This window comes from Prevotellamassilia timonensis (assembly GCF_900106785.1).
GTDB lineage: Bacteria > Bacteroidota > Bacteroidia > Bacteroidales > Bacteroidaceae > Alloprevotella > Alloprevotella timonensis.
In genome coordinates this window covers 840,894-956,236 of record NZ_LT629845.1, presented here as the reverse complement: position 1 = coordinate 956,236, position 115,343 = coordinate 840,894, and the positions used below count along the sequence as shown (strand labels likewise).

107 protein-coding genes, 3 tRNA genes and 1 pseudogene (1 of these 111 only partly in view) are annotated in these 115,343 nt (G+C 43.2%); 52 read left to right on the top strand and 59 right to left on the bottom strand.

Annotation, left to right across the window (positions count from 1 at the left end; genetic code table 11):
• The 14 genes from BQ5453_RS12465 to BQ5453_RS12395 all read right to left on the bottom strand — a co-directional run.
• Nucleotides 1–283 carry the 5' end (the start) of a hypothetical protein gene (locus tag BQ5453_RS12465; protein WP_235860097.1) on the bottom strand. The gene continues 371 nt to the left of window position 1, outside the view, so the window shows 283 of its 654 coding nt (coding positions 1–283); the start codon lies at nucleotides 281–283; its stop codon lies beyond the left edge, outside the window.
• Between the two features lie 7 nt (nucleotides 284–290).
• Nucleotides 291–1,103, bottom strand: a complete 813-nt coding sequence (locus BQ5453_RS12460; RefSeq protein ID WP_071123437.1) for a metallophosphoesterase family protein — start codon at nucleotides 1,101–1,103, stop codon at nucleotides 291–293.
• Nucleotides 1,104–2,319: 1,216 nt separating this feature from the next.
• On the bottom strand, nucleotides 2,320–3,687 hold the full coding sequence (gene rseP / locus BQ5453_RS12455; RefSeq protein WP_071123436.1) for an RIP metalloprotease RseP: 1,368 nt from the start codon (nucleotides 3,685–3,687) through the stop codon (nucleotides 2,320–2,322).
• A gap of 121 nt (nucleotides 3,688–3,808) precedes the next feature.
• Nucleotides 3,809–4,963 (bottom strand): 1-deoxy-D-xylulose-5-phosphate reductoisomerase, encoded by a 1,155-nt coding sequence (locus tag BQ5453_RS12450; RefSeq protein WP_071123435.1) that lies wholly within the window; start codon nucleotides 4,961–4,963, stop codon nucleotides 3,809–3,811.
• Between the two features lie 221 nt (nucleotides 4,964–5,184).
• Nucleotides 5,185–5,748 carry a ribosome maturation factor RimM gene (rimM, locus tag BQ5453_RS12445; protein ID WP_235860096.1) on the bottom strand — a complete coding sequence of 188 codons (564 nt, stop codon included), beginning with the start codon at nucleotides 5,746–5,748 and terminating at the stop codon, nucleotides 5,185–5,187.
• A 30-nt stretch (nucleotides 5,749–5,778) separates the two neighbouring features.
• Nucleotides 5,779–7,083 carry a UDP-N-acetylglucosamine 1-carboxyvinyltransferase gene (gene murA, locus BQ5453_RS12440; protein WP_071123433.1) on the bottom strand — a complete coding sequence of 435 codons (1,305 nt, stop codon included), beginning with the start codon at nucleotides 7,081–7,083 and terminating at the stop codon, nucleotides 5,779–5,781.
• A 108-nt stretch (nucleotides 7,084–7,191) separates the two neighbouring features.
• Nucleotides 7,192–7,839: a DUF4290 domain-containing protein gene (locus BQ5453_RS12435; RefSeq protein WP_022101704.1), complete on the bottom strand. Its 648-nt coding sequence runs from the start codon at nucleotides 7,837–7,839 to the stop codon at nucleotides 7,192–7,194.
• A gap of 42 nt (nucleotides 7,840–7,881) precedes the next feature.
• Entirely contained in the window at nucleotides 7,882–8,574 is a 693-nt protein-coding gene (tsaB, locus tag BQ5453_RS12430; RefSeq protein ID WP_022101703.1) for a tRNA (adenosine(37)-N6)-threonylcarbamoyltransferase complex dimerization subunit type 1 TsaB, read from the bottom strand.
• A gap of 482 nt (nucleotides 8,575–9,056) precedes the next feature.
• Nucleotides 9,057–9,275 carry a hypothetical protein gene (locus BQ5453_RS12425; protein ID WP_022101701.1) on the bottom strand — a complete coding sequence of 73 codons (219 nt, stop codon included), beginning with the start codon at nucleotides 9,273–9,275 and terminating at the stop codon, nucleotides 9,057–9,059.
• A 14-nt stretch (nucleotides 9,276–9,289) separates the two neighbouring features.
• The gene (locus BQ5453_RS12420; protein WP_262503147.1) at nucleotides 9,290–10,480 is read right to left on the bottom strand and encodes a phosphoribosylaminoimidazolecarboxamide formyltransferase; all 1,191 of its coding nucleotides are present in this window, start codon (nucleotides 10,478–10,480) and stop codon (nucleotides 9,290–9,292) included.
• A gap of 51 nt (nucleotides 10,481–10,531) precedes the next feature.
• Nucleotides 10,532–10,801: a PqqD family protein gene (locus BQ5453_RS12415; protein WP_022101699.1), complete on the bottom strand. Its 270-nt coding sequence runs from the start codon at nucleotides 10,799–10,801 to the stop codon at nucleotides 10,532–10,534.
• Between the two features lie 34 nt (nucleotides 10,802–10,835).
• Nucleotides 10,836–11,303 (bottom strand): S24/S26 family peptidase, encoded by a 468-nt coding sequence (locus BQ5453_RS12410; RefSeq protein ID WP_071123431.1) that lies wholly within the window; start codon nucleotides 11,301–11,303, stop codon nucleotides 10,836–10,838.
• Between the two features lies 1 nt (nucleotide 11,304).
• A complete protein-coding gene (locus BQ5453_RS12405) occupies nucleotides 11,305–12,186 on the bottom strand; it encodes a hypothetical protein (RefSeq protein WP_071123430.1) in 882 nt (293 codons plus the stop codon).
• Nucleotides 12,187–12,773: 587 nt separating this feature from the next.
• Nucleotides 12,774–13,631, bottom strand: coding sequence for a sigma-70 family RNA polymerase sigma factor (locus tag BQ5453_RS12395; protein ID WP_071123661.1), 858 nt, complete (start codon nucleotides 13,629–13,631; stop codon nucleotides 12,774–12,776).
• A 371-nt stretch (nucleotides 13,632–14,002) separates the two neighbouring features.
• On the opposite strand from BQ5453_RS12395, the gene BQ5453_RS12390 reads away from it, so the two are divergent.
• The 25 genes from BQ5453_RS12390 to BQ5453_RS12280 all read left to right on the top strand — a co-directional run bounded on the left by BQ5453_RS12390 (nucleotide 14,003) and on the right by BQ5453_RS12280 (nucleotide 36,081).
• Nucleotides 14,003–15,355, top strand: coding sequence for a DUF3078 domain-containing protein (locus tag BQ5453_RS12390; RefSeq protein WP_083361238.1), 1,353 nt, complete (start codon nucleotides 14,003–14,005; stop codon nucleotides 15,353–15,355).
• Nucleotides 15,356–16,362: 1,007 nt separating this feature from the next.
• The gene (locus BQ5453_RS12385) at nucleotides 16,363–16,647 is read left to right on the top strand and encodes a hypothetical protein (protein ID WP_071123428.1); all 285 of its coding nucleotides are present in this window, start codon (nucleotides 16,363–16,365) and stop codon (nucleotides 16,645–16,647) included.
• A 3-nt stretch (nucleotides 16,648–16,650) separates the two neighbouring features.
• Complete coding sequence (locus BQ5453_RS12380; protein WP_071123427.1) at nucleotides 16,651–17,037, top strand: hypothetical protein; 387 nt, start codon at nucleotides 16,651–16,653, stop codon at nucleotides 17,035–17,037.
• 296 nt (nucleotides 17,038–17,333) lie between these two features.
• Nucleotides 17,334–17,921, top strand: a complete 588-nt coding sequence (locus BQ5453_RS12375; protein ID WP_235860095.1) for a hypothetical protein — start codon at nucleotides 17,334–17,336, stop codon at nucleotides 17,919–17,921.
• An 83-nt stretch (nucleotides 17,922–18,004) separates the two neighbouring features.
• Entirely contained in the window at nucleotides 18,005–18,562 is a 558-nt protein-coding gene (locus BQ5453_RS12370) for a hypothetical protein (RefSeq protein ID WP_071123426.1), read from the top strand.
• Between the two features lie 5 nt (nucleotides 18,563–18,567).
• On the top strand, nucleotides 18,568–19,128 hold the full coding sequence (locus BQ5453_RS12365; protein WP_071123425.1) for a hypothetical protein: 561 nt from the start codon (nucleotides 18,568–18,570) through the stop codon (nucleotides 19,126–19,128).
• 118 nt (nucleotides 19,129–19,246) lie between these two features.
• A complete protein-coding gene (locus tag BQ5453_RS14210; protein WP_143033410.1) occupies nucleotides 19,247–19,450 on the top strand; it encodes a hypothetical protein in 204 nt (67 codons plus the stop codon).
• A 118-nt stretch (nucleotides 19,451–19,568) separates the two neighbouring features.
• The gene (locus BQ5453_RS12360) at nucleotides 19,569–19,817 is read left to right on the top strand and encodes a hypothetical protein (RefSeq protein WP_071123424.1); all 249 of its coding nucleotides are present in this window, start codon (nucleotides 19,569–19,571) and stop codon (nucleotides 19,815–19,817) included.
• A 57-nt stretch (nucleotides 19,818–19,874) separates the two neighbouring features.
• Nucleotides 19,875–20,639: a hypothetical protein gene (locus tag BQ5453_RS12355; RefSeq protein WP_071123423.1), complete on the top strand. Its 765-nt coding sequence runs from the start codon at nucleotides 19,875–19,877 to the stop codon at nucleotides 20,637–20,639.
• Nucleotides 20,639–20,872 (top strand): hypothetical protein, encoded by a 234-nt coding sequence (locus BQ5453_RS12350; protein ID WP_071123422.1) that lies wholly within the window; start codon nucleotides 20,639–20,641, stop codon nucleotides 20,870–20,872. The genes BQ5453_RS12355 and BQ5453_RS12350 overlap by 1 nt, the downstream gene beginning before the upstream one ends.
• 118 nt (nucleotides 20,873–20,990) lie before the next feature.
• The gene (locus tag BQ5453_RS12345; RefSeq protein ID WP_071123421.1) at nucleotides 20,991–21,884 is read left to right on the top strand and encodes an Abi family protein; all 894 of its coding nucleotides are present in this window, start codon (nucleotides 20,991–20,993) and stop codon (nucleotides 21,882–21,884) included.
• A gap of 296 nt (nucleotides 21,885–22,180) precedes the next feature.
• Nucleotides 22,181–23,068, top strand: a complete 888-nt coding sequence (locus tag BQ5453_RS12340; RefSeq protein ID WP_071123420.1) for a GLPGLI family protein — start codon at nucleotides 22,181–22,183, stop codon at nucleotides 23,066–23,068.
• Nucleotides 23,062–25,623 (top strand): TonB-dependent receptor, encoded by a 2,562-nt coding sequence (locus tag BQ5453_RS12335; protein WP_071123419.1) that lies wholly within the window; start codon nucleotides 23,062–23,064, stop codon nucleotides 25,621–25,623. Before BQ5453_RS12340 ends, BQ5453_RS12335 begins: the two co-directional genes overlap by 7 nt.
• 71 nt (nucleotides 25,624–25,694) lie before the next feature.
• Nucleotides 25,695–26,003, top strand: coding sequence for a helix-turn-helix domain-containing protein (locus tag BQ5453_RS14745; RefSeq protein ID WP_074027667.1), 309 nt, complete (start codon nucleotides 25,695–25,697; stop codon nucleotides 26,001–26,003).
• A complete protein-coding gene (locus BQ5453_RS12330) occupies nucleotides 25,924–27,030 on the top strand; it encodes a hypothetical protein (RefSeq protein ID WP_235860094.1) in 1,107 nt (368 codons plus the stop codon). The genes BQ5453_RS14745 and BQ5453_RS12330 overlap by 80 nt, the downstream gene beginning before the upstream one ends.
• Nucleotides 27,031–27,032: 2 nt before the next feature.
• Nucleotides 27,033–27,314, top strand: coding sequence for a hypothetical protein (locus BQ5453_RS14625; protein WP_235860093.1), 282 nt, complete (start codon nucleotides 27,033–27,035; stop codon nucleotides 27,312–27,314).
• Nucleotides 27,311–28,090, top strand: a complete 780-nt coding sequence (locus BQ5453_RS12325; RefSeq protein ID WP_071123418.1) for a DUF6712 family protein — start codon at nucleotides 27,311–27,313, stop codon at nucleotides 28,088–28,090. Before BQ5453_RS14625 ends, BQ5453_RS12325 begins: the two co-directional genes overlap by 4 nt.
• A 110-nt stretch (nucleotides 28,091–28,200) precedes the next feature.
• Nucleotides 28,201–28,797, top strand: coding sequence for a DUF6642 family protein (locus tag BQ5453_RS12320; protein ID WP_071123417.1), 597 nt, complete (start codon nucleotides 28,201–28,203; stop codon nucleotides 28,795–28,797).
• 42 nt (nucleotides 28,798–28,839) lie between these two features.
• Complete coding sequence (locus tag BQ5453_RS12315) at nucleotides 28,840–29,406, top strand: hypothetical protein (RefSeq protein ID WP_143033409.1); 567 nt, start codon at nucleotides 28,840–28,842, stop codon at nucleotides 29,404–29,406.
• 784 nt (nucleotides 29,407–30,190) lie between these two features.
• A complete protein-coding gene (locus BQ5453_RS12310; RefSeq protein WP_143033408.1) occupies nucleotides 30,191–30,520 on the top strand; it encodes a hypothetical protein in 330 nt (109 codons plus the stop codon).
• A 1,051-nt stretch (nucleotides 30,521–31,571) separates the two neighbouring features.
• A complete protein-coding gene (locus tag BQ5453_RS12300; protein ID WP_071123413.1) occupies nucleotides 31,572–32,195 on the top strand; it encodes a hypothetical protein in 624 nt (207 codons plus the stop codon).
• A gap of 257 nt (nucleotides 32,196–32,452) precedes the next feature.
• A complete protein-coding gene (locus BQ5453_RS12295) occupies nucleotides 32,453–32,974 on the top strand; it encodes a hypothetical protein (RefSeq protein ID WP_143033407.1) in 522 nt (173 codons plus the stop codon).
• Nucleotides 32,975–33,051: 77 nt separating this feature from the next.
• Nucleotides 33,052–33,390 carry a hypothetical protein gene (locus tag BQ5453_RS14205; RefSeq protein ID WP_143033406.1) on the top strand — a complete coding sequence of 113 codons (339 nt, stop codon included), beginning with the start codon at nucleotides 33,052–33,054 and terminating at the stop codon, nucleotides 33,388–33,390.
• Nucleotides 33,391–33,427: 37 nt separating this feature from the next.
• A complete protein-coding gene (locus tag BQ5453_RS12285; RefSeq protein WP_071123410.1) occupies nucleotides 33,428–34,072 on the top strand; it encodes an SHOCT domain-containing protein in 645 nt (214 codons plus the stop codon).
• A gap of 65 nt (nucleotides 34,073–34,137) precedes the next feature.
• Nucleotides 34,138–36,081, top strand: a complete 1,944-nt coding sequence (locus BQ5453_RS12280) for a hypothetical protein (protein WP_071123409.1) — start codon at nucleotides 34,138–34,140, stop codon at nucleotides 36,079–36,081.
• 3 nt (nucleotides 36,082–36,084) lie between these two features.
• Here BQ5453_RS12280 and BQ5453_RS12275 read toward each other — a convergent pair whose 3' ends face one another.
• The 5 genes from BQ5453_RS12275 to thiD all read right to left on the bottom strand — a co-directional run bounded on the left by BQ5453_RS12275 (nucleotide 36,085) and on the right by thiD (nucleotide 39,781).
• A complete protein-coding gene (locus tag BQ5453_RS12275; protein ID WP_071123408.1) occupies nucleotides 36,085–36,783 on the bottom strand; it encodes a site-specific integrase in 699 nt (232 codons plus the stop codon).
• Nucleotides 36,784–36,913: 130 nt separating this feature from the next.
• Nucleotides 36,914–37,834, bottom strand: coding sequence for an IS982 family transposase (locus BQ5453_RS12270; protein ID WP_071123407.1), 921 nt, complete (start codon nucleotides 37,832–37,834; stop codon nucleotides 36,914–36,916).
• A gap of 107 nt (nucleotides 37,835–37,941) precedes the next feature.
• On the bottom strand, nucleotides 37,942–38,364 hold the full coding sequence (locus BQ5453_RS12265) for a hypothetical protein (RefSeq protein WP_071123406.1): 423 nt from the start codon (nucleotides 38,362–38,364) through the stop codon (nucleotides 37,942–37,944).
• Nucleotides 38,365–38,737: 373 nt separating this feature from the next.
• Nucleotides 38,738–38,812: transfer RNA gene (locus BQ5453_RS12260), tRNA-Arg, on the bottom strand.
• A 189-nt stretch (nucleotides 38,813–39,001) separates the two neighbouring features.
• The gene (gene thiD, locus BQ5453_RS12255) at nucleotides 39,002–39,781 is read right to left on the bottom strand and encodes a bifunctional hydroxymethylpyrimidine kinase/phosphomethylpyrimidine kinase (RefSeq protein WP_071123405.1); all 780 of its coding nucleotides are present in this window, start codon (nucleotides 39,779–39,781) and stop codon (nucleotides 39,002–39,004) included.
• 62 nt (nucleotides 39,782–39,843) lie between these two features.
• Here thiD and BQ5453_RS12250 point away from each other — a divergent pair, with 62 nt between their 5' ends.
• The 7 genes from BQ5453_RS12250 (at nucleotide 39,844) to BQ5453_RS12220 (ending at nucleotide 45,137) form a co-directional block, all read left to right on the top strand.
• On the top strand, nucleotides 39,844–40,719 hold the full coding sequence (locus BQ5453_RS12250) for a YicC/YloC family endoribonuclease (protein WP_071123659.1): 876 nt from the start codon (nucleotides 39,844–39,846) through the stop codon (nucleotides 40,717–40,719).
• A 10-nt stretch (nucleotides 40,720–40,729) separates the two neighbouring features.
• Nucleotides 40,730–41,293: a guanylate kinase gene (gene gmk / locus BQ5453_RS12245; protein WP_071123404.1), complete on the top strand. Its 564-nt coding sequence runs from the start codon at nucleotides 40,730–40,732 to the stop codon at nucleotides 41,291–41,293.
• A 14-nt stretch (nucleotides 41,294–41,307) separates the two neighbouring features.
• Nucleotides 41,308–41,886, top strand: a complete 579-nt coding sequence (nadD, locus tag BQ5453_RS12240) for a nicotinate (nicotinamide) nucleotide adenylyltransferase (RefSeq protein ID WP_071123403.1) — start codon at nucleotides 41,308–41,310, stop codon at nucleotides 41,884–41,886.
• A gap of 872 nt (nucleotides 41,887–42,758) precedes the next feature.
• The gene (locus BQ5453_RS12235) at nucleotides 42,759–42,965 is read left to right on the top strand and encodes a hypothetical protein (protein WP_235860092.1); all 207 of its coding nucleotides are present in this window, start codon (nucleotides 42,759–42,761) and stop codon (nucleotides 42,963–42,965) included.
• A gap of 134 nt (nucleotides 42,966–43,099) precedes the next feature.
• Nucleotides 43,100–43,663 carry a hypothetical protein gene (locus BQ5453_RS12230; RefSeq protein WP_071123402.1) on the top strand — a complete coding sequence of 188 codons (564 nt, stop codon included), beginning with the start codon at nucleotides 43,100–43,102 and terminating at the stop codon, nucleotides 43,661–43,663.
• A complete protein-coding gene (locus BQ5453_RS12225; protein ID WP_235860091.1) occupies nucleotides 43,641–44,420 on the top strand; it encodes a hypothetical protein in 780 nt (259 codons plus the stop codon). The genes BQ5453_RS12230 and BQ5453_RS12225 overlap by 23 nt, the downstream gene beginning before the upstream one ends.
• A 42-nt stretch (nucleotides 44,421–44,462) precedes the next feature.
• A complete protein-coding gene (locus BQ5453_RS12220) occupies nucleotides 44,463–45,137 on the top strand; it encodes a hypothetical protein (RefSeq protein ID WP_143033405.1) in 675 nt (224 codons plus the stop codon).
• A 610-nt stretch (nucleotides 45,138–45,747) separates the two neighbouring features.
• Here the strand turns inward: BQ5453_RS12220 and hrpB are convergent.
• The 3 genes from hrpB to nadC form a co-directional block, all read right to left on the bottom strand.
• Complete coding sequence (gene hrpB, locus BQ5453_RS12215; protein ID WP_071123400.1) at nucleotides 45,748–48,270, bottom strand: ATP-dependent helicase HrpB; 2,523 nt, start codon at nucleotides 48,268–48,270, stop codon at nucleotides 45,748–45,750.
• Between the two features lie 130 nt (nucleotides 48,271–48,400).
• A complete protein-coding gene (locus tag BQ5453_RS12210) occupies nucleotides 48,401–50,062 on the bottom strand; it encodes a dipeptidase (RefSeq protein WP_083361236.1) in 1,662 nt (553 codons plus the stop codon).
• Between the two features lie 117 nt (nucleotides 50,063–50,179).
• Entirely contained in the window at nucleotides 50,180–51,028 is an 849-nt protein-coding gene (gene nadC / locus BQ5453_RS12205) for a carboxylating nicotinate-nucleotide diphosphorylase (RefSeq protein WP_071123399.1), read from the bottom strand.
• A gap of 206 nt (nucleotides 51,029–51,234) precedes the next feature.
• Between nadC and BQ5453_RS12200 the strand changes: the two genes are divergently transcribed.
• A complete protein-coding gene (locus BQ5453_RS12200) occupies nucleotides 51,235–51,933 on the top strand; it encodes a DnaJ domain-containing protein (protein ID WP_071123398.1) in 699 nt (232 codons plus the stop codon).
• Nucleotides 51,934–52,235: 302 nt separating this feature from the next.
• On the opposite strand, the gene BQ5453_RS12195 is transcribed toward BQ5453_RS12200, so the two are convergent.
• The 12 genes from BQ5453_RS12195 to BQ5453_RS12140 form a co-directional block, all read right to left on the bottom strand.
• Nucleotides 52,236–52,308 (bottom strand) — tRNA-Met (locus BQ5453_RS12195).
• A 232-nt stretch (nucleotides 52,309–52,540) separates the two neighbouring features.
• A tRNA-Met gene (locus BQ5453_RS12190) sits at nucleotides 52,541–52,613 on the bottom strand.
• Nucleotides 52,614–52,807: 194 nt separating this feature from the next.
• Nucleotides 52,808–54,499: an alpha-amylase family glycosyl hydrolase gene (locus BQ5453_RS12185; protein ID WP_202614969.1), complete on the bottom strand. Its 1,692-nt coding sequence runs from the start codon at nucleotides 54,497–54,499 to the stop codon at nucleotides 52,808–52,810.
• Between the two features lie 108 nt (nucleotides 54,500–54,607).
• On the bottom strand, nucleotides 54,608–55,510 hold the full coding sequence (fabD, locus tag BQ5453_RS12180; protein ID WP_071123396.1) for an ACP S-malonyltransferase: 903 nt from the start codon (nucleotides 55,508–55,510) through the stop codon (nucleotides 54,608–54,610).
• Nucleotides 55,511–55,651: 141 nt separating this feature from the next.
• Nucleotides 55,652–56,365, bottom strand: a complete 714-nt coding sequence (locus tag BQ5453_RS12175) for an HAD family hydrolase (RefSeq protein ID WP_083361235.1) — start codon at nucleotides 56,363–56,365, stop codon at nucleotides 55,652–55,654.
• Nucleotides 56,366–56,381: 16 nt separating this feature from the next.
• A complete protein-coding gene (locus BQ5453_RS12170) occupies nucleotides 56,382–57,386 on the bottom strand; it encodes a lysylphosphatidylglycerol synthase transmembrane domain-containing protein (RefSeq protein ID WP_022100967.1) in 1,005 nt (334 codons plus the stop codon).
• A 165-nt stretch (nucleotides 57,387–57,551) separates the two neighbouring features.
• Entirely contained in the window at nucleotides 57,552–58,484 is a 933-nt protein-coding gene (locus BQ5453_RS12165) for a CDP-alcohol phosphatidyltransferase family protein (protein WP_071123395.1), read from the bottom strand.
• Complete coding sequence (locus BQ5453_RS12160; RefSeq protein WP_071123394.1) at nucleotides 58,468–59,334, bottom strand: ATP-grasp domain-containing protein; 867 nt, start codon at nucleotides 59,332–59,334, stop codon at nucleotides 58,468–58,470. Before BQ5453_RS12160 ends, BQ5453_RS12165 begins: the two co-directional genes overlap by 17 nt.
• A 4-nt stretch (nucleotides 59,335–59,338) precedes the next feature.
• Nucleotides 59,339–60,043, bottom strand: coding sequence for a nucleotidyltransferase family protein (locus BQ5453_RS12155; RefSeq protein ID WP_071123393.1), 705 nt, complete (start codon nucleotides 60,041–60,043; stop codon nucleotides 59,339–59,341).
• 48 nt (nucleotides 60,044–60,091) lie between these two features.
• Complete coding sequence (gene pdxA, locus BQ5453_RS12150; protein ID WP_071123655.1) at nucleotides 60,092–61,198, bottom strand: 4-hydroxythreonine-4-phosphate dehydrogenase PdxA; 1,107 nt, start codon at nucleotides 61,196–61,198, stop codon at nucleotides 60,092–60,094.
• 4 nt (nucleotides 61,199–61,202) lie between these two features.
• On the bottom strand, nucleotides 61,203–62,273 hold the full coding sequence (gene rlmN / locus BQ5453_RS12145) for a dual-specificity RNA methyltransferase RlmN (RefSeq protein ID WP_071123654.1): 1,071 nt from the start codon (nucleotides 62,271–62,273) through the stop codon (nucleotides 61,203–61,205).
• Between the two features lie 122 nt (nucleotides 62,274–62,395).
• Complete coding sequence (locus BQ5453_RS12140; RefSeq protein WP_022100961.1) at nucleotides 62,396–62,920, bottom strand: SPOR domain-containing protein; 525 nt, start codon at nucleotides 62,918–62,920, stop codon at nucleotides 62,396–62,398.
• Nucleotides 62,921–63,181: 261 nt separating this feature from the next.
• On the opposite strand from BQ5453_RS12140, the gene BQ5453_RS12135 reads away from it, so the two are divergent.
• From BQ5453_RS12135 to BQ5453_RS12120, 4 genes are all read left to right on the top strand, one after another.
• Entirely contained in the window at nucleotides 63,182–63,394 is a 213-nt protein-coding gene (locus BQ5453_RS12135) for a YtxH domain-containing protein (protein ID WP_071123392.1), read from the top strand.
• An 81-nt stretch (nucleotides 63,395–63,475) separates the two neighbouring features.
• Nucleotides 63,476–63,871: a hypothetical protein gene (locus BQ5453_RS12130; RefSeq protein ID WP_071123391.1), complete on the top strand. Its 396-nt coding sequence runs from the start codon at nucleotides 63,476–63,478 to the stop codon at nucleotides 63,869–63,871.
• 7 nt (nucleotides 63,872–63,878) lie between these two features.
• Entirely contained in the window at nucleotides 63,879–64,133 is a 255-nt protein-coding gene (locus BQ5453_RS12125; RefSeq protein WP_071123390.1) for a hypothetical protein, read from the top strand.
• A gap of 257 nt (nucleotides 64,134–64,390) precedes the next feature.
• Entirely contained in the window at nucleotides 64,391–65,359 is a 969-nt protein-coding gene (locus BQ5453_RS12120; RefSeq protein WP_022100957.1) for an ROK family protein, read from the top strand.
• 588 nt (nucleotides 65,360–65,947) lie between these two features.
• On the opposite strand, the gene BQ5453_RS12115 is transcribed toward BQ5453_RS12120, so the two are convergent.
• The 16 genes and pseudogenes from BQ5453_RS12115 to BQ5453_RS12050 all read right to left on the bottom strand — a co-directional run bounded on the left by BQ5453_RS12115 (nucleotide 65,948) and on the right by BQ5453_RS12050 (nucleotide 75,378).
• Entirely contained in the window at nucleotides 65,948–67,315 is a 1,368-nt protein-coding gene (locus tag BQ5453_RS12115; protein ID WP_143033404.1) for a VapE domain-containing protein, read from the bottom strand.
• Nucleotides 67,316–68,356: 1,041 nt separating this feature from the next.
• Nucleotides 68,357–68,881 (bottom strand): ribonuclease H, encoded by a 525-nt coding sequence (locus BQ5453_RS12110; RefSeq protein WP_071123388.1) that lies wholly within the window; start codon nucleotides 68,879–68,881, stop codon nucleotides 68,357–68,359.
• 14 nt (nucleotides 68,882–68,895) lie between these two features.
• Nucleotides 68,896–69,642 carry a DNA alkylation repair protein gene (locus tag BQ5453_RS12105; protein ID WP_235860090.1) on the bottom strand — a complete coding sequence of 249 codons (747 nt, stop codon included), beginning with the start codon at nucleotides 69,640–69,642 and terminating at the stop codon, nucleotides 68,896–68,898.
• A 45-nt stretch (nucleotides 69,643–69,687) separates the two neighbouring features.
• Nucleotides 69,688–70,203, bottom strand: coding sequence for a pyridoxamine 5'-phosphate oxidase family protein (locus BQ5453_RS12100; RefSeq protein WP_071123653.1), 516 nt, complete (start codon nucleotides 70,201–70,203; stop codon nucleotides 69,688–69,690).
• A gap of 25 nt (nucleotides 70,204–70,228) precedes the next feature.
• A complete protein-coding gene (locus BQ5453_RS12095; protein ID WP_235860089.1) occupies nucleotides 70,229–70,864 on the bottom strand; it encodes an AlkZ-related protein in 636 nt (211 codons plus the stop codon).
• A 39-nt stretch (nucleotides 70,865–70,903) separates the two neighbouring features.
• Complete coding sequence (locus tag BQ5453_RS12090; protein ID WP_071123386.1) at nucleotides 70,904–71,425, bottom strand: GNAT family N-acetyltransferase; 522 nt, start codon at nucleotides 71,423–71,425, stop codon at nucleotides 70,904–70,906.
• A gap of 255 nt (nucleotides 71,426–71,680) precedes the next feature.
• Nucleotides 71,681–72,421, bottom strand: a complete 741-nt coding sequence (locus tag BQ5453_RS12085) for a YczE/YyaS/YitT family protein (RefSeq protein ID WP_071123385.1) — start codon at nucleotides 72,419–72,421, stop codon at nucleotides 71,681–71,683.
• A complete protein-coding gene (locus tag BQ5453_RS12080; protein WP_071123652.1) occupies nucleotides 72,422–72,661 on the bottom strand; it encodes a hypothetical protein in 240 nt (79 codons plus the stop codon).
• Between the two features lie 28 nt (nucleotides 72,662–72,689).
• Nucleotides 72,690–72,965 (bottom strand): DUF1294 domain-containing protein, encoded by a 276-nt coding sequence (locus BQ5453_RS12075; RefSeq protein ID WP_083361233.1) that lies wholly within the window; start codon nucleotides 72,963–72,965, stop codon nucleotides 72,690–72,692.
• Between the two features lie 27 nt (nucleotides 72,966–72,992).
• Nucleotides 72,993–73,079 carry a YccF domain-containing protein gene (locus BQ5453_RS14620; RefSeq protein ID WP_235860114.1) on the bottom strand — a complete coding sequence of 29 codons (87 nt, stop codon included), beginning with the start codon at nucleotides 73,077–73,079 and terminating at the stop codon, nucleotides 72,993–72,995.
• A 284-nt stretch (nucleotides 73,080–73,363) separates the two neighbouring features.
• On the bottom strand, nucleotides 73,364–74,005 hold the full coding sequence (locus BQ5453_RS12070; RefSeq protein ID WP_071123383.1) for an HAD-IA family hydrolase: 642 nt from the start codon (nucleotides 74,003–74,005) through the stop codon (nucleotides 73,364–73,366).
• A gap of 33 nt (nucleotides 74,006–74,038) precedes the next feature.
• Nucleotides 74,039–74,338 carry a thioredoxin gene (gene trxA / locus BQ5453_RS12065; protein ID WP_071123382.1) on the bottom strand — a complete coding sequence of 100 codons (300 nt, stop codon included), beginning with the start codon at nucleotides 74,336–74,338 and terminating at the stop codon, nucleotides 74,039–74,041.
• On the bottom strand, nucleotides 74,322–74,465 hold the full coding sequence (locus BQ5453_RS13865) for a DUF1653 domain-containing protein (protein ID WP_083361232.1): 144 nt from the start codon (nucleotides 74,463–74,465) through the stop codon (nucleotides 74,322–74,324). Before BQ5453_RS13865 ends, trxA begins: the two co-directional genes overlap by 17 nt.
• 11 nt (nucleotides 74,466–74,476) lie before the next feature.
• Nucleotides 74,477–74,686: pseudogene (locus BQ5453_RS14615) on the bottom strand (metallophosphoesterase); the annotation flags it as partial.
• Nucleotides 74,687–74,740: 54 nt separating this feature from the next.
• Entirely contained in the window at nucleotides 74,741–74,947 is a 207-nt protein-coding gene (locus tag BQ5453_RS12055; RefSeq protein WP_071123381.1) for an antitoxin VbhA family protein, read from the bottom strand.
• Between the two features lie 32 nt (nucleotides 74,948–74,979).
• Nucleotides 74,980–75,378, bottom strand: coding sequence for a hypothetical protein (locus BQ5453_RS12050; RefSeq protein WP_071123380.1), 399 nt, complete (start codon nucleotides 75,376–75,378; stop codon nucleotides 74,980–74,982).
• A 419-nt stretch (nucleotides 75,379–75,797) separates the two neighbouring features.
• On the opposite strand from BQ5453_RS12050, the gene BQ5453_RS12045 reads away from it, so the two are divergent.
• From BQ5453_RS12045 to BQ5453_RS11975, 15 genes are all read left to right on the top strand, one after another.
• Nucleotides 75,798–76,058, top strand: a complete 261-nt coding sequence (locus tag BQ5453_RS12045) for a helix-turn-helix transcriptional regulator (protein ID WP_071123379.1) — start codon at nucleotides 75,798–75,800, stop codon at nucleotides 76,056–76,058.
• 12 nt (nucleotides 76,059–76,070) lie between these two features.
• On the top strand, nucleotides 76,071–78,992 hold the full coding sequence (locus tag BQ5453_RS12040; RefSeq protein ID WP_235860087.1) for a helicase-related protein: 2,922 nt from the start codon (nucleotides 76,071–76,073) through the stop codon (nucleotides 78,990–78,992).
• 26 nt (nucleotides 78,993–79,018) lie between these two features.
• Nucleotides 79,019–83,965, top strand: coding sequence for an Eco57I restriction-modification methylase domain-containing protein (locus tag BQ5453_RS12035; RefSeq protein ID WP_071123378.1), 4,947 nt, complete (start codon nucleotides 79,019–79,021; stop codon nucleotides 83,963–83,965).
• Nucleotides 83,966–84,028: 63 nt separating this feature from the next.
• Nucleotides 84,029–85,063 carry a Fic family protein gene (locus tag BQ5453_RS12030; protein WP_235860086.1) on the top strand — a complete coding sequence of 345 codons (1,035 nt, stop codon included), beginning with the start codon at nucleotides 84,029–84,031 and terminating at the stop codon, nucleotides 85,061–85,063.
• A gap of 133 nt (nucleotides 85,064–85,196) precedes the next feature.
• Nucleotides 85,197–86,933, top strand: coding sequence for a sacsin N-terminal ATP-binding-like domain-containing protein (locus tag BQ5453_RS12025; RefSeq protein WP_071123376.1), 1,737 nt, complete (start codon nucleotides 85,197–85,199; stop codon nucleotides 86,931–86,933).
• Nucleotides 86,863–91,881 carry a hypothetical protein gene (locus BQ5453_RS12020; RefSeq protein ID WP_071123375.1) on the top strand — a complete coding sequence of 1,673 codons (5,019 nt, stop codon included), beginning with the start codon at nucleotides 86,863–86,865 and terminating at the stop codon, nucleotides 91,879–91,881. Before BQ5453_RS12025 ends, BQ5453_RS12020 begins: the two co-directional genes overlap by 71 nt.
• 81 nt (nucleotides 91,882–91,962) lie before the next feature.
• Nucleotides 91,963–92,340: an ISAon1 family transposase N-terminal region protein gene (locus BQ5453_RS12015; RefSeq protein WP_143033257.1), complete on the top strand. Its 378-nt coding sequence runs from the start codon at nucleotides 91,963–91,965 to the stop codon at nucleotides 92,338–92,340.
• Between the two features lie 34 nt (nucleotides 92,341–92,374).
• Nucleotides 92,375–93,418, top strand: a complete 1,044-nt coding sequence (locus tag BQ5453_RS12010) for a transposase (RefSeq protein ID WP_074027632.1) — start codon at nucleotides 92,375–92,377, stop codon at nucleotides 93,416–93,418.
• A 168-nt stretch (nucleotides 93,419–93,586) separates the two neighbouring features.
• Nucleotides 93,587–93,964, top strand: a complete 378-nt coding sequence (locus tag BQ5453_RS12005; RefSeq protein ID WP_143033257.1) for an ISAon1 family transposase N-terminal region protein — start codon at nucleotides 93,587–93,589, stop codon at nucleotides 93,962–93,964.
• Nucleotides 93,965–93,998: 34 nt separating this feature from the next.
• Entirely contained in the window at nucleotides 93,999–95,042 is a 1,044-nt protein-coding gene (locus BQ5453_RS12000) for a transposase (protein WP_074027632.1), read from the top strand.
• A gap of 150 nt (nucleotides 95,043–95,192) precedes the next feature.
• Complete coding sequence (locus BQ5453_RS11995; RefSeq protein WP_143033402.1) at nucleotides 95,193–95,462, top strand: hypothetical protein; 270 nt, start codon at nucleotides 95,193–95,195, stop codon at nucleotides 95,460–95,462.
• A gap of 6 nt (nucleotides 95,463–95,468) precedes the next feature.
• Nucleotides 95,469–97,478 (top strand): AAA domain-containing protein, encoded by a 2,010-nt coding sequence (locus tag BQ5453_RS11990; protein WP_071123373.1) that lies wholly within the window; start codon nucleotides 95,469–95,471, stop codon nucleotides 97,476–97,478.
• Between the two features lies 1 nt (nucleotide 97,479).
• Nucleotides 97,480–103,611: a DEAD/DEAH box helicase gene (locus BQ5453_RS11985; RefSeq protein WP_071123372.1), complete on the top strand. Its 6,132-nt coding sequence runs from the start codon at nucleotides 97,480–97,482 to the stop codon at nucleotides 103,609–103,611.
• A 7-nt stretch (nucleotides 103,612–103,618) separates the two neighbouring features.
• A complete protein-coding gene (locus tag BQ5453_RS11980) occupies nucleotides 103,619–105,718 on the top strand; it encodes a UvrD-helicase domain-containing protein (RefSeq protein WP_071123371.1) in 2,100 nt (699 codons plus the stop codon).
• Nucleotides 105,719–105,755: 37 nt separating this feature from the next.
• Nucleotides 105,756–106,946: a Fic family protein gene (locus BQ5453_RS11975; protein WP_071123370.1), complete on the top strand. Its 1,191-nt coding sequence runs from the start codon at nucleotides 105,756–105,758 to the stop codon at nucleotides 106,944–106,946.
• Nucleotides 106,947–107,196: 250 nt separating this feature from the next.
• Here the strand turns inward: BQ5453_RS11975 and BQ5453_RS11970 are convergent, their stop codons facing one another.
• The 9 genes from BQ5453_RS11970 to BQ5453_RS11930 all read right to left on the bottom strand — a co-directional run bounded on the left by BQ5453_RS11970 (nucleotide 107,197) and on the right by BQ5453_RS11930 (nucleotide 115,220).
• On the bottom strand, nucleotides 107,197–107,844 hold the full coding sequence (locus BQ5453_RS11970; protein WP_083361231.1) for an ATP-binding protein: 648 nt from the start codon (nucleotides 107,842–107,844) through the stop codon (nucleotides 107,197–107,199).
• Nucleotides 107,780–108,490 (bottom strand): helix-turn-helix domain-containing protein, encoded by a 711-nt coding sequence (locus tag BQ5453_RS11965; protein WP_071123368.1) that lies wholly within the window; start codon nucleotides 108,488–108,490, stop codon nucleotides 107,780–107,782. The genes BQ5453_RS11970 and BQ5453_RS11965 overlap by 65 nt, the downstream gene beginning before the upstream one ends.
• Before the next feature lie 2 nt (nucleotides 108,491–108,492).
• Nucleotides 108,493–108,858 carry a helix-turn-helix domain-containing protein gene (locus BQ5453_RS11960; RefSeq protein WP_071123367.1) on the bottom strand — a complete coding sequence of 122 codons (366 nt, stop codon included), beginning with the start codon at nucleotides 108,856–108,858 and terminating at the stop codon, nucleotides 108,493–108,495.
• Between the two features lie 111 nt (nucleotides 108,859–108,969).
• Nucleotides 108,970–109,470: a hypothetical protein gene (locus BQ5453_RS11955; protein WP_143033401.1), complete on the bottom strand. Its 501-nt coding sequence runs from the start codon at nucleotides 109,468–109,470 to the stop codon at nucleotides 108,970–108,972.
• A 395-nt stretch (nucleotides 109,471–109,865) separates the two neighbouring features.
• Nucleotides 109,866–110,978 carry a site-specific integrase gene (locus BQ5453_RS11950; protein ID WP_071123365.1) on the bottom strand — a complete coding sequence of 371 codons (1,113 nt, stop codon included), beginning with the start codon at nucleotides 110,976–110,978 and terminating at the stop codon, nucleotides 109,866–109,868.
• Between the two features lie 116 nt (nucleotides 110,979–111,094).
• Nucleotides 111,095–111,994 carry a helix-turn-helix domain-containing protein gene (locus BQ5453_RS11945; RefSeq protein ID WP_071123650.1) on the bottom strand — a complete coding sequence of 300 codons (900 nt, stop codon included), beginning with the start codon at nucleotides 111,992–111,994 and terminating at the stop codon, nucleotides 111,095–111,097.
• A 269-nt stretch (nucleotides 111,995–112,263) separates the two neighbouring features.
• Nucleotides 112,264–113,682, bottom strand: a complete 1,419-nt coding sequence (gene mnmE, locus BQ5453_RS11940) for a tRNA uridine-5-carboxymethylaminomethyl(34) synthesis GTPase MnmE (RefSeq protein ID WP_143033400.1) — start codon at nucleotides 113,680–113,682, stop codon at nucleotides 112,264–112,266.
• A gap of 82 nt (nucleotides 113,683–113,764) precedes the next feature.
• Nucleotides 113,765–114,808, bottom strand: a complete 1,044-nt coding sequence (locus BQ5453_RS11935) for a transposase (RefSeq protein ID WP_074027632.1) — start codon at nucleotides 114,806–114,808, stop codon at nucleotides 113,765–113,767.
• A 34-nt stretch (nucleotides 114,809–114,842) separates the two neighbouring features.
• Nucleotides 114,843–115,220, bottom strand: coding sequence for an ISAon1 family transposase N-terminal region protein (locus BQ5453_RS11930; RefSeq protein WP_143033257.1), 378 nt, complete (start codon nucleotides 115,218–115,220; stop codon nucleotides 114,843–114,845).
• Nucleotides 115,221–115,343 lie beyond the last annotated feature (123 nt).

Below are 115,343 nucleotides of genomic sequence, written 5' to 3'. Positions count from 1 at the left end.
CTGTTTCGGAATGATATTTCGGCAAAAAACCAAATAGCAAATCGGTTTCCCAATGATAGTTTCTGCCATAGCGCCACCCCGCTCCCGCACTGAACATGCCAATGCTGCCAGCGTATTGAACGGTAGCTTGATTTGGAATAAGTTTGTTCCACCTTTTTATATATCTTTCATGGCGTAATTCGTACAGTGAGGGTGATTGTGCCTTTATGGTGTCATTACTTTGTGCGTAGGTGGTGGCACACATTAAAATACTGCATGCGAACATGAGTATGATTATGTGCAAGAGATGTTTAATATCGAACGACTTCGTAATCATAGTTTCCGCCTTTTATTGTGAAAATCAAATATTCGCGTGTTTTTGCAGAGCCGCATTCAAAATAATTCATACCATCGCCAAAGATGTCGTTAACGGTGCGATGGTGACCGTGTCCGCATAAGCAGAATAAAAGTTGAGGGTATTTTGATATCTCATATTCAAACACGTCAGCTACATTGTTGTTGAATTGGTCGGAATGTGGCATAGCATGCATGGCCACGATGGTATTTGTTATATGAGGTGAAATGCAGCTTTGGTCATCGCGTATAAAGGTAAAATCAGGAATGGCAGTTGAGTAGTCGTATTCGAAAGCATTCGTGTTGAGGCATACGAAATGTGTTTTTCCTGCATCGAAAGTGAAATTAGGATTGCCAAAGATATAACGAAAAGTGTCGCCTCCTGTTCCTAAGCAGTCGTGGTTGCCCAGGATGACGACGTATGGTATGCGTAATTTTTGTAGAATGTCACGTTGTAGGGTAAATTCTTTGGTTACACCAAAATCTGAGATGTCGCCACAGTGTATGACAAAGTCGATGTCCTTTCTGTTATTTATGCTTGATACAGCATCTTTGGTTTCGTCATACCATCTTTGTGTATCACTTATAACCGCAAATTTTATGGAACTACGGTTTGCGCATTGTTGTTTGATACGTTCACAATTCTGCTGATTGATGTTGTGCACACCATCAATTTTTGTGTCGTATGGGTGATAGTCTATCATGTCGCAAGCTACCATCAGGCTGCAACAAATGGCCAATATGCCGTCTTTTAATAAGTGCTGTATCATGTGTAGCAAGTAGTGTATGTATTTTTGGGGTTGCTAAGATCTTTACAAAAATACTTGAATTCGGCATATAGCTGTTGTCCTATATTTCTTATAGATTGCCTGATGGCGTGTTTAAGAACATCTTTGTGGTATTATAGTATAAGGATTGATGGAAATGCTCTTATAGGTTCTGCGTGAAAAAATACAGAGGCAATAGCTATGCACCTGACTTCACCACTTTTTGTGCCATTGAATAGCGCACCCAGGGTGTCGCTTCGCTTGCCCTGGACTATAGAATTCATTGGGTCCGTATGAGTTAAATACGAAACTTGAGTTATCTTATTACGGTTGTTCAATATGCTTACTACGTTCGAAGTAAACATGTATATCGGTCGTTCAACATGCTTACTACGTTCGAAGTAAACATGTATATCAGTCGTTCAACATGCTTACTATGGTTGATGTGACGGCATGACTTAGGCTCGGTTATGTGCTCTCATCACTCCCACACGTGCATCACCTTTTCTTTTGACAATGGACGATTGCCGCCGTTATTCGAAGCGCACTTGCTAAATCCGAAAGTTGAGTAATTTATAAAAGGACCAAGACGAGAAACCTGCGCTTGGGACTTTTACCATACTACAACAACTTACACGCCGAGTATCTTACATCTTACACTAACATGTTACAACTCATTGGCTATCAATACTTTACTCAGTGTAAGATACAGCAAATTCTACCTACACACAACCTACACACCCCACATGCTGCTACACGGCACAAGCACGGGAGGATAATATCACGGCATAGGGGAGCAGAAAAGTCTATTGCTCCGACAGATTGTTCTACGTCCTTGTGGCGTATAATCCACCGCATACGTCCAAACCGACTGCACGGCAGCGGGGTGGGGTGTGTAAGATGTATGCAGGGGAGTGTAAGATACTTTGAACTTATCTTACACTCTTGAATTTCCTGAATATCAGCATGTTACGCATTAAAAGTGTAAGATGGCAGTGAAATCACACGCTTTCTTTTACAAGTGGGCTGACGGGGAGTGGGCAAACTATAGTATAAGGATTGACGGAAATGCTCTGTAGGTTCTGCGTGATGAAAAAATATAGGGGCAATAGATATGCATGATTGTTGCATGTGCTATTGGCATGCAGCAATAAATGCGTATCTATTGCCCCTTGATATGTGGTGTAATAGGGAAGGTAAATATGTGTTTGCCCGTTTTTTAGAACAAGAAGTTGCGGAAGTCGTTGAATATGGCAAAGGCCATGAGCAAGAGCAACAATGTCATGCCGATTGTTTGGGCGCGCTCCATAAACTTGTCGCTTGGCTTGCGACGTGTAATGACTTCGATGAGGAGGAAAAATACATGTCCACCATCAAGCGCTGGTATTGGCAGTATGTTCATAAAGGCGAGCATGAGAGAAATGAATGCCGTAAGTTCCCAAAAACGGCACCAATCCCATGTTGTAGGGAACAGACTGCCTATTGCGCCAAACGAGCCTACGCTCTTTGCACCATCGGCAGTAAACAGATATTTGAGGTCGTCAACGTAGCCTGCCAATACTTCCCACCCGTGTGTGAAACCTGCCGGTATGCTTTGGAGGGCAGTGTAGTGGCGTGTTATACTCTTATAGTCGTTTGTCAGGGGGTTGTACCAGCCAATGCCGAGTGTGTAATTGGCGTTAAGTGTCACATGTAGTGTGTCGGGTGGTGTGGTGGCACGTTGTACGACGAGTGTGGCATTGCGTAACGCCACGCTATCCTTGTGTGTGGCTACGGCCAGCATGTCGGTCAGTTTTCCGCGTATGGTGTTGAAGTCATTGACGGTTGTAAAGCTTTGACCGTTAAACGAGGTGATGCGGTCGCCTGGTCTGATGCCAGCTTTTGCCGCGGGGCTGTTGGGTATGACGCTATCGACAAGTGAGGGTACGAGAGGCTCGATAAAACGGGGCTGTTGTTTGATCATTTCGAGCATGTTAAGTTGCCCGGGCATATGAATACTTATTTCCTTGTTGCCTCGTAATACTGTTGCGCACTTTGCCTCGCTTAGAACACGGTAGACGCTGCCGTCGAACTTTGTAAATGTTTTACCGTCAGCCCCCAATAATATGTCGCCATCACGGAAGCCCATGCTCTTGGCTTGATTGCTGAATTTGAAACCATGTGTCATGTTGCGCATGGGGACATAGGTCTCGCCCCAGGTGTATAATACGGCGGCGTAGATAACGAAGGCAACTATAAAATTGACTAATACGCCGCCAATCATGATGAAGAGGCGTTGCCAGGCGGGTTTTGCACGAAATTCCCATGGCTTAACGGGTTGCTTCATTTGTGCGGTGTCCATCGATTCGTCAATCATGCCCGCAATCTTAACATAACCGCCGAGTGGCAACCACCCCAAAGCGTAGGTTGTGTCGCTGTGGCGGGGGTTGAATTTGAACAGAGTTAACCAGGGGTCGAAGAACAAGCAGAATTTTTCGACACGCACCTTGAATAGTTTGGCAAAGAAGAAATGTCCGCCTTCGTGTAATATGATGAGCAGCGAGAAACAGAGTATGAGTTGTAATGCTCTGATAAAAAATACTTCCACTGTAGTTTGAGTTTTTTAGTTTTGATATGAGTGTGTTGGGTTTAACGACAAATATTGTTTTGGCAAGCAAATCATGTAGGTCGCCCCCGCTGTAATATTTATTTAGGAGGTCGGTCTAACTTTAATGGTTCGATATAATGCTTTCAGTAATTTGTCTTGTTATTGCGTCTGTTTGAAACAGATCGTCAAGCGTTGGCTGTGGTATAAAGTCAACTTGTTCCATAGCCTGTGCTATGATTTGGGGAATTTGCAAAAACGAAATTCTTTCGTTACGAAATGCAGCATTGGTTATTTCGCCTGCGGCGTTGAGTATGCACGGCATATTCCCCTTGCGTTCAATGGCATCGTAGGCCAACTGGAGGCACGGGAAACGTTGCGCGTCGGGCTGCTCGAAATGTAAGGTGCCAATCTCGAACAAATTGAGGCGTTTGCCTTGCAATGGTAGACGATATGGAAAGCTGAATGCGTATTGTATAGGCAAACGCATGTCGGGTGTGCCAAGCTGGGCTATGACGGCACCATCGTTAAACTCGATGGCTGAATGTATGATGCTTTCGGGGTGGATGACAATTTGTATGTCGTGTGGCTTGACGTTGTACAACCAATGGGCTTCGATCATTTCAAAGCCTTTATTCAGCATGGTGGCAGAGTCTATGGTGATTTTCGCGCCCATCTTCCAATTGGGGTGCTGCAACGCTTGTTTGGCTGTGACAGTGGCAAGTTGTGCCAGTGTACTGCTTCGGAACGGACCTCCAGATGCGGTGAGCAAAATGCGTTTGATGGGATTGCAGGCTTCGCCATTGAGGCATTGAAATATAGCCGAGTGCTCGCTGTCGACTGGCAGAATGGGCACTTTGTGTGTAGTGCACAAGGTGCTGATGATTTGTCCTGCTACCACGAGTGTCTCTTTGTTGGCTAACGCTATGGCTTTGCCGGCTTTGATTGCAGCAATGGTGGGACGCAAACCTGCAAAACCTACCATAGCGGTGAGCACCATGTCTATTTGTGTGCTCTCAACCACTTGACACAGGGCATCGGGACCTGCGTATACTTTTATAGGTAGATCGGACAGTGCTTGAGATACTGTAGTGTATTTATCTTCGTTGGCAATGACTACTGTGTCGGGCTTGAACTCGCGTGCCTGCTTTATTAACAGCTCTGCGTTACTGCCGGCAGTGAGGGTGTGTGCTTGGAATTGGTCGGGATGCTGCTTGATGACATCAAGCGCTTGCGTGCCTATTGAACCTGTCGATCCCAGTATGGCTATTTTTTTCATGTGATGGGGTATGTGGTCAAGGATTACGCGATGAGGTGTAATTTGTTAACAGTAAAAACAGGGTAGGGAATTGGGGGTTATCAAGACAGGATAGTGTCTGAAAGGGTACATGTTTGGTACATGTATTTGTTTCCTATTTCCCTCTTTTTCTCTATACCTCTTGTTGCGTTGTAGTGGTGCTATTTTATAAAGTACGCAATAAGTAAATGCTCGCGTGTCTCTTAGTTTGCACCGTCATCATTAAGTGACAGCAGCTCTTGGGGAATGTGCAATTGTAGGACACGTTGGCGCAAGTCGAAGTTTATAAGGAAATCGTTGTGATATGGTATTAACAAGTCCTTTCCGTCTTGGGTGGTGATGGTAAGCAGTGTGTTGGCCGAAGAGTCGTCCACATGCGTGATTGTGCCAATCATTTGGTTGGCATGGTCGTAGACGGTGTACCCTGTGAGTGCTTTGTATGATGAAAGACTCGTATCTGTATCGGTTTGTGATATGTGTGATTTGGAATAGTATACGGCATGCCCTACGAGTTGGCGTGCATGTGCTTCATTATCAATGTCTTCGAACTTGATAATGACAGTGTCGTCGTTTTTGAAACGATACTCCTCCCAAAAGAAAGGTACGAGTATACCGTCCATGTCAAGTACGAGGTAGGGGGCTGTTCCGCGGTCGAAGCAGTCGTCTGTAAACGACATTTCAACTTCGCCCCGCAGTCCGCGATGCTTTGCTATGTAGCCTATTTTGAAAACTTCGTTGTGGCGAATCATGTTCAGGTTAATCTTCACTACTAATATTTGCGTTGTGCTTGGTTGGTGTCATACGCGCTGTATGTGTGCACCGAGTAGGTTGAGCCTTTCCTCAATGCACTCGTATCCGCGATCTATCTGCTCAACGTTGTCTATCTTGCTCGTTCCATCGGCACTAAGGGCTGCAATGAGCAAGGCAATGCCTGCTCGAATGTCGGGCGATACCATGCGGCGTCCGCGCAGCTTAATTTTGTGGTCGTGGCCAACCACCACAGCACGGTGGGGGTCGCATAATATGATTTGGGCTCCCATTTCGATGAGTTTATCAACAAAGAAGAGCCTGCTTTCAAACATCTTTTGATGGAATAACACCGTACCGCGTGCTTGAGTGGCCACGACGATTAGTACGCTCAAAAGGTCGGGCGTGAGTCCGGGCCAAGGGGCATCAGCCAGCGTCATGAATGATCCATCGATGAATGACTCTATTTGATAGTGCTTTTGAGCGGGTATCAGAATATCATCACCCTTTATGTAAAGTTTGATTCCTAAACGTCGGAAAGCTTCGGGAATGATGCCAAGTTGTTTGACGCCAGCCTGTCGTATAATTAATCCGTCGCCTACCATGGCTCCCATGCCAATGAAAGAGCCAATCTCAATCATGTCGGGTAGTATACGGTGTGTTGCCGTGTGCAACTCGTTGACACCGACTATGGTGAGCAGGTTTGAGGCAATGCCCGAAATGCGTGCCCCCATTTGATTGAGCAAGTGGCATAATTGTTGTATGTAGGGCTCGCATGCAGCATTGTAGATGGTTGTTGTGCCCTTGGCCAAGACTGCTGCCATTATGATATTGGCAGTGCCGGTAATAGAGGCCTCGTCTAACAGCATGTATGTACCTTTAAGTTTGGGTGCCTCGATGTGGTATGTGCCACCGTCTTCGTCGTAGAAAAAACGTGCACCAAGCTTTTGCAAGCCGTAAAAATGCGTATCGAGCCGTCTGCGGCCGATTTTGTCGCCTCCGGGTTTGGCAATGGTAGCCTTTCCAAACCGGGCAACGAGTGGTCCTATGAGAAGAACCGAACCACGAAGACGTGAGCAACGTTCTAAAAATTCAGGGCTCAGCAGATAGTCGAGGTTAATGTGTGCTGCACAAAATGTGCAATCCCCCTTGCCATTCCATTGAGTGGTGACGCCCATTTGCTCGAGCAGTGCTATTAGGTTGTTAACGTCCAGTATGTTGGGAATGTTTTGTATGCGGACACTCTCTTGGGTTAGCAACGTTGCACATATCACTTGAAGAGCTTCGTTTTTAGCGCCCTGTGGTGTTATCTCGCCCTTTAAGCGATGTCCTCCCTCAATGATAAACGTACTCATATATGTTGTGTAGCTTTAATATCGTTTTTAATATAGGTGGCATGTGTGCTTGCCTGACAGTTTGGGCTTGTTTGGTTTGATTATGGCCCATGTTAGCAAATGATTTGCTTAGAACATACCTTTGTTCTTTCTCGTGCGGAAGCGGTTCTCGCCAATTTGCATCAATTCGTTTCCGGGGATTGAGAAATCGGGTTGAATCTCTCCTTCGGTGTAGAAACTGATATCACGTGCGACTTTTGTGTCTTGTACGCCATCTCCCTTCCAGTCGGCAAGGTTGCGTTTCATGCGGTTTGCAATAAGCCGTATAAGTTCGTCGCGTTCGGGGCCATCAGCAGTTTGTTTTAGTTGTGAGATGGCTCTTTCTAACAGACGGCCATAATGACGGAAGCGTATATTCCCTTTGGGGTATGACAACTTTTCAGGCTTAACACGTTCGCCCTTATGCTCGGTTATTTCGAATGGATAGTCAATGTCCAATTGATAGTTTGCAATATAGGCTAAGTGATCCCATATCTTATGCTGATAGTCAGGCACGTCCTTCATTTTGGGGTTGAGCCCTATCATTACATTGGCAATGGCTTCGGCATATAGTTGTCGTTCGTCTTTATCTTTTATTGTAATGGCATATTCTATCATGTTTTGAACAAGCCTTCCATACTCTGGCAGTTTTAGAGTGGCACGAGTCGAATTATATTCAAGCGTCTCGTGCGTAGTAGGGTGGGGCATGCTATACTCTGTAGTGTTGTTTGCCGTCATGTCTTTAATGATGAAGATAGTCTAAATGTGTGATGTGCTTTTTCAAAGCAATTTCTTGCTTTTCGTTGCCACAAATTCTTTGAGATAGAATGGTTCAAAGTATGCAACATCTTCAAATTGTTCCTTGGCCATGGCCATTTCTGCTAATGGTATCATGTTCTTTGCCCGGGGAACGATATTCTTAATAAAATGTGCATTGGGGTGTTGTATAGTTTCAACACATTTATCTGCGCCATTCCCCATGAAGTATATCGGTTGCTTGTCAAGGTAATCTTTGAACGAATCGGAGTCAATTACCAGTGCCTGAGTCTGTACGACCTCGTTTAGTGCACGGTCGTAGAGCGCGCAATATACCTCCATACGCCGGGCATCAATCATAGGGCATAACAGGGCGTCTTCGGGCAGTTCTTCGTGTCCTAAAAGAATGGGCACAGTAAGTAACTTGAGTGTCGGCACCGACAGAAGCTTGGCGTCACGGCCATAGGCTACGCCTTTTGCTTCGGACACGCCTATGCGCAATCCAGTATATGACCCAGGCCCTTTGCTAATGGCAATGGCATCGATTGGAATAGCATGGCTGTCGGCAAATGATACCGCATTTTTTACATATCCGGCAAGGACTTGTGCATGAGAAGGACCTTCCATGTTAACGTCCTCATATAAGCAAACGCCATCTTGTGAAAGGGCTACCGAGCACACGTTTGTTGAGGTCTCAATATTTAGTATACAAGACATGATCTGGTATAATTTATTCTTTTTTTATTACGCAGATTGTTAACAATGCTTGATGATGGACTGTTTCATATCTGCAGTTGTGTTATATCTCATGCAAACTTACGCAAAATCATTGAGAAAAGGTGCATTTATTGCAGATAAGTAGGTGTTCAAAATTATTTTTACATTGAAAGTGCATTATCGGGGCGCAGACGTTCCCTTCGGGTGAGGGAGCATAGCGGGCTATGTGACCGAGGCCGAAGGGGACAGATGCGTCTTGAGAATGTGCTTCCAATGTGAAAATGGCACCTGCTGATTGTATAAAATAATTTTGAACACCTACTTATATTGCTTTAAGCAAGATACGCTTTATCTCAAACACTCTCGAATTTATAAAAAAGCGCGTGCAACAAATGAATACAATTTGTTGCACGCGCTTAAATTTGTCGTATCAACTTGTTATTGTTGGGGCGTAAACAGGTAATTGAAAAACCTATAGTTTGTCACTTGTTCTTGTGGCGGTTGGCGCGTCGTTGGCGGATTTCAGCTTTCTTCTTCGCTGATCCTGAACCATGCAGGCCTGTAATATAAGTTTTCTTCTTAGCCTTTGTTTTAACCTTTGCTTCAGCCGTGGCTTTTTTAAGTTTGGCTCCCTTAAAGGTTATCCCCGACATCATGGCTTGCGTAATCTCGTCATCAGACGCTTTGCGTGTAGTAGTCATTGTCGAGTTGAGGCTTAGTGGTGGAAAAGGCGTATGCCAGTGAATGCCATGGTCATGCCGTATTTGTTGCATGTAGCTATAACATGGTCGTCACGTACGCTGCCGCCAGCTTGTGCAACATATTGTACACCGCTTTTGTGGGCGCGTTCAATATTGTCGCCAAATGGGAAGAATGCATCTGACCCCAACGACACCTCGGTGTTCTGTGCAATCCAGGCTTTTTTCTCCTCCATGGTTAGTACTTCTGGCTTTTCGGTGAAGAACTGTTGCCATGTGCCATCAGCCAGTACGTCGTCGTGGTCTTCAGAAATGTATATGTCAATGGTGTTGTCACGATCGGCACGTCGGATCTTTTCCACCCAGGGCAAGTTCATCACCTTAGGGTGCTGGCGCAGCCACCAAATATCGGCTTTGTTGCCAGCCAGTCTGGTGCAATGAATGCGGCTTTGCTGTCCGGCACCAATGCCAATGGCTTGTCCGTCTTTAACATAGCAAACAGAGTTTGATTGGGTGTATTTGAGCGTGATGAGTGCAATCTTAAGATCTCGTTTCGCTTCTTCGCTAAAGTTCTTGCTATCCGTTGGGATATTTTCAAAAAGGCTGTCGCTTGTAAGGTCTACTTCATTACGTCCCTGCTCAAATGTTACGCCAAATACTTGTTTGTGTTCAATAGGGGCCGGCTTGTAACTTGGGTCTACTTTTAAGATAACGTATGTACCCTTTCGCTTTGCACGTAATATTTCGAGCGCTTCAGGTGTGTAGTCTGGTGCGATGATACCATCACTGACTTCTCTTTTGATTATAAGCGCTGTTGCCTTGTCACAAGTGTCAGATAATGAAATAAAATCGCCATACGAAGACATTCTGTCGGCGCCGCGTGCACGTGCATAGGCTGTGGCGATAGGCGAGAGAGGTTCGCTAATGTCGTCAACGAAGTATATCTTTTTGAGTGTTTCACTCATAGGTATTCCGACCGCAGCACCAGCTGGCGAAACGTGTTTGAATGAAGTAGCAGCAGGAATGCCTGTCGCAGCCTTAAGTTCGCGAACAAGTTGCCAACCATTAAGTGCATCAAGAAAATTGATGTATCCTGGGCGTCCACCCAACACTTCGATGGGGAGTTCGCCCTGTTCCATGTATATGCGGGCTGGTTTTTGGTTGGGGTTGCAACCGTACTTGAGAGAAAGCTCTTTCATAAGTTTTATATTGTTTGTTTTGGTGTTGATTGTATGTTCAACCGTATTAGTAAGCCTGTATCAGGCTTCGATAATGCCTTGCTCAAGCCATTCCTTAATTATGCTGTGGGCATCGTTAAGTGCCTCTTGCTCGCTCACTTCGTAATTTTCGCACAATAGGGTGGCAAGCGTATTGGCATCAAAGTCTTTGTCGGTAATTGACTGCCACAAATAGGCAGCACTTTCATTGAGAGCGATCATTTGGTTAAAGTCTACATTCTCAATGCCTGTAGCCATAATAACCTTTTCGCCACAGATGTCACGTAGCTCAAATCCTTTTTTGATTTTCATATATATCGGTATGGTTGTGTTGTGAGGTGAATACTTATAATTTGAATGGCAATCTGCGGTATAGGCCAAGTAGTATACGTCTGAATGGCGTGAGGAACAGCCACATGTTGCTGTATAGTTTCCATTTCATGCCATCAATGGTGTCTGGTTTGGCTCTACCTTTTCTATAGAAGGCGGTGGCGATGCCAACCACGTCAGTGTCGAGACAATGCTCAATGCCCTGTATGTTGCCGTCGCCGCGCAGCGTTAATTGATTGTCTGTGCGGTCTATAACACGGTGTAAAACATATTTTTTCGTCGCAATTTCGGCCAACACGACATCGTTCTCCTTGATAGATTCGGCGGGAGTCTGCTCAATTTTCACAATATCGCGTTCGTTTTCTAAGAATGGCCGCATACTGTAGCCCTTTACTCTGAAAGTTGCGCTATGCCCCTTGTCGAGCATGCGTTTAATTTCGGCAATGAGTACGTCATTCGGAACTTGTATCTTGCGCGTTTCCATTTTAGTGTTTAGATATTGTTTGATAGCTGAGTTTGGCTGCTTCCTCATCAGCTCTGCATTTCAGATAATATACAGCAGTCTTCTTTGCAACGGCTTCGGCCGTGTGCATGATGTGTGCGTACGATGGTTTATCCCATATCATAGTGGAGCACGACGATATTATTGATGCAAAGGCTTTCAAAGGCGATTCCTTAGCAATGATGTTTTGCGGGTGTTGTTCCAAGCGTACAAAAGCGCCTATGGGATACTGCAAATTTCTATAGCATGGCGTTTTTCCACTCCAGGGTGTGCCATAGACAATAATTTCGTTTTCGCCTTTGACGCGTACAGCAGGGTTGTCGTCGTTTAGTAGATCCGATCCTTGTATGTATGTGCGCCACAGGCTTGAATGTGTGCTCTTGCCTGTGCCGCTTTTACCTAAGAACAGGTAGCCGTAGCCGTCGTTTATAGTGACAGACGAGTGCATCAGCAGCGTGTCGTAGTATGCGGCCGAAAAGGCAAAAGCTATCATCATGGCGTTTCCGAGCCCAAATTGTTGGTCGCTTTCATTGCCGAAGAGCGAAATTTCGCATTTGCTGAAATCGTTGTTCGCAATCATGGCCGAAGCCAAGTGCCCCTCAATTGTGCTTATGATGATTTTGTAACCAGTGTTGTACTTATATATGCCATGGTTCGTGCCTCCGCAATCAAATTGGCCGAGTTCCTCACCTTCTGGCTCTGCGCTGACGCGTCCGTTCTCGACGAAGGCGTTAAGCATAATTTTGCCGTCTGCCTTGTCAATGTTAAATGGCGCGTATGATGGTAAGAGCCTTTTTAAGATCTGTGTTTGTGGCGCGTGTAATGCAAAACACAAATCCGCCACCTTGAAGAGTAATGTTTCCAATGTATTAAAAATATATGTTAGTAGCGTTGACTCATTGTATCTTTGATAAACTGAATGTTGACAATGGAATTTCAACTAACGTGCTGTGCTTGTCTTTGTTTGTATTGCGTCGTAGCTTAATATATGTCTTTTCTAATTTCTCTTTGCTTTTGTTGAAAAATATGGCACATGTGTGTATTTCTTTGTACTGATTATCAAGGAAATACTTAAAGTTGTTAGCGTAAAACTTTCGGTCGGTTAAGAACTTCGTCTTTGGGTCGATATTAGCACTGTCGAGCTTCTCTACGGTTGATAAGTAAATGATAGAATCATTAAAACAAGTGCCGTATGCAAAGGCGTACACAGTTTCGCTCTTTCTGTTTTCTGCTTGCATGTTTGTGCAAAAGGTAAATAGTATAATCAGAACGGCTGATATTGTTTGTGCAATTTTACTCATGTGCTTCGTTTTCAATATTGATAAGATATGTTTATGTGGCAAAGTTACTTATTTTATTTGATAAATGTGCCTCTTTGCCTCCGTTAGCTCTAAAATATCAGTATGTCGACGTGAAATATGCAAGACAAATGTATGCTTTTGTTCTTATTCCTTATAAATACTCTTTTAATACGCTTCCTATTTGTGCGTTGCGCAACAAGGTGAGTGCTTTTTCTTTAATCTGTCTGACTCGCTCTCTGCTCAAGTTGAGTTTTTCACCTATTTCTTCAAGGCTAAGCTCCGGCGTGTTTATTCCAAAGTACATTCGTATGACTTGCGACTCTCTTTCGGGCAATAAGTCCAGTGCATGATGCACTTCCTCTTTGAGCGAGTCTGAAATTAGCGATGAATCAGCGTTACCTTTGTCATCATTTGTCAACAGGTCGAGCAGACAACTGTCTTCATCATCTATCAAGGGGGCATTCATTGAAATATGTTTGCCTGATGTGAGAAGGGCCGCGTTTACCTTGCTCTTTTCCATGCCAAGGGCGTCAGCCACTTCATCAAGGGAGGGCGCCCTGTTGTTCTTTTGCATGAAATCGTGATAAAAGTGATTAACTTTACTCACATAACCAATTTGGTTTAATGGTAATCTTACGAGTCGGCTCTTGTCTGCCAATGCCTGCAGTATGCTTTGACGAACCCACCAAACAGCGTAGGAAATAAACTTGAAGCCACGTGTTTCGTCAAACTTCATTGCCGCATTTATGAGTCCCACATTGCCCTCGTTAATAAGGTCTGTGAGCTCTAATCCTTGGCCTTGATACTGTTTGGCAACAGAAACAACAAAACGCAAGTTGGCTTTCACCAATCTCTCAAGTGCTTCCTTGTCACCTTGGCGAATTCGTTTAGCCAGTTCCACTTCCTCATCTGTGCTGACCATCTCTTCCTTGCTAATATCTTGCAGGTAGCGTTCAAGCGCTTCGCTGCCGCGAGACGTTATGGCAACTGTTATTTTTAGCTGTCTCATCATGGCTGTAGTCGCATTTAATGTTGAAAAATCAGCCAAAAATAGATTATTATCATTGACTGACAAAGTTTTTTGCTGAATAAATGCTTAACTTCGCGAAACAAATAGACTTGTGGCCTTGTAAAATGCCACATATATACAATATCTAAGTAGGTGTTCAAAAACGTTTTTACATTGAAAGTGCGTTATCGGGGCGCAGATGTTTCCATCGGTGAGGGCTTCTGTCCCCCGATAACGGGGAAATGAATCGAACGCGCAATGTGGCCGAGAGCGAAGAGGGTCAGATGCGTCTCGAGAATGTGCTTTCAATGTGAAAATGTCGCCTGCTGGTTGTATAAAATGATTTTGAACACCTATTTATAATCGAATATATGCAAAAGAACAAATATACTGCAAATATATTGACATGTATGTTATTGGGGTTTCTATGGTTTACGTCTGCATCGTTTGTTTTTGCAAACAAATCACATTATCACGTTGCGCATGATAACTCGTTGAACGATGCTAACCAACGGATAGTGAAGCGTGCCTTAATGAAGATGGATTCAATAAAGCTGGGGATATCTTCTTATATACCCTCAGATTCGTTGGTTAATCCTTACTATGTGTCACTTGTCTGCAAACCATCTTTATATGCTCAAGTATTAAATAGGTTGTTCTCGTTAACTGATTGTAAGCCAGTAATAAATGGCTCACTAAGTGCACCAAAACTTGAAATATTGAAACATACCGATTATGCTTTAGTACAAGGCTGCTTGATGCAGCCTCAGATTGCACTGCCCGATTCTATACACCAACCAGTAGCTAATATAGAGGAACAGCCAGAACCGCCTGAACTGATGTTGTCTGAACATTATGATAGTAGCTCGTCTGATAAATTGCCATTGCCTGCTGGTGATGGTAATTATGGCATTGTTGTCAGAAAACCCAATTTTTGGAACTTCAAAACGAACTTCTCTTTACAGTTTACCCAAAGCTATGTTTCAGATAATTGGTACAAAGGAGGGGAGAGTCATAACGCCCTGTTGGCAGCTACAGTGATAGAAGCAAATTATAATAACCAGCGTAAACTGACGTTTGACAACAAACTTGAGATGAAGTTAGGGTTTCAAACATCGCATAATGACGAAAAACATAAGTATAAAACAAATTCCGATTTATTGCGTTTGACGAACAAACTTGGTTTGCGTGCAGTTAAACATTGGTACTACACCATCATGTTGCAGAGTTGGACCCAGTTTTACAAAGGTTATAAGGCCAACGACGAAAAGGTTTATTCTGATTTTATGTCACCATTCGAGTCTCTGCTTTCTATTGGTATGGATTATCAGCAGTCATCACGTAATGGCCGTTTCAAGGTAAATGCGACATTGTCTCCTTTGGCCTTAAAATTAAAATATGTAGGTCGACCTTCTCTTATCAAGGATTTTGGCGTTTCAAGTGGTAAACACCATTCTAAATGGGAGTATGGTTCGAATGTGACGGTCAATTACACCTGGAACATAGTAAAAAATGTGAGTTGGAGTGGACGCATTTACTTCTTTACCGATTACTCTTCGACACAATTGGAGTGGGAAAATACCTTCAACCTCTCAATTAACCGCTACTTGTCTGCAAGGGTCTTTTTGTTCCCTCGCTTTGATGACAGCCGGAAACGTTCGGAAGGCCAATCGAATTTTGAGTTCAATGAACTATTGTCTTTGGGGCTGAATGTGAATTTTTAGCAAACGTCTTGCAAATAGTGAGATCTATTTTTAGGGAGGCTTTGACCTCCTTTTTTTGTCTGTATCACAGTTGGACGTTCTTAATGGTTTTGCAACAGGTTCGCCTCACCACGGTGTCTCTCATGGTGCTTCTCAAGAAATCGGTGCAGTCGTCCGTCAATACATATCAATATAATAGTGCTCTGCATTATTCGATATGCTTTGGCACATTGTTTATCTCCTAAATTTAGGTTGCATTGTACGCGTAGCTCGCTACGCTCATTCTTTAACCAAAGCTTCTGTTACAAACATCGCATCAATCCATACCGACTAATTCAGAATACCTGCTTATGATATACACTGCCTTATGAGTCTTTTCGCTCTTTTGTCTGCACTCTGCACTTTTGTTACGCTTTGTATTGATTATCAACGTAAAATGCGGTGTATACACCATAGCATTTTGTCTACACTATCTGCACTACAGTCTGCACTTCTTAAGTTCGATAGTGTTGGTGCAGGCAGCAATTTGTTACACCGTCCACGAGGTGCTGTGGCAACAGTATAGTCTGCAGGCATTTCTATGTAATGGGGGCGAGGCATTTCTGTAGCTCCGATAGCATTTCCGCCCTCCCGTATCAGTTTTGGCTCTCAGTCGTAACCGTGGCGTGGAGTTGTTGAAAAAGAAAAGTGCAGATGTCCGTGTAGTTGAAATGATGTGGTGCATACACTGATTTACGTGTTAATAATCAACGGGTTACGAACGAAAGTGCAGAGTGTAGACAAAATAAAGAATCAAGCAAATAGGGGGGGGCAGAATACACAAAGGTATACATTGTGCGTTGCGTTTTGGAGGAGGTGTGCGTGGGGTAGGTGCTTGTATATGCTGGTGCTGTTCTCGCAGCATGATTTTTATTGGGAATTTGTGGATGATGTGAGATAATATGTTTAAGAACATACAAATGGATTGTCAACAATATTGCTAATATTCGTAATTTTGTAGTATGAATATTAACTCTAATCTTTAGTCTATGAGGTATATAAAATCTCTTATTTTTGTAGTTGCTGCACTATGTTCGTTCTATTTTAGCCATAAATGTTTTGACGAACGTGCTGGTTCGTATGTATCTGAAAAGACATATGGTGGAGATGCTTATACAGGCATACAAAACGCAGCGGCAATAGCTGCAAAAAATGCAGCAGATGTAGCTGAAATAGTTCAAAAAGGATTTGGCTATTTTTTTATAGTTTCAGGCATAATTCTTCTTGGTGTTGCAGTACCTAAGGATTCACTTGATAAAATAAAATTACCTTAATCAATGGAAGTATTCGCTTATCTATTAGCTCTTGTATGGAGTATTCTTTGTCTCATTCTTTTCTTTAAGATTTGGGGTATGACAAATAACGTGGAACAACTTACGAGGGAAGTACATGAACTTAAAATGACAATTGTACAGGAACGACAAGAGTGTCCACAAACGCAATCTCAGAAAATAGTTCTAGAGAAAGAAGAACAGGAAAAAGAGCAGACAAAAAAAGATGTCATAACCCATAACTTCAAGATGGGTGATTATGTCACTCATAAGAAATATGGAGGAAAGATGAAAGTTGTTGGAGTCAGAGGCAACCGTATAAATTGTGATAGAGGTTGGTTCTCTGGCATTACAACTTATGATGCTTCTGAACTAGATTCTTATAAGGAATAACTTATTCCAAGCCCTCCCTTTCGGGCGATCCTTTCTTTCAGCCGCCGTGCGCATTGGCTCTCTTGTTGTGTTCATGGCGGCTTTTTCGTGTGCTTGGGTGTGGAGGAGTGGGAGAGGTGGGCTACATGGAGCAGAGCTTAGATGTGGGGCGGTGACGAGCACCTTGTTCCGCCAATCTTGTGAAGTGGCAAGGCTATGTGCTTTTTGAGAGGGGCTGAGCGTATAGCCTTGGACATCTTTCTCTCCATCCGTTCTTAAATTGCCGCATCAATGCTGACCTTGAGTTTTGTGTTGGCATGGACTACAATGCCAATATCAATTGGGTTGTGTGCGGTCAGTCTCGCGGCAACCGCCTAAATGTACTCAAATTTTTCTACGTAAAATTTGAGCGCAAAATCCCTGCGCTCATTGCCGACTTCTGCACTTACTATGCGCCCCATACCAATCACAGTGTCATCTATTACTATGATGCCACCGCTCTTGGCTCTAACTATGCCGTGAACAATCAAGACTTTCATTGGGTAGTTGTGCATGAATTTGAACGCCACGGCTGGAGTGTACAAGATGTGTATCTTGGCAACCCCATGCGCCATGATGAAAAGTACTTGCTCATCAACCAAGGCTTTTCAGGCAAGCAACGCTTGATGCCTTACTTCAACCGCCAGAACAACGATGATCTTATTCTTGCCATACAAAGTGCAGGGGTGGAACGTGGAAGAAACGGTTTCCGCAAAAACAAGTCCACAGAGAAAAATCCCGAATCAGAGGAGGACTTGTTGGAGCATCGCACCGATTGCACTGATGCTTTTGATACGCTGTACATTGGGTGTGAAAAGTTTCCGCAGCATGATTTTTATGGGGGATTTGTGGGAGGTGTGAGATAAACTTGCTAAAAAACATATATAAATATCTTTGCTAAATATTTTAGAAATTATACTTTTGTAAGCGAAACATTAATCTATCGGTTATGAAGAAAATACTTTTAGTTTTGCTGGTGTTGATGCCTTTGGTATCTTTCGCACAAAATGATGCTGCTAAGAAACTTACTAAGTTTGAGCAGTTGTCGTCCAAGACAGGTAAAATATCTAAATTCGTTGATGTAAATTTACCGAATATACCATTAAGTTTTTTGGGCACTCTTGAAACGAGTGTCAGAACACTCATGGGTGAACAAGCCAACGCTTATTTCTACCGACTTGAGGAGCCTGAAACATCTCGGTCAAATGCGCATATTGCAATGATAGAATACTCAGATTTGGTTGAAATCAATAAAGCTCTAGCTAAATTATGTACAGAAGTTGATACTGATTGTGCAGCAAATCCAGACTATTTGGAAAACAAATTTATTACAAACGATGGATTCGAAATAGGGTATTACGTCTCAAAAGGGATGGCAAGTTGGTATATAAAACTCGAGCGTTATAGCAATAGTTCTGTTTTCATCAAAAATGCCGAAACTTTGACTGAGAACTTCTCAAATGCTCAAAAGAAAATCGAAGAATTAAAGTTGGTATATAAAAAATAGCAAGTATGAAAAAGTTTTTATCTCTGCTTATCATCACTTTTTTTTCGCTTACTGCAATGGGACAAGTTTCTATTGGTAATTTTACCATGTTCCCAAATAAAAAAATGATGGGTTCTGCATGGAAGCCTCAAATGGGTATTGCTAAGGCTAATGACAAGTACTATCTTAGCATTTGTTGTACTGCTAACAATACTTATTATTCTTTTGATGCAAATAGTGTTGTCTTAATTCGCTTTTCGGATGATAGTGTCGAAAAACTGACTTTGACACCTAATATTGAAGTTGGCAAAAACTACAGCAACTCATATGTAGGTTCTGTGTTGGTTAGTCATTACAAGACTTTCAGCTATTATGAATTAAGTGATTCATGTCTTGAAAAAATTAAGAACAAGGAACATATGAAGAAGGTTCGCATCACGTACACAAATGGCAATCTAAATGACTACGATATAGCAGATAACTATATGAGTAAATTGGCAGAAGGCCTTTATAATAGCTATATCTTAGTAGAATCTACAGATGCTGTTCGTAAGCAAAATATGAATGATGTAGAATCTGGATTCTAAAAAAACGCCCTCTCGGGCAATCCTTTCTTTCAGCCGCCGTGCGCATTGGCTCTCTTGCTGTGCGCATGGCGGCTTTTTCGTGCGCTTGGGTGTGGGAGAGTGGGAGAGGTGGAAGTATATGGATAGGGCTATGATGTGTGGGGCGATGGCAAGCGCCTTGCTTCACGAGATTGCACGAAGCAAGGCGCCCGCCACCGCCCCCGAGGGTTCTGCCCCTGCTCCCATGCAGCCCGCCTCTGCCGCTCCTACCACCACACCCGAGCGCACGAGAAAGCCTGCCGCCAAGCGCACTACACGCAAGAGAGCCAGTGCCACGGCTTGAAGCAGAAAGAAAGGATCGCCCGCCAAAAAAGTAAAGGCGGTGCGGTCTTTTCCGTAACCCGAGGTTTGTGCGATATTGCGAGGGTTATCACGTTCCCTGGCTTTTTCTTTCAACGCTTATGAATTTCAACTTTAATCCGCAGACATACTGTTTTACTTCGAGCATTCCCGATGTATTCGAGATGTCGGACTTTCAAGGCAGTTCCGTGTATTTGGCTATCTATCTCAACCGCAGTCAGTCGCCTATCTTTTCCACCACGCTTTATGCCTATGGGGGAAAGGCGAGCATCTATGATTTGCGCCGCATTATTGAGAACTACATGGAGGCAAAGCAACTGGTGCATGCCACGTGCAGTTTCCGTATGTAGGTGGACCGCACTGATTATACTTTGGGTGAGTTTACTTTGATTTACTGTAAACTGCAAATGCTAAGGACAAACTGCGAGTTGTTCCTGCAATCGCATTTTCTCACCACGCACGCGGTGCGCTTGGTGCCGCATAATTTTCAGCTTGATTTGCAGTATATTGTTCTTCCCGGTGAAACGGGGCAGTGTGCCACGCAGTATGTTATCCAACGCGATGGCAAGGACACGCCCGAAACGCTCACAATACCAAATAATCCCATTGCAGCCAAACAGTTTGATTTATGTTTCGAGGACATCAACGAGGAGGAACTATTGGGTTACTTGCCCCAAGGGGTAAATGGCAAACTTTTGTCTGTTACGCTTTTCCGTGGAAACCGTACTTTCACGTTCTTCTTAACCGATAAAGTTCCCACGCTTACGCTGCTCTTTCAGAATGAGTTCAATGTGAGTGATACTTTGTATCTTACCGCCCAAACCAAGCGCAAAGTGTCCTTTGACCGCAGCTTTGCCGTATGTTGTGGAGAATCTTCTGCATACGATGACAACACGGAGGTAGAATACGAGAGCGAGACGTCCTCGCTTTCCTATTCCTTTGCCCGTCATCTTACACAGGCTTTGCAGTCTCACAAACTCTTCTTGATCTCTCCCGAACTCCCTGTGGGCAGTTCCATTCTTATTACTGACATCGAAAGTGAACTTTCTGATGCCACCAACGCGAACAACCATGTGAAGTTCAAGTGGAAACCGCTTCGCAAGCAGGTGCCTTTCACCGTTCCTCGCTTACATAATATCTTCAACCAGGTTTACAACAATACTTTTGACTAATGCCCCACGCTATCCACATCACCACGCTCAAACGTATGCTCCAATCTCCCGAACCCGTAGACATCAAACTATGGACGCGCAGCGGTGAAATCCAATGCTGGCACCGCTGCATCTCGCTTCGTTACAACTTCTACAAAGGCACGCGAAGAATGAAACTGCTGGATAGCAATGAAATCCGGCAGCTTCGCGACGTCTGCGTGTTTGAAATCAATGGGATGGAGGTGTTTCTGTGAAAATAATTACTGAACAAATTGCATTACTCAGAAAGTTTTCGTACTTTTGCAGTGCTAGAATCCGCCACGCTTCCCATTGAACAGCGTACCAGGGCGGAACTTTTTGTTTTTATACATCATGCTTTACACAAATCCCCCATTAGATACGCACACATTGGTTTCTCGTCTTATAGACGATGGGCTACTAGTCAATGATGTGGCGTTTGCTGAAGATTTCTTGGAAAATGTCAGCTATTTCCGTTTCAATGCCTATCTACGTCCATTTGAAGAAGCTAATGGTGCTACCCGATTTAAACCCAATGCTTCCTTTGATAAGGCAATTTCTTTGTATCGCTTTGACGCGGAACTTCGGAATTTATTATTCTCTGCAATCCAATTGATTGAAATCTCATTACGTGCCAAAATCATAAACAGATTTTCATTGGCTCATGGAGCATTTTGGTTCATAGATCCAACAATGGCTATAGACCAACATAAATATTCTGATAACCTCAATACATTAGAACGCGAGCTAGCACGTTCTAAGGATGATTTCATTCAAGAGCATTTTGTGAAGTATGGACATGATAAATTTCCTCCAACATGGAAATTGCTTGATTTGACTTCTTTCGGAACACTTACAAAATTGTATTTCAATTTTGCAGACCGAAGAGTCAAGAAACAGATAGCTCGTTCTTACGGCGTTCCTCAGCACGAAATACTCGAAAGTTGGATGAAAGCTGTAAACACTTTACGCAACGCCTGTGCACATCATAACCGAATATGGAATCGAATTATGCCTGTGATGCCACAAATTCCAACCACTCTTGGTAATCCATGGATTTCACAACGTCCGACCACATCCAATAGATTATATGCAGTATTTTGCTGTTTAGTTTATTGGTTAAATTCTTTTCGTCCGAACAATACATTGGTACACGATTTCAAGAATTTGCTGATCAAATATCCCAATGTAGACATTGCGGCCATGGGCTTCCCCCATAATTGGCAAGATGAACCTTTATGGAGATAATACACTAAAGTACCCTGCAGAGTATTTTCCTTGGCAGCTATAGTTGCTCTTAGTAGTTTTATTGCTCCTCAGACTGCGTCAGCTTACAAGTATCATGTGACTTTACCCGACGGAACACATGAAGTTTTTGATGCCGAAAATAGTGCAGAGGCAGTCCACTATTTCCGTGAGCACTATGATAAAGGCGTACTAATGAAACGACCTAATGGCGGTATTTTGGATTTCCAATAAAACTGTAAAATGCAAAGCTGTGGTATCGGCTATACGGCCTTTTTGAATTCATTAAAATTGAAAGAATGAGATTCCTTGTTTTATTTATTACGATATTATTATGTTCGAACACGATTAAGGCTCAAAGGCTATATAGTGAGAGTGGCGATTTTTATGAGAAATCAAAGAGGAGTGTTGTTGATCATGCCAAGTTGGGAGTATTTTATGAATTAAAGTTCCGCAAAGATTCTACCAAGTTGGATGATTATACTGAAGCGCAAACAGTATTGATGGTTTCAGATAAGCACTTACTTTTTAGTGATTATAATCGATTGGCATTCGATTCAATAAATGACTATTTAGCCAGTAGCAAACAAAATAAAAAGGACCAAAAGGCTCGTGAAGAATGGATGCAAGCTATTAAAAAATGGACTTTTTTCTTTGTTACGCTAACTGATTTAGAAGAACAAAAAACCACGGTACAGACTTACGATGTATTGCGAAGCTACGAGTACACTTACCCAACGCCTCAAATGGATTGGCAATTGGTATCTGGGGATTCTATAATAAATCAAAGAGCTTGCAAAAAGGCCATTTGTTCTTTTGCCGGTCGAAATTATATTGCATGGTACACTGAAACGATAGCACTTCCTTACGGACCTTATCTTTTTACAGGATTGCCTGGGCTGATCATGGAAATCCATGATGAAGGTCGCAATTGGATTTTTACAAATAACGGGGTTGGAAAGATGCCTCAATACAGTGACATGTATCTTTATAAAAAAAGGTATATCAAAGATTTGATTGTAACCACACGCGAGAATGCCTTGACTGGTTATCGGAATGATATTGAGGATTTTGATAATCTGAGTATTGAAATTTACAAGGTAAGGGTCGAAAAGAATGGCCAAATGGTTACTCCAGAAGCAAACATGCCGAAACGTCCCAGTAATATGCTTGAATTACAATGGTAAAGAATCTTAAAATATTATTTATGCTATTTCTGTTTCCTTTGTCTGTATGGGCGCAGGAGACAGAAGTCGTTTTTAAGGGTATTGTTACGAATACAGAAGGCATTGGCATTGCTAATGTATTATGTAAGGCATTAAGTGCCACGGATTCTTTACTGGCTTATGGTATCACCCAAAGCAACGGACAATTTCATTTGCAATACAAGAAGAATGTAAATAAACTGACATTCTCGAAAATGGGCTATGCCACACAAATTATTTCAGTTCAAAAGGATAAATATCAATATACCGTTCAGTTAGAAAAAAAGCCTTATGAGTTTAATGAAGTCGTAGTGAAAGTGACCCCTATAACTCGTAAAAAAGATACACTTGACTATTATGTAGAGTCTTTTCGTCAGAAAGAGGACTATAGCATTGAGGATGTGCTAAAACGCATGCCGGGTATTGAAGTGACGACTTCAGGACAAATTCTGTATCAGGGTAGCAGTATCAATAAACTGAACATTGAGGGATTAGACCTTATGGGTGATCAATACAACCAAGCCACTCAGAATATGCCAGCCGAGGCCGTATCTACGATTCAGGTTATGGAAAATAATCAGCCAATCCGTGCCTTGGAAGGAAAAATTCATAGTAATCATGCGACACTCAATATAAGGTTAAAAAAGAACTATAAAATGCGCCCTTTTGGTGACACAGAAGTGGGAGCTGGAGGAACGCCTGCTATATGGGACGGTAGTCTGACAGGGATTCAAGTGGCAAAGAAAAATCAAGTATTATTTACCGGAGCCTTAAACAACAGAGGTGCCTCATTGCGCAGCTTGCAAAATGGCATGTCGAACTTTACGGGCATTTATGCACAAGAGCAATTGCCTGCTCCTTTCCTCTATTCTACTACAACCCGCCGTCCACCCATTTCACCTATTTATTACTTGAACAACCGTTCCTATTTTGCCGGACTGAATTATCTGCACGCTTTCACTCCTTATTCCACTTTACGTTTAAATCTGCTTTACAACCACGAAGGAGAAAACCGTGAGGATAGTACCCGATGCGAGTTTTATGCGGGCGACACAATTAGTATTTATGAAAACAATCGGCAAAAGAGCTGTGAAGATGTAGTAAAAGGACAGGTGCGTTACGAATTGAATGGCAAGAAGGCGTACGTGGAGAACGTCCTTTCGGGGCAATGGCAGGATGTCAGCTCCTATAATCAAAATGTATCCAATTTAGGCTCTTTGGGAGAGGACATACATCGCAAACCTTATTTTATTCAGAATGTCGCCAATGTCAACCTGACCACTCCAAGTCATGTCTATAGTTTGGCTTCCATTGTGCGTACCTATCAGACGCGCGAGCGACTTTCTGATTATTGGACAGCAGATAACGAATACAAACGGCAGAGCTATTATCTGAACCATTGGTTTATGCGCCACAGGCTTTCCACGGCTTTCGATATAGCGGGCAATCCCTTGACGTTGGGTTACATTATAGAATACAAGCACAACCGACTACACGACCCCCAACAGACGGCTACTTCGTCCTATTGGCTGCACACACTCGAACCATCGTATCAAATTCAGTGGAGCGGTGGAAACGTCGAACTACTTCTTCCTGTGGAATATACCATTTCCCGCTGTGGTTGGCGGAAAGAAAAAAACCAAAAAGTTCTTTTCTCTCCTTCGCTCGATTTCACTCAACAAATTAGTTATCTATTGCGAATGGAAACCTCGGTAGCCTATAACCAAAATGCTTCAGACGCCGATCCTTGGTTCAATGGAACGATGATGAACAACTACCGTACATTTACGACAGGTATCGACAGCCTTTCGGTGCAGCGTGTCGCGTTGGCAAATCTCCGTCTGTCGTATCTGAACACCATCACGCTCTTTTCGTGGAATCTTTATGTCGGCTGGACGCGCAGTACTTCCGACCATTATCTTAAAAGTCTTTATATGCCCGATTATACGCTCTTTGTTCCAGTGTGGAACGACCGCACGAAAATTACCTGGAGCATGGCACTGTCATGTCGTAAGAACTTTCGCGATGCCCACATCAATTTGAGCGGACAGACAAATTATTCATATAATAAGGAGTTTGTGTCTCAAAACGAGGTGGAAGATTATCTGCGCTATCATGCCTTGCATGCTTCAGTCACGGCGCAATGGAGCGGACTGACATGGTTCCAGCCCAAACTCACCATGGCCGGAAATATCAGTTGGAAAAAGCTTGATGTCTTCTCCGCAACTGACAATCTGCTGAAAAATGCCTATTATTCCTTAACAATGGATTTCTACCCTATCAGTAAACTCCGGCTGTATGCCGACCTTTCGCAATCGGTCTTCGAAATAGTCCGTAACCATTACTCTATTAACAGTTTTTTGAATGCTGGTATGCGCTACGATTTCAATTCTCGCTGGTCTGCAAGCGCAAATATCAACAATCTGTTTAACTGCAAAGACTACGAAGTTTCGCTTTATCAAAGAGCCAATTTTCAATACTACCGCGTACCGCTGCGTGGTCGTGAGTTTATGATTTCGCTACGGCTTAAATATTAAGATAAAGGCCTATTTAACCCAAATCGGTCATTAGGATTTCTCTGTGTCGTACGGCAAAGAGAAATCCTTTAATGCGAGTTCGGGATAAGGATTGCGTTAAAAGCAAAAAACTGCTTGCAGAAAACGAATCCATTATAAAAGAGATTTCTGAAGAATTAGCTGTTGCCGATGCACCACACTTTGTAAAATTCTTCAAGAAAGAAACAGGAATGACACCAAGTCAGTTTAAAGAGACCTTAAAATTTTGTCTTTTCCCCACCGCTCATTCGGTCATAGTTTTGCACCAAAAAGTACAAGACTATGACCGATTTCAGTTACTTACACATAACAGGCGTGAACGACCTGCCCGGCTATCGTGCCGCAGCAGCGTTCACCACTAAAAGCAGCGAAGTTTTCAAGGAAACGGAGGAGATTTCACCGCGCCATGTGAGCGACAAGGTGAGTTATATGCCTTGGGGAGCGGACGACCAGATGCCATATGACATTATCAATCTGATTGAAAGTGATGAGACACTGAGCACTTGCCAGATGTTCAATGCAGAGGTGTGCTATGGAAACGGTTTGGTGTACCAGACTGATGAAATGTGCAAGCGGAATGTGGTGAACGAGGTCGAGGAGTTCTTCTTGGATAACGACATGGCGAGTTATTTTCTCGGTGTTTGTCAGGACTTCAAACACTTCGGCTTTGCCGTGAGCGTGATTATTCTCAATGAGCAAGGCAACAAGGTGGTGAGGGTGCTGCGCAAGGAGACTTGCTATGTTCGCTTTGCCCCTGCCAACAAGGAGGGTGTGATACCACAGGTGTTGTACGCGAATTGGCGCAATTCGGTGCGGGCGGAACAGGTGGAGGTCATTCCACTGCTCAACCCGCAAAGTCCGTGGACGGACTTGCAAGCACAGGTGAAGAAGGGCAAACGTAAGTTTGCCGTGGTCAGCCGTGTGCCGACACCTGACAGCACGTATTATCCCATTCCTTATTATGCCTCACTCTTCAAGGGCAAGTGGTACAACATTAAGCAACTCATCGGGGTTGCAAAGGAGGCAAAGTTGAAAAACTCTGCACCTATCAAGTACCACATAGAGATTGCCAAATCGTTTTGGAGCAATATCTTCAAGGCGGAGGGCATTACCGACCGCGTGAAGCAGCAGGAGCGCGTGAATGAGGAAAAGGACAACATCATCAATTTCCTCACGGGCATGGAGAACTCGGGCAAGGTACTTTTTTCGGAGTTTTATGTGTCTCCCAATGGGGAGGAACAGCACGATGTGGTGATCAACAAGATTGAGACGGACAAGGAGGGTGGCGATTGTTTCGCGAATGTCGGCTGCGCTCGGCAAAGTTCAAGCAAGCTTGACTTTGCTCTCGCTGGTACGACATTTGGGCTACGGACATCATCGAGGCGGTGAACATGATGTGCTTTACCATGCGTGTGCACTCAAACCTTGTGGGTTCTGTGCCGGGCAAATCGCAGACGAACAATTCGGGCAGCGACAAACGCGAGCTTTATACGATTGCACAGGCTTTGCAAAAACCATATCACGACCTTTTGTTTAATGTGCATCGACTGATTATAAGGTTCAACAGGTGGGACGGGGCTTATCCCGACTGTCCGTTTATCCAGCTCACCACGTTGGACGAGAACAAAGACGCCAAACAGGTGAGTGTAACCCCTAATACTGAAAACGCATGAGCCAGCTGATACCCGATAACAATGTGCTTCTGCAATTCGTTCCGAATGTGCTGAAGTCTGTGCAAGGCGAGACTTTGCTCTTTGATAAGATTGCTCCGCACTTGGAGGTGGCGGAAGCGTGGCTTACGACCACGTTCCTCTCTGAGGCAGTCCTTGCGGAACTGCCCACTCGCGATGCCAACAACAAGTTGTTGCATTACGCGCGTATGGCTGTGGTGGCAGAAGCCATGCTTCATGCCGTGCCACAGCTGGATTTGGTGCTCACGTCAAATGGTTTTGGTGTTGTTTCAAACACCAATATAGCCCCTGCCAGCAAGGAGCGCGTGGAACGCTTGCTCCTGTCGTTGGAGAAAATGCGTGATTACACGCTTTCTATCTTACTTCCCTTGTTGGCAAATACGGAAGCATGGGCGACAAGCGACCCATGCCAATACTTTGAGCAAACGCTTTACCCGTGGTTGGATCTGCCTCAGAAACTCGGCAGCACCGACCACTCTTGGCAGCGTTACCAGGAACTGCATTCTAAACTCATCGCCATCGAGGAACGATTGGCGCATGATTTCTTCTCCTGTGAACTCTTGGCGACTCTGCGCCAAGCAGAGTTGTTGAGCAAATGGGGCGAGACCCCATCTGCACCGCACTACAAGCGTGCCTGGAGGCACATCTTCGCAATAGAACTGTATATGCTACGGGAAGAAGGAGAAGTCCCCATACCATCTTGCATAGAGGTCGTGAACTCCCTCCGCAATGCTCCCGATGGCATTTTTGAGGAGTGAAAACAGTCGGAAACCGCTGCGCTCTTTGAAAATCATGGGTACAAGAATGATAAAAGAAAAGGTGGGCATTGGTTCTAATGTTGTATCTTTGCAAGCAAAACAATACAACAATGAGCAAAATATTCTGCCTTGAAACTGAATGGGTTCAGTCGGTTCACGATCTGAAATCAGATTCTTACGTAAAACCTTTGTTGGAATTTCTACTCAATAGCGCTCCCCATAGTGGTATTGATAGTTACACTTTTCGCAATGTATGCTGCGAAAAGGATTTTGAGTATTACATCGAACATCTAAGAAACAAGTCTTATTTTGATTACAATATTGTATATCTGTGCTTTCATGGCGACCCTGGGGCTTTTGCCTTTCCTGCAGACAAAAAGGATAAAGACAAAGAGCCTTTCTCTTTGATTGATTTTGCAAATCAATATGAGGGTATTTTCAAGGAACGCCCTGTAAATGTTCATTTCGGCTGTTGTCTTACACTTAACACGAACGAAGATGACATCCTGTATTTCAAGAGAAAAACTGGGGCGAATATGGTTACAGGCTACGAAAAATCAGTGCCTTTCGTTGAAAGTTTCATCTTTGAAACTTGGCTCATGAATGCAATGGCCAAACATCCTGACTTTCGTGCTACGAGAATGCAAGAACTTGCCAATAAGGAAATGCCTTTCTATGTAGATAAATTCAAATTCATGGCTTACTAACTCGTCTTTTCTATAAGTACAATGCTTCCATACTTTCGCAGTATGGATGCATTTTCTTTATCCCTGCCCAAGTCATGGTCGGAACTGTCCGACCAGCAATTGCTGTTTTTCTTCCGACAAGTCGCACGCGATTTGCCGATGAACGAGGTGTTAGCCCTTTGCATTTGCAAATGGACTGAAATTGTTGTGCTTTGTCATGCAGACAAACACTCCTGTTTGGTCAAGGACTGGAAGAGCAAACGCCAAGTGGTGCTTGCCGATTGGCAAATCACTTTTGCTGCGCGACAACTCGCATTCTTGGAGAGCTTCGCTCCCAAGCCTGTGTGCATTGCTGTCATTTACGGTGCATTGGCAGTCACTGCCGATTTGCAAGCCGTCCCCTTTGAGGATTATCTTGCTTGCGAGAACTATTACCAAGGTTTCCTGCATACGCAAAGCATGGAATGCCTTGCGGAGATGGCGCATTTGCTTTATCCGAAACTTTCGGATAATGCTTATTTGGAGAATGCAGAACTGCTTTCTGTATTTTATTGGTTCGCTTCCGTCAAAGCGAACTTCACCCGTATGTTCCCACACCTGACTTCATCACTTTTTTGTGCCATCACATAGCGCATATTGAAAATCAATGAGTTGTGTCATTTGATTGGGTGACGCATTGACGAAGTCTGCAAAAAACGCTACCACAAAACGCAAGCACTAATGGGGGCGACGCGTCTCGCGTCGGGCATCAAGGCAAAGATTCACAGACAGGCATGTAATTAGTGCAGAGCCTTTGTGTTTAGTGTATGAGCCTTTGCCTTAAAGCCCGCAAGACGCGTCGCCCCCATTAGTGCTTGCATTTGGTGGTAGCGTTTAATGCTTACGGGACCTTTACAATACTACAAAAGCTTTACTTGCCGAGTATCTTACATCTTACACTAACACGCTGAAACTCATTGATTGTCAATATTTTACTTAGTGTAAGATGTTACCAATACCACCTACACGCGACCTACACAACCCTCACGCTGCCACACGATACAAGCACGGGAGAACAGTATCACGGCATAGGGGAACAGAAAAGTCTGTCACTCCGACAGATTGTTCTACGTCCCTATGCCGTTTTATCTACTGCATACGTCCATGTTGACTGCGCGGCAGCGGGGTAAGGTGTGTAAGATGTGTGCAGGAGTGTGTAAGATACTTTGAAATCATCTTACACTCTTGAAACATCTGTGTATCAATTTGTTATGTGCAAAAAGTGTAAGATGACAGTAAAAGTGCACACACTCTTTTACAAGTAGGCAGACGGGGAGGGAGCAAATATTTGTGTACAAATTGTACACTTTTTTTGATGGGTGCAGTGCCTTGGTGTTACCTTTGCAGCACTTTTGAACCAAATTGTATGACTACCATGAAACGAATGCTTAACAGAATGCTGCGCTATGCCGATGCCATTGTGAAACGTGGCGTTGACAAACTGATAGACGCTATCGGACAGAGTCCGGAACCACAAAGTAAAAACGCTGAAACACCCCAACCGCAAAAAAGCATGGGCAACGACACTGACTGTGCACCGCAAACAACTGGCAACACCACGAACCGCGGTCTGACAGAACAAGCCTTCAGCCTTATGGACGAACTATGCGACTTTCGCTATAATGTGCTTGATCGCACGCCCGAAGTGCAACGGCGCGACCAGACGGACAAAGGAGGAGTTCACTGCCGTGGCCCTGAGGCGTGAATTGGTGCAGCTGCAAGTGCCGCGCCGACGCAGCAGCAAGGCTACATTGTACTGCGTGAGGCGCAGAAACTGATGATGTCAGAAGAATGTGGTGCTCGTTGGCGGTGGCGCGGGCGGTGGGAGGTCGAGACCCCAAGGTGTGAAATTTTCCCTTGAAAGGTAGCGGATTTTGGAGGCTATCAGAGACCCCGAAAGACTTCGGGGGTGTGGTGTGGGTGTTTGGTCGGGTGCATTGGGGTCGTTGGATAGTCAGAAACTCCCGAACTTCATGAGTATAAAGGAACTCGGGGGGTGTCGTTTTGTTACTTTTTGAGAACTTAAAAGGTGATTTTGAAGGCTCGGAAACAGCAAAGTGTAAGTTTGGGATTGAGGTAGACATTGCGAAACTCGGAGGGTCGTTTTAGATAGTCCGAGACCTTGGATTTGGGCGCATTGTGAAACTTCGGGGTGCAAATTAGAGCGTGCGGAAACTTGGCATCTATGCACATGGGAAACTTGGAGTGTGCAATCGTGGTATTTGCGAAACTTCGGGGTGTATTTTGTTGTGTGGGTGTGGTGTGTGCATTGGTTTCCTTTTCTTCCTTTTCAATGTGTTCAACCATTTCGGCATTCGTGCGTTTTGGGGACTTTTGTCGGGGCGAAGGAACTCAAACGAGGGTGCTATTTAAGATATGTTTACATATTCCGTTTTGTCGTGGGGGGCGTGGTTTGACGATGTAGGGCGGTCGGGGGGGCTTCCGACGGAGGGGTTAAGGGGAAACCCCTTAACAATCCCCTAAAGACGTCTGTATCAATGCTTTTTTTTTGCTACTACTTAACAAAACGCGGATTTCTTCAAAAATCACGCCCACTTTTAAACTCTCTCGATCGGCACGTAGCTATTGTTTTGACTACCAGAAGTTGGTGGATCAATTCGGCATCAATCTGATTACGGGTGACTCGGACGATGAAGAGGAATAATCTGTGGCATAAAAAATATCATTATTTTTTGGGGGGGTAGAAATATATCTATATATTTGCAAATGCATGTTTAACTACTAATTTTTATGATATGAGAAAGACTCTATTCATGCTTCTTGCTTGTTTGTTTTGCGTCTTTGCACAAGCACAGACTAAGGTAGAGGTCACACTTACAGATGGCAAGGTCGTGAAAGGTACTACCAGAACCTTGTTCTCTGTTGATGATGCAAACTCTATTAAGGTGAAAGACGCCAAGGGGGAAAAGAAAACCTACAAATCCACAGAGGTAAAAAATCTTCGTGTTTACGATGACAAAAGCCAGAAATGGTACACCTTTGAGGCTTCGAAAGCGCAAAAAGCGTTACCCAATGTGTGGAACAAGAATCCGAAACCTTATAGCGACCCTGTGTTTTTGCAGGTAGTTTATGAAGGTAAGAACGTCACGGGATATGTTCACAACATTTCCACGCAGACCAACACTAAGACCCTTCAACTGACAGGTACGGGAGGTATGCTCTACTTCAAGTTGAAGAACGAAGATGTAGCTCGCGCTTTTTGGATGAGTGCGGCGGTTGGTTGGAGAGCAGAACTCAAATTGGTCTTCAAGGATTTTCCTGTAATGAAACCCGTTATCAAGGAACTTGACTCAAAGTCTTTCTATGCAGACCCATTTGCGCTGATCAAAACATTTGATGGACTTTTGGACAAAAAATAAGATTGTCTGAAGGAATAAAGAGCATGGTACGCTCATCTGAAATAGATGATTGTACCATGCTTTTTATGTTCACTTCTGCTCGGAAGAGGAATAGTCAACGGAACTTTTCGTTTATTACAAAAGGCACGGAGCTTTTACCCCGCTTCCGTGTTTTTTTGTGGTACGCTCGGCATGAGCATTAGTTGGCAAGTGGTTGGGGCATTTTGCTCGCAGCAGCTGTGGCTTTGGGATATGGCATTTACAAGACCCTTTCAAAGATGAACGAGATGAGTGCATCAGAGAAAGCGCTTGCAGAAGTCAGACAGAAAGGTCAGGAGGGTATTGTGGAGGAGAAAAACAAAATCGAAGCCTTGATTAAGGTGGCTAAGGATGAAAAGTTGTCGCTTGACGATCGCCAAAAGGCGGTCAATGCGCTGAACAAAATTATCCCGAACTACAATGCGCAGTTGGACGCGACCACGGGTAAATACATGGAGAACAAGAAAGCCTTGGACGACTATCTGAACTCTCTTGCCAAGAAATATGAGTTGGAAGGTGCCAAAGATTTGCTCAAAGAGATTGGCAAGGAGAAGGCGAAACTTGCAATGGAATTGAAAGAGGCTGATGATGCGATTGAGAAGGACAAGCAAATCAATGCTTCATCAAATTTTGTGGGTGGACGTGAAGGACGTGCCATGGACACGGGAGCGGCTACTTATACTGCACATCTGAAAAACAACAACAGGCAAGTGAGGCACAAGGATATGCGCAAGGTGGTTTTACTCCGCAAGGCAGAGTAAATGAAGAAGTAGGCGTAGTTCATGCCGGGGAATGGGTGGCATCGCAAAAGTTGCTCGCATCACCTGTGGCAAGACCTTTGATTAACGCTTTGGACTATGCACAAAGGACTAACACCATCGGATCCTTGCGAGCCGGTGATGTCTCACGAACAATTGTGGGAACAGGTGCGGTGGCTTCGCCTTCACCGCAACCTGTAATTATTCAGACCCCCACGGATAATGTAGCTTCGGCAGCTTTGGCACAGAGTGCAGCTGTACTCAGCCGTTATGAGAGAACCATGTCGCAGTTGAGCAAACGATTGAATGAGCCTTTTGTCACCGTGAACACAGTGACAGGGGACACGGGCATCAAACAGGCGCAAGATGAGTATGATACACTCATGCGCAACAAGTCTCCTAAATCAAAGCGGAAATAAAAGGTATTTATTACCTTTGCAGAAAAAATTAAGAATTATGAGTTTAGTAGATCATGAAGGTTCTGTAGAATATCCATTCTCACAGAATACTGTATTCAAAGCGTTAATGGCTGCGATAAAAAAGTTAGATTCATTCTCACTTGATAGTGCAGATGAACTTTCAGGAAGAGTTGTCCTAAAATCAGGTATAAGTTTGGCAAGTTGGGGAGAAAATATCCCTATTCAACTTGTCTCAATTACCCCAAATAGAACAACTATGAAAGTTATGTCAACGCCCAAAACAGGAATAATGTTTGGCGGTGCTAACGATTTGGGAAAAAATAGACGAAACATAGAAAAGATAATTGCAGCTGTTTCTAAAGAACTATCTAACATGCCTAAAGAGCAAGAAGTTAGTGTAACACCATCTTCTGAGGAGGTTATTGATAGTCTTGTTAAGCTAAAAGGTTTGCTTGATTCTGGTGCAATTAACAAAGATGAATATGAAGAACAAAAGAAGAATCTTTTATCTTCAAAATCTAATAGCACTTCAAGCACTGCCTCTGTACAACAACATGTAGCTAACGAAGATACGAAACCGATAAAAATCGAGAGTAGTAGTTCTGATACTTCTTTGCTTGTATGGCTTACTATTGGAGCAATAGCTATAATTGTAATATCGATGCTGACAGCTTTAGCTTGATAAGGTCTTTTCCTATTATACTATTTATGCGTTACTTTGTTTAATAACATTGTAGCGCATTTTTTATGGAAATCATCATCAACAATAAACAAGCCGTATTGAAGGAAGGCACATCGTTTGACTTCATTGCCGAGAATAGATTGTTTACGGGAAGTGACAGCTATACGCTGACGATTACTTTCCCTTTGCGAGGGTGTGCCCAAAATATAGCGATTTTTGGGCATATCCACCGCGCAGATGTGGCAAAGAACAAGGTGGTGTTCGATTGTGAAATTCGCGATCGTGACTTTTATCGGAGTGGCACCATCACCATTACGGAAATATCAGATGTGGAAGTCAAGACGCAATTTTTGGAGGGACGCAGTGAGCAAAACTTTGATGAGACATTCGACGATATTTATTTGAATGAACTGGATTTGGGTTATCCCACAAGCCGAGTGGCGGTTGCAGGGCATTGCATGGACGATATGCGCCCATACCCTGATAATTTCTGGATCCCGTTGCCCTGGGTGAATAACACCTCGGGGAACATTCAAAATGAAATGGTGTGGAGTGCAGACAAAAATGAATTTATTTGGCCGCATGAAACCAATGCGCAAAAGGGAGCACAGGCTTTGTCGTTTCAGCCATACTTGCTGTATATCCTTTACAGAATATGCAAGCAGGTGGGTTATAAGTGGAATTTCATGGCGTTGGAAAACTCTGCCTTTGTTAATCTCCTTATATGCAACACCTTGCCTGCGGCATGGGGTGCTTATAACTTTGCGCTTGCTTTGCCACATTGGACGCTGACGGAGTTCTTTGAAGAGTTGGAGAAGTTTCTGTTTGGGGATTTCACCATCAACCACAAACAGAAAACGATTTCTTTCAAATTTTCTGATGCCATTGCCACGGAAGCAGATGAGGTTCTGTTGGACAAGGTGGTGGACAGTTATACCACCCAAGTCACGCAGGAGGACAAGTCGGAATACTTGGGTAGCGTGAATGTGAAGTATGAGGACAATGGCAGTTTGCTTTGGGCGTACCATTCGTGTGATTGGTACATTCGCAAATATGGCAAGGATGCCAAGGTTTATGATAAAATGGCAGATTTGTTGGAGGCGGCAAAGTCGCTTAAAATAAGTGGGGTGTACACAAGGCAAACAAGACCGAACGCCAGCAGCACGCAGTATGTGCGTGGCTACAAATATGGCTCTGATGGACACAAATTGTTTTATGTCAAGGAAAACCGCACGTACTTTGTCATGTACTGCTACAAGTCGGAGTTTGTGATGGAGGGTACTTCGGGCTTTTCAGACAAGACGAAAACGAAGTGGTATCGCTATTATAATCGTTTGCTCCCCGTCAATGCCTATGGGGAACGCTTTGCGGACAAGAATGCAGAGGATTTGGAACTGAAAATTGTGCCAGCTTGGATTGAGGGGACGGGGGACAGTCACGGCAATATGCTTTTCATAAATTGTGGCGAGATGGGAAGCAGTGAGAATTGGACACTGACAGAAGATGGGAGCGGTTCTTCAAGTGGTAATCGTACTGATCGTGTGTTTGGCAGTTCAACATCAGCCAACACCATTGACTACGATGCAGGTGATTTGGCGCAAGGTGCGGCAAGCCGTACCATTGCCAAGGGGGAGAACAAGAACACAGACGCTTACTTTGACCAAATATATATGGGCTTTTGGAACGGGGTGCAGTACTTCAAGCCGTATATGCCGCACCCTGTGGTGGATTTTGTGGAAGTCTCAGATGAGTTCCAGGCTTTCGTCACGCCTTTTTCACTTCGCTTGAATGAGGGAATGTGGGAGGAGAAACGCGAAGTGTTATACAAAATAGATGGCAAGAAGAAGTATCAGTTTTCGTTCTTGTCTGATACTTTGCCCAACCCACGTGCCTTATTTTATATAAGGGGAGGCAAGTATGTATGCGAAAAAATAACTGCGACATTCAAGGAGAGTGGAATGTCGCAGCTATTGAAAGGCACGTTTTATCGTGTTTTAGATGATGAATAAAGCTTAGATAATGGCGCCTTGGAGTGCGGTGGCATGGCGCTCGATGGTGGTACGCAAAACCTTTGCGTAAATCTGTGTGGTCCGAATGTCCTCATGTCCGAGCATTCGGGCTACATTTTCGATGGGGACATCATGCGCCAAGGCGAGTGTGGCAAAGCTGTGGCGGGCTACGTGGAAGGTCAAATTCTTCTTGATGCCAAGCTGTGCTTGTATCAAGTGAAGGTAATCATTTGCCTTTTGGTTGGAAATTTTGGGCAAGTTGAAGTCATATTTCTTCAACACTTCCATGGCAGGGGCAAGGATAGGGGTGAAGAACTTTGTATCGGTCTTGATGCGGTTTCCATCAATGAAAACCAAATCACCCTCCTTCACTGTCATGGACTGATAGTCAAAGTTCTGCACATCGCAGAATGCAAGACCTGTGTAAGCGGAGAAGATGAAGAGGTCGCGCACCCGTTCCAACTTTCCATCAAAGGGATAGTCACGCATTTTCTTCAATTCGGGTTCGAGCAGAGGTTGGCGTTCTTTGCTCTTGCCACGGGTAACACTCACAATTTTGTAAGGATTGCGCGGTATTTCGTCCAATCGTGCCAGTTCGCCCACCCATTTCTTCAGGCGTTTGTGGTAGCCATAGATGGTAACGTCACTCCGCTCGCCATTGTGCAGCCATCGGTCAAAGGCAAGAATGTTCTTGGGGGTCAAGTCGCCATACGTCTTTAGTTTACCATACGCGAGTTCGAGATAATATTCTAAAAAGTAAAGAGCAGAAAACCATCCAACCTACAAAGGGTGGCCATAAAATGGTCACCTATCAAAATTATGTAAGTTTATTTTATTGCCAAATTACAAGTTGCCCGTCAGATGGGGGAATCTCATAGTCAAAGTTGACATGAGGCTTGGTAGAAAAGAAGCAATACGCCCCCATTGCAGCCAAAATATTCATAATGAAATTATGCAAACTCAGATGACGAGTATGTACAATTTGAGCTACATTTTTGAGCATATCGTTTACAGATTCAATGACACTTCTTTTGCGTAACATAATCTTATCATAAAGTGGCATGAGTTTCTGTTTCATGTTTGAGCGAAGTCCTGTAACAATATGAACGCCTTTATCCCAAAGTTTTCCAAAAAGAGTCTGAGAAATATAACCTTTATCTGCATACAACTTACCAAAAACCTTGTCAGTCAATGCATTCATAACATTCTCATTGCGATCGTCGACGTTGGCTTTCGTAAGATTAAAGTTTATTATTTCACCTTTTTCGTTGCATAACAGGTGTAGCTTGAAGCCTATGTACCACCCCATGGTGCTTTTACCCTTTGTGGCAATATCCTTGAAAACTTTCATGCTGTAAAAGCGCTTGTTGTGTATAACAGGAATGCACGTACTATCAACAAAACTAATACCTGTGCATTTACCGAACACTGCTAATTTTAAGAACATCGTCATTGCAACGAAACAACGAGGCATAACCTCTATAAAACGATTGTATGAAAAGGTTTTAGGGAATAAATCCTTCCACACTGTTCGTACACAATACAGATAATAGTGCTTAAAATTGCGGTAAGAATTAAAGTGGAAACAAATCAGTATAGTGATGACTTCTGCATCAGACATCATACGCTTGCGGTGCCTTTTGGGCGCATTATCACTATCTGGAAGTACTTTTTTTGCGAATTCTTTCTCAAGTTCTTTGCAAAAGTCGTCTGCGATGCAGAAAATTTCAGTAATTTTGTCCTTGCTAATCATTAGTAATTTGTTTTTTGTTTCACTATAAAGTTACTAATAATCAATGAATTAGCAAAGGGTAAAGCGAACTATTTTGGCTCGTTTTACCCTAATTTTCTACGCAATCCTTATCCCGAACTCGCGTTACCATAGGTCTTGACGGCATCAATCACTACTTGCTTGTGCTTGCGCGTGCCGATTTTAATGTCCTCGGCTGCCAACGCTTGCTCGCAGTAGGCGATGAAATCTTTGTTGGAACTGTCCTTCTGTTCCTCCTCTTCCTCACCAAAGAAGTGGCGGTTGAAGTTTTCAATTGTAGATTCCTCACCGAGAATTTCCATTGTGGTGAGGATCTTTTTGCAATGGTCAATGACCTGCAAAGTGTCGAGTGAACGTGATTTTTCCTCCCATTCTTCAGGAGTGGTGGTGCATACCATTATATATTTACGCACCTTCTTGCCAAGATTTACCACTACATCGAGACAACCACATCCCTTTTTAGCTACTTGCTTTTTTCTGTCGAATACGACTCTTACTGCTGAATCTAACATAGATTTTGCTTTTGTGCAGCAGAATAGCGCAAAAGTGGAAAAGTTTTTTTCAAAAAAGGAAACTTTTTTCTTTCAGCAGTTCGAAAGTCGTGCTTTGGTATCACCATCAAAAAATTGGTATCACCTTGGTATCACTTTTTTGTATCGTAGAGTATCGTTATGTCCTCTTTTGTCCACTTTGGCAAAATATCCCACTGCGAAGTGAAACATTCGCATTCTCAAAATTAGACCACATAACATTACTTTTTCGTATCGCACCATAATGAAATATAGTGTGTATCTGCTTGATAATCAAAACAAAATAAGTGGTATCTACATCAATGTAAATACCACTTATACTTTTTGATTTCTGATTTCCTTAAAAATCACTCAGTGACCTCGTTGGGGTTCGAACCCAAGACCCACGCCTTAGAAGGGCGTTGCTCTAATCCAACTGAGCTACGAGGCCTCCGTTTTCGGTGCAAAGGTAAGGAAAAATTGGAATATAGCAAATAGTTCGTTGCTTTATTTTGAAGGTTGAGCTTGTATGTACAGTCAATCAGAATAATGTGTAAAGCTTAAAACTATATATGCAGATGAAGAAGTAGAAGAGCAAACGTTGTAGCTCATTCTGAATCTTGATCAATCTTCTTACTATTCAAGGAACGAGATAGAGTGGACCACAACCATTTCCGTGTTTGTAGTTCGCACCTTGTTTTATGGCATTGAACAGGAATTGTTTGGCTTGGGCTATGGCATCTTTAAGTTCTAAGCCTTGGGCTTTATATGATGCAATAGCAGAAGATAAAACGCAACCCGTGCCATGTGTGTTATGGCTATTAAGTCTTTCACTTTGAAACTTGTGCAATGCGCCATCAAATAAATAATCAGTGGGTGAGCCTGGAAGGTGTCCGCCTTTAACCATTACAGGTGTGCCTTTTAATTTGTTGTATAAATACTGGGCCAACTCATCGGCAGTAGCATCACCCAATTGGGCAAGATGACGTGCCTCAGGTAAATTGGGCGTTATAAGTTGACATAGCGGCATAAGTTCTTCAAGCATGAACTCGTATGTCTCGTTGTCGACGAAAGATAATCCTGATGACGAAATTAAAACAGGATCGAATATGCAGAACTTTGGCTTGAATTTACGCAGTAATTCTGCTATGGCATGTGCTATAGCCAGGTTGGGCACAATGCCAATCTTTACACATTGGGGCATACAGTCCTCCATGGTAACTGCAGCCTGGTCAAAAACCAATTCAGCGTCAATGGGAATACTGCGTTGCACACCTAATGTATTTTGTACCGTCAAACACGTGGGAACTGCTTGTGCGTAGCAACCAAGCAGAGTCATTGTTTTTATGTCTGCCTGGATACCAGCACCACCGGAGGGGTCGGAACCAGCAATCGTAAGGCATACTTTATATTGTTTCATGTGGTAAAATTGCGCAAAAAATGGTACTTTTGCAAGCAAAAGACAAAAAAATACAAGCTAAAATGATTCAATCAATGACTGGCTTCGGTAAAGCCGATGTCGTTTTTAACGGAAAGAAAATTCACGTAGAGGTTCGATCTTTGAATAGTAAGAGTTTGGATCTTAATACGAGGGTTGCCCCATTGTATCGTGAAAAGGAAATGGAAGTTCGCAGAATTATTGCGACTGCCATAGAACGTGGTAAGGTAGACTTCACAATATGGATTGAAAAGGACGAAACTTCGGCTGCAGGCTGTATAAGCAGCGCCGTGGTGGCAAGCTATGTAGCGCAAATAAAGAATATTTGTGAGGAACAACACATGGAACTCCCGCAAAATTTGTGGGAACTTGTGCTACGTTTGCCAGAAACGACGCAAACTTCTGTGACCGAGACTTTGTCAGACGAAGAATGGCAGGTCGTTCGGGGCGCCATCGATGAAGCTATTGAGCACTTGGTAGACTTCCGGAAGCAAGAAGGAGAAGCGCTTTATAAGAAGTTTACAGAAAAAGTTGACAACATTGAGCGTTATCTTCATGAAATCGAGCCTTTTGAGAAAAATCGTGTTGAGAAAATTCGTCAACGTTTAACAGACCGTTTGGCAGAATTGAAAGGGGTTGACTATGATAAGAATCGCCTGGAACAGGAACTCATCTATTATATTGAGAAGCTTGACATAAGTGAAGAGAAACAGCGCTTGGCCAATCATTTGCGCTATTTCCGTGAAACTATGGACTTGGGGCATGGCCAGGGTAAGAAACTCGGCTTTATTGCCCAAGAAATGGGACGTGAAATCAATACGACAGGTTCGAAGAGCAATCAAGCCGAAATGCAGAATATTGTTGTGAAGATGAAGGACGAGCTCGAGCAAATAAAAGAGCAGGTGTTGAACGTAATGTGATTTTAGAAATATGGCAAAGGTTATTATATTTTCGGCTCCTTCGGGTAGTGGTAAGAGTACAATAATAAACTACTTGATGGCGCAAAATTTGAATTTGCATTTCTCAATTTCGGCCACAAGCCGCCCGCCACGTGGCACAGAAAAAAATGGTGTAGAATATTTCTTTCTTTCACCAGAGGAATTCAAGACGCTTATAGCAAAAGGGGAATTCTTGGAGTATGAGGAGGTCTATAAGGATAGATTCTATGGCACTTTGAAATCGCAAGTGGACGCTCAGCTTGAACGTGGAGAAAATGTCGTATGCGATGTAGACGTGTTGGGCGGACAAAATATAAAAGCATATTACGGGGACAAGGCTTTAAGTTTATTTATTCAACCACCCTCAATAGAGGTGTTGAAGCAGCGTTTAGAATCGCGAGGTACTGATGCCCCTGAGGTTATTAAAGACCGCCTAGCTCGTGCAGAATTCGAACTATCTTATGCAGACAAATTTGACAAAGTTGTTGTTAATGATAATTTGGAAGATGCGCAGAGTGAAGCATTGTCGTTGATAAAGACTTTCTTAGAGAAGTGATCCAATAGATCGATATGTTGCGCAAACGAGTAGCCTTGTTTGGAGGGTCATTTAATCCAATCCACAATGGGCATATAGCACTTGCACATGCCGTATTAGAGCAGAATTTAGTCGATGATGTATGGTTGTTAGTCTCACCACAGAATCCTCTAAAGGAACAGTTAGGGCTTAAACCTGAATATTGTAGATTAAATCTGGCTCGAAAGGCTCTGCAAAATGAAAAGCATATATTGGCAAGTGATTTTGAATTTGATTTGCCTCGTCCATCTTATACATGGAACACATTGCAAGCCTTATCGCTTGCTTATCCACGAACAGAGTTCCTACTTTTGATAGGTGCCGATAATTGGACATGCTTTGATCATTGGGCGAACTACAAACTTATTATTCAGAATTATAGATTGTTGATATATCCGCGTCCTGGATACGATATAAAAGCGGACAGTCTGCCTGTGGGGGTGAGCGTCATAAATGCTACAATGCTGCCTGTAAGTTCTACAATGATAAGGGATTTTGTTGCAAATAAGACCGACATCAGTCCGTTGGTTCCCGCGGAAATCGTAGATGATGTAGTCAATCTGTATAGTAAATAACAAATGTAGGCGTGATCGTGATACTATAGTGCATACGTTCGCGCCAAAAATGTTTTTGATATTTTGTCTGCACTCTACACTAATGAATGTATTGTATTGAAAATCAGCGTATGTGTGAGTGTAGATACAGCTAAGTATTGTCAGCACAACCTTTTGCATTAAATGGTTGTACTTGACAGCGAAACCAGTCATGGGAGTAAGGAAATTCAGTCGGGGTAATTGACATTTCTTGTTCCCATGATTGTTTTTACTTGTTGACGTATCTGTTAGACCATTCTGTTGAATGAATGCAGGCTGGGCTGGGTCGTGCAATGAAATATATAAGACGTGCACACTTCGTATGTTTTTGGTTCCTAATTAGTGTTCGCTGAAAAAAGTTCCAAACGCAATTTGAATAGAATTCGTAGGAGTGGGTAATCCGCCATATTGAACATAAGAACCGCAAACTTTGGCGAATGCAAAGACAAAGTTCCCTAAGGAACTTCATCACGTTTTTGACAAAGTAGCACATACCAGTCCAACATCTCGCAGTTCCTGGCCGTTTTGCTCTTATGTTGTTGGCACGATATTTTCTCTTGCCAGAGTCGAACGAACATTCGACTTCGTTTCTCTCGCTGACGGCCTTTGCCATCTCTACCAAAATCAGGGGGGCTGCTGTTTCGGTGGTCGTCCCAATCGTTTGCTGTAAGTCTTGATTTCCTGTTCCTTGGTGAGCATCCCATAGGCCCTATTGTATAAAACAAATAAGCCAAAGTCCTGATAGATTGACTTTGGCTTATTTGTTTTATACAACACGGCCCGCATGGGATGCTTACAGAACCCCAAGAAACCAAATCGAACAGTACGTTTCCATCTATCTTAAAATCTCTGATATGGCGGTCATTCTTGGCATATCGGCAACCCAGCTTCGCGAGGATATTGCCGACAAAAGCACGGAGGTATCAAGGCGATACCACCGTGGCAAGGCGGCTTCACGTGTGAAACTGCTGCACCAGGAGATGCAGCTGGCTTATGTGGGCAGTTCGCTGGCACTTGAGAATACACGCAACAATTTGTTGGACATGGAGGACGATGAATGATTTGCCATCAACAAAATTTGCTTACTTCGGTCGGTGTAAGCACTTACCTCGACCGAAGTAAACACGTTGAACGAACGAAGTAAGCATGTACATCGTTCGAGGTAAGATAACTTTATCCGCATTATTAAATAAGTTTGCCGAATATTGTAGAGATTGCCAAGGCGGATCTCTACACGAACAAAGAGGAACTTGCTGAAAAATACGCGCAATCGCACGTGGAGCACCTGCTTCGATTGCGCGACATGGTCACTTGGTCTATTGCTAATCCCGATGCCAAAGACCGCCAATTCGTGGACGAGGAGCGAATCCGTTACGGGTTGTCGCTCGTTACTGCGTATGCGGACTTGAAAATCGTGAAAGCCATTCTGCCCAATATGGGCGAGGCTTCACGTGATTTTCATCGATGGCGCTACAACGAGATGATCCTTGAAACGTACCAGATGGCGAAGAAACGCAAGGACACAAAGACGATGGGAAAGGCGGCTACAAGCTATGCTAAATTTAACCGCATTGACATCGAGGACGAGCAGAGTGTGCCGTACCACATGATTGTGGTGCAGCCTTTCTTTCCCACCACCGACCCGCGTGTGGTGGGCATCACTTACGCCAAAAACTTTCCAAACTTCTATTCTCTGCCAGAAGATTGGCATCTCGCACGATGGCTTTTACTCTTCTATGCAGGAGTTGCACAAGTATGATGCTTCGGATTTTTCCTACTTGGATAGTTTGGGCTATGACCGCATTATTGAGGAAGCGCAGCAGGAGCGATATTCCATACGCTCGCTGAGCAACTTTTCTACATTGCACTCCTCCTTGGATTGCCGCACTGATGCGGATCTCGACCCGATGGCTCCGCTTTGTATTGGCATGGACTACAATGCCAATATCAACTGGATTGTGTGCGGTCAGCCTCGCGGCAACCGCCTAAATGTGCTCAAATTTTTCTACGTAAAATTTGAGCGCAAAATTCCTGCGCTCATTGCAGACTTCTGCACATACTATGCGCCCCATGCCAATCACAGTGTCATCTATTACTATGATGCCACCGCTCTTGGCTCAAACTATGCCGTGAACGATCAAGACTTTCACTGGGTAGTGGTGCATGAGTTTGAACGCCACGGTTGGAGTGTGCAAGATGTGTATCTATGCAACCCGATGCGACATGATGAGAAGTACTTGCTCATCAATCAAGGATTTTCAGGCAAGCAACGCTTGATGCCGTACTTCAATCGCCAGAACAATGATGATCTTATTCTTGCCATACAATCGGCAGATGTGGAACGCGGTCGCAATGGCTTCCGCAAAAACAAGTCCACGGAGAAAAATCCAGAATCAGAGGAGGACTTGTTGGAGCATCGCACCGATGGCACAGATGCTTTTGATACGCTGTATATTGGGTGTGAAAAGTTCCCGCAGCATGATTTTTATGGCGGATTTGTGGGAGGTGTGAGATAATATGTCTATTTTTGCGAAATCGAACTAAAACTTTTTATGATTATGAACAAAGTCATTGCTATCTTAGTTGCATTCTTCTCCGTATTCTGTGCGTATGCACAAAAAGCGGATAAGTCTGAAGCTTACCGAGTAAGGATAACCAAAGTGGACGGAACTACTTTGGAAGGCTACTCTATGACAAACTTCTACAACACCATGCTTCCTGAGGTCAAGAAGTTTACCTTTAGTAAAGAATACAAGGGTGAAACGACAACCTACACGAGTGAGGAAGTTAAAAGAGTGGAATTTGTCAACCTTGAAATGGATTCTATGCCTCTCGTGTATGAATCGGTTCAGGCTTTGTCTACTATTCCTGGGCCTTTCCGCAAAAATCCGAAGCCATTCAAGAAGCCTGTATTCTTGCGCCTTTTCTACAATGGAAAGAACGTAAAAGGCTATGCGATGCCTTTTGCTGACAACACTTACACCAAAAGTTCCACCATATCACGCGACACTTGGAAGTACTACTACTTGACCAAGGATGCTACCTATGCAAATGCTTATTGGCTCGATGTCAAAGGAATACGAGTTGCAATAAAGAAGGAACTAAAATGTGCCTTAAAGGATTTTCCCGAAGTCATAAAGAAAATAGAGAATGATGAAATTTCTTTGAAGGAGTTCAAGAAAGACCCGAAGATGATTCTGCCTCTGTTGGATCAGTCGTACAAGAAGCAGTAACTCATTTTCCCAAGCCCCCCATTCGGGCAATTCTTTCTTTCAGCCGCCGTGCGCATTGGCTCTCTTGCTGTGCGCATGGCGGCTTTTTCGTGCGCTTGGGTGTGGAGGAGTGGGAGAGGTGGGCTACATGGTAGCAGTGGCTAGATGTGGGGCGGTGGCAAGCGCCTTGCTTCGGCAATCTCGTGACACGGCAGAAGCATTATCGGAGATGTTCTTGGTCGCCCCGTACGCTTTGTCGGAAGGCAGAGAGCATAGCCTTGGACTTTTGCAGTATTCGCAGCATTGTCACCGCTCATTGATACGAGCCAGATGTGGGTGGCTTTTGCTCAGATTATGGCCACCCTTTGTAGGTTGGATGTTTTTCTGCTCTTTACTTTTTAGAATATTATCTCGAACTCGCGTATATAAGGTGTATACACTTCGTATGTTTCTGGTTATCAATCAATTAAAGTACAAAGTGTAGAGTGTAGACAAAATATGAGAAACAGTATATGTGATGTAATGCTATTTGCAAAAAAAGAATGTTTGGTCGCTCAAACATTCTTTTTCCGTAGATTGCGTAAGTAAAAGGCTGTGCGTTCGAAATGGTGTCGCATTAGCCGTTTTGTTTTTAATGTTTACGCTTGACGCCCTTGGTGGCTTCTGCCACTAAAGGGTTGTCCGGCCAATAGTGTTTTGGGTATCTTCGTCGTAATTCTTTACGGACTTCAAAGTAGGTTGTTTGCCAAAAGTTCTTCAAATCTTGCGTTAATTGCACTGGTTTGTAGCCTGGTGACAGTAGTTCCATCAGTATGGGGCGACGGTTGTCGTCAACGCGAGGTGTATCGTCCATACCAAAGCATTCTTGCAGACGTACGCTCAGTACGGGGTGCTCCGATGCACGTCCGTAGTCAATGCTAATGCAACTGCCTGTTGGGACTTGTATGTGTGATGGAGCCAGGCGGTCAATGATTAGTTGAAGCTCGTAGGGTATGATGTTCCATATGGCTTGTTTGATATCGACTTTCTTCAGCTCATTGATATTTGTTAGTATGTGTCCGTTGTTGTTAAGATAAAACGGCAACCATTCGTGAGCACTGTTGAGCAGATGCTGGGTCGAAATGTCGGGCAGAGATAATTCGGGGTGCCATTCGGCAACTTTGGCTACTCGTTGTTGTAATTGTAGTACAGAACTATCGTTCCAGTTAAACATGCTGAGTCCGTGTTTTGCAGTTGCGTCACAAATGGTGTTGATGAGATCGGTAGCGTCGACATGATTTATAGGTGAGCTCTTCAGCAACAGTTTGCCAATGCGTAATTCGTGTTGTGCGACGATAGTTCCTTGTTTGTTGTCCCATGACAGATTGTCCCGTTCTGTTATTATTGCAGAATCAAAGTCAGATGGGGTGATGGGAGCAGCCAAAAATACACGGCCACATTTACCTGTTTCGGCATAAAGTGATGCTATGGCTATCCATTGGCTGGCAGTGAGCGTATCGCTTTGTTGCAAGCGTATGTTGTTGCCGTTGGCTAAACGGAAGGAACCGATACTGTCGATAGCCTTTGCTATGCGCTCAGGATAGGCAAAGGCAATAAGCTGTCCGACGTCATTGGGCGAAAAATTGTTTGTGTTGTCTTCGACATTCGTTTTAACCATTTTGCGATATTCAGCGGCAATTTGTGCTATCCGTCGCCATTGTGCAAGGCGATTAAGAGCTCGATGTTGGCGCAACGCCGATATGCGTAAGCTAATGTCGCAGTCGGTTGTGTCGGTCAAAGGGTCTTTTTCTTCGATAACAGCAGCGATGTCGCATGCTAACTTTGTAAGATCGTGATTTTTTGCGCTCAGTATCATGCGGGCAATGCGCGGGTGGCATGGCATGGTTGCAACTTTTTGTCCAAGTTCGGTGATGCGTCCTTCTTTGTTGATGCAACCTAATGTTGTCAGCAAATGCTGCGCCTTCAACACATTCGCCTCAGGTGGTGGTGTGAGCCACGGGAGATTATAAATATTGCTTTCGCCGAAGGCTGCGACACTTAATACAACAGACGCCAAGTCTGCTGATATGATTTCGGGAGAGCGTTGTTGTGTCATCAAATGTTCTGAGGCAGATGTCCACATCCGATAGCATGTGCCATTGGCCACGCGTCCAGCACGTCCGGCACGTTGTACAGCCATATCCATGCTGATGCGTGTGGTCTCGAGATGGCTCAGTTCGGTACGTGGGTCAAAAACTTGTGTGCGGTATAAACCGCTGTCAATGACAATGCGTACTCCTTCTATAGTAAGTGATGTTTCGGCTATGGGGGTGGCAAGCACGACCTTGCGCATGCCAGGTGCTGAGGGGGATATGGCAGTTTGTTGTTTTTCGGGAGCCAACTGTCCATATAGCGGACATATGGTGGTAGGCGAAAGGCTGTCAGCTAAGAGTCTCATGCACTTGTCAATGTCGGCATATCCTGGTAGAAAAGCGAGAATGTCGCCGTCGTGTGCAGCGTGTGCATGGCGTATGGTTGTTACAACAGCTTGAGCCATGTCGTTCATGTCGGGGGTTTGTTGGCTGTAAATAGTTTGTACGGGGTAAATGCGGCCCTTGCTTTCTATAAGAGGAGCTTGAAGTGCTTGGCAAATGGCCTGAGCATCTATTGTGGCCGACATGACAACTATTTTGAGATCGGGCCTGATGATTTGCTGTGTCTGACGTACAAGTGCAAGTGCAAGGTCGGAATTTATGTTGCGTTCGTGAAATTCGTCAAATATGACGATGCTTACGCCATCGAGTGTGGCGTCATCAACCAGCATACGTGTGAGAATGCCTTCTGTGAGGACTTCAATACGAGTTTGAGATGATATTTTGCTTTCAAATCTGACGCGATAACCAATAGTTTTTCCAACAGTCTCGCCAAGCATGTGCGCCATACGTATGGCTACTTGTTTGGCGGCAATACGTCTCGGCTCGAGCATGAGAATTTTGCCTGTTTGTAAGGCTCCATGCAACATGGTGAGCGGTAGCAGTGTCGATTTTCCGGCTCCGGGTGGTGCTGTGATGACTAATGAGTTGTGTGTGCCATTGATGCTCTTGTTGACATTTGAGGCTATGTCGGAAGCTGGCAAGTAATGGTAGCAATGTAGTAGTTCGTTGAGTGAAGTCATGGCGTGGGTGAATACAACGTAGGCATAACGTATAGAAGTTGACCAGTCGTCAGATATGCGTCAAACTATTTATCGTATATCATCAGACTGCTCAACTTCTAATTACAGGTTGATTGCAATGTGGTTGTGTTTATGGCACAAGGTATTTGTCGCCAGTTTCTTTTACAATAGTCTTGCGATAATTCTCGTCAAATCCAGGACGCTCAACGGCCTTTCCGAGTCCGTCAGGAGTGAGTTCGAATTTTCCATCTTTTTCGGGCTTGATTGCTTGGTCGTTATATTTGACAATCAGATATTCACCTAATTTTTTCCAACGTTGCATCATTTGATTGGCGCATTGTATTGAGTAGTCTGTGAGATAAGCTTTGGCTCGAGCAGGATCTTGTGCCAATAGTAATTTTGCTTTGTTCTCGACTTCGGCCTGCTGGTTTGAATAGGCCTGTTCAAGCTCTTGTTGCGCTGCTTTTACGCTCGGATATAATTGCGAATAGCGAGGATATGTCATGTTTGACACCCAATTTTCAACCCAAAAGGCAGAGTTCCACGAGAAGGTTACGTCGTTAGCTTCTTTGGGGTCGTAGCACGCGGGTGCTTGGCTTGCGCTACAGTAAATTGGGGTATAGGCAATCATGTTGGGGTCGTCGTTTCCATACCACACAATGCCTCCTATGGCATTTGGCAGATAGTTGCGCAGTTGAATAACATAGGTTCCAGCCGTTTGCTGTGTGGATATGGGGCGTTCGTTGAAGTATTTTTTACCATTATACTCCCAAGCTAATGGGGTGGGGCGGTAGGGTGCGTTGTATGGTCCAGCACCGACATCTTTTGTTATGTCGAAAGGTGTACCTTCGTAGTGGTCGCGCATGGAGTTCATGACATCGTGCAGCGAAAGTAATTGTTTGGGCTTGAAATAAAGCGGCATGGGGGCAGCCTTGCCGATATGTTTGCCGTCAACGTAGTCAAGGTATTTATCCATGCCCTCTACCCATTTGTTGTAGAAACTCCATACACGTGTTTCGCAGTAGCGTATAGCACTGAAATCGGCAGGAGCATAGGCATCTGCGAAAGAGAATTCAGCGTCCTTTCCACTAAAATATCCGCGTTTTCGGGCAAAGCTGATAACGTCCTTGGAATAGATGACGTTCTTTTTGTCATGCATGTTGAATTGGTGAATGCGGCTTTGATTGGCATGGCAGGCAATGCAGTCGTCTGGGATACGTACTGCTACCCATACGGCACCTTTCTCTTGTGGCCCTTTTCCAATCATTTCCATGATCCAAACTTCGTTGGGATCGGCTATAGAGAAGCTTTCGCCTTCAGAGGCATATCCATATTTTTGCACGAGTGAAGTCATTACTTCAATGGCCTCTCTTGCTGTTCGTGAACGCTGTAGTGCAATGGTCATCAGGCTGACATAGTCAATGATGCCGTTGGTGTCGGCTAATTCGGAACGGCCGCCGAATGTAGTTTCGGTGATGCCGACTTGGTGCTCATTGATGTAGCCCATCACCGCGTAGGTGTAGGGGGCTTCGGGTATTTCGCCGTGGTAATGATTGGTGTCACCGTCAATAATTTTACGCATGGTTCCTGCAGCGTGTTTGCCTGCTGGCAGGTAGTTGAGGCGGCCAAACATGCCGTAGTCATCTTGGTTGTAAGTAATGAAGGCAGAGCCATCGGCTGATGCTTTTTTACCGATTAAGAAACTTGTGCATGCGTCGGCATTAGAAATTGTAGTGCTCCAAAGCAATAAGGAGGCAAATACTTTTGCTATGCTTTTGATGAAGTGTTTCATTATGGATTGTTCCGTTTTATCTGTAAATGATGTATGCAGGACTTGAGTTAACGGGGTAACAAGTCCAGCTGTTTATATGTTGACTTGTTACCCCGTTGAAAGACTTTCGGTAATGTGTTAACAGGCTTTGAATGACATGTCAAGGCCCTTGACAGAGTGGGTGAGTGCGCCAACAGATATGAAGTCAACGCCACATTCGGCATATTGACGCAGTGTGTCGTAAGTGATACCACCGCTTGATTCTGTCTCGAACTTGTGATTGATAAGTTCTACAGCTTTTTTGGTATCTTCAATGGAGAAATTGTCAAGCATGATGCGATCTGCACCGCCATGTGCCATGACTTGTTTGATTTCGTCGAAGGTACGGCACTCAATCTCTACCTTCAGATTGAGTCCTTTTTCTTTTTGGTATGCAGCGCAACGATCAAGCGCATTGGCAATACCACCTGCAAAATCGATGTGGTTGTCTTTGAGCAATATCATGTCAAAAAGTCCGATACGGTGGTTGCAGCCGCCGCCAATTTTGACAGCCTCCTTCTCAAGCATACGCATGCCTGGGGTTGTTTTGCGAGTGTCGAGCACACGGGTGTTTGTACCTTCAAGGCGTTGTACATACTTGTTAGTCATTGTGGCAATACCGCTCATACGCTGCATGACGTTGAGCATCAAACGCTCAGTTTGCAGCAAGGAACGCACTTTGCCTGTGACAATCATTGGCACATCACCAGGTTTGACATGCGTGCCGTCCTCCATGAATTGCTCAACTTGCATGGTAGGGTCGAAACGGTGGAATATTTCCTTTGCTATACGCATGCCTGCCAAGATGCCTTCTTCTTTAATAAGCAGGCGTGATTTGCCCATGGCATTCTCGGGAATGCAACAAAGAGTGGTGTGGTCGCCGTCGCCAATATCTTCAGAGAATGCGAGGTCGATCAGCTTGTCGTTTAATTGGTCAACTGTATACATAGTGTTTGAAAATCTTTTATTTAATAGCCGGCATGTGGGTGTGTCGGCTTTTTATTTTGTGCAAAAGTACTCAAAAAAGCTGCAAGTGCGTGATTTGTGTAAGAAAAATCACGTGTTATTTGCGGTTGTTAGGTATTTTTTACTGACAATTATGTCATGTGGCACTCCATTTGTTATACGAAAGGTATAATTAAAAATCAGACATTATGGCATTCATAGATTATTACAAAATTATGGGTGTGCCTAAGGATATTCCTCAGGCCGATATACAAGCAGCTTATCGAAAGCGTGTTAAACAGTTTCACCCCGACTTGCACCCTGACGACCCTAAGGCTAAGGCTAAATTCCAGGCATTGAATGAGGCTAATGCTGTGCTGTCAGACCCTGAAAAACGTCGTAAGTATGATAAGTATGGCGAACAATGGCAGCAAGCTGATGCTTTTGAGCATACAGGGTCTGCAGGAGGTAATGGCGGACAGTATTATTACAGTTCTGGTGATGGTGCTGACGGATTTGACTTTAGTCAGTTTGCAGGTGGTTCTGGTGCTTTCTCATCATTCTTTGAGGATTTGTTCGGACGGGCGGCAGGTGGTCGTAGCGGGCGTCGGGCTTCGGAGCATACGTATGTAAATCCGGATGACTATGATGCACATGCAACTGTCAGTATAGATATGTATACGGCTTTGCTTGGTGGTGATATATTGCTGCAAACGCAAAATGGTAAGCTCAAATTGAAGGTTAAACCTGAAACTCAGAATGGAGCGAAGATACGTTTGCGTGGCAAGGGGTATCAGAAGCCCGATGGCACTTATGGAAACTTGATTATAACATACAAGGTGAATTTGCCTACGGGGTTGACGGAGCATCAACGTGATTTGCTTAGACAGATGCGTGATTGTGTTTGATTATGCAAACAAGACTTGCCAAAATGGTTTCTATGCAATAAAATATCATTAAATAAATGGCAGAAGTTTGCATAATGCTTGCATGATGGGAATAAATGCTATACATTTGCAATGTTTTTCATGGTATTAGATTTAAGGTTAGTAAAGATTGGTTGTCGTGAGACAATCAATTTTTTTTGTATATATGTATCATAAGCTCGTTTTTAATCGTGTTTTATATAGGTGGTCATGTTTCTGTGTGTCCTTGTTGTTATAGACAAAAAAAAGAGTTGAAGTCTTATTTTGAACTTCAACTCTTGTAGTTGCGGAGGCTCGACTCGAACGAACGACCTCCAGGTTATGAGCCTGGCGAGCTACCAACTGCTCCACTCCGCGATGTCAAGTTTTATAAGTGCTTGTTGCTCTTATTTCTTGTTTGCGAGTGCAAAGTTAGCATGTTTTGTGATAACTGCCAAATTATTCTGCAAATATATTTTCTTTGTTGGAGCGGGCAGGGGCAAATATCAGGTGTAAATTTGCGGGATAAGTCGAAAAACGCGTTTTTGTTGAGGTTGGGTATGTTGTACAAAAAAAGAGTTGAAGTCCTTTTGAACTTCAACTCTTGTTGTTGCGGAGGCTCGACTCGAACGAACGACCTCCAGGTTATGAGCCTGGCGAGCTACCAACTGCTCCACTCCGCGATGTCAGGTTTTATAAGTGCTTGTTGCTCTTATTTCTTGTTTGCGAGTGCAAAGTTAGCATGTTTTGTGATAACTGCCAAGTGATACTGTGGATATTTTTAGAAAAATATCTTCTTAGACTTGATTATATATGTATTTGCGATATTTATATAGCAAAATCGTGTATTGTTTTTTGATTGAAACTGCCACTGCTCTTATTTCGCCTTACCTGCTATTTGTAGAACAACGGCTCCATTTCCTGGAACTTGTATGTATGCTGGTGAGTCTTCTTTGACTTCGATTGTTTGTAAATTGCCAGTAATTAGGTCGGTGGCAGAGGTAAGTCCACATCTGAGGTGCAAGAAAGAAATGGCATGTGATGGAATGCACACTCCAACGTGTACGGTGTTAGGGTCAAAGTTTGCAACGATAAGCAATGTTTGCCCATCGTCAGATTTGCGGATAAAAGCGTATTGCCTGTCGCAATTGTACCCATATTTATTGCTATAGTTGGCGTATTGCAAATCGTAAAAAGCGCCATTGGTGATGGCAGGTTGTTTTTTGCAAAGGTTGAGTACTTTATAATAATAGTTGTAGAGGGTAGCCTCGTCAGTTGTAAGTTCGTTAGCGGGGTTGGATGATGTAAGCTTGCGTAGTGAGGGTACGGACCAGTAGTCGAATATGGAGGTCCGTCCGTCGCTTCCGCTGAAGCCTTCGGCATCCATGCCTGTTTCACCAATTTCTTGGCCGGCATAAACCATGAAGGGATTTGTACCCATCATGCTGCTAACTACTAATGCGGGGAGGGCTTTATGTGCGTTTCCCGCAAAATAAGCTGAGGCGATACGTTGCTCATCATGATTTTCGAGGAAATTAAGCATGTGATCACGTATGTCGTCGATACTTTGCCAGCAACCTGTTATAGATGAGGCCGATCTTCCATCACATATAATAGCGCGCAAAGTGTCATATAAGCCTACTTTGTCGTACAGATAATTGAATCCGCTGGCAATATAATGTCGGTATTCGCCAGGATTGTATACTTCGGCAATAAACAATACATGCGGGTATTTGTCATGTACCTTTTGTATGGCAAAACGCCAAAATTCGGCTGGCACCATCTCAGCCATGTCGCATCGGAAAGCGTCAACTCCTTTTGAAGCCCAAAATAATAATATATCTTTCATCTTGAGCCAAGTAGATGGGGTGGGGTTGAAATGATTTTGGCGACCGTTCATGTAGTCAATGCCATAATTTAGTTTGATAGTTTCATACCAATCGTTACGGCTCGGCCATGCATTGAAACAGTCGTTTCCTGTAGCTTTGGCGGGGTATTCCCTGTATGGGTGAAGTGCCCGGCGTTCTGTGTCGAAGTCAGTGTGTAATGTTTGTCCCTCGATGTAGTAGAAGTTATTCTGTGGTGAGAAACTTTGAGAGGTGTCATCGTCCTGACCAAGATCGTGTACCCCCTTGGGGCTTGCATCGCTGTGATATTGGCGGGCTACATGGTTAGGAACAAAGTCAATAACCATTTTAAGTCCTGCCAAATGAGTGCGTTTAAGTAACGATTCGAATTCACTCATTCGATTAGGCACATCAGTGGCTAAATCGGGGTCGATGTCGTAGTAGTCTTTTATTGCGTATGGGGAGCCGGCACGCCCTTTGACAACAGCAGGGTGATCTGTTGCTATTCCGTATTGAGAATAGTCGGTCTGCGTAGCATGTTCGATAAGTCCCGTAAACCAAACGTGTGTGAAACCGTATGATGCAATGCGTTTGAGTTGTGCAGAAGTTATGTCGTTAATTTTTGCGCAGCCGTTTTGTTCAATGCTACCATTGGGGAGGTTGGTTGTATGCTTGTTGTTGCCGTATAGGCGTGTAAAAATTTGATATATTATAGGTTTCATGATATTATAAATATAGAAAGGTTAAAGTATAAGGTGCCTTTGCGTAAATAAAGGTGTGGCATCTTGTACTTTAACCTTTGGTTGTGATGTTGATTTACATTGTAATCTTTAGTCGTTTACGCCATGTGCCTTAACATCGGCATTGCCTTTGCAGATCTTTGCAATCATGCCTTGCAGTGTTTTTCCAGGGCCACATTCGGTAAAATCTGTAGCGCCATCGGCTACCATGTTATTCACCTCCTTTGTCCACAACACAGAGGCTGTGAGTTGGGCGATGAGGTTTGCTTTAATTTCCTCAGGGTCGGTGTGGGGCTTCCCATCAACATTTTGGTAGACAGGACAAATTGGCTTGTGAAATTCTGTTGTAGCAATAGCTGCTTCAAGTTCGTCTTTGGCAGGCTGCATGAGAGGTGAATGGAAGGCGCCACCAACAGGCAGCACTAATGCGCGCTTGGCACCAGCTTCTTTCAATTTTTGACAAGCTACTTCAATAGCCTCAACCTCGCCAGAGATTACAAGTTGTCCGGGGCAGTTGTAATTAGCGGGAACAACAACTTTGCCTGTTTCTTTACGTACTTCGGCACAAACTTCTTCAACCTTTTCATCGGCAAGGGCAATGATGGCAGCCATGGTTCCAGGTTGTGCTTCACATGCTTTTTGCATGGCTTTGGCACGTGCTGCAACTAATTTCAGACCATCTTCAAAACTGAGGCAACGAGCTGCAGTCAGTGCAGACAATTCGCCTAATGAATGACCAGCGACCATGGCAGGTTGGAAGTCACTACCTAAGCAAAGTGCACTAACGACACTGTGCAAGAACATTGCGGGCTGTGTTACTTTTGTTTGCTTGAGCTCCTCGTCAGTTCCATTGAACATGATGTCAGTGATGCGAAATCCGAGAATGTCGTTTGCTTTCTCAAAGAATTGTTTGGCGATGGGGTGCTTTTCATAAAGGTCTTTGCCCATACCTACGAATTGTGCTCCTTGGCCAGGAAATACGAATGCGTTCATTATAAAGTCTGTTGTTAATGAGTTATCAAAATTAAATAGTCTGATTAGACCATGCAAATGTACAAAAAAAAGTGTATACTGAGTGGTTAGTGTGCACTCAAAATGCGTTCCTGTTATGGCGACAGACTTAAGATATCTGCTTCAATACCATTTTTTGATATCTGATAAAGATGTGATGACATGTGTGGGCAGCGTTTCATCAAAATTGTTTGCTTGCCATTCCTTTCCTTTGAACCATATTGTTTGACAGCCTATACTATCTGCAGGTTGAATATCTTTATTATAACTGTCGCCAACTACTATGCAGCTTTTGTTGTCTGTCCCGGCTGCTTTTACGCCCAAAGCCCATATTTGAGGATCGGGTTTACGTACGCCTACTACGGCACTTTCGATGATGTCATCGAAGTAACTGATCAATTTGTATTCATTTAGTACAGTGGTGAGATTTCCGTAGAAATTTGAAACCATAATAAGCTGGTAGTGTTGTTTCAGATATTTAAGTATTTGAGCAGAATTTTGTGTCGTTTGGTATGCAATATTGTTGCAATAGTCGGATATGTTTGCTATCACACTATTGCATTGTGAAGTGTCTATATGACCAAGAATTTGCATTTCATTCAATGCGCTTACTTGTATTGTAACCTTTTTCTGTAGCAAATCATGAAAAGTGTCTGTTGGAACGATGATCCTTTTGCTGGCTAAGGTGCGCTCGCCTGTGACATATGCTTGTCGTAGTTGTGCATCGGTTATATGCGCGGTGAGAGGATTTTTAGCATATGCTTGTTTAAAAATGTAATACCAATGTATGGCCGAAGTGTCGAGAGTGCCACCATAGTCGAATAAGAATGTTTGCATAAGAGTGAAGATGTCTTTAGTCGTGCATGATTTTTTTGTTCCCAATCTTTACCAATCCAACACCAATGAATATCCACACGAGTTCTCTGACACGTGTGTATAGACTCGTGAATATACCTAACCCAGGGGCGCTTAGGTCTAATATTTTGACAATAAGAGATAGGCCTCCTTCGCGAGCACCAAGTTGCATAGGAAGGAAAAACAGTATATTGCCGATGAGTGATGAAAAGGCAAGAACGAGGATGGCATCCCAAAAGGTGAGTGATACACCGAGTGAAAGTAATATGAAGTAATACTCTAGAGCATTGATAACTCTTGCAACATATTCAGATAGTAACGATAGATAGAATGCTTTTGGCTGCGAATGTAAATAAGCTATGTTGTCGTCAACTTTTTGCATGTCGTCGGCATGTTCATTGTAAAACTTTCGTGCCCATTTTTTTGCGATGGGCAAGTAAAGCAATGGCTTGAATAGCTTGACAATTACGCCCTTTTTATAGCATAAATGAAATACAAACAATACGACTATTAGGACGATGGTAAAAATGCCGAATAACGTCCACAGGAAGGGTGTCATTTTTTCGGTGTAAATAATGGCAAAGAGAACAGCGGCCGTACTCCACAAGCAAATATGAGAAAATATGTGCATCATAGAATAGAGTACCACTGATGACATTGCCCGTGGTACGCCTATGTAGGAACTTAGCTCCATTACACGATAGGGACCTCCGCCGAAACCGAAGGGTGTGGTGTAACTGAAGGCAAACCCAGAAACGGTCAACTTGTAGGCATGTTTATAGCTCAAGTGCTTTGAGTGTGTGCCGCTATTTACAATTATTTGGAAAGCCCACGCGTTGAAGGCATATACAAATATCCAGACTCCGATAACGGCGGGCAAGTACAAACCAGCCCGTGTGAGGTGTCTATACAATTCGGCGTAATTAACGTCAAATGTACAGAGCATTACTATGATGGCCGCTATGCCAAAAAGTAAAAACAAATTTCGATATAGTGGTTTCATTGAATAATAGTTGTGTTGAATAAGTGTTCAAAATAATTTTATACCATCAGCAGATGCCATTCCAGTATTGAAGTCAGCTGTTTCCACACATTTGCAAGTGAAGGAGAGTTCAGTCTAATGGTAGTGTGTGCACTTGATGATGTATAGATTATTCCGAGTACATGTTTATAATAGCTGCATCATATTTTTGCAAAGTTTCTCATGCTTATGCCTCATATATGCAAAGATTATGTTCATTACTGTAATCTCAAATATGAAGTATAGCCAAGGTTGGCCGATGAGCAGGCTTATGTAAAGTGCAATAGCACGCGTGTTAAATGTCAGAATATTAGCCCATTTCATAAGAGGGAGACTACCTTTCCTGAATTTGTTGGCTAATTCTGGACAGACAGGTTCGTCACCATATTTATCGCCAAGCTTGAGCTTAAACAGTTGAAAGTTTGGTGTCATCTTTTCTTGCGAACGGGTGTAGTTGCCGTAAAAATAGAGGAACAACTTCCACATGCCATCTTTTTTCCAACTTAGAGAATGAAATTCCTTGCGCAGCTTTTCAAAATTGTCAAGTTCGCTTCCAGATTTTCCTTTGATAAAAAATAAATGGATGTTTCGGTAATAATCGGCTAATTGACATTGTTTGCCGTGAAAAATGAGACCAGATATGGCTGCTAATAGCCATATCCAAAATCCCCATTTGACTGTGGTGCCAGGAATATAATTGCCCTGCAAGCGCAAACAGATTGCAGCATATATGGTGAAAAACCATACATCTCCTGCAAATCCGTCAAGGATTCTTCCCCAACGGGTCTTTTTGCCTGTCATGCGCGCCAGCTGACCATCGGCACTATCGTATAAATTGGCCCAAATCAAGAGTAAAATACCTATAATGGTATGTGTCATGTCTGGGTAATAGAACATGATACCGGCTGCAGCACCTAAAATGATGCTTAAGATTGTGACAACATTGGGGTGTATGTTGAAGTGGTCAAATGCTTTGGCCCAAAGCAGTCCTAATGGTCGAGTAAAGTGGATATCAAGCCACTCCTCAGTGTCTTGTGATTTGAATGTTGATTGTAGTTGACTTTTATTTTGAGATGTCATGTAATGTAAGTATGATATTGTTTATTTTATATGCGATAGCCTTGGCAGCCTCCTTTCTGCATGGTGCAAAACTTGGCCAATCATTGAAATCAATAATACGGCATTTTCCATCGTTACCAACAACAGCATCGCCTCCATATACAACAATGCCTAAGCATCTGGCTGCATTGTCGGCTGTTTCTTTGAATTTAGACATTTCAAAATTGTAATGTTTGATGGCATCGTTGGTTGCTTCTAAACCGAATTTTGAAAAAGTCTTATTTTCAGTAGGGTAGGTGATATAGAAAAAATCAGTTCCCTGTATGCCATAGAACTTAATCAGATCGCCTGCAAGATGCTCCTCTGCAATAACCATATCTATGCCTTTTGATACAAAGCCATTGAGTGCTTCGTGATAGGTAGACTCTTTGTCTATATAACAAATGTCATCGACTTTTTGGGCACAAGCGTCAGCCCTTTTTAACCATATGGGGTATGATTGAGGTGTTTTGAGCAGTTCGTTTGGTGACGCAATGGCTACATGCGGCATGGCTATGTTGTTTGCTTGCAATGTCTTGGCAATATCCGCCCTCGTGTTTTGTGACAAAACGATAGCGGAATTGATCACGCGTCCTGGATGCTCATGCTCGAAATGGGCTAATTTATTTAACACGTCATGACCTCGTGCCATTGAAAACACGAGGTCAAAATCAGATAAATCTACGGCAAAAAACAAATCCTCATTAATGATTGAGACATCATGTCCCATTCGTTCAAGTCGGCTTGTAACCGCAGTAAAAATAGCGGAATCTCTGTCTATTGAGTTGGGGCTGTAAACGGTGGATCTGCTTATACCTAATATGTGCTTCATTCTGCTATTGGGCTGTTAAGAAACTTTCTGCTTTCGCAATATCACTTGCGTGGTCTACATCAAGTATTTTTGAAAAAGGGCATGCTTTGAGTCGCAATCCGTCCGATACAAGTGCACGCTGAAAATTTCTCATTCGGCTAATACCTTGTTCCAGACAATGCTTAAGTGTGCTAAGGGCGTTTGGACGTAAGCAGTAGATGCCGCCAGATATGTATTCGCATGTCCTTTGGTCATCGTAAAAACCGGTTATGTTCAAATCGCTATCTGTGCCAATATATAATGGCTTCTCATCGTCGATGTAGTTGGTAACAGCCATACAGCCATCATAATTGCATGTTTTGAAATATGCTATATATTTTGCAAATTCCTCTTCATTAAAGATGGTGTCTACAGTTGTTAAACAAAATTCCTCATTTTCGAGATAAGGAGCCAATTCTGCAAAACTGTGCATGGAACTTGGCGTGGTTTTTACAACCATTCTAATATCGGAGGCCAGTCCGGCTTCTTTTAGTTTCAGAATATGTTGTTCGGTTAGCGGATTAAGTTGGTTGACAATAATAACTATTTCCTTGGCGTTATTCTTACGGAAAATTCTTATGAGTCTGTCAATAAGGGCTTCACCGCACACTTTTACCAAAGGCTTGGGTAGTTCAACACCTTCTTGTTGCAGTCTGGATCCTTCACCTGCTGCTATGATGGCGAATTTCATATAATCGTATAAGGTGATTATGTGATTTTTGGTATCACAATTTATTACTTATCTTTCTCGTTTGTCTTGAAATATTTTTGGCAAGGGATTGGCATGACATTCCATATAGGTCTTTCTGTTTCTGTATATATCTATTGCAGCGTACACTGCTTGACGGAAAGAATCTGCACTTGCTACTCCTTTGCCTGCAATATCGAATGCAGTGCCATGATCTGGCGAAGTTCGAATAATTGGTAATCCTGCGGTAAAGTTTACTCCGTCATTCATCGAAAGAGCCTTGAATGGCGCTAAGCCTTGGTCATGATACATGGCCAGTATGCCATCAAAGTGTCGGTATTGTGCTGTTCCAAAAAATCCGTCTGCGGCATACGGCCCGAAACAAGGAATACCCGCGTCAGATAAGGTCTTGATGGTCGGCGTGATAATTTCAATTTCTTCGTGACCTAAAAGGCCTTCCTCTCCGGCGTGTGGATTGAGTGCCAATATGGCAATGCGGGGTGCTGAAATGCAGAAATCTTGTCTTAGCGCATTATAAAGTAAACGGGCTTTTTGCTGGATCTTTTCTTCTGTTATCGAAAAAGCTACTTCCGAAATAGGCACGTGAGTTGTCATCAATGCTACCCGCATGATATCGTTAAATAAAATCATGAGAGGTTCAGTCGTCTCGTTCCCAAAGCGATCCTGCAAATATTCGGTATGTCCAACAAATCGGAATTCATCGTTTTGTATGTCCGACTTGCTAATTGGCGCGGTTACAAGCACGTCAAATGCCCCATTTTTGTATGATTCAGCAGCTTTTTCTAACGAAGTAAACGCTGCCATACCACTTTCTGCACAAGGTTTCCCAAATTCGACGTTGATTTCGTCATCGGAGCAATTCACTATATTGAGCTTTCCTGCAACAGCATCTTCTGCACGCGCAATGACCTGAAGTGGTGTATTGAGTCCCAATGTTTTACGGTGAAAATTTGCGACTTTAACATGGCCAAAAATGATTGGCGTACATAGTTCAAGCATTCCAGGGTCAGAGAATGTTTTTAATATTAATTCGTACCCAACACCGTTGGTGTCACCCTGGCTAATACCGATTTTTATCAAGTCACTATTGTGTGCCTTTTCGGGTGTATTCTGTATGTCTGTATCGTAACTAATCATTCTTTTACGTGTTATATTTAGCATTATTAGTCTGCTTCATGGCTTCTTGTTTTGCCGTACTAAGCAATCCACAAGCTGCAAATATATCCTGCCCTCGTGAAGCTCTTATTGTCGTAAACAACCCATGAGAGGTCAGATAATCTCTAAAGGATATCATTTTCTTGTCCGATACGCCATGTAGGGGAGTATCTGGTATGTCATGGAAACGTATAAGATTGACTCGGCAGTCTAGTCCTTGCAGCAAGTTTATCAAAGCGTCAGCATGTTTAATGCCATCATTTATTCCATCAAAGACAATGTATTCAAACGACAATCTTCTTTGATGCGAAATATCGCTATTTGCATGTGTGGCCCCGCTCTTTCTAAAAACTTCATATTGTTTTAGAATGGCAACAATATCTGCGATGCTGAAAGCTTTTTCGGCAGGCATGATTTTTGCACGCTCTGCTGGTATGGGGTGATGCAGACTGATGGCTAAGTGGCACGAACTTTCTTCAACGAACCTTACCAATCCTTTAGATAGTCCTACGCTTGACACAGTGATGCGCTTTGGGCTCCAAGCCCACCCCCAATCAGATGTCAGAATTTGTGTAGTCTGCAGTACATTATCTAAATTATCAAAGGGTTCGCCTTGTCCCATAAAAACAACATTCGTAAGTGTGTCACGTTCTGGCAGGGAGTATATTTGGTTTATGATGTCAGTTGCTGAAAGCGAAGCTGCATATCCCTGTCTTCCCGTCATGCAAAATGCACATCCCATTTTGCATCCTACTTGTGAACTTACGCAAAGTGTAGCCCTTTCTTTATCTGGGATATAAACTGTCTCAATAAAATCACCCTTGGTTGTGGCGTATAAATATTTGATCGTTCCATCAACAGACCGCTGTTCGTCAACAGGTTTGCTGCAACCTATAGTATAATGCGCGCTAATTTTAGCCCTTGCGTCTTTTGAGATGTTCTGCATTTGGTCTATACTGGTAACGTGCTTTTTGTAAATCCAGTCAGCCATTTGCTTGCCAACAAAAGGTTTAAGCCCCAATGCAGCAGCCACATCTTTAAGTTCGTTTGGGGTCATGCCCAAGAGTGGAGTCAAATTATCCAATGCGTGTAGTTTGTTATTTCTATAAAACACAAAAAGAGTCGAATTGCAAGTTCACAACTTGCAATTCAACACTTTGTCATAGCTTGTTATAATATTTATTTGCGATAGAGCAGCCATGCACCAGCATATTTGCCACTCAATGATTTACGAGATTGAACTGCCGATGCCTTGTCATCGTATGAAGATGCAATAACGCGGAACCAACCAGTAACACCCTTAATTTGCTCGTCAGTTTTGATAACACGTGCATCATAGCCGTCTTGCTGTAATCTGTTTCTCAATCCTTCAGCATTGGCTTGTGTAACAAAACTTCCAACCACAACACTATAGGTCTTGAGTGGATTGCCACTTACTACCGACATGTTGCCATTAATTTCACGCACATCACTATGGTCAGTGGTAATGGTTGTCGTAGTTGTGTTAGTCGGAGTTGTGGGTGTAACAGGAGTAACCTCATTTGCGGCAGTTTCTTCTGTTGTAACTTGCTGCTCGTTTTGTTGAGTCTTATCTTGTGCCATGGCTTGTTCCCATGCTTGGCGATAAGCGCTTTCACGTGATTTACAACCAGTAAAAAGTACCACGGAACATAAACCGAGGGCGATAACAAAATTCTTTTTCATTATTATTGTAGTTGATGATACCTATTATAAGTATAAAGGAAATGGTTAGTACTCATCCACTGCAGATGTAGCTTGGCCGCAGTAGATAATCTGCCACAAAGATACGAAAGCTATTTGAAAATCACTTCATTGTTTTCTTAAACAAGATTAAAAACGCGCTATTTAGCCTCTTGTGATAAAATATTACAGCAAAAATAGTGTCGGATTAAAAGAATATACGTATATTTGAGCACGAGATTACTCACTTAAAATATTTTTATCATGAAAGTAAATGGATTAAACGTATTGGCCGCTTTCTTGGGCGGTGCAGCAGTTGGTGCAGCATGTGGTGTTTTGTTCGCTCCTGAAAAGGGAACCGACACTCGTAACAGAATTGCCGAAGTAATTCGCAAACGTGGCATCAAACTTAACAGCAAGGATATGGAAAGCCTTGTTGATGATATTGCAGACGAACTCCAGCCTGCGAACGATTGATGTAATACAACTCAAGAGTCAGGGAAAGCGTTATCCTCATTATGTGGTAGCCCTTTCCTTGACTCTATTTTTATTGCAAATATGTTTTCTTCAGACAAAAATATAGACATCATCACCCAATTAGTGGGAGATATAAAGAAAGATGTGACATTACGGTACGAACGTTTGCAAATAAATTGTGTAAGCAAACTTTCGCAGTTACTATCCTTTATCGTCGTAGGAGCCATATTGTTCATGCTGCTAAGTCTTGCTGTAATGTTCGTTTCCATGATGGTGGCCTCGGCATTGGAAGGCTTGATCGGTAGCCAAACAGCATCATACGCTATAATAGTTGCCTTTTATGTAATATTGGGCGTTATTGTATACGCTAACAAGAAAAGGTTTGTAATAGGTCCGCTAACAAACTTTATAGCCAACTTGTTCTTGGATGAAAAACCAGCAGCCAGCAAAGGCAGTGATGTAAATTCAAATAAATAGAAATAGCATGACAAGGGAAGCATATACAATTGAGAGTCTTGACAAACGAAAGAGAGAACTGGATAAGAGAATTTCTCAATGCGAAGAATCAATTTCGTTGAAATGGCATACGCTTTTCGCACCACCAGAGGCAGATACCAAAATGCAGCGATGGGTTAACCATGTAGAAAGGGCTGTTGCTGTATATGACGGCTTTATGATGATGTATAAATTGGCACACCGTTTTGGTAAAATCAAGTCGTTACTGCGCAAGAAGAAGTAAGAAAACAAAATTGCTGAGCTAATAGAATTATTAAGCTCACAATATGCGCACAATATGCGCAGTTGGCACATATTACATGGCTCAGAGTGCTGAATTCTCCAACACGCTGTAATGTAGTAACCGCAACACCATTTTCCCTGTATTAAAAGTAATTATTGGGAAATGCGGGCAATAATCATAGCATATTTGTCATATTAATAAGGGATTTGTTGTATATTTGCACAATCATCTAACAATAACCAATCAAAGCTCTTTTTATGGAAATAGATATAGACAAGCCTTATGTGATAGGTCTTGATATGGGTGGTACTAACTCTGTATTTGGCATTGTAGACCAACGTGGCAACATCAAGTCACAAACAGTTATTTCAACCAAGGCATATCCCGACTTCAAGGATTATGTTAAAGCTGCGTATGAAGCATTGCAGCCTGCTTTAGACCAAGTGGGTGGCATACAGAATATACGCGCTATGGGCATTGGTGCTCCCGATGCGAACTATTACACTGGAAATATCGAAAACGCAGCCAATTTGGCATGGAAGGGTATTGTACCTTGTGCTCAATTGTTTGAAGAGGTATTCGGCATTCCTGTCCGAGTTACCAACGATGCCAATGCCGCTGCCATGGGTGAGATGACATATGGTGTGGCCAGAGGCATGAAAAACTTCATAATGATTACTCTCGGCACCGGTGTCGGTTCTGGTATAGTCGTAGACGGACGAGTAGTATATGGAAGCGATGGCTTTGCCGGCGAATTAGGTCATTTCGTAATTGACCATTCAGACAATGCACGCTCATGTGGTTGTGGTCGTAAGGGTTGTTTGGAGGCATACACCTCTGCTACTGGTGTTGCGCGTACTGCACGTGAATTCCTAGAACATAGCTCCGAAGCGAGTTTGTTGCGTGATTTGGTGGCTGACGAAATTACATCATACGACGTGTTCAAAGCTGCTGAAAAGGGTGACAAGTTGGCATTGGATATATTCAATTACACAGGTCGCATATTGGGTACAGCTTGTGCAGACTTTGCCACTTTCTGCTCTCCCGAAGCCTTTGTATTCTTCGGTGGATTGACTAAGGCTGGTGAGTACTTAATGCAGCCGTTACGCAAAGCATACGAGGAAAATATACTCTTTTTGTACAAAAATGAGGCGAAATTGCTGATATCCGCTCTTAATGGCAGCGAGGCGGCAGTGCTTGGTGCAAGTGCCTTGGGATGGGAATAAGATCTGCAATTTGTCAAAGAAAAACTCATGGATAGTATGATGTTGTGATGTGCATACATATTATCTGCGAAATAAACCTCGCGATTTTGGCTGATATAGCCAAAATCGCGAGGTTTATTAGTATTATTCAGTTAGTGTCCTCTTTTACCCAATCAAATGGTGCAACTCACTGATTTTCAATTATTGATGCCCGGTTAACCCATTCTGATATTATCGCTCACGGATAGCACCGATTGCACGGATTTTTTGGCTTATGCAATGTGCTTTAGCACCACGGAGATGACGGATTTTACGGATTTTGTGAGCATTGCATGCTCACTTCGCTATTAGCTCGTAACGTACCCTTGGCGAAATACGTTAGCACAGATTATGTAGTAAGGTACCTGGTCGCAGCAACGAGCTAATAGCGAAGTGAGCATGCAATGCTCACAAAATCCGTAAAATCCGTCGTCTCCGTGGTGCTAAAGCACGTTGCACGAGCAAAAAAATCCGTGCAATCGGTGCTATCCGTGAGCGATAATATCAGAATGGGTTAACCAGACAGCAATATTTCTCAATATGCACCGTTTAATGGCGCGTACTGAATGTTCAGCACCCCTCGTCATGCTTGCGCCTTACATAGTACAATGTAGCTTTGCTGCTGCGCCGCCGAGGCACTTGCAGCTGCACCAGTTCACGCCCTAATGCCACGGCCGTGAACTTCTGTCCCATACCGCGCATGGCACGCTTTATTTCGAGCAAAATGGCAGTGGCCGTCAACCATTCACCCTCTATATCCGACACCTCTCGCCCGCTGCCAACGGGCGCAAACTCAAACAACCTTGCAAAACACTCGCGCAGGGGCGACGCCTGGTAATATAAACGATTGTGCTGTTGTATCTGCTCCTCCTCAGTATGCGTGAAGTACGTAATCTCGCCGTTTTTCACCTCGTGTAGCAACTGTGCATAAAGTTGTGCATAGTCGAGCGGCGTGTCACAGTCTATGACGCGCTTCACCTCCTGACAGTAAAAACGGCGGCTGCCCGTAGGGTCGGTCAAGAGGTCGAACCTGTTACTGGTACCTATAAACGAGGCCACACGGGCCATTTTACTGAACCCGGCAGCATAAGGGCGGCGCGCCTGCATGGTGCCAAGTTGTACCAAATTTTTAAGTTTGGCGTTGTGCAACTTGTTGTAGCGGTCAAACTCGTCAAGATTGACAAGCGCAAAGCGCGACAGCGCCAGTTCAAGACGCTCGTCGCCGGCCAGTTCAAACTTGTCGGTGTAGTAATTGCGCAGTTCGGGAGGCAGCAACATGCGGCAAAACGTACTTTTGCGCACACCCTGTTCCTCGCTCACCAACAGCGGTATCATGGCATTGCCACAGGTGCTTGCGTCGCCCGTTGTGGCCTGCACCCAACCAGCCACCATGCAGCGCAGCCAGCGCCCGAACACCAGGCACCACAGCGCATCGGTGCTCACCCGTTCGGCCAGTGGACCCACGCGGTCGGTGCCGTCCCACTGGGGCAGTGACTGCAAATAAGCGCTGAAGGGGTGATACTGCGGCATGTAGGCCGACTCCACAATGCGGTCCACATCATTGTTCCATACCATGCAGCCCCGTTTGTGCAAGTCAATCACCATCGTGTTGCGCACCAGTTTGCTCACGGGCACAAACCCCTTGTCCGCCTGGTCGCGCCGTTGCACTTCGGGCGTGCGGTCAAGCACATTGTATCGAATGTCGTACAGTTCGTCCATAAGACTGATGGCTTGTTCGGTCAGACCGCAGTTCGTGGTGCTGCCAGCTGTTTGCGGTGCGCAGTCGGTGTCGTTGCCCATGCGTTTTTTTCGCTGGGGCGTTATAGTGTTTTTACTTTGTGGTTCCGCGCTATGCGCAATGGCGTCTATCAGTTTGTCAACGCCACGTTTCACAATGGCATCGGCATAGCGCAACATTCTGTTAAGCATTTGTTTCATGGTAGTCAATACAATTTGGTTTGATATAAAAGTAAAGTGCTGCAAAGGTAACACCAAGGCATTGCACCCAACAAAAAAAGTGTACAATTTGTACACAAATAATTGCGTCCTCGCCGTCCCCCCTCTTGTAAAAGAATGTGTGTGCTTTTACTGCCATCTTACACTTTTTGTACGTAATAAGTTGATATACAGAGGTTTCAAGAGTGTAAGATAAGTTCAAAGTATCATACACGCCCCTGCATACATCTTACACACCTTACCCCGCAACCTCGCAGTCAACATGGACGTATGCAGTAGATAATACGGCACAAGGACGCAGAAAAATCAGTCGGAGCAACAGACTTTTCTGCCCCCCTATGCCGTGATGTCATTCTCCCGTGCTAGTGCCGTGTGGCAGCGTGTGGGGCGTGTAGGTTGCGTGTAAGTGGCATTTGTAACATCTTACACTAAGTAAAGTGTTGATTGTCAATGAGTTGCAGCGTGTTAGTGTAAGATGTAAGATACTCGGTGTGTAAGTTGTTGTAGTATGGTAAAAGGTCCCAAGTGCCACTTTCTCGTCCTATGGCTTTTATAAATTTATTGCTGTCCGGTTACCCCATTCTGATATTATCGCTCACGGATCGCACCGATTGCACGGATTTTTTGGCTTATGCAATGTGCTTTAGCACCACGGAGATGACGGATTTTACGGATTTTGTGAGCATTGCATGCTCACCTCGCTATTGGCCCGTAACGTACCCGTGGCGAATTACGTTAGCACTGATTATGTAGTAAGGTACCTGGTCGCAGCAACGAGCTAATAGCGAAGTGAGCATGCAATGCTCACAAAATCCGTAAAATCCGTCATCTCCGTGGTGCTAAAGCACGTTGCATAAGCCAAAAAATCCGTGCAATCGGTGCGATCCGTGAGCGATAATATCAGAATGGGTTAACCGGACAGCAATAAAAAAGAAAGAAGAACGCCATGTAAAGCAATTTGATGTATGACAAAAAAATGTTGGTATGCATCAAAGTGCTTTACATGGCGTTAGTTGCTTTAAATTAGTTTTTTTGTTCTTGCGTTTGATGAAACTCTTTCCTTGTCTTGGCCATTGCTTCGGTGGCCATATTATGGGTCTCGATCAGCAATGGACTCTTGTGATATTGCACAATCTTGACTTCGACAGAGTTGTGTCTTTCCTTTTTCTCGATGCATTGAACAATCAAATCAGGATTAGCAGATTCTGATGTTGGGGACTTGTCAAAATTCCGAATATAGGCAGCATTGGTTAGGAAGAGAATGTTGGAACCTTCCGGGATTTCCTGCATTACCTTGATCATAAGGGTTAGCATCATGCGGAACTCCGTGGTGTGCAGGTCGCTTATTACATCACGACTGATGATGTTGCCGTGATGTTGATCTTTAGTCTTCTTCTGTCGCGGTTCGGCAGAGTTCAAACATTTTTGACTCTGCTCTTGCTGTTTTATCAGTTCTATCACAACGGCAGCACTACCAGCTCGTTCTTTATGGGCATAATCACATGAGCCACCTATCCAAACGTAATATATAGAAGTGTCTTGTGTCATAATTATTTTATCTTTTACTTCGTGACACGTTTTCTTGCCATGGCAGAGTTCAAGTAAACTTGACTCCGCTCATTTGGCTTAACGAAAAACTTCAAGGTCTGCAGATATTCCTTCTGTTCGGGCGTGATTCTGTAGCTCTCGATGGCTTTCTGGATGGTCTTGTTGTGCGTCCAGGGAGCAAGGCGGTTTTGTTCGATGTAAGGAATCGTTGCGTCCCATTGCTTGGCAAGAGCCGTGGCGAAGAACCAGGCTACCATCATATTCACGTAATACTCTTCGCTCCTTACTGATGCAGGAATTTCAAGATATTCTGCCTTGAAGTCTTTATCCAGATAATGAGACATAAGTGTCTCTATTCCAAAACGACAGGTATAAACGTGTGATGATTTACTCCAAGTCTTGATCTTCGCCAATAGTTCCTTCTTGTGCTTGGCAAACACCTTCGGAGACATGATGTCGCAAACTGCCCAGTTGTCCACGAATGGCAGGAATTTGTCTGTAAGTCGAATGCATTCCTTGTAGTCCTTCACCTCGGAAATGAGGAGACCGTGAAGCATGTTCTCATCGTAGTATTCGTGAGGAAACTGATGCAGGAAATCTTCACATTCTGCCTCCTTTGTAAACTCTTTTGCAAACTTGCGAAGCACAGGTACACGAATGCCTATGAAACTCTCCACAGGCACTCCCGGTGTCAGTTTGGACTGGAAAGCAGCATACTGTTTATCCTGCATGGCGAACAGTCTTTCTTGAAGTAAAGTCATAAATTCTTAGTTTTATAATGCAACGTAGAAGGAGCAATTGCCTCTTTATTCCATTCTTCCATATTTCATTTCCACGCCTTCTTTATCATACTGCTTGCGCTTGCCGGTTGGTGGCTCAGTAAGTGTGATGCGAACTACAACCGTGCGCGATAGGGAACGGGCGATGCTCTGGTCGAAAGCATCCATGTGTTGAGGAAGGAAGCGCTCACAGATTAGTTGGAGACCATGAATCTTTTCTGCTTCATCTGTCACTATTTCAGCCTTACCGAATGCGATGGCTGATTTGAATTGCAGGGTGAAACTGCCGTCTTTTGGACCAACCGTAGGCGCACAACGGGTTACGGCTGAAAGGCAAACCTCGGGGTGAGCCTTGATTGCCTCCAGCTTCTTGCCTTCCAAGGCACCATGAAAATACCAATTCACATCATCATCTGATGCGAGTGACAGGGGTAAACCATAAGGCTTGCCGTCTTCGTCAATAAAACTGACCGTTATATACGGAGCCTTGTGCATTACTTCCAAAGCCCACTCACTATCCATTGCTCTTGATTTCTTTCTCATTTTTATCCTAATTAATTTGATTTTTTTATCCAATTAATTTAATAATCTGTTTATCCGAAGCATCAGACAGAATCTCTTTCAGATGCTCGAAAATTCTCTTATAAGACTCTTGGGGAGTGCGATTGCATTGGAAAGCCTCCCTGCCATAGAGATCTTCGGGTGTATTGAGCAGCGACCACCCCCAGCCATATTCATGATTGTGCTTGTCGCGAGGATAAATGAAATCCTCGGTCACGATGTAAGTCGCCATTTCCAATCGGGTGAGATAACCGTCAAACTTGCTTCTCATTCCCTTACCTGTGAAACCACAGGCTGCCCGAAGTTCTCTTGTGATGAGACTGCCAGTAGATTGAAGCGTGCTGAGAATGGTTCCTTCTATTGAATCTTCATCTGGACGAGGAAATTTGCTTCTTCTGTAGTTGCAGAAGTCGGGCCACCATTCCTGGCTGATGAATCCTGCTTTCTTGTTAAAGAATTTTCCATACATACACGGCATTTCCTGCACAATTTCGCCCTTCCATTTCCATAGCGGCCAATCCCAACCGCCTTCAGGAAATGTCACATATCGACAGTCTTCATCTACGATGTACTCGGCAGAGAAACCTTCAATGCCACTATCAAGGAGAGGGAGGAAACCGATCTTCTGAATCAGCTCCATCATGCCTGTGGCCGAATATATTTTCGGGAAATCCGTATTCATTTATTTTTCTCCTTTGTACTTAAATACTTTTACCATATTCTTGTCACCACCCACGAGCTGGCTGCATTGGTTCAGCATTCCGGTGTCTGCGAAACCGCATTTCTCCAGGACTTTTCCCGATGCAGGATTGCCGATGAAATGGTCTGCCCATATGTTTTCGAAATGCTTCACTTGTATGCAGTAGTCAATCATCAATTTCAAGGCTTCGGTGCAGATTCCTTTGTTCCAATAAGGCTTTCCTACCCAATAGCCCACCTCACAGTCGTTCTCTCCGATAGGGATGTTGCTGGTTTCATGGGTGTAGTAGCCGATGCAGCCGATAGCCTCGCCAGTCTCTTTCAACACAATCGCCCATGTCGTGTCATTATGGAAAAATGTCTGGATTATCTCCCGACTTTCTTCTACAGATTTATGTACTGGCCATCCTGCACGAGGTCCTACATCATGGTCTGAGGCGTACTTGAAGAGCGCCTCGGCATCCGATTCCTGCCAATGGCGAAGTAAAATTCTTTCTGTTTCCATCAATTATTTCAATGTTTTGCAGTCTATTTACGCAGTCTATCTACTATGTGCGCTTACCCCAGCCAGTCGGTAAAGATAAGAATACATTCGTGCACCTTCTCAAAGAACCTGCCTATCCGTTGCTTAATGCCTTTCCAATAAATCCCATTCATCATAGTAATCAGATATGTTTCGTTCTTTATATTTTAACGGTGGATTTCAAATCCGACGTAAAAAAAGTCTAACTTTATCCGTTGAACTTAAATAATCTTGATGTTATATCTGTCTTCTTATGTATCGAGCCAGTCCGTAAACATATCTGCGGCAGCCTGGGCGATAGTGGAGCAGGCGGTCGAACCACGCAAGATGTTTATTGAATAGGCGAACCGTAACTCCTACATAGACCATGGCGAAGAGCGTTCCGATGCCCACAATCTCCCATTTCCATGAACCGAGAAGTAGGAAACAGAACAAGACGGCTAAGACCACGAGCGTGATGTCCACCCGAATCTTGGCTTTAGGGAATGGCCAGCCGGTAACCTTGTGAATGGCGATGGAAATGCCCTCGCCAGGCATGGTTACTGAGCCGCACTTCACCTCCATGGCGATTCCGAAACCAAGGATGGTGCAACCGGCTATCTGCACAAGGGCATTGACCAGAATATTTTCTGAAACCATCCACTCCGTAAGCACCACGTTGAGGTCTATGAGCATTCCGAAGAAAAAGCCGATGACGAGCTGGAAGAGTTGCACCCACTCGAAGTTTCTTCTCAGAATCAGAATCTGCAGCACCACGAAGATGGCGTTCATCATGATAGTGTAGCCACCGATAGTCCATCGGGGAATGTAGTCAAGAATAGTTCCTGCCGAAGCCATCACGTAAGGAATGGTGGAAATAACACTTGAACCTAACTGACTTCGCACACATGCTGCGACTCCGAAAGTCATTACATAGAGCGAAACGAGCAGCAGAATATGTTGCCATACAAAAGATATAACTTCTTCTTTCTTAATCATTTATATTGTTTTGTTAATCAATTCATTCAGTTTATCCTCTCTGATAATCTTCGGCTGAGCCTTGCCAGCGAGAATGAGAATTTTCTTGCCGTCGCGATAGATATGAAGTTGTCGCGAGCGAACCACGGCTGTCAACTCCTCATCATTCTGCATGGCTTGCCAGATAGGGTAATATATTCCCTCAGGTTCAAACAACTTCTTTTGAAGAAGAGAACAGAGAATCGTTGTATCAATAGTCATTGCCATATTTCTTTCAAACTATTTGTTTTCAAAGATTCATGTGTAAATACGCCATTAGCGCAATCTGTATAAGCAGAATGGCAGGAATGCCATATTTGAATTTCTTGTGCATCGTCTTGTGGTGCCAGACTTTCATTCCCATCCATGCTCCAACGCTTCCTCCAAGTACAGCCAACAACAAAAGTGTGGCTTCCGAAATGCGCCACTTGGCTTTCTTAGCTTTGTATTTGTCAATGCCGTAGACGATGAATGTTACTGCATTGATGGCAAGAAGATAATAGACGAGGCAACTGTGTAATGTCATACCCTTCAATTGTTTTTTCTTATTTCTTTAAGATCTCAATTCCACTACTTTGCCGAATGGTGCGAGCGAAAGTCCAGCCATCTTGAAATGTTGTTTTCTCCAGGGATTTCCGATGATCGTGATATATAAAAGAAAGCCGAAAGACAGATGCGTGAGGCAAGCTCACAGGCCTCCGAATATCAGCCAGAGTAAAATCAACGGAATACGAATGCGACCTGTTGGACTATTCGCTTTACTTATCGTAGAACCCAAAGGCCATAGGCGGATCAGACCAATCTTGAATGCCTATATCGCAAAGGGAATGTCGGTGATGGTACATGCAAGAGCAAGACTGCCCGTGAAAAAAAACGATGGCAGCCTCGAAACCTCCAAAGAGCCACCAAAGTTATGCGCAAAGATTATTCTTTTATATTCTTGTTAATATCTTGCCATTCTTGATGTTCTTCCAAATGATTGGTCTTTACCAGTACGCTTTGGAAACCGAAGTTCCTACCAGCTTTGGCATTCTCTGCACGGTCGTCGAAATAGAGGGTAGTGGCAGGATTCAATCCTGTCAGCTGCGTCATCTCTTCATAGATTTCGACGGAAGGCTTCTCTTTCCGCATGGCGTATGAGAGGAAAACATCATCAAACAACTCGTCTGTGGAATATCCCAACTGCTTCATCAGGCTGACTGATTTCTGCCAAAGCGTGTTGTTGATGTTGCTGAGCAGATAGACCTTGTATCGCTTCCGAAGTTTGACCAATGCTTCCAGTCTTTCCACAGGCAGATTGCCACATAATTCTTTGAGGATTTCCTCTATATCCTCGGTTGAGGTCCCTTTGCGGCAAAGACTCAGCATCTCTTTCAAAGTTACAGTTTCCGCCACCAGACCATTAATATATTGGTATATCAGTCGCTTGATCTTACGGAAATGGATTAGTCGCTTGAACATCGTAACGCCCAGGCTCTCCATGGCTTTCACAACAGAAGCATCATCAATATTCACGATGACACCACCATAATCAAAAACGAGTGTTTCTATCTGTTTCATACTCATCCTTTGTTGTTACTCCTTTATTGTAATAGCATTTTATGTCAAGAATGGATCAAGCGTTGCCAGCAGTTCGGCTTTATCAACCACACCGCTTGTGCGCCACAAGACCTCTCCGTTGTGGAAGAGTATCAGCGTGGGCACCGATTGAATGCGGTATAGGCTTGCAGTTGCGCCATGTTTATCTACATCCACCTTGATAATTCGAATGCGGCTTTTCAATACACTCTTCACCTGTTCCAAAATGGGGTGCATCATCTTACAAGGTTGGCACCATGTGGCAAAGAAATCGACCAAAACGAGTTGACCGCTATTTATTACGTCATTGAATGTTTCCATAATTATTATTGTCTGTTTTTGTGAAGCAATTGAAAGTTTTGCCGTCCGTTGCAACTTTCCCGAAGAAGAACTTATCGAGTCTTAGCCAGTAAGCGATTTCTCCATTGAGAGCCTGGTGGACCACCATGTGCTTCTGAGTTTCGGAGTCCGTCTAACCATCTGCTCATAATACTCTTTCTTTTCGAAGCCAAAGCCACAATCCCCGGCAACAATTAGCAAAGAGTCCGTAAGCTGATATTGGATACAGAGCTTGGACACCAACTGATTAAAGTCTCCATGAATGTCACCGGAGACAATAATTGTCTTGGCTTCGGGAAAAGATAGTGAGAATATGCCGTTATGATTCATCTTTTTTATAGACTAATTGCATTGTTTTTTAACAATGCAATTCGATAGTTGATGTTACTTCTTTTTATAGTATTCATCGATCGAACGGCCTACTTCGTCCATTGAAATTTCTCCTTCGATATGCTTACGGGCAGTTTCGATAAGGAAGTTAGACACGCGCAGATTGTCAACGTCTTGTAATCCTATAGATGTTCTCCACAATTTGGCTCGTTCACGCTTTTCCAAATCTTCGCTATTTAGGTATTCTTCAAATACGTTCATATAATGTTATGTTAGATGCTATTCGCATGAAATCACTCAAAATATTTCCTTAAATAATCTTCCTGATATTCATTAAGTTCTTTGAATTGTGAGTGACGATTGATACCTATTTCTTCAAGAGTGTCTAATGATAAAGCATCTCCCATATACATTGCTGCTGTTGGAATGAGTTTATAACAATCGTTATCTGCCTTAAATGGAGTAATCCAACAAGAACTGTCTTCACGAATACAACTAATGTCAACCACTTCAAGACGAAAGCGTATTTGATAATGACCTTTACCTATGAGGTAAAGATAACATATATCTCCAACTTGTAGATTTTTGTTACGAGCCTTTTTCCAGTAAGCACATCCCAGTGTCTGAATACTCTTTACATGGTCAATCATGCTCTCTCTCCCTTTTAGTAAAAATATTCGTATCGATTTCATAACTGTTAATAATCTATTGTAGTTATACTATTGATGCAGAAAGGTTACTTTCCCACGCACTATCTTCACATCCTTGATAATCAAGCGCATTGCACTTTAATCGGTACGAACGAAATTTCAACATTTAGCCAAACTTCCTCGGAATGTTCAATTCCTTGATAATCAGCTGTTGCGTGTATCCCCTCGTACCACGTTTCTTCTTTGTGCTATTTTGCGGTAGCTCTGATGAAGCAAAGGTAGCTATAATCAGTGAGAAACGAGCAGAAAATAGCAGAATTGTGATGGCGGAAACTTTATTTAGTCCTTCTTTATAGAGAAATTGGTGTAAAACGCAATAACTTGGATAATTATTTCCATTATCTTTCTTAATTATCCAAGATAATTTTTACCTTTGTAAACCAAGAAACACATGAAAGGATATGGCAAAGAAAGACATCAATCGCATTAAGATAGTATTGGTTGAAAACAAAAGGACAGCCAAGTGGTTGGCAGACCAATTGGGTAAAGACCCAGCCACCGTGAGCAAGTGGTGTACCAACAGTTCGCAACCAAGCCTCGAAACACTTTTTCAAGTGGCAGAGGCACTTGATGTGGATGTCCGCTCTCTCATTGTGCAGACGAAGAAAAGCCGGATTGAGATAGAAGCAGAGAAACTTCTTAATATATCGCCTAAACAATAATCTAAAGCAATTATGACAACAAAGGAAATTGACGAAAAGCCGTCGGACAATGCACGCCGCCTCTTTGAGTCGGGTGATATAGATAAGATTCCTGTCGGCACTACGGAACGATGTGTTGCAAACGAAAATAAAAATACAGTTATGGCAAATTATGCTGCTGGTCAAAGAATAACGGTCAGAGGTGAGGACTTTCTCATCACAAACATTGAGCCCGATGTGAATGGCAACTATCTGTTGCATTGCACGGGTATCAGTGAACTTGTGAAGAATCATCACTTTGTTTTCGATACAAGCACCGACAAGAATATGGAGATTGTCAGCCCTATCAACACTCAGTTGGTGGCAGATAAGGATCCACGTTGGCGTAAGACAAGACTTCTTGTCGAGACAGCCATCCGTAACAATGCATTCTTCTCGCAGAAGATTACCATAGCGCAGGGTGGCGCGTTTGACATTGCTGAATATCAGATGGAGCCTACGCTGAAAGCTCTTGAATTGCCTCGCCCTCGCCTCTTGATAGCAGATGGTGTAGGTCTTGGCAAGACTATTGAAGTCGGCATCTTTCTCAGCGAGATGATTCGTCGCGGCAGAGGAAAGCGTATTCTTGTCTGCGCCCTTAAAAGCATCCTTGCCCAGTTCCAGGAAGAAATCTGGAACCGCTTTGCCATACCCCTTGTTCGTCTTGACAGTGTTGGTGTAGCCAAGATACAGAACGAAATACCTCTTAATAAAAATCCCTTCGACTATTACGACAAGACCATCATCTCCATTGACACGTTGAAAAACAACGGTCGTTTCCGTGCATGGCTGGAGAAGACGCATTGGGATATCATTGTGATTGATGAGTGTCACAAGGTTGCCAACGACACCAGTCTGCGTGGCGACCTTGCACAGTTCCTTGCGCAGAAGTGCGATTCGCTGATTCTCACATCAGCCACACCTCATAATGGCAATGCCGAGTCGTTTGCCAACCTTATGCGAATGCTCGACCCCATCTCCATTCCTCGTAATGGCGAGTACACACAAGAGGATGTTAAGCCCTATTATGTACGCCGTTTCAAGAAGGATATCGAGGACGAAAGAATCCGTGGTCAATTCCAGAACCGAAAGGTTATAAGCATACCAGTTCATCTGCATCCTGAGGAAGAGAAGTTCCTTAAGGTGCAGCACACCCGTTTCCAATCTGTAAACAAGGCAGACGGTAGTGATCCTCTCTATGCATTGTCGCTTTTCAAGAGCTATCTCTCATCTCCTTATGCTGCAAAAGCATCGTTGGACGAGCGTAGCAAGAAGGATGACAGTGTCGAGGTAAAAGAACTTCTTGATTTGGTTAACGCCAATATCTCGTCGGGTATTGACACTCGCTATGTGGCTTTCCGTGAAAAACTGAAGGAAATATGGAAGAAGAATCCTAAAGAGCGTATCGTAATTTTTACAGAGCGAATAGCCACAATGAAATTCCTTGAAGCGAGCATCAAGAAAGAATTTCGTCTGAGTGATAATCAGGTGAAGCGTTTCGACGGTTCTCTCTCTGATACTGAGCAGGAAGAAATGGTTAACGATTTCGCCAAGGAGGACAGTAAGATTCGCGTGTTCATCTCCAGCGACTCAGGTTCGCAAGGTGTCAATCTACATTACTTCTGTCACACAATGTTCAATTACGACATACCTTGGAGTCTTATCACCCTCGAACAACGTAATGGCCGTATCGACCGCTATGGTCAGAAGCAAACTCCTGTCATCTACTACCTTGTGGCAAATGGTCAGGAAGAAGATTTGCGTACAGATTTTCGCATTCTCGACAAGCTTCTTGAGAAAGAGCAAGAGGTGCATGATGTTCTTGGCGATGCCATGAGCGTCATGGAGTTGTACAACAGCAAACAAGAGGAAGATGAGGTGGCAGAAGCCTTGCGTAAGGGCGATGAGGAATTCTTGCAACCCACACGTCGTCGTCGACGCGGTGGATTTAAACGTCCTGATGTTGTTGCTGCCACTCCAGCCAAAGAGCATCTCTCCGAAAAGATATTCGAGCCTAAATTGTCGCTTTACAAGTCGGATGAGGATTTCTATAAAGACCTCTTAAACGAATTGGAGGCTATTGATTCTATCCATCATGGTGATGTGCGATGGTTTGATGGGGACGTACCTTATGTAGAGGTAAAGAATAATGCCGAACTTACTGACGTTCTCTTTGATATACCTCGTGAGGCCATCCCTTCGGACAACATCTTCCGTCTGTGTGCCGACAAGCCTACGCTGAACAAGTCTATAGCAGATTCGCGCAAGAGCAAAAATGGCGACTGGAGTAAGTTCTTGCCTTTGTATGACTTGCATCCTATAATCCAATATCTGCTTACAAAGTTCACAGCATCGGTACCAAAGAATCAAGCATTTGTAGTCAAAGGCGAACAGATACCCGCAGGCATGAGTTATTACTTGTTCTATGGTAGTCATGCCAACGGACTGGGACAGAACCTTATCAGCAAGTTCTTTCTCGTGCCCCTCGACAAGGAAGGTGCATTGAGAGACAAACCTGTGTCTCTGTTTGAGTTCCTTAAGCAATATCATCTTACAGATGGATTCCTGCAGGGTGTTCAAGAAAAGGATATCGAACTGCTCCAGAAGAATCTGAAGAGTGCCATTGACTTCGGCTCTGAACTCTATATGAAGGAAAAACAGTTTGATATAGCTGTGAAGATGGAAAGGAATTTGGAAGCCTACAAAAAGAAACTCAATCTCTGGGCCACCAGTGCCGAAGAGTCTCTCTTCCAAGCTGACTCAGATGACATCAAGATTACACGCCGCAATCACGACAAGGAAATAGAGGAAATAAAGAAAATTAGCGACCAGTCGAGCCAGTTCTATAAGGACATGTTCTCGCTCGACAAGGCTGAACCTTATATGCGCCTCTTAGCTGTTTTCTATAATTTCTAAATCAAAATGAAAATCGCAAGCTCATTATGGCTGACAATATAAAATACCGTTTTATACAGAACGTGGGAGACTATTTCCCTTCTGGATATTTCAGCGACGACTTTTTCGATAAGGTGCAGAAGTGTGCCGGCATTTCAAACGACGAAATTAAGGAAATCTGCAGTCTTTATGTGCGTCTGAAGCAGGAATATAACGACTACAAGAACTTCATCATCAACGATCGTCCCCGTGTGGAAGATGCCATCAAGACGACGCACGACTTCCACACACGTCTGTTGTCTGTTCTTGGTTATGAAACCGACCATGCCTACCAAGAACCTTGCATCGTCAACGATGAGGCTACGCCTGTCGAGATGATACCTGTGCGCCATGTCATTCGTCAAGGTCAGCAAGTTAAAATGTTCATAATGGAGATGCAAAACCTCATCCCCATCGAGGAGAAAGAACCTGCAGGCTTGTTCGAGCAGCAGTATGAAAGTGAGGTAATTAGCGGACAGCAAAAGTATGCTGCCCGCCAATGGCGTTATGTCTTCAATCTGGATACCGAGAAGTATAAGATTTCTCCTGCCATCATCAACAAAGCCATCACGCATATCTTTCTCTTGCCCGAGGAGCGTCGCCCGCATTTCATCCTGATGTTGGCAGGCAACACCGTGTTCCTTTTCGACAAGGACAAGTGGGCTAAGGGTAGCTATCTGCAGTTCTCGCTCGACGACCTCTTTGCGCAGGCAAGCATCGATGCCAAGCATCGCACCTACTATGCACTCTTCCACATGCTTGTGTCTAAGCATACTTTGGCAGCAGAAGGCGAGATGGTGCTGATGGACACCATCATTGAGGAGAGTTATAAGAATGCTTATGAGGTGACGAAGGATCTTAAGGAAGGTGTGATTCTTGCCGTAGAGACCCTTGCCAACGAAGCTCTCTATTGGTGGAAGCAGAACAACAACATTCCCGTGACCGACTATACCGACGACACTTTTGAGTCGGAGGTGAAGGACGACTGCCTTACCATTATCTATCGTCTGCTCTTCCTCTTCTATGCCGAGAGTCGCGATGAACTCGAAATTCTGCCTGTCAATGACGAGGTATATAAGTTGGGCTATTCTTTAGAGTCTTTGCGCGACTTAGAGATGGTACGTTTAAACTCAGATGCCAGTCGCAATGGCTATTTCTTTGACGATAGCATACATCATCTTTTCTCACTTCTGTCTGATGGTCATAACGCCAAGGCGGCCGATGGAAACAGCAAGAGTTTTCGTGTACGTCCTATTGACTCTCCTCTTTTTAATGACAAGAATTTGCACCATCTTGCCGATGTGCGCATCCGCAACATCAAGTGGCAGGATATTATCAAAGCGCTATCGCTCTCAAAGAAGAAAAACTATTGTGGCCGTATCAGCTATGCCAACTTAGGTGTGAACCAGTTGGGTAGCGTCTATGAGTCGTTGCTTGCCTTCCGTGGTTTCTATGCCGAGGAGGATTACATCGAGGTGCATAAGGCAAACGCTCCTCAGGATGGCACCTTCCTTGTGCCATACAGCCGTATGGGCGATTTTGACATATCAGAGGTGCTTTGCGACCAGCAGACAGGCAGTCCCGTCATCTTGCCAGAGGGTACCTTCGTATACAGATTGAACGGACGCGATCGTCAAAAGTCAGCCAGCTACTATACGCCTGAGGTGTTAACTCGCAGCACTGTGAAGTACACGCTCAAATCTATCCTTGACGATGTGCGTGCCAACAAGCGTCAGGCAACCGAACTCCTTGAGCTAAAGATTCTTGAGCCAGCCATGGGTGCTGCCGCCTTCCAGAATGAGGTTATCAATCAGTTGGCTGAGGCTTACCTTGCCGAACAGCAACGTCAGCAGAGAGAAAAGGGCCTGCGCAACTGGCGCATACAGCCCGACCGTTATCGCGACGAGTTGCAGAAGGTGAAGGCTTATATAGCCACACATAATGTTTATGGTGTCGACTTGAACCCAACTGCCATTGAGTTGGGTAAGCTCTCCCTATGGCTAAACGTTATCCATAAGGACATGGAGACTCCATTCTTTGCCAACCGTTTGGCTTTGGGTAATGCCGTTATTGGTGCTTGGCTTAAGGTGTACAGCAAGCAGGACGTTTATGGCATCTTCGACCGTCGTGGCTCTACGGCAAAGGTAAACAAATGGTGGGAGAAGGCTCCGCACAAAGTTAAGTTCTTCAGCAACAGAGTTAATCGCTCTGTCAACGAGGTGTATCATTTCCTTTTGCCTGATGCCAACATGCTCGGTGTGCGTAGCATCAAGGAGCAGAAGAAGGCGCATGCCAATGAGGATAAGCGCATGGCTGCTATGCTCAAGGATTGGACTGCACCTATCACGGATGCTGACTTCAAGACCTTGCAGCGCATATCGGGCAAGATTGATGTGCTCTTGAAAGAGTATTTCACCAATCAGCTTTCGATTGACAAGCTCACCAACAACCGCAACGATATTTGGGATGGCATTGACCATTCAGCAAGCAATACGCTCTTTAAGGCTGAGGAGCAGGCGGAGTCTTATGCCAAGAAGCAGCAACTCTTCGACACGCGTTATCGCCACGACAATGCCTATCGCAAACTCAAATTGGCAATGGACTATTGGTGTGCCCTGTGGTTTTGGGAGTATGACGATGCTATAAATTTACCTACTCGCCAGGAGTATTGGGGCGACATAGAGGCTTTGCTTGATGTGGATAACTCTCAGCTTGACACCAAGACCCGTCAGGCTTTGGAACGTGCTGGCTCGAATGTGGTATCTGAGGATATGCCGGAATATGGCAAAATGACAGAAGATGAATCGCAGATTGTGACAAAGACCCAAGAAGAGATTCTTACGGACTCTCATGCTCATGTGTCGTTGTTTGCAGAGGAGGATCCTTTGCGCCTGAAGATTGCCGACCGCCTTGCCAAGCGTTACCATTTCTTCCACCCAATGCTGGAATTTATTGAGGTGTTCTGGCTGAGGGATGGATTTGATATTATATGTGGTAATCCGCCATGGATAAGAAATGAGTTTGATGAGCAAGGGATTATTTCAGAGAAATATCCTGAGGTAGCAATTCGCAAGGTATCGGCTCCTGATGTAAGACATACCAAAGAAGCTTTTTTGAGCAATTCTGTATTAAACAAATTATATGTGGACGAACAAATAGAAGCTGCTTGCTCTGGAGTTTTCCTTAATTCTGTTTGTAATTATCCATTGTTGATTGGTCAAAAGGCTAATCTATATAAGTGTGTGCTTACTAATTGTATGGATTTGGCTTCTGCAAACAATGGTTACATAGGTATACTCTGTCCTGATGGTATTTATGACGACCCTAAGGCCCAATTACTTAGACGCGAACTCTATAAGCGTTTGCGCTATCATTTCCAGTATCAAAATGAACTTCGGCTTTTTGCCGAAGTTCATCACCATACGGTGTATGGTGATCAACTTCTCGGCCCACGCCGAAGTTCATCACCGCGCTTCGCTTCGCTCAGCAATTTGTTCCATCCAAGTACAGTGGACGCTTGTTTTGTGCATGATGGACATGGATTGTGTGGAGGCATTAAAGATGAAAATGGGAATTGGAATACTAAGCCACACCGTGATCGCATTGTACACTTTACTGATAAAGAAATAGCACTATTGTCTGATACTTTTGAAGATGGAACAACACACGATTGTGCAAAGTTGGTAAGTATTCATTCACAAGAAATAATTAATGTGATTGAAAAAATTGCTAACTTCTCTACGCATGTTCGCGATAAGCAACCTATCATCACAATGTCTATTAACGAGACTCATGGTGTTGATGATGGCATTATGAAGCGTTTAACTTGTGTGCCAAATACTGAAAACTATGAGATGATATATAGCGGTCCTCATTTCCATGTTGCAAATCCATATTATAAGACACCACGTCAAAGTTGTGTGCTTAATTCTGATTATGACAATATTGATTTAACAGAAATCAATGCTGATTATGTACCACGTACTAATTATGTGCCAGTAATGCCTCTAAAAGAGTACAGAGAACTCTTTAAAGGTTTCCAAAATGGACAATATAAAGACGGTAAACCTGTTTATGATAATTGGATGGATTATTATAAGGTGGGATTCCGTAATATGTTGAGTATTGAAGGTGAACGTTCGTTGATATGTGCTGTTTTGCTTCGCAAAACAGCACATATCCACGCAGTCATATCCACTGCGTTCCGCAGTGGATATGACTGCGTGGATATGGCTGCGCTTTGTTCAAGTGTTGTTTTAGATTTTTACATAAAAACTATTGGTTCTTCCAATTTATTGCCTAAACGTTTATCTTCACTTCCGCTTGGAACACCTGTAAAATATCAGGCGGCTATGTATTCTAGGGCACTCGTACTAAACTGTTTGACAATAGAGTATGCAGACCTATGGGAGAGTTGTTGGCGCGATGATTATATTAACGAAAAGTGGAGTATTGAGGACAATCGCTTAAAGTCATTTAGAATATTGACAGAAAAGTGGACGGCAGACATTCCCTTGCGCAACTACTTTGAGCGTAGACAAGCTTTGGTAGAAATTGATGTAATAGCAGCTATGGCATTGGGCTTGACCTTAGAAGACTTGGAGATGATCTACACCATTCAGTTCCCCGTTCTTCAGCAGAACGAGGCAGATACGTGGTACGACCAAAAGGGCAACATCGTCTTTACCTGCTCGAAGGGATTGACAGGCGTTGGTCTTGACCGCAAGCGCAACACTAAGACAGGTATGTTGGGATGGGAAGACATCCGTGGAGAGCAGATAGACGAAAATACCTATGCAGGAACCTCGCCTACTCACACCCATACCATCGACCCTGCCAAGAGCGAACTCTATGGCGGACAGCAAGTAACCTATTATGCTCCCTACACCAAGTGCAACCGCATAGAAGACTATCGCCGCGCCTGGGCTCACTTCGAGAAGATATTTAATAAGTAGTATCAGCGTTTGCCAGTGTAGAACAAAACTCGTATCACTATGAAGCAATATATCAACGAACTCTTGTCAGTTCTGAAAGAATACCACCAATTGGAAATAGCCAATCAGATAGACTATCAGAAGTTCTATCTGTATTCTATCATTACTCACTCTACAGCCATTGAGGGCTCTACGGTGACAGAGGTAGAGAACATGCTACTCTTTGATGAAGGCATTTCCGCTAAAGGTAAACCCATGGTGGAGCAACTTATGAACCTCGACTTGAAACGAGCTTACGAACAGTCTATCAGTTGGGCAAAGGAGCATAAGCCTTTTACTATAGAAATGCTACAACAGCTCTCGGCTATAGTGATGAGAAACACAGGTAGCCACTATAGCACTTTGGGAGGTGAGTTCGACTCTTCCAAAGGTGACTTGCGATTGTGTGGAGTAACCGCAGGACCTGGTGGACGTTCATACATGAACTATCGCAAGGTGCCAATGAAACTGAAAGAGCTATGTGACTACATCAACCAACGACGCGACGCTCTCATCAAAAAAGCCGATGATATAGAAGCTTATCTTCTGAGCTTTGATGCCCATAACTTTCTCGTTACCATACATCCTTGGGTGGATGGCAACGGAAGAATGTCGCGACTCGTAATGAACTATCTGCAATTTGAGTTTGGGCTCATCCCTACAAAGATTCTGAAGGAAGACAAAGCTGCATATATCGAGGCACTCAATCAATCACGCGAAGAAGAAACGACAGTTCCTTTTCAGCAGTTTATGCTGCAAGAGCATAGCAAGAATCTACGCAATGAGATTGAGGTATTCAAAAAATCAATGGCAGAAGACATTGTCATCAATGAAAACAAGGTGGTCCAGAAAGGTGGTCCAGAAAATAAAGAGGTGGTCCAAAAGAGTGGTTCAGAAACAAGAGACGCCATCATCCGACTGATAGCCGACAACGCTAACATTACCTCAAGAGACATGGCAAACAAGCTAAATATCAACAGAAGCGCCATACTAAAACACCTCAAGAAATTGCAAGAAGAAAACCTCATTGCCCGCGAAGGTTCACAGAAATCAGGCCGATGGATTATCTTAAGGAAATAACATTTCAACCGCAAGTGATTATTTTGAAAAATATTAAACGTAAATAGAACATACTAATAAATGAAAGTGTAAATCTTTCAGAGATTGAAATACATGTGCCAATCAACATAAATCAAAAAAGTAAATACAAAGCATGACGTACTTTAAGAATAAATATCAAATGATAAAAGCGACTGATGATGAAATTAGGGAGTTTTTTGCAACTACTATATTTGAAGGTGTGTTTTCTCATGAAATTAGAAGTAGTTTCACAGACAAATTTAAGGGACACATTAATTCTATCAAAATCAATGGAGTCGCTACTAATGTAATTGGTGCATTCATCAATGTCCCCAATTATGCCAACGACATACCTGAAGGAGAATGTACATTCCAATGTTATGTTAAGGAAGATGTACGTATCTCGCCATCGCGGATAAATTTTTCATTATCTCCACGAACCTTGAGAAGTAAGAGTGATCAATTTGTACATTCCAATGTTCGAGAAGGTGAATTAACGAATGAGGATGTATTCGAGTTGTGGGGTGTAGATAATTGCGAATTTATTGGTTACTACCATTCTGACACAAAATCAGTTGGTTATATCATTGACGATTTGAGAAAGACAAATTTTGATCGCATTCCTCCTTACCTTACAAACAAAAAAGCAATATCCTTGTGGCTTAAATACCCACAGAGAGACCTTGAGTTGAATAATTATTACAGATTCACTTGGAAACTATCTCATAGGGATGCTAGCAATCCTTATGAGATATACCTTGACAATCAATACGCTCCACAGAGAATAACACCCAAATGGTTTATCAATAAACTGTTCGAAGATCGTCATAGCGATAAATCAAAAAACTTTGGTTCAGCAGCTAACTTCCTTGACACACTTAGCAAACAGCTAAGCGCCAAGGAGTCTACTTTTGTTTATGAGCTTCTGCAAAATGCCAATGATTATCCTGTAGAAGGACAGATGGTGGATGTGGAGTTTCATATTACAGACAATTATTTGCTTTTCCTTCATTCGGGTGATAAATTCAATGTGCGAAATATTTCTGGTATTTGCGGTATTAACGAGAAAGAAAAAGTTGCGAATAGGAAAACCATTGGCTATAAAGGCATAGGCTTTAAGACAGTGTTCCTTAACAATCACTATGTGTATTTGCGTACAGGTGATTATTCTTTCCGTTTTGATCAAGGTGAGACACCGGAAAAGAAAAGAGGAGGAAAAATTAAAAGACAGGATGCTCCTTTCCAAATCCTGCCAATTTGGACGGAACATGAGGAAGTGGAAACAGAAGTAAATTCTGTATTTGATAGTGCTGATAAGAAATTTCAGGTTCAAATTGCTTTACGACCTGATGACAAGAGAATACTCCATTTAGGAAAGAATTGTTATGAGAATCTTTTCCGTGAAGTCTTCTCGGATTCGAATATAATTCTGTTCATTCCCAACATAAATTCTGTTCGTGTTTTTATAAATGGTCAGGAGGAACGTGCATGTTTCCGTAATAATGAAGAATGGATTGTAGGTGACTATGAGAATGAGATAGAGGAAGACTTACAGCTCTTGATAAATAAGACAATAGAAAAAGGTAATAGTCGTATTCCAGAGAAGTATACAGACTTTGACTACACTAAGGTTTCATTTGCTTGTAAGCACGAGGGTGCTATAATCAAGCCTGTTGAAGATGCTACTTTATATTGCTACTTGCCAACAAAAGCTTCTTGGGGGCTTCCGTTCCTCATGAATACGGACATGATACCTAAAGGAGACCGAAATGACATAGAAACAGAGGTTAAACTGGTTGATGAAGATGAGACAAACTTTAATGAAGAACTTGCAGCTATTGCTGGTTCTAAACTCTTCATGTTGGATTAAAGATCTTCTCAAATCCAGAAAGTACCATTTAGGTTCAGTGTTCTCTTTGATTCCTGATTTTAAGAAATGCAAGGACAAACATAAGGACTATTTGAATTTTATTGAAAGATTTGCCGAAGCTTTTGACAATTGCCTTGAGTCGGATCAGATAGTCCCTGTACCCCAAGGAATTGCACTTGTCAATCGTGTTATTTTAGATACCACGGGACTAAGTACCTCTGGCATCATGACTGATGATGAATTCTGTAGGTTCATAGGAAAAGAAGAGTATTATCTTCCATTGCCTATATTAAGACAAGACAAGCACTTTAATTCATTCTTGAAACGTTATGCATGCGATGAGCAAAGATTTGACGAAGAAAATTTGAGTGAGCTTATTGCAAATGATGATTTCCATGAGTGGTTGAAAGACCAGGAGAACAATAATAAGTTCTTGAACTTTCTCTTGGAAAACGATTATTTGGAAGATTACTTTGATGAAGCAATATTCATAGAAGAGAAAAGTGGAGAACTTTTCTCTGCAAATGATTTGTATTATGATATTGATGAGGAATTGGAAGACCTGTCTGCTTTCAGTTCCCATTTGTGCTATCTGTCATTCAAAACGCGCGAATTTTTCAGAGATAATGAAAAATGGAACGAAGTTTTTAATAAAAAGAGTTTCTATGAGTATGATTCTAAACGTTTTATAAACGAGACTTTGTTAAGCGACAACTGGGATGAGACCGTTCAGGCTTTGAAGGAATGGAATACTTCGTTCCATTTTTATAGCTATCTGGCAAAGAAAAACATTGTACCTGAAGATCTCTGTAGTCTTCCTTTCTTCAATGATGAAGTTGAACCAGTTATTGTTGACGATTTCAATGATAACTTTGTCTTCTTTTCATCTTCTGAAGGAAAGAAGACCTGTAGTGAATCATGGTTGTCTTCAGTAACATTCTCTTTTGTATCTCCTAACTACGATAAGGCTACACTTGATTATTTCAAAGAGAATGCTGGAGTTCTAGATTATTCTGATGACATTATTGTGAATGACATTATACTGTCGGAGGACTATCATGATGGGATCAACGAATCTCAACAAGAGAATAAGGAAAAAAGTGTTGCTTTCGTAAAATTCTGTTATGAGCATGGTACTTCATTTAGTAGTGGCTCATTACGTGACTATGCGCTCAACGCTTATGATTGCGATGGTGGCGAAACATTTGTCCTTTACGAAGACCATATCTACTTCCCTTCAGAGTGTTTTGATGAATGTTCACAGAGAGAGTGGCTCAATAGCGACTGGATGTACAGTCTTGATTCTGACTACCTCAACGTGGAAAACGATGAAGAGAAAGTAAAGGATTTCCTTAAAGAGGCTTTCTATGTAGAGGAACTTGATGCCGACAAATTCTATAAGGATATAGTACGCCCTAATATCAGCACTATCGTATCAAACACCAGCGGAAACAACGACGGTGATGGAGCAAAGAATTTAGACTTTATCGCCTACCTTGATGCGAACTACAAATTAGTATTTGAAATAGAGAAGAACGCTGATAAATTTGAGTCCTTCGTATTTGTTGGTAATTCTGACGATGGTGGTTATGATATAGACTCAAACGCTACTTATGTTTATGCTTATGATATAGAATTGAAAGAAATTCTTGATTCGGAATGGTTCCCTGCCGACACTGTAGACATGTGTACAAGCAAATATGGAGACTCAAAGTCTATACTGGCTATAAAAGCCAAGAAATATGATTTTGCAAACTTCTTCAACGATGTCATAACAGAGGAACTTGACAATATCAATAACACTATCAGTTCTAAGGATGCCAGCATAGCTTTCCATGCTTTCGTTATTGACCGTCTTGCAGACCTTACCGACAAGCAAAAGGAAGTAATGAAAGGGGTAAAGGTTTATCTTTATGGTAATGATGATGCTAGTGACAGTTCTGAGGGACATCATATATTAAGCAAAAGCGCACGAGAGTTGGCATCTATGGGATTGGTTGAATTTTCTGACCTTGACATCATTGATCCTGATTATCACATAGAGGAGAATGAAGAGTATTGGAAAACGCGACTGGGAAATGAACCATTTACTGTGACTGACTTCATTACTTGGCTAACTGATAATACCAGTACTTTCTATTCAACAATCGAAGACAAGGATAATAATGTAAAATTCTGGAGATGGGTAAAGGGGTGTAGACTTGCAGATCAAACGCTTGCAAGCCTTCCTGCTCTTCCTGTCTACCTTAAAACAGATGAATATGTTGATTCAGACGAGATTATCTACCTTTCAGACGAATATATCGAAGAAGGTGGATTAGAGACAATTGTTACAAGTTATCATCCAGATGCATTATTCATTAGCAGCGCATATATTGAAGAGGACGATAATGTTGAAGCTTGGAAGGATTTCTGGGTAAAAATGGGTGTACGGTTTGAAATGGTAGACATTCTTATCGACACAATTGATAATAGATTACCAGAGACAGATAATGCCAAACTGCCTGCAACAATTGCAAAATATCGTTCGAAACTTGAAGACCACTATGAGGGAGAGGGAGGTTTGATTTCAAATCTCCAGGATCTTCGTGTCAAGGCTTATGATGGTGAGTTCTATAGTTTGTCAGAAGTTATTTATATTGACAGCGAAAAGGACGAACCTTTCAAATATATAGATATTCCAACTCAAGTTTCGTTTGCTACAGCAGACGAAAGGAGACTCATTGTCGATATATTAGACGAAATAGATGGTAATAAAATCACAAAGCTCACGGAGTGGCAAGAAATTAAGATAGATCGTTATCTTGAAATTCAAGATGATGAAGATAGTGAAGACTTGCTTCGTTCTATACACTTCCGCTTTGTAGATGAACTCGCAGCGATGTATATTGCAGATAAAGATAGTCTCAAAGAGTTTGACCAAATTTCTAAAGTACTCTTCTTAGATTCGGATGATGAGTTTACTGACGTTTCAAAAATGACAGAAGGTAGTCTGTACGAACCATTCTGTGATTTCGAGAAATATGGTCTTGACTATGATTATATCTCTAATTCATATTTACAAGAATGTAAGAATGACATACGAAAGATGTTAAATAGAGTCTTCAAAATTCATTGCAATTTTGAAGAAGATGATATTGTGAATCTGTCAGACAGAGATTTCTCAATCTATTTTTGGAGTCAGTATCTAATGAAACTAGATGCTGACATTCGTGGTGTCAAAAAACTGATAGATGAAGGTAAATTTGACTCTGTAGCTTGTATTCCAACTAAGGATTACATGAAGAAGCCTAGTGAAATATATTCTCTAACGATATCATCGTATGTCAATAAACATGTAGTTGATTGGGAGAATAAATTACCATTAGCGGACCTTCCGAACATTGAATATGATAAGGAGGAAAAACGTACTTTGTTTGGGCTTTTGCTTAGTAAGCCATCCAATACACGTCTTTCTTTCTGTGATTCATTGTATGCTCTTTTCAGCTTCGTTGGTAAGGAAAGAAGAATTCAGTTATTGCAATGGATGATAGAAACTTACGATGAGAAGTATGATGTAGACGTTACCGAATACAGAGCAGATGAATCGGCTAAGTGGAAGAATACAAAAAATGACGATAAGCCAATTGCCGAATTATATGCATTGTCATATAACGAAAAGAAGTTGGAGCAATACTTTGGTAATCTTCCCAAAATCATCAATAAGGAATACCTTCCTGCTGGTCCAATATCTTTCAAAAATGCGTGTGATATACTTCAGATACCTACTATTGAACCAAAAGATTTAATTGTAGACAAAATCGGACAGGTCTCAAAGAATGAGGTATATAAAAAGACATTGAGGATCTATGCTTTGGTTCTTGCGGGATATGAAGATGCAGAGAACTGGAACTCTCGTTATCAAAAGTATAGCGAACTTATTGATGCGCTTGAGTTGTGGTGTTGCGATGCAATTTCTATCAGATATGAGAAAGATGAGAATATTTGCCAAAAACTAAAGAAATTTTATCGCGAAAAAGATTCGGCAGATTTCTACTTTGTCAAGTCGTTGGACGACAAAATTGTATTCGTGCCATTTGTGGAGAGTTTTATTGAGTATCTAGGAATTGAAGCCGACGAGGACCTCGTTAAAACCGTTATGGATAGCCGTGAAGCAGCGATTGAAAAAGTTAAAGAAAACAACCCCCTGATGCTTGATGATGCCTTTAAGGAAGAACTTGATCTTTTGATTCCTGGAATTAAAAGAGAACTTAATGGCAACGAAGCAGATGATACGGATTTCGTTGATATAGACAATCGTCATATATTTACAGGCTATACTGGCGAATATGAGGGTGAAACCTCACAAGAAGATAATCCTGAGGATAACGAATTTGCTGATAACGATGTAGATGATAATGAGCCGAAGAAAATTTGTTCAGATAAGGGGGCTACTCATGATTACCCGACGACTATAGAATCGGGCGAGAGAAAGTCTTCTGAAAATGTTACACGAACAAGGGCAGGTGAAGGTACAAGTTCCTATATTGACTTGAATGGACGGGAAGGTTCAATGAACAATTATGAAGAGGTAAATAATGGCTCAATTGATTCTGATACAGCCGCAAAATCGTCTGAAAGCAACAACTATAAGGACACATTCACTCAAAAAGAACAAGATGATGTTATCCGCGAGTACTCTGAAAAAGTATCTGAATTCATGGGTGGCGGTTTCTCAATGCCAGAAGATGGAATTAAGGCTAAACATATAATTGCAAGATATCGTGGTCTTATGTACATTAAGGAAAATGCTACGTATCTTTCATTTTCATCTGATTTTGATGAGAAAGAATATATACGATCTGAGAAATATTCTCCGATTCCACTTGTGAATGGAAAAGAACTACATGTTCAGAGTGTAATTTATGGCGCACCCGACAAACCCTGTGGAGGGCTGTGCAGATGCTAACCCAAAAACTGAGTTGCCAAACGATACATGATTGCCCAAAAGTAGTACCTTTGCACTATGAATCAGAATGGCAATAAAAATATGTATGAGGGCCTCGCCTCATATTTCCTCCCCGAAGGAGTTCTTAAATATTTCGAGGTGACAGACTTTGCAACACAGCGTACTCTGGACAAGGATGTTCTTTACACAACAGAGCTTCACATCTATCTGGATGAGCGCGACAATCGCACACCAGACATGAAGGATTCCGTGAGCAATGGTTTTGGGGAAGAATCATGTTTACTTGACTATCCAGCCCGAGACAAGAAGGCGGTACTTCACATACGAAGAAGGCGTTGGACAATGCCGGATGGCACAACAAGAAGTGTTGACCTTGACAAGGAGTTTGAACTGAAGCATAAGGGCACTCGATACGCGAAGGACTTCGCGCTTTTTTTAAAGAGGGCGAATGGACTCTGAGACGATAACCGCTCGTCAGATTGGTTATACGTACATGATTAACAGCTCCACGTTTGCCAAAAGATACAAGGACGCCCTGAGTAACTTCGAGACGTGGGAGCAGAAGGATCACGCATCCAAGTGGATTCTTATTCCGCAAAACGTAGGTAAGGAGCAAGGCATAGACGAGACCTCCCTCCAGGGCGAACTGTACACTATCGTTCACAACAAGGATGCCCATGGTCGCAAGGGTGCAATCATAGCAGTAGTCAAGGGAACGAATCCTGCTGACGTACTGAAGGTTCTCATGCAACTACCTGCAGATAAGCGTGAAATGGTTGAGAATATCACGATGGATCTCTCAGATTGCATGCGTGTCATAGCCCGAGAGGCATTCCCTAAAGCCACAGTCATACGTGACTGCTTCCATGTCGTAAAACGCGGTGGAGAGGGCTGCGAAGAGATACGCCTGCGCCTGAAACGAAAAGCCGTAAAGGAGGCGAACAGACAGAAGGCAGAGTTTCGCAAATACCTCGAAAATCTGGCAGCGCAGAGAAAGGCTTACCGCGAGCGAATGAGGAAAAGGCATGGGAAGAACTGGAAGAAGAGCAAGCGCGGAAGAAAGCCTATGAGGCTGAACACTCGCTTTGAACCCAAAAGGCTTGAAAATGGCGAGACTCTTGTAGAGGCACAGACACGATGTCGCAAGCAATTGTCCATGAGCCGAGAGAAGTGGAGCGCAACGCAGAAAAAGCGTGCGAAGATACTTTTCGCACTCTACCCAAAACTTGAAGAAGCATACAATCTGATCAACTCCCTTAGAGCCATATTCAGAAACAAGAAACTCACAAAGGAGACTGCCAAACAGAATTTCAAGGGGTGGTATGAGAAAGTGGCTTCCTGCACTCTGCGTGAAATCAAGTCCGTACGCGATACCATCAGATTCTATGAGGATGAAATCCTGAACTACTTTGACGGACGTAAGACTAACGCTTCAGCTGAATCGTTGAACTCAAAGATCAAATGCTTTCGTGCACAAGTAAAAGGAGTCATAGACATACCATTCTTCATGTATCGTTTAGCAACAGTTTTGGGTTAGCATCTGCACGGCCTACTCCACAGGGTTTGTCGGGTGCGCCTNNNNGGCGCACCCGACAAACCCTGTGGAGGGCTGTGCAGATGCTAACCCAAAAACTGAGTTGCCAAACGATACATGATTGCCCAAAAGTAGTACCTTTGCACTATGAATCAGAATGGCAATAAAAATATGTATGAGGGCCTCGCCTCATATTTCCTCCCCGAAGGAGTTCTTAAATATTTCGAGGTGACAGACTTTGCAACACAGCGTACTCTGGACAAGGATGTTCTTTACACAACAGAGCTTCACATCTATCTGGATGAGCGCGACAATCGCACACCAGACATGAAGGATTCCGTGAGCAATGGTTTTGGGGAAGAATCATGTTTACTTGACTATCCAGCCCGAGACAAGAAGGCGGTACTTCACATACGAAGAAGGCGTTGGACAATGCCGGATGGCACAACAAGAAGTGTTGACCTTGACAAGGAGTTTGAACTGAAGCATAAGGGCACTCGATACGCGAAGGACTTCGCGCTTTTTTTAAAGAGGGCGAATGGACTCTGAGACGATAACCGCTCGTCAGATTGGTTATACGTACATGATTAACAGCTCCACGTTTGCCAAAAGATACAAGGACGCCCTGAGTAACTTCGAGACGTGGGAGCAGAAGGATCACGCATCCAAGTGGATTCTTATTCCGCAAAACGTAGGTAAGGAGCAAGGCATAGACGAGACCTCCCTCCAGGGCGAACTGTACACTATCGTTCACAACAAGGATGCCCATGGTCGCAAGGGTGCAATCATAGCAGTAGTCAAGGGAACGAATCCTGCTGACGTACTGAAGGTTCTCATGCAACTACCTGCAGATAAGCGTGAAATGGTTGAGAATATCACGATGGATCTCTCAGATTGCATGCGTGTCATAGCCCGAGAGGCATTCCCTAAAGCCACAGTCATACGTGACTGCTTCCATGTCGTAAAACGCGGTGGAGAGGGCTGCGAAGAGATACGCCTGCGCCTGAAACGAAAAGCCGTAAAGGAGGCGAACAGACAGAAGGCAGAGTTTCGCAAATACCTCGAAAATCTGGCAGCGCAGAGAAAGGCTTACCGCGAGCGAATGAGGAAAAGGCATGGGAAGAACTGGAAGAAGAGCAAGCGCGGAAGAAAGCCTATGAGGCTGAACACTCGCTTTGAACCCAAAAGGCTTGAAAATGGCGAGACTCTTGTAGAGGCACAGACACGATGTCGCAAGCAATTGTCCATGAGCCGAGAGAAGTGGAGCGCAACGCAGAAAAAGCGTGCGAAGATACTTTTCGCACTCTACCCAAAACTTGAAGAAGCATACAATCTGATCAACTCCCTTAGAGCCATATTCAGAAACAAGAAACTCACAAAGGAGACTGCCAAACAGAATTTCAAGGGGTGGTATGAGAAAGTGGCTTCCTGCACTCTGCGTGAAATCAAGTCCGTACGCGATACCATCAGATTCTATGAGGATGAAATCCTGAACTACTTTGACGGACGTAAGACTAACGCTTCAGCTGAATCGTTGAACTCAAAGATCAAATGCTTTCGTGCACAAGTAAAAGGAGTCATAGACATACCATTCTTCATGTATCGTTTAGCAACAGTTTTGGGTTAGCATCTGCACGGCCTACTCCACAGGGTTTGTCGGGTGCGCCTAATTTATGGTATTTGGTATTTATCACCTTCCATATGGAATGCCATCGTAAATCAGGGTAACTATGCTTGCCTATGTACAGGATTTGGCGATCATGATTTTAAGATGATTATGGATAAGGATGATGTTAAGGCAATAGCAGAAAGTAGTAATAATGTGTTGATGAAGATGTCGCCATCTAATAGTATGGATATAATGTCTACTATAGAAAGTGTTTTGAATCCGGATAGCATCTTGATAGGTGATAATATCAGATTAGACACAATCTATACTGACAGAAATGTTCACTTAATGCTAAAAGTCCATCAAACTCCAAATTCTGATTTGAATAGCATCTTTGACGAATATTTTAATTCAGAGGGTAATATGGAATTAGACTAAAAGATTATGGACAGATTAGAACAATACGAAAAGTTCTTCAAATTGCAACGAAGAGATCAAGAGAAAAAGTATGAATTGTATGCAAATACATCTTTGAATAGTCTTTTTGAAATTGGAAGGGCATTTTATGGATCAATCGTCGGTACAACTGAGCACGGACAGATGGTTATACATTTTGAGACGAGGACAACACCTCGCCTTAAGGTACCTATGGTGCTATGTATCTTAAGGAAATCGTCTTATGACAAGTATGGCTTTACTATCCAATCATGGAACTGTACCAGCTTGAAGTTTAGAGAAAATTTCAATGTACACACAAGTTTTTCTGATATTGTTCCATTGTACTTCCTTAGCGATAGGAAAACTGTGGGGTGCAGCAAAGTGAGTTTAGAAATGCTTAATGCGGTTCGTAGTGGATTGGCACAACATAAAGAACTCAGGTTTGTCATGCTAGAGACATTGCCACCAACAGAGTTGTTGATGAACTTGTCTGATTACATCAACCAACATCAGTCAGATAAGAATCTCCTGTTAACCCCCAAGATCACCTATAACAATTGGTCTCCTGTTGAACTTAAAAGTACAGACAATGTACCAGAAAGAATAATAAAGGCTTTAGAAACTTCAGACGTATGTGTTTTGCAAGGCCCTCCAGGAACAGGTAAAAGTTATACACTTGGAAGTATCATCAGCAAGATAACAACAGAGAAGAAAAGCGTTTGCGTTACTACTCAAAGTAATGCAAGTCTGATTTCGTTGATTTCCCAAGGAACCATGACTCAGGTCATTCAGAATGGTACCATCTGTAAGACCATGTTATCAGCTGAAGAAAAGAAGAAACATTCTTTCTTGGTGGCTGCCGATAAGGACTTGTTGATAGCAAAAGGCTGTTTGCTTTGTTCTACTTACTATTCACTATCAAGAATAATAAATAAAGTAGACAACCCTATTTACGACTTGATAGTTATCGAGGAGGCATCGCAGGCATTCTTGACAGCCATTGCTGCGTTTATGAGATTAGGCAAGAAATGCCTAATCGTAGGTGATCCTATGCAGCTACCTCCTGTTGTCGAAATTAACAATGCAGCGGATTATCAAGGAATAGATGTAGACACTCAAGCGAATGGCATGATGACTTATGTGTGTTCAACGAATATGCCTAGTTTTAGAATGACAACGTCATTTCGTCTTACATCGGCCAGTACAAATCAGTCTAAATACTTTTATGGTGGAAACTTTACAAGCGTACAGAAGAAGAAAACATTGTTCAATGTGCCATCTGATGTGAAACCATTTTTCCCAGATGAAGGTGGAACTATTATATATACTACGAAAGGATCTAGTGGCGCAGACTGCTCTAAGGACGCATTAGATGTCATTCGCAAGATTGTGAATGTTTTTTACGGCTATTATCCTAAAAGAAGACTCGCTATTTTGTCACCATTCGTATTAACAACAAAAGCCCTTCAGGCTGAGTTCTGTAATGATGACCAAAAGGTAGGTATACTCGTTGACACAATTAACAGAATACAAGGAGAAACCGTAGATTACACAATCTACTACGTTCCCTCGCGCAATTATGATTTCGCGTTTTCTGACAATTTATTTAATGTAGCTACAAGTCGTTCAAGAAGTACGACCTTGCTTATTACAGATATGCCTATTGATATTATACCAGTAAAGTCAAACCTAGTTAAGCAATTCTTGTCGAATTGCGTAGAAGTGGACTTTAGCCGAAATGGTGATATTAACAGGGAAGATGTAAAGTCATTATACCCTGGTCTCGAAGATATAGTGGATTTACTCCTCGACAATGGTATTCCATTCAGTATGGATGGTGATGTTGACTTATTAGATCATAATGACATGGTCATAGCTACAGCTGGATTACTATTAAGAAAGTCCAAAATTGCTATTGACCCTGTTGATGATGATTCGGTCGTAAAGTTTAAGGCGGCTGGATACCGAGTAGTAGATTCTACTTCATTTAATTTGTCAATGATAAAACAACAATAATATGCTACCTCTTCAACAAGCACGTGAAGTACGTGATTCAATAATAGAGTATATCAAGGCAACCTTCAAGTTCAAAGAGAAGGATGTCAGTGATGCTTTCTATCGCTTCATCGAGAGTAAAGAGGAAGGACTCTTCAAAGGACCATATATCTCGTTGAAGACTCCTTTTGTGTCTGCATCGGAAGAAGAGAACAAAAACATTCCTTTGGAGATTGCTCCCAACTTCCCTCCATACTTGCATCAGTTGCAGGCGTTCCGTCAGCTCTCTATGCAGAACGGTAATGCCCCTAAGCCAACGCTCCTTACTACGGGTACTGGCTCTGGTAAGACAGAGTGTTTTCTTTACCCAATCCTTGACTATTGCTACAACTGCAACAAGTTCAGTCGTCAGGTTGGAGTGAAGGTTATTATCATGTACCCCATGAATGCCTTGGCAAGTGACCAGGCAAAGCGTTTGGCAGAAACCATCTGGAATGACCCTCGACTGAAGGGAAAGGTAACAGCTGGTTTGTTTGTGGGAGAGGGTACCGATCCTAAGGACTATCCTCGAGATATGGGACCTGACCATATCATTGAAAACCGCGATGCTATTCTTGACACTGTGCCCGACATTTTGTTGACAAACTTCAAGATGCTGGACTATGGACTGATGCGTCAGCGCTTCAGCTGCCTATGGAAAGGCAATATTGATACAGACTTCAAGGCTCTGAAGTTTATAGTGCTCGACGAGTTGCATACCTATGATGGCGCACAGGGCACGGATGTGGCAAATTTGATTCGACGTTTGAAGTTGAAACTGAATCTGCCTAAGGGATTATTGTGTCCTATTGGTACTTCGGCAACCATTGGCAATGGCCCAGACAGCAAAAAACGTCTGTGCGAATATGCCTCGGATGTATTCGGAGAGGTGTTCCATGAAGAGAATGTCATTGAGGAACACAGAATACCTGTGTCTGAATATGTGACTGAGTCGATTACAACACTTCCTGATATAAAGCTCATTAAGAGTTGTGAATTTGGAGCTGATGACACGGTTAATTCATATATGAGACGCCTTTGCAAGGTATGGCTTAAGAACTCAAATATCTCGCCAGTTGAAGCCGGAACATATTTGCGCGGTATGAGCATTGTCAAGTCGGTTCTGGATATTTTGAGCCAGGGCATTCTCTCATTGGAAGATGTACAAAAGAAGCTGATTGATCAGGATGTAACCTTCCGACGTCTTTATTTGGATGGTGGTGATAAGGTATGCTCTATTGTTCTCGAAAATCTGTTGGCTCTGATTGCTTATTCAAAACGTCCTCTCAACAATTCTGGAAAGCTCATTCCGATGCTTTATCTGCAGGTGCAGCTTTGGCAACGTGAACTTAGTGGTATTCTTCGTTATTTCCAGAAAGACCCTGAGTTTGCTTGGAGACATAGCTTGAAAAAAGATGAGGATCGTATAGCTTTGCCTATGTATTTCTGTCGTGAATGTGGTGCAAGTGGTTGGCTTTCGCGTCGTTTGGCTACAGATGACAGCTATTGTTCTGACATTTCCACTATCAACAAAGCTTTCATGGATAGAGAAAAAGAGGTAGTTCTTTTGAATATTGAGTCTAAAAAGCACGAGGCCATAGATGAATATGTAAATGAGAATGCAATTAATGTGACACATCACGTCAGCATAAAGAATCTGCGTGAGATGAGCGAAAGCGATAACGACACGTTGAGAGTACGTGTTTGTAGTAGAACGACATCAACACGCAATGGAAATCAGAGGTTTACAACGATATGTCCCGAGTGTAATAGTGATGCAATCTGCGAGATAGGTGGACGTATCTCTACGTTGTCAAGTGTGGCTATAAGCCAAGTGTTGTCGAGCGACTTTGACCATGCAGAAGAGAAGGACAGAAAGATTCTTGTATTCACGAACAGCGTGCAGGATGCTGCTCATCAGGCAGCTTTCTATGAAGCAAGAACTTTCCGATTTCTTTTCCGTCAGTCTATGCAGCAGTATATCAATAGCCTTGACAAGCCCGTTAATGTTGCAGAACTTCAGGAGGGCTTCAAGAAATACTGGAAGGAGAAACTATCTGAGGACGATTATTACAATCGTTTCTTACCGGCAGACTTAGCCTCTCATATTGATCTTCGCCATAATTACCGCGAGGGTAGTGGCTACATGGCTTCTTTTAAGAAAGAATTCGACATACGAGTGGATTGGGAAATAGTTAGCGAATTTGGTCTTACATCACAGCTTGGTCGTACCCTTGAGAAGACGGGGTCATCGGCTACATTCTTCAAAAGTGAAGAGATTCACAAGGTGTATGACTTGATGAAGGAATTCTTGTCAATCAATTCGTTGGAGTATGTAGATGAGGACGAGAAGGCATTCTGCCACTTCGTTTATGGTATCCTACAGCGAATGAGAAGACATGGTGCTGTAGATCATCCATATCTTGACAAATACAGAAATGATGCTCTTACGCTATGGGCATTGAACTGGAAGTTTGATGGTCGTCATTTCCTCAATAGGATGTTCGGAGGAGGTGTCCGTTTCCCAAAACTAATTGGTGTTACCTATCTCGACAAAAATAGTGATATGTTGGATATGGCAGTTTTGAGACGTGAGAAACCTAACTGGTACACCAACTATTTCTGGCGCCATTTCAACTGGCCTATCGAGCGTAATCTTACATTATACAATGAGTTTATTCGTGAACTCTTCCTCAAAATGGAAGAAGTTGGTCTGGTAAATAAAGCTCCTCAGGGTGGTGGCAACTATGTCATCAACCCCAACCATATATGGGTAAGCAAGAATGTTAAACATATCAAGTGTAGCAACTGTCAATCAACACTATATGTAGCCAAGGGTGACAGTCTTGCTGAGGACACTCTTTGTCTTGACTACAAGTGTCAGGGCACTTACTCAGAGGAGATAAAACCCGAGCTCAACTACTATCAGCAGGTGTATAACCGTGCATTGTCTCCTCGTGTATATGCCCGAGAGCATACCGGTTTGCTTGAACGATCGGACAGAGAACAACTTGAGAAGGACTTCAAGGAGCATCCTCATTCAAACTCGGTAAATGTTCTTTCTGCTACATCAACGTTGGAAATGGGTATTGACATTGGCGATCTGAATGTAATGGGTAATGCTAATATTCCACCTAAACCAAGCAATTTCCTACAGCGTGTAGGTCGTGCCGGTCGTAAGGAAGGTTCCGCTCTTGTATTGAACTATGCTCACGCAGGAGAACCTCATGACATGTATTATTTTACTTATCCTGATGAAATGATGGAGGGTGAAGTGTCCACACCGGGATGCTTCCTCGAAGCAAAGGACATCCTGCGCAGACACTTCTTCGCCTATTGTATTGATACATGGATTAGCGAGGATAAGAACAATACGATGCCGGCAAATATCCGTGACTTGAAGCTGACAGAAGATGCGATGTCTTCAGATGGGTTTGTTGTCAATAGGATTATTGCTTTCATCAAGGAGAATAAGAATACTTTGAAGACAAGATTCTCTGAGCAATACGACGAGAAGACCCTGCCTGCCATTGGCATCCTGGCAAAGTCATTGGAGGACGAGTCTTTCTATCAGAATATTCTGAAAGAGTTTCATGCCTTAACAGACCGATTATTTGGGCTTATCGAGGAACTAAATAACTATAAAGAACATGAAGACAGACTACAGCCGAATGATCCGGCTAAAGCTGCGCTCAAGGATCTGATAAAGGCTTGCAAGGCCCAATATGCCAACATCCAAAGTGAAAGTCTCATAGAATTCATGACAAACTGTGGACTTTTGCCTAACTATGCCTTCCCTGAAACTGGCGTCAAGTTGCAGGCGAGTGTGTATTCGACCCTGGAAAAGGAAGATAGCAAGAATAATGTTGCAGAACCAAAAGTAATTGAACTGACACGTTCTGCTTCTCAGGGTATAAAAGAATTGGCTCCAGGCAATAAGTTCTGCACTCAGAAGTTTCAGCTTGAAGTTAGTGGCATCCCTACATTCGATTGGAAAGACAACCTGATATCGATGAGATATTGCTCAAAGTGTGATTGTGTAGCAGAAAAGGGTACTCCAGAATTCTCACTTGCTGCTTGTCCAAAATGTGGCGATCCTTCATGGGGCGTCAACCAACATAAGTATTTGAAATTTACAAGTGCTCGTAGTGCGATGTTCAAGACAGATGCTGCGCTCGATGATTCTAATGAGGAAAGAACCAAAGAACAGTTCATTGTTAAGAAACATTTTATGTTCCATCATAAAGGTGTTGTTTCTTCGTATGCGATGAAAAACCTTGGTTTTGGTATAGAGTTCTGTAATAATATGGATCTCTATGAGGCTAACTATGGCATGCAGATGCAGACTGGCAGCAAAGTAGAAGTAAATAATGAAGCTATCATTCCTGAAAATGGTTTTGTCACCTGCAAATATTGTGGCAAGTCAACGCCATTGCTCTCCAAGTTGAATAAAGAACACAAACCAGTAGGACATCACTACCGTTTCTGTAACCATAAGAATGTGAGTTTTGTGGACGATAGGAATGGTGAGGTATTTGAGCAGCTCTATTTGTATCGTCACATGCAAACCGAAGCCATAAAGATTCTGCTACCTATCCAAATCATGGATGCGAAGGCTGCTGTGGAGATGTTTAAGGCTGGTATTGAACTTGGAATGAAGGAGTATTATCACTCTTCACCTGAGCATATCCGCATTGACTCCTATTCTGAAATGAATCAAGCTACAGGATTGAAAGATTACTATCTTGTGATGTATGATACCATACCTGGTGGTACAGGTTATCTTGCAAAACTCTATAATACTGACGAGTTCTCAAATATGCTGATGTTTGCCTATGACAAGATTAGGGAATGCACTTGTCAGTTGGAAGGTAAGGATGGGTGCTATCATTGCATCCTGACTTATGGTAATCAGTATAGTAGAGATTCTTTCAGCCGCGAACAGGCTGAAATTCTGTTCGGCAAGTTAGTGGGCGGTTCAAAGTCATGGGAACGCATCAAGGGGTCTGTAGGCACTATCGCACAAAATGGTGCAGCTGAGGATAGCGAGTTGGAACTGAAATTTGTTCGTGCATTGCAGACTCTGGCCAAGAGCAAAAATTGGACTTTCGAGAAAGTGCCTGATGATAATGCGTACCACTATGAGTTGAAAGTAGTCGATAAAGAATCTGATACAGAACTTCATTACAATATGAAACCTCAGTTTGAGTTGACTGTTGCCTACGGAGTTAAGCATACCACTATCCCTGATTTCCAAATCATGTGTAACTACGCAAAGATAAATGGTGAGGAAATAAGTGATCTGATCAAGATTCCATGGTGGTCAGTCTTCCTTGATGGTTATAAATATCATGCGTGTGAGCCAAACATGCGATTCTATAGCGACCTGGAGAAACGTGAAGGAATAAAACAAGCAAAACCACAGCGTATGTTCTCATGGACTATAGCATGGGAAGATATTCAACTGTTTGAATCGGAGAAAGAGGATGAGTTAGGAAACAACTCAGTAACTCGCCTCGGACAGCTGCTTGAGAATCCAATGCTTGGTTCAATCAAGGAAACATGTTACTGGTGCATAAGTGATAGTCCTAACTTCTTGTCGAATGGTGGATCACTATACTCTGGTTGTGTTGAAATCAACCCTGATTGCGATGAAAATCTGACAGACTACTCGACAGATGAAGAGGTAGAGGCAGCATTCAGTCAGGGAATAAAATACGATCTCCAGGTAACCAAGGGACATCGGTCTGCTGACAAAGAAGACTGGATTGGTTTCTGGCGTAGATACAATCTTATCCAGTTCTTCTCTGGAAGCCAGACAGAGGAAAAGACTGATACTGTAGAAACGGCAGTTAATCGTGACGAGATTAAGGAACTATACCCAGGAATGGAGGATATCGTCGATGTCTTGCTTGATAACAATGTTCCATTTAGTCATGATGGAGTATTCGAGTTGACGGATGAAGACAATGCGGTCATTGCAAGTGCGGCCATGATTATTGACAATCCTAAGATTGCCATTGACCCGTTCGACGATAATGACAAAGCTGTTTTTACAGACAAGGGATATAAGACAATTTCGCAAGATGAATTTTGTGTTGAACTAATAAAATAAAATATACATGAGACTGTTTTTATCAGAAACATTCTTTGATGCAGTGTTTAAACTGCCGAAGAAAATTCAAGACAAGGTGGTGTCATTCCAGAGAAAATTCCGTGAAAACCATACTTCCGCTGGAATACATCTGGAACCAATCACTCAGTTTAAGAACTCAACACTCCGAACTGCAAGGATAGATGATAACTATAGAGTCATTGTCGGTGTGCTTGACGGAGAAAATTATTCTTTGCTTTATGTTGGAGACCATGAGGATGCATATCGTTGGGGTATAAACAAGCGATTTGTATGGAACGAGCATACTCAGGCTTGTCAGCTCATTACTATTGAGGAAAAGCAGGAAGAGATAGCTGTGCCTAAGGTACAAATGAACAATGAAACGACTTTCTTTGAAGGAATAACTGAGGAAAAACTTCTCAAGATTGGTGTTCCAGAGGAAGTAATAGTAAGAGTCTTGAATATTAAATCGCTTGATGATCTGGACCTATTAGAACCGATTCTTCCAGTAGATGCATACGAGAATATTTTCAATATCATGGATGGAGAGGATATCGATTCCATCATAGCTACAATTGAAGAAGGCCAGGTGAAGGAAAATGAAGATAAATTGCTCAGTGATAATAATAAGCGTCGTTTTGTGGAAATCACGGATGACGATGCACTTCAGCGTATCATTGAACAAGGTATGGACAAATGGCAGATTTTCCTCCATCCTTCTCAGAGAAAACTGGTGAATGCTGAGTATAAAGGTACAATGAAGGTCAGCGGTGGTGCAGGTACAGGTAAAACTATCGCTGCATTGCACAGACTTAAATATCTGTGTGAGAATCCTAATGCAAATGTTCTGTTTACTACTTATACAAAGACATTGAGCATTAACATTGCCGACTCTATCGAGAAGCTTGGAGTACCAAAGAACAAGTATACTCTAAACAACATTGATCGAGTCTTGCTTGACACTGCCGAGAAGTACAAGGTTAAGGAAGGTTATAAAGTGCTGGATTACAGCGGTGATGAGGAGTCATTGAAACTGTGGCGTGAAGTTCTTGAAACAGAGGTAACAGAGTTCGATGAGCAATTCCTTTACGATGAGTATATTGATGTCATTGTGTATTTTGGTAACAAGGATGCGAAGCAGTATATGATGCAACCTCGTGTTGGACGTACCAAAGCATTAAGCCGTAAGCAACGCATCGGAATTTGGAAACTCGTTGAGAAATATAATGCTCTCAAACAAGAGAGAAGAGTCGTTGATCGCCTTGAACTCTTCAATGAGACGACAAACTATTTGAATGAGAACAACATCCACCCTTACACAAACGTTATAGCGGATGAGTTTCAGGATTTCTCTAATCCTGAGTTAAAATTCCTCAGAGCATTAGTAGCTGAAGGCAAGAATGATCTTTTCTTGACAGGCGATCCTATCCAGCGCATCTATAATGGTCGTAAGATAAACTTTGGAGCAGCAGGCATTAACGTTAGAGGTGTGCGAAGCAGAAAACTGAAGATCAACTATCGTACCACAGAACCTATCAAGCGTGTTGCTGTAAGCGTTGTTAAGGGCGTTGATTACGACGATATGGATGGCGGCAAGGAGTCAACAAATGGATATGTTTCGCTCATCCATGAAGGTGTTGCCCCTCAGTATAAAATTGTTGATGATGCAAATTCTGAAGTTCAGCAGGTTGTTGAATGGATGAAGGAGTGTCTGGATTCTAATATCAAATTGTCTGAGATATGTATTGCTGCACCAAGCATGAACCTTCTTAAGGAAATGCAAAGCCGTTTGCACCATGATGGCACGGACTATCGTGTACTAAAGGGAACTCAGAAGCAGGGCTGTTCAAATGGTGTAGACCTCTGCACTTTCCATTCACTTAAAGGCTTGGAGTACCGTGTTGTTATTCTAATGGGAGTAAACGAAAGGAACCTACCTTCTAAAGCCACTGAAGGCTATCCGTTCTCAGGTATGGATAAGGTGGCACAAAAGGAGTACCTTTCATCAAAGCGTTCGCTGCTGTATGTTGCCATTACTCGTGCAAGACAACTCGTTTACATGGTTGGCTTTGGTGAACCGTCAGGTTTGTTAGATGTTGTAAAATAGTATTTATTGGAATCGTTATTTTATACATAAAATCACTATGGGGATTATAGTTAACAATAGACAATATTATACCGACTTCGACGAATACATCCGTCAAGGTGAACCTAGCCAAAGGGAGAAAGCATCCATTTGGCAGACTGCAATCGGACTGCAGGCTGTTGATGGTTTGCTGACTTCCGATTATCTGAAGGCTACTGCTTGCAAGCACATTGAGGGTGAAATAGATATTGATGAAGCACGTGAACTGATAAGAAGCTACTATCAGTCGAAAACTCAGCGTGAGCCCGATGATGATGAGAAGCAAGAGGCGGATAAAGTCTCTGCCAACATCACCAAGATACTTTCGTCTCAGACATTGGATTTCAGCACTGGAGGTTATATCTCTGTCCATCGTAGGGTTTTTGACGGTGTGTTTAAGCATGCTGGCAAACTGCGTGACTATGATATTACGAAGCGTGAATGGGTTCTTGATGGTGATACCGTAAACTATCTGAACTGGGAGGATTTGAGAAGAGCCATAGATTATGATATCAGTCAAGAGAAAGAGTTTAGCTATAAGGGAATATCAACTGATGCCATGGTGGAGCACATCACGCGATTTGTTTCCGGTCTGTGGCAGATTCATGCTTTCTGCGAAGGTAATACTCGTACAACGGCTGTATTCACAATTCTCTACCTACGTTCTATAGGCTTCAAAGTTGACAATAGCCTTTTTGCTCAACATTCATGGTATTTCCGTAACGCCTTGGTTCGTGCAAATTACAAGAACGCCATAAAAGGAATTGATTACACATCTGTGTATTTAGAGCATTTCTTCCGAAACCTGTTGTTGGGTGAAAAATGGGATTTACGTAACCGTTATCTACATATCCATGCAACGAATGAATGGAAAGTGCAGCCCAATCTTGCAGGTGGAATAAACAATAAGCAAGAAGATTATAAGCGCGGGACAAGTACAGGACAAGTACAGGGCAAGCTGTGCACGGATAATGCTAATGTCAAACGGCTGATTGCTGTAATTGGAAATAAAGAATTATCTGTGAAGAGTATGATGAAGGCTTTGGAATTAAAGGGAAGAGACAATTTTCTTAATCTTTATCTGAAGCCTGCCATCGGTGATGGTTATGTTTGTTTGCTATATCCCAACTCGTCTCGTCATCCTCGTCAGAAATATCTTCTGACCGTGAAAGGGTTAGCGGTGTATGAGGAGTGTATCAAATCAAAGTGAAAAATCTGCCAGAGCTTGCTCCCCTAAGGCACTTAGCCGAGGATGCTTGGCTTGTCCAAGAACTCCTTTGGGAGTGGCAGCCTGTTGCGGTTTTCTCAAAACCGGTAATTAGGCTTACCGATTTTGAAAATCGTTGTTTTAGTGGCATCGAGCAAGCTCGTTGAAAAAGAGAAAAGCCAGTGCTCTTTGTGCATCCTATGTGAGGAGCGCATTGAGCATTGGCTTGTCATTTATGAGCAATTGTTGCTACTTAGCCTCTGTATGAGCTATTCAAGAAAGGAACTATCTCAGTTGTCTCTTTCAATCGGTCACCTATACGCTTGCCGTACACCTCTGAGATTAGTTTAGGGGTGAGGTTGGAGGTGATGATTGTCGGCAGTTGGTGTTCATAGCGGTAGGAGATGAGGTCGATAATGGGACTGAGCACATTGCCGTATTCGATGATTTCACGAGGCTCGGTGCCAAGGTCGTCTATTGCCAGAACGTCCTTGTCCATGAGTGATCGCCAATCTTTGGGATGTGTTTTGCAGATGTTGGCAAGGTCTTTGGCATTGTAGAGGCTGATGCCGAAGTTCTGACCTGTCACTTGATTCTTGATACCCAAATGATTGACGAGGTTCTGCATGGCATAGACAAATGTGGTCTTGCCATTGCCACAACCGCCAGCAAGCAAGAGGCTGTTCTTGCCAGACATGCCACAAAGCCAGTGGGCAACACTTGCAATTTGTTTACGCAACTCGTCACCATTCCGAAATGTATGGTTGCGATATTCCACTTCTGCTGAGATGGCTGCTGTAAGATACTGAACTGCCGTTTCGCTGTTTGTCGGCAACTTAAAACGAGCCTTCATAGGCTTGCGGTGAAGTAGCTGTGACTTCAATACTTCGTTTACTTTCATAATTTTGCTTGTTAAAATTGTTGTTATTTGTCTTGAGATATTCTTTTTTCATCTTGTTGAAGAAATGACGGCGACAGTCTGACTCTTTTTTATCCGTTACCTTGCAGATGCGGAGGTAGGCAAAGAACTTGCGGATGTATGGAATGAGATGTGCTGGTTCTGATATTCGATGATCATTCAGTTGGCTGATGATGTTCTTCTGCCATTCCACATCCTCGACTAAAATCTTTTCCAAATCATCAATGCTCATGCGTGTGTGGTGATTAGAGATTTCTTTGTTTATGTTATTGTCTTTAATATTGGTTGCATAAGTGGTTTCGCCATCAGTCTTATGAGCAGTTCTGTCAGCAGTTTCTCCAACGGTTTCAAATGTGCGGATATGATAGGTCGGTGTGCGAGAATGTTGAACACCCTCCGTAAAACCGATAAGTCCTTTCTTCTTCAGTCCGTTGCGAGCACGGATGAGTGTGGCTTTAGTCATACCAGTAGATGCACAGATGATGGCCGTGGCGCAGGCAATAGGCATCTGCCAATAGTTGCGGTTCGCCTCGTTGAGCAGATAGAAGTAGAGCGTTGTCTCTGCCATGGTGAACTGCGTGTTGCGGTTGGTTTCCCAAAAGCGATTAATCAACTTGATATACTCCATGGCTACATTCCCCAATTTGATTTTGGCTTGTGCCTTACCGTGCTGCGCATCTGTTCGGCAATACTTTCTGTTGTTTGCGAAGAAGCGTCTTGCTTGGCACCCTCCATCCACGCCATCAACTCCGAGCGCTTGAACTGGAGCATCTTGCCTGGCTGATAGAATGGAATCTTATGCGCTTGCGTGAGTGCATAGACCGTGGACTTGGCCCGACCGAGAATCTTGCATGCTTCATCAATGCCAATCATCGGTTCTACTTGCGGTTTGTTACAATGTTTCTGCAACGCTACTACTGTACTTAGCAGCGTGTCAACTTTCTTAATCAGTTCAGAAATAGCCTGAGGCATTGCCTCGAATGTGATATTGTCCATAACTTTCTGGATTTTGATGTTTCGTGCTGCAAAGTTCTGTGGTTATTCTTTATCCCGATGGTTATTTCATAGATAACCACTTGTTTGTAAGCAATAACCGTAACCGCATTCTTATGGTACCAGAGGCTCGTCTTTGGGATTATTCTCTATCGTACATTTGACGTAAGTGTCATTCATCTTTCGGTAGATTGTCTCCTCGTTGGTGTTTTCAAGAATCATCGGAAAAGCGTTCTTGATGAAACGGCATGAAGCTCTTCGGTCTAAGGCATTCAAGCGAGTCCACAGATTCCAAATCAAGTGGTAGAAGTCAATAGGCCGAAGTCCTTTTGTGTCGTTAATGGCAATCATAATAGGAGTACAACTTATAATGCCATTGGCATACTCATCAACCAAATGCAATAGTTGGGGCATTAACTTTTCGGGGAAATATTGGGCAACAACCTTTCTTATATATTCCTTGCATTGAGTGATAGCCGCTTGGCGATTAGTTTCTATTGCGTCAATTTCTTGTACAGGCAAGACTTCTTGCTCTTCTGTCCTCAAAGGCATAGGCTTTTTGCCCAAATCTTCTGAAACGACAGGTTTCCTTGCTGATGTCTTGTGCCTTGTCATTCCTTCCTTACACATAGACAATAGAACCACATAAACAGAATGAGAGATGACACCCTCAATACCTATGGAACACACTCCCAACACAGCATGACATTTCAATCCATTAACGACATAGATATAGGATATGGCGCAAACGAATAGCGTCATCATCAAGTAAATGTTGGTAGATACATACTTTGTCATGTTCATAAGCCGATACGATTTTGTGAGTTTTGTTGATACAAAGTTATCGGACATATAGGCAAAGAATAGAAAGAACTATCAGATAACCACCATTTTGATGGGTGAAAAACAAAATTGGTTCTATCCAAAAGGGTGAATAGAACCAATAAATGAAGTCCAAGCCGTTTCGTAATCAACGATAAAACTTGGACTTACAAAAGACTCAGAACTGTTTATTTCAAGGTAATCCTGCCGACCGTCTCACGTTTCTTGTCGTTCACAAGGTCGGCATAGATTTGCGTTGTGGTAACATTCTTGTGGACAAGCATCTTGCTGACCGTATAAATGTCTGTGCCTGAGGCAATCTGCAACGTGGCGTAAGTATGGCGAAAGCAATGGAATGAGATGTGCTTCTTGATACCGGCAGCTGCAATCCATTTGCGGAGTGGATAATTCACCATGCTTCGGGTGAGTCCACGAAACACTTTGTCATCAGTATGCTCGCCACAGAGTTGTAAGGCTTCATCGCTGATGGGGAGCATCGTTTCCGTGTCCGTCTTTTGTATTCGGATGCGGACACAATAGCCAAGGTCGGGAGCCAACTGTATGTCATCCCATGCAAGATTAAGGATGTCGCTGATTCGAAGTCCTGTAAGGCAAGAGAACAACGATGCTCGTTTCAACACAGGGATGTCGCACGGAGTAGCAGCCAACTTCTTTAGTTCCTCTGATGTTAGAAACTCCTTGCGCACATCGTCCGTTTCAATCTTCTCCAAGAAATCGTTCACATTCTCCTTAATCATCTTCTCACGATAGGCGATATTGAGGAAACCACGGAATGTGGAATAATAACCAGCTGCCGAGTTCTTGCTGATTTTCAGATGAGCGAGTCGAAGTTGGTTTGCACCAAGTAAGTATTCACGGAACTTCTTGCAGAGGTCTACCGTTACCTCTCCACAAGTGCAATGGCCTTGCACGAAGTTGCTGAAGTGCTTGTACACAATATCCCATTTTTGGTCTTGCCCTCTACATTTCTTCTTATAGTAAGCGAGGAAGTCGCTCTTCATCTTCTCATGGTCAAGGAAATCAAATTTCTCGTTGATGAGCGAAGTGACTCTCATGCAGCGTATTGCTTCTGCTCGCTCAATCATTGAGCGGTTGAACTCCCGTTCGGCATCATTCTTTGGCTTGGCAAAGATGTATATACCCAAATACTCCCTGCGTGTCATCTTCATCGTTTCGGGATTGCGGATGGCAGGATAGAAGTCGAGATACAAGGACAAGCGTCCATTGGCAATGGGGCGTCGGAGCAGCGACACCGTGGTGCATGTGTGATAGTGTGGCATAATATCTTTCGTTTTGATGTTTTATAATTGAATGTGTGTGCAAAGTAAGGCGGTTATTCTTGCAGTGTCGGGTTATTAATGAGATAACCGCAGACAAGTAAGATATAACCATAACCTTACCGCTCGATAGTAGGTGGGGCGAACAGTTCGTCCAACTCTTTCTTGGACAGCTTGACATACTTTCCTTCTTGCACCTTGGGAATGTTGTAGGTCTTCACATAATGATAAAGCTGGTCACGGGAGACATGAAACTTTGCCATAGCCTCCTTTATGGTGTAGTATTGTGGCGCATCAGGTTCGGCTATTCCCTTGGAAATATCCACATGGCGCTTGGAGTAGAGCACTTTCTTCTTTATCCGCTTCTTGGGTATCTTGAAGTTTGAAACAAAAGTATAGACAGCTGTGGTGGTCATGTGGAATTTCTCTTTCATGTCTGCTACAGAATACCACTCCGTGATGCTTGCATCCACGGCTTTCTTGGCAAAGTAAGCGTCAATGTGTTTCTTGCTCCAATAGGACTTGCCACGCTGAAACATTTTCGGAATGTTCTCGCTCTTGGCTATCTTGTACAAGCCTGACTCGCTGATGCCATACTTATCAAGGATTTCAGCGGTTGTGTAGAACTCGGTGATGGGAGCTCTCTCATTCTTATGTCTCTTTTGATAAGGCTTGGCTTCATCAAACATCTTTTCGATGTCGGCCTTACGGATGAAAGTTTTGCCTCTCATTCTTATACATGGGAGCAAACCATCCCAAAGGTATCGATATATAGTTACTCTGTCAACAGACAACAACATAGCAGTTTCCTTAGGAGAGAGGTATTCCTTGGAGTCCGTTTCGTTTTGCTCTTGCACAATGATGCTATCTTGAACCAATTTTATTCTTTGATTACGAAGCATATCCTTATACGCATAACTGTTGCATTGCTTACTGCAGAAACGAGTAGTCACTTTGTAGGCGATGAAGTCTTTGCCACACCACTCACATTTCTTTTTGATTGGTATTTTACTTTTCATTCTATAGTATTTTGGATTTATCAATTCCTCAATCATTTCGTTTATGACATGTCAAGGCGTTTCAGAGAGTTGCAACGTGTTACATTCCTCCATCACCTTGCCCACGCCCAGAGCCACTCTTTTCCCTCGCGGTACGAGAGCGCTACGAAAATAGACGCAAAAACGGTCACAATCGATTTCTATCGAGAGTGACCGCAAAAAAGAAAAGCGCTCGGTGTGAGCGCTTTAACTATAGAATGTGAGATTTGTTGAGTGTTTTTAATAGGCAATCACTTTCCCACGCAGAAATTTTTGAAAATATTGCCAAGTACCTCATCGGTGGTGACCTCGCCAGCAATATCGCTAAGGTGGAAAATGCATTCACGTAAGTCTTGGCTGATAAAGTCGCCAGAAAGGCCGTTGTCAAGGCCATCAATGACGCGATCGATAGCTGTGAGAGCTGCACGTAATGCTTCGTAATGGCGTAAGTTGCTAACTATGGTGCCAGCTGATGTGGTGGCAGATTGTAGCTTGAGTAAGGTGGCTGTTAGTATTTGATGCAATTGGTCGATTCCTTCAGACTTTTGTGCGCTGAGTGAGAGCAGCTTTACATCAAGGTCAGAGGTTGACAATTGTGATCTTAGATAGTTTCTGGCTTGTGTAAGGGTGGAGGAAGTAACAATGTCTTGTTTGTTGAGTATGATGATAAGTTGCTTTCCTTGAGTGGCTGGTAATATATTGGCAGAGAGCTCGGCGTACTGTGTTTGATATTGAGTAAGATCCACAAGCCATAGCACAATGTCTGCTTCGCTGATTTTTGCAAAGGTTCGGTCAATTCCCATGCGTTCTACTTTGTCGGTAGTGTGGCGAATGCCGGCAGTGTCAATAAAACGCACCAGGGTGCCGCTTACGTTGATAGTCTCTTCAATAGTATCGCGAGTGGTGCCGCGTACTTCGCTTACCAAGGCACGTTCTTCGCCCACTAAGGCGTTGAGCAGTGTTGATTTGCCTGCATTGGTCTCGCCGACGATGGCCACAGGAATACCACGTTTGAGTGCGTTTCCCAAACGGAATGACTGGCATAGGGCCGATATGTGGTCGTGAATTTCGTGAGCCAAGTCACGTAGTTCCGTACGCGAGGCGAATTCCAAATCTTCATGGTCTGAAAAATCGAGTTCTAACTCAAGCAACGATGTGATGTGTAGAAGTTGGTCGCGTAATTGGGCGAGTTCTTTACTGAATCCACCTCGCATCTGCTGCATGGCCATGCGGTGATTCGCTTCAGTGGTTGAGGCTATGAGGTCTGCCACCGCTTCGGCTTGACTAAGGTCCATTTTGCCATTCAAAAAGGCTCTTTCTGTATATTCACCAGGGCGTGCCATGCGACAGCCTTGTGCGAGCAACAGTCTAACAATTTGCGCAAGAATATATTCAGAACCATGGCATGATATTTCACAGGAATCTTCGCCTGTATATGAATGTGGTGAGCGAAACAAACTGATGAGAACTTCGTCAATGAGTTCGTCTGTGTCGGGATTTATTATATTTCCAAACGTGATAGTGCCCCCGTGTCTTTGGTCAAGGGGCATGCTGCCCTTAGGCTTGAATATTTCTGAAGTTGCGGATATGGCTTGAGGCCCTGATACCCGTACTATGCCGAGTGCACCGCCAGACGGCGTTGCTATGGCGCAGATGGTGTCCATTTTGATAAATTTTGATTTCAGTGTAAGTATGGAGGGAGTTGCTTTTCAGGCGCACCCGACAAACCCTGTGGAGTAGGCCGTGCAGATGCTAACCCAAAACTGTTGCTAAACGATACATGAAGAATGGTATGTCTATGACTCCTTTTACTTGTGCACGAAAGCATTTGATCTTTGAGTTCAACGATTCAGCTGAAGCGTTAGTCTTACGTCCGTCAAAGTAGTTCAGGATTTCATCCTCATAGAATCTGATGGTATCGCGTACGGACTTGATTTCACGCAGAGTGCAGGAAGCCACTTTCTCATACCACCCCTTGAAATTCTGTTTGGCAGTCTCCTTTGTGAGTTTCTTGTTTCTGAATATGGCTCTAAGGGAGTTGATCAGATTGTATGCTTCTTCAAGTTTTGGGTAGAGTGCGAAAAGTATCTTCGCACGCTTTTTCTGCGTTGCGCTCCACTTCTCTCGGCTCATGGACAATTGCTTGCGACATCGTGTCTGTGCCTCTACAAGAGTCTCGCCATTTTCAAGCCTTTTGGGTTCAAAGCGAGTGTTCAGCCTCATAGGCTTTCTTCCGCGCTTGCTCTTCTTCCAGTTCTTCCCATGCCTTTTCCTCATTCGCTCGCGGTAAGCCTTTCTCTGCGCTGCCAGATTTTCGAGGTATTTGCGAAACTCTGCCTTCTGTCTGTTCGCCTCCTTTACGGCTTTTCGTTTCAGGCGCAGGCGTATCTCTTCGCAGCCCTCTCCACCGCGTTTTACGACATGGAAGCAGTCACGTATGACTGTGGCTTTAGGGAATGCCTCTCGGGCTATGACACGCATGCAATCTGAGAGATCCATCGTGATATTCTCAACCATTTCACGCTTATCTGCAGGTAGTTGCATGAGAACCTTCAGTACGTCAGCAGGATTCGTTCCCTTGACTACTGCTATGATTGCACCCTTGCGACCATGGGCATCCTTGTTGTGAACGATAGTGTACAGTTCGCCCTGGAGGGAGGTCTCGTCTATGCCTTGCTCCTTACCTACGTTTTGCGGAATAAGAATCCACTTGGATGCGTGATCCTTCTGCTCCCACGTCTCGAAGTTACTCAGGGCGTCCTTGTATCTTTTGGCAAACGTGGAGCTGTTAATCATGTACGTATAACCAATCTGACGAGCGGTTATCGTCTCAGAGTCCATTCGCCCTCTTTAAAAAAAGCGCGAAGTCCTTCGCGTATCGAGTGCCCTTATGCTTCAGTTCAAACTCCTTGTCAAGGTCAACACTTCTTGTTGTGCCATCCGGCATTGTCCAACGCCTTCTTCGTATGTGAAGTACCGCCTTCTTGTCTCGGGCTGGATAGTCAAGTAAACATGATTCTTCCCCAAAACCATTGCTCACGGAATCCTTCATGTCTGGTGTGCGATTGTCGCGCTCATCCAGATAGATGTGAAGCTCTGTTGTGTAAAGAACATCCTTGTCCAGAGTACGCTGTGTTGCAAAGTCTGTCACCTCGAAATATTTAAGAACTCCTTCGGGGAGGAAATATGAGGCGAGGCCCTCATACATATTTTTATTGCCATTCTGATTCATAGTGCAAAGGTACTACTTTTGGGCAATCATGTATCGTTTGGCAACTCAGTTTTTGGGTTAGCATCTGCACAGCCCTCCACAGGGTTTGTCGGGTGCGCC

What these genes read in the sequence shown, in the direction of transcription:
- BQ5453_RS12285 (WP_071123410.1), top strand. Translation starts at nt 33,428, where the DNA reads ATGAGTTTAGTAGATCATGAAGGTTCTGTAGAATATCCATTCTCACAG.
- BQ5453_RS12415 (WP_022101699.1), bottom strand. Translation starts at nt 10,801, where the DNA reads ATGAAAATCAAAAAAGGATTTGAGCTACGTGACATCTGTGGCGAAAAG.
- BQ5453_RS12105 (WP_235860090.1), bottom strand. Translation starts at nt 69,642, where the DNA reads ATGACTTTACTTCAAGAAAGACTGTTCGCCATGCAGGATAAACAGTAT.
- BQ5453_RS14745 (WP_074027667.1), top strand. Translation starts at nt 25,695, where the DNA reads ATGCGAGTTCGGGATAAGGATTGCGTTAAAAGCAAAAAACTGCTTGCA.
- BQ5453_RS12085 (WP_071123385.1), bottom strand. Translation starts at nt 72,421, where the DNA reads ATGATTAAGAAAGAAGAAGTTATATCTTTTGTATGGCAACATATTCTG.
- BQ5453_RS12055 (WP_071123381.1), bottom strand. Translation starts at nt 74,947, where the DNA reads ATGAACGTATTTGAAGAATACCTAAATAGCGAAGATTTGGAAAAGCGT.
- BQ5453_RS12005 (WP_143033257.1), top strand. Translation starts at nt 93,587, where the DNA reads ATGTATGAGGGCCTCGCCTCATATTTCCTCCCCGAAGGAGTTCTTAAA.
- BQ5453_RS12335 (WP_071123419.1), top strand. Translation starts at nt 23,062, where the DNA reads ATGGTAAAGAATCTTAAAATATTATTTATGCTATTTCTGTTTCCTTTG.
- BQ5453_RS12370 (WP_071123426.1), top strand. Translation starts at nt 18,005, where the DNA reads ATGAAGAAAATACTTTTAGTTTTGCTGGTGTTGATGCCTTTGGTATCT.
- BQ5453_RS12315 (WP_143033409.1), top strand. Translation starts at nt 28,840, where the DNA reads ATGGATGCATTTTCTTTATCCCTGCCCAAGTCATGGTCGGAACTGTCC.
- BQ5453_RS12435 (WP_022101704.1), bottom strand. Translation starts at nt 7,839, where the DNA reads ATGACGGCAAACAACACTACAGAGTATAGCATGCCCCACCCTACTACG.
- BQ5453_RS12310 (WP_143033408.1), top strand. Translation starts at nt 30,191, where the DNA reads ATGAAACGAATGCTTAACAGAATGCTGCGCTATGCCGATGCCATTGTG.
- BQ5453_RS12025 (WP_071123376.1), top strand. Translation starts at nt 85,197, where the DNA reads ATGACGTACTTTAAGAATAAATATCAAATGATAAAAGCGACTGATGAT.
- BQ5453_RS12100 (WP_071123653.1), bottom strand. Translation starts at nt 70,203, where the DNA reads ATGAGAAAGAAATCAAGAGCAATGGATAGTGAGTGGGCTTTGGAAGTA.
- BQ5453_RS12345 (WP_071123421.1), top strand. Translation starts at nt 20,991, where the DNA reads ATGCTTTACACAAATCCCCCATTAGATACGCACACATTGGTTTCTCGT.
- BQ5453_RS11985 (WP_071123372.1), top strand. Translation starts at nt 97,480, where the DNA reads ATGCTACCTCTTCAACAAGCACGTGAAGTACGTGATTCAATAATAGAG.
- BQ5453_RS12045 (WP_071123379.1), top strand. Translation starts at nt 75,798, where the DNA reads ATGGCAAAGAAAGACATCAATCGCATTAAGATAGTATTGGTTGAAAAC.
- BQ5453_RS12270 (WP_071123407.1), bottom strand. Translation starts at nt 37,834, where the DNA reads ATGATTAGCAAGGACAAAATTACTGAAATTTTCTGCATCGCAGACGAC.
- BQ5453_RS12110 (WP_071123388.1), bottom strand. Translation starts at nt 68,881, where the DNA reads ATGACACAAGACACTTCTATATATTACGTTTGGATAGGTGGCTCATGT.
- BQ5453_RS12280 (WP_071123409.1), top strand. Translation starts at nt 34,138, where the DNA reads ATGGAAATCATCATCAACAATAAACAAGCCGTATTGAAGGAAGGCACA.
- BQ5453_RS12225 (WP_235860091.1), top strand. Translation starts at nt 43,641, where the DNA reads ATGCAGGAGTTGCACAAGTATGATGCTTCGGATTTTTCCTACTTGGAT.
- BQ5453_RS12200 (WP_071123398.1), top strand. Translation starts at nt 51,235, where the DNA reads ATGGCATTCATAGATTATTACAAAATTATGGGTGTGCCTAAGGATATT.
- BQ5453_RS12120 (WP_022100957.1), top strand. Translation starts at nt 64,391, where the DNA reads ATGGAAATAGATATAGACAAGCCTTATGTGATAGGTCTTGATATGGGT.
- thiD (WP_071123405.1), bottom strand. Translation starts at nt 39,781, where the DNA reads ATGAAACAATATAAAGTATGCCTTACGATTGCTGGTTCCGACCCCTCC.
- BQ5453_RS12020 (WP_071123375.1), top strand. Translation starts at nt 86,863, where the DNA reads ATGAAGATGAGACAAACTTTAATGAAGAACTTGCAGCTATTGCTGGTT.
- BQ5453_RS12375 (WP_235860095.1), top strand. Translation starts at nt 17,334, where the DNA reads ATGGACTACAATGCCAATATCAATTGGGTTGTGTGCGGTCAGTCTCGC.
- BQ5453_RS12390 (WP_083361238.1), top strand. Translation starts at nt 14,003, where the DNA reads ATGCAAAAGAACAAATATACTGCAAATATATTGACATGTATGTTATTG.
- BQ5453_RS12330 (WP_235860094.1), top strand. Translation starts at nt 25,924, where the DNA reads ATGACCGATTTCAGTTACTTACACATAACAGGCGTGAACGACCTGCCC.
- BQ5453_RS12040 (WP_235860087.1), top strand. Translation starts at nt 76,071, where the DNA reads ATGACAACAAAGGAAATTGACGAAAAGCCGTCGGACAATGCACGCCGC.
- BQ5453_RS12000 (WP_074027632.1), top strand. Translation starts at nt 93,999, where the DNA reads ATGATTAACAGCTCCACGTTTGCCAAAAGATACAAGGACGCCCTGAGT.
- BQ5453_RS12185 (WP_202614969.1), bottom strand. Translation starts at nt 54,499, where the DNA reads ATGAAACCTATAATATATCAAATTTTTACACGCCTATACGGCAACAAC.
- nadD (WP_071123403.1), top strand. Translation starts at nt 41,308, where the DNA reads ATGTTGCGCAAACGAGTAGCCTTGTTTGGAGGGTCATTTAATCCAATC.
- BQ5453_RS11960 (WP_071123367.1), bottom strand. Translation starts at nt 108,858, where the DNA reads ATGGACAATATCACATTCGAGGCAATGCCTCAGGCTATTTCTGAACTG.
- BQ5453_RS12070 (WP_071123383.1), bottom strand. Translation starts at nt 74,005, where the DNA reads ATGAGTATGAAACAGATAGAAACACTCGTTTTTGATTATGGTGGTGTC.
- nadC (WP_071123399.1), bottom strand. Translation starts at nt 51,028, where the DNA reads ATGTATACAGTTGACCAATTAAACGACAAGCTGATCGACCTCGCATTC.
- trxA (WP_071123382.1), bottom strand. Translation starts at nt 74,338, where the DNA reads ATGGAAACATTCAATGACGTAATAAATAGCGGTCAACTCGTTTTGGTC.
- rlmN (WP_071123654.1), bottom strand. Translation starts at nt 62,273, where the DNA reads ATGACCCCAAACGAACTTAAAGATGTGGCTGCTGCATTGGGGCTTAAA.
- hrpB (WP_071123400.1), bottom strand. Translation starts at nt 48,270, where the DNA reads ATGACTTCACTCAACGAACTACTACATTGCTACCATTACTTGCCAGCT.
- BQ5453_RS12165 (WP_071123395.1), bottom strand. Translation starts at nt 58,484, where the DNA reads ATGACATCTCAAAATAAAAGTCAACTACAATCAACATTCAAATCACAA.
- BQ5453_RS12350 (WP_071123422.1), top strand. Translation starts at nt 20,639, where the DNA reads ATGCCCCACGCTATCCACATCACCACGCTCAAACGTATGCTCCAATCT.
- BQ5453_RS11945 (WP_071123650.1), bottom strand. Translation starts at nt 111,994, where the DNA reads ATGAAAAGTAAAATACCAATCAAAAAGAAATGTGAGTGGTGTGGCAAA.
- BQ5453_RS12080 (WP_071123652.1), bottom strand. Translation starts at nt 72,661, where the DNA reads ATGACTATTGATACAACGATTCTCTGTTCTCTTCTTCAAAAGAAGTTG.
- BQ5453_RS12170 (WP_022100967.1), bottom strand. Translation starts at nt 57,386, where the DNA reads ATGAAACCACTATATCGAAATTTGTTTTTACTTTTTGGCATAGCGGCC.
- BQ5453_RS12295 (WP_143033407.1), top strand. Translation starts at nt 32,453, where the DNA reads ATGAACGAGATGAGTGCATCAGAGAAAGCGCTTGCAGAAGTCAGACAG.
- BQ5453_RS14210 (WP_143033410.1), top strand. Translation starts at nt 19,247, where the DNA reads ATGGATAGGGCTATGATGTGTGGGGCGATGGCAAGCGCCTTGCTTCAC.
- gmk (WP_071123404.1), top strand. Translation starts at nt 40,730, where the DNA reads ATGGCAAAGGTTATTATATTTTCGGCTCCTTCGGGTAGTGGTAAGAGT.
- BQ5453_RS12175 (WP_083361235.1), bottom strand. Translation starts at nt 56,365, where the DNA reads ATGCAAACATTCTTATTCGACTATGGTGGCACTCTCGACACTTCGGCC.
- murA (WP_071123433.1), bottom strand. Translation starts at nt 7,083, where the DNA reads ATGAGTACGTTTATCATTGAGGGAGGACATCGCTTAAAGGGCGAGATA.
- BQ5453_RS11930 (WP_143033257.1), bottom strand. Translation starts at nt 115,220, where the DNA reads ATGTATGAGGGCCTCGCCTCATATTTCCTCCCCGAAGGAGTTCTTAAA.
- fabD (WP_071123396.1), bottom strand. Translation starts at nt 55,510, where the DNA reads ATGAACGCATTCGTATTTCCTGGCCAAGGAGCACAATTCGTAGGTATG.
- BQ5453_RS12265 (WP_071123406.1), bottom strand. Translation starts at nt 38,364, where the DNA reads ATGTTAGATTCAGCAGTAAGAGTCGTATTCGACAGAAAAAAGCAAGTA.
- BQ5453_RS12355 (WP_071123423.1), top strand. Translation starts at nt 19,875, where the DNA reads ATGCTAAGGACAAACTGCGAGTTGTTCCTGCAATCGCATTTTCTCACC.
- BQ5453_RS12015 (WP_143033257.1), top strand. Translation starts at nt 91,963, where the DNA reads ATGTATGAGGGCCTCGCCTCATATTTCCTCCCCGAAGGAGTTCTTAAA.
- BQ5453_RS11950 (WP_071123365.1), bottom strand. Translation starts at nt 110,978, where the DNA reads ATGCCACACTATCACACATGCACCACGGTGTCGCTGCTCCGACGCCCC.
- BQ5453_RS11990 (WP_071123373.1), top strand. Translation starts at nt 95,469, where the DNA reads ATGGACAGATTAGAACAATACGAAAAGTTCTTCAAATTGCAACGAAGA.
- BQ5453_RS12250 (WP_071123659.1), top strand. Translation starts at nt 39,844, where the DNA reads ATGATTCAATCAATGACTGGCTTCGGTAAAGCCGATGTCGTTTTTAAC.
- BQ5453_RS12395 (WP_071123661.1), bottom strand. Translation starts at nt 13,631, where the DNA reads ATGAGACAGCTAAAAATAACAGTTGCCATAACGTCTCGCGGCAGCGAA.
- BQ5453_RS12125 (WP_071123390.1), top strand. Translation starts at nt 63,879, where the DNA reads ATGACAAGGGAAGCATATACAATTGAGAGTCTTGACAAACGAAAGAGA.
- BQ5453_RS13865 (WP_083361232.1), bottom strand. Translation starts at nt 74,465, where the DNA reads ATGGTGGTCCACCAGGCTCTCAATGGAGAAATCGCTTACTGGCTAAGA.
- BQ5453_RS12010 (WP_074027632.1), top strand. Translation starts at nt 92,375, where the DNA reads ATGATTAACAGCTCCACGTTTGCCAAAAGATACAAGGACGCCCTGAGT.
- BQ5453_RS11980 (WP_071123371.1), top strand. Translation starts at nt 103,619, where the DNA reads ATGAGACTGTTTTTATCAGAAACATTCTTTGATGCAGTGTTTAAACTG.
- BQ5453_RS12095 (WP_235860089.1), bottom strand. Translation starts at nt 70,864, where the DNA reads ATGATGGAGCTGATTCAGAAGATCGGTTTCCTCCCTCTCCTTGATAGT.
- BQ5453_RS12155 (WP_071123393.1), bottom strand. Translation starts at nt 60,043, where the DNA reads ATGAAATTCGCCATCATAGCAGCAGGTGAAGGATCCAGACTGCAACAA.
- BQ5453_RS12450 (WP_071123435.1), bottom strand. Translation starts at nt 4,963, where the DNA reads ATGAAAAAAATAGCCATACTGGGATCGACAGGTTCAATAGGCACGCAA.
- BQ5453_RS11965 (WP_071123368.1), bottom strand. Translation starts at nt 108,490, where the DNA reads ATGGAGTATATCAAGTTGATTAATCGCTTTTGGGAAACCAACCGCAAC.
- BQ5453_RS12360 (WP_071123424.1), top strand. Translation starts at nt 19,569, where the DNA reads ATGAATTTCAACTTTAATCCGCAGACATACTGTTTTACTTCGAGCATT.
- BQ5453_RS12090 (WP_071123386.1), bottom strand. Translation starts at nt 71,425, where the DNA reads ATGGAAACAGAAAGAATTTTACTTCGCCATTGGCAGGAATCGGATGCC.
- BQ5453_RS12385 (WP_071123428.1), top strand. Translation starts at nt 16,363, where the DNA reads ATGAGGTATATAAAATCTCTTATTTTTGTAGTTGCTGCACTATGTTCG.
- BQ5453_RS12220 (WP_143033405.1), top strand. Translation starts at nt 44,463, where the DNA reads ATGAACAAAGTCATTGCTATCTTAGTTGCATTCTTCTCCGTATTCTGT.
- BQ5453_RS12460 (WP_071123437.1), bottom strand. Translation starts at nt 1,103, where the DNA reads ATGATACAGCACTTATTAAAAGACGGCATATTGGCCATTTGTTGCAGC.
- BQ5453_RS12130 (WP_071123391.1), top strand. Translation starts at nt 63,476, where the DNA reads ATGTTTTCTTCAGACAAAAATATAGACATCATCACCCAATTAGTGGGA.
- BQ5453_RS12325 (WP_071123418.1), top strand. Translation starts at nt 27,311, where the DNA reads ATGAGCCAGCTGATACCCGATAACAATGTGCTTCTGCAATTCGTTCCG.
- BQ5453_RS12135 (WP_071123392.1), top strand. Translation starts at nt 63,182, where the DNA reads ATGAAAGTAAATGGATTAAACGTATTGGCCGCTTTCTTGGGCGGTGCA.
- BQ5453_RS11935 (WP_074027632.1), bottom strand. Translation starts at nt 114,808, where the DNA reads ATGATTAACAGCTCCACGTTTGCCAAAAGATACAAGGACGCCCTGAGT.
- BQ5453_RS12410 (WP_071123431.1), bottom strand. Translation starts at nt 11,303, where the DNA reads ATGGAAACGCGCAAGATACAAGTTCCGAATGACGTACTCATTGCCGAA.
- pdxA (WP_071123655.1), bottom strand. Translation starts at nt 61,198, where the DNA reads ATGATTAGTTACGATACAGACATACAGAATACACCCGAAAAGGCACAC.
- BQ5453_RS11970 (WP_083361231.1), bottom strand. Translation starts at nt 107,844, where the DNA reads ATGAAAGTAAACGAAGTATTGAAGTCACAGCTACTTCACCGCAAGCCT.
- BQ5453_RS12035 (WP_071123378.1), top strand. Translation starts at nt 79,019, where the DNA reads ATGGCTGACAATATAAAATACCGTTTTATACAGAACGTGGGAGACTAT.
- BQ5453_RS12050 (WP_071123380.1), bottom strand. Translation starts at nt 75,378, where the DNA reads ATGAAATCGATACGAATATTTTTACTAAAAGGGAGAGAGAGCATGATT.
- BQ5453_RS14625 (WP_235860093.1), top strand. Translation starts at nt 27,033, where the DNA reads ATGATGTGCTTTACCATGCGTGTGCACTCAAACCTTGTGGGTTCTGTG.
- BQ5453_RS12140 (WP_022100961.1), bottom strand. Translation starts at nt 62,920, where the DNA reads ATGAAAAAGAATTTTGTTATCGCCCTCGGTTTATGTTCCGTGGTACTT.
- BQ5453_RS11975 (WP_071123370.1), top strand. Translation starts at nt 105,756, where the DNA reads ATGGGGATTATAGTTAACAATAGACAATATTATACCGACTTCGACGAA.
- BQ5453_RS12320 (WP_071123417.1), top strand. Translation starts at nt 28,201, where the DNA reads ATGAGCAAAATATTCTGCCTTGAAACTGAATGGGTTCAGTCGGTTCAC.
- BQ5453_RS11955 (WP_143033401.1), bottom strand. Translation starts at nt 109,470, where the DNA reads ATGACAAGGCACAAGACATCAGCAAGGAAACCTGTCGTTTCAGAAGAT.
- BQ5453_RS12380 (WP_071123427.1), top strand. Translation starts at nt 16,651, where the DNA reads ATGGAAGTATTCGCTTATCTATTAGCTCTTGTATGGAGTATTCTTTGT.
- BQ5453_RS12365 (WP_071123425.1), top strand. Translation starts at nt 18,568, where the DNA reads ATGAAAAAGTTTTTATCTCTGCTTATCATCACTTTTTTTTCGCTTACT.
- BQ5453_RS12160 (WP_071123394.1), bottom strand. Translation starts at nt 59,334, where the DNA reads ATGAAGCACATATTAGGTATAAGCAGATCCACCGTTTACAGCCCCAAC.
- BQ5453_RS12210 (WP_083361236.1), bottom strand. Translation starts at nt 50,062, where the DNA reads ATGAAACACTTCATCAAAAGCATAGCAAAAGTATTTGCCTCCTTATTG.
- BQ5453_RS12235 (WP_235860092.1), top strand. Translation starts at nt 42,759, where the DNA reads ATGGCGGTCATTCTTGGCATATCGGCAACCCAGCTTCGCGAGGATATT.
- BQ5453_RS12115 (WP_143033404.1), bottom strand. Translation starts at nt 67,315, where the DNA reads ATGAAACAAATGCTTAACAGAATGTTGCGCTATGCCGATGCCATTGTG.
- BQ5453_RS12075 (WP_083361233.1), bottom strand. Translation starts at nt 72,965, where the DNA reads ATGACATTACACAGTTGCCTCGTCTATTATCTTCTTGCCATCAATGCA.
- BQ5453_RS11995 (WP_143033402.1), top strand. Translation starts at nt 95,193, where the DNA reads ATGGATAAGGATGATGTTAAGGCAATAGCAGAAAGTAGTAATAATGTG.
- BQ5453_RS12340 (WP_071123420.1), top strand. Translation starts at nt 22,181, where the DNA reads ATGAGATTCCTTGTTTTATTTATTACGATATTATTATGTTCGAACACG.
- BQ5453_RS12300 (WP_071123413.1), top strand. Translation starts at nt 31,572, where the DNA reads ATGAGAAAGACTCTATTCATGCTTCTTGCTTGTTTGTTTTGCGTCTTT.
- BQ5453_RS12425 (WP_022101701.1), bottom strand. Translation starts at nt 9,275, where the DNA reads ATGACTACTACACGCAAAGCGTCTGATGACGAGATTACGCAAGCCATG.
- tsaB (WP_022101703.1), bottom strand. Translation starts at nt 8,574, where the DNA reads ATGTCTTGTATACTAAATATTGAGACCTCAACAAACGTGTGCTCGGTA.